This window comes from Psychrobacillus sp. NPDC096426 (genome assembly GCF_044762745.1).
Lineage (GTDB): Bacteria > Bacillota > Bacilli > Bacillales_A > Planococcaceae > Psychrobacillus.
Window position 1 is genome coordinate 288,358 of record NZ_JBIWEX010000001.1, and the last position, 108,271, is coordinate 396,628.

Genomic DNA, 108,271 nt, shown 5'->3' on the forward strand with positions numbered 1-108,271 from the left:
TGTCATCGCACGTGCAGTTGGTCCACCCCACGGGATAATGTTCATAACGCCTGCCCCGAGCGCAACAACCCCTGCCAAAATAAGACGATTCATCCCCAATTTTTCATATATAGGTAGCATGGCTGTAATGGTAATCATAAAAGTAGCAGATCCATTTCCATCCAAATGAACAATCATTGCTAAAAATACCGTACCCATTACTACTTTTAGCGGGTCACCTTTTACGATTTGAATAATTTTTTTAATCATTGGATCAAATAATCCAACATCCATCATTAAACCAAAATACATAATTGCAAAAACTAGCATAATTCCTGTTGGAGCTACTTGTATTAATCCATCAAGCATTAATCCTCCAATTTCCGAACCAAATCCGCCAATTATACCAAAAATGATTGGAATAGTTACCAATGAAACGATGACAGATAATTTTTTTGTGAAAATAGCTAATAAAAATACACCAATCGTTAAAAATCCTAATAAAGCTAACATCTAATTTCTCACTCCCTTTTTTAATACACCCCTTCGTGCAATTCAAGTAATATGCAAGTTCCATGCCAACTAAAAAGAACCTATCATCTACTTTATTTTTTACTTTTTCATTGTCACGATATTCTAGTTTTTTAGAATCAAAGAATCAATTTGTTTTCTTTTCATAATAAAAGCGCAATTTCACTAACGAAATTACGCTTTTAAAATCTTTTTCTAAAATTATAGAATAATTATTTATTATTCTATTATTTTAGATTGGAGTTTTATTCAAGTTCATACTTACTTATTTTATTATATAAACTGGCTAAGGAAATGCCTAAATTACTCGCTACTAATTTTCTACCTTCAATATTCTTTTCATATCGTTTAAGCATTTGCTTTATGTACCTAGCTTCCGCTGATGCTACTACTGATTTTAACGTCCCATCAGTTTGAATTGAAACATCTACATCCTGATTCTTCATAACTTCAGGCAAATGATCCATTTCAATTAATCCATTATCAGCTAAACAGGAAGCATAACTTATCATATTTTTTAATTCACGGACATTTCCCGGCCAATTATAGGATTGTAAAAACTGCATGACATCTTTACTTAATCGATAATTTGCCGGTAAAAAGCATTCTACTAGAAACGGGATATCCTCTCTTCGATTACGTAGTGGAGGTATCGTTAAATGGGCCACATTTAAACGAAAGTATAAATCTTGTCTAAATTTATTTTTTTGTGCCATTTGATTTAAGTCTTGATGTGTCGCTGCAATAATTCGTACATCCACATTTATCTCTGTCGAACCACCTATTCTCCGTATTGTGCCTTCCTGTAAAACACGAAGTAAATTTGCTTGCACATTATAGGATAAGTCACCAATCTCATCTAGAAATAACGTACCTTTATTTGCCATTTCAAATAATCCAACTTTCCCCCCCTTTTTTGCACTAGTAAAAGCGCCATCTACATATCCAAATAACTCACTTTCGATAAGGGTATCTGGAATTGTAGCACAGTTTACAGCAATAAAGGGATGATTTCTTCTATCACTGGCGTCATGAATGGATTGAGAAAATAGCTCTTTTCCTGTACCGCTTTCCCCTATTAATAGTACTGGCAAATTTGAATTTGCTATTTTTTTTGCAATATTTTTATTGTCGATCATCTCTTCATTTTGCGTAATAATTTGGTCGAACGTATATTTTACACTTGAAAGCTTCGAAATCTTTTCTTGTAATTCAATAACTTGCTTTACCTTCTTATTGAGTTCCTTCGATAAATCCTTTACTTCATTAATTCCTTTACAAACAGACACAGCACCAATAATTTTCCCATTATCTTCAATAGGCGCCATGTCTACTACGTATGCACACCCATTAATTTCACGATAAATACCGACCCTTGATTTCCCGTCTTTCAATGTTTCTGGCAATTGAGCACCCGGTCTGTATTCAGAAAGTAACTTCCCTATAATTTCTTTTCCCACCCCTGTGATTCTAGAATATTCTGGGTTAATAAATTGAACTTTTTCAAACTCGTCTATGACTAATATTCCATCATTTATTGATATAATCACTTGTTCCCACCATTTTGTTGAATAAATTCTCATGATTCCCCTCCGTACTGTCCCGGTGACAAATACCATTCCGGAAAATCCGGAATAGTACTTAAATTGTATTTTGTATATGAACTTGAAATCCAATTCTAACGTCATTAAACGGATTTCATTTCTAATGATTTTCAATATGCATTAAATAACATATTGTGAAGGAACTCGTTATTTCTTAAATTTGTATCACCCGCTATATCATGCCTTTGGTATATTAATTTTCATACCACATAACTTTTTAAATATCCTTATAACTAGCCATAAAAAAAATGTATAAAAAGCACTTTCAAAAAAACTAACAATCAGAGCAAATAACAGTGCGCCAAAATCTTCCCATTCGTCGAACCGATACAATTGAAATTGCCAATCGTAAAAAATAGTATGGATAGCTACTAAGATCAGAATGAATGGAAACACAGTCCAAAAATATTTAGTATATTCTTTTGGTAATATTAATCTCATTTTTTCACCTTCTATAGTTAGTTGGTTAATTGTTTGCTTTCTCTTTTCAATTTCGATAACAAATTAATCCTCCCTTATAACCATCGGCGGATTCCACTCGCCATTTAATACACTCATTTTCGGCCAATATACTCTAAGTAACAGGTTAAATGATCCAATAGGTGCTGGCAACCAGTTGGATTTCTTCTCCTTACCAGGATATTCATGTTGAATAAATATATCAAGTGAGCCGTCCGCATTATAAGTTAACTCTCCAAGATGTGAGCCAATCGCATACCGATGTAATTGATTTTCCACTAAGAAACCATCCGAATTATAAAGAGTTATAGACTAAAAAGCATTAGTTGGGGGAAATTGTTCAGGATTGAAATGAATTTTATAATTAAATTTCCCATCTAAAGGAATATTTTGTTGATCGACAAAATTATACGCATAAACACTATCTAGCGGAATGTTTGCTCCAAATAAATTCATTGCAACAATCGCTCTTTTTTTATAATCGGTGCCGTAAAATCCAATATTATTTAGCGGCATGCTCCATCCACCCACTTCATTGTTAGTTAGTATTTCCTGACTGGCAGTCTGGATATAGTTCGGACCATGACGGACTGCATGGAACAGAGCTCTTTGTATAGACGGATGAAGTGTATAGAAATTGAATCCATTACTTGGAATAAGACCTAATGTATGAAGCTTGAAAGTTATATCTGGGGATTGAATTGCAGCATAAGGTGGGCTTTTAAACATAAGCACCATCATTAATTGAAAAAATGTGGGTGCATCCATGGAAGTAAGTAGTTCTGTCGGTGATTGCTCGGTAATGATGATTTCATCGCTTGCATGTAGACTTTCACTCGGGTAAAGCCTTTCCAACATGTACTTATTTTGAATCGCATACACTGCCGGATAATCCTCTGGCCCATTTGTTTGTATTCTTCCCGTAATCCAAATGGTATCTGTTGGAGCAAAAATGACAGGAACTGCTGAAGGAAGAAACCCTTGCCAGCTTGGTCCTACGATAATGAATTGTTGTTCTTCTGTCCCAGTCGTACGTGCACCGACAGAAGCGAAGACATTTGAATACGCATCAAGCATCGGTAGCAAATAATATCTGTCATCTGTGTTCGGCACATGCAACAGCATCGGACCTTCATTCAACTCAAGCCATGCAGATGAATAAAGTGTATCCACATTTGGCCTTACCACTTGAGTAAACTGAGGCGTAGATAGTACCTTTTGATGATAAAATTGATTCTTCTGCTCTAAACTTAACAACCCTCTTCTTCTAGTTAAATCCATCAGCACCAGCGGAAAGCCATACATATATGCGTCTATAGCGAAATCATGTATGATTTGTTCCTTATTAAGAGCTTGGCTTTTCCAGTCTATTAAAGGATACATTCGATTCCTCCTAAAATAACAATACTTGATAGAAGCCTATGTAGTTTATGCAACGATCTATGACAGACTCCAAAAACGTTAAATATCTAAATATTCCAATAACCGTAATATGTGTTCTATAATGATGAAAAAGTTGAGGTGTCATATGAAGTTGAAAGTTCAAGAGCTTCAATGGTTATATGAAAGATCTACTTGATTTGAGAAACATGTACGTTTTTAAGAAACTATTTAGAAAAGAAGAAAACCATGATCTTTTGCTTGATTTCATAAACCATTTTTAGAACTTTGTATAGTTGAAGTTTCTTCAGGTAGTACTAAACCCTTTGACCGATGAACAAAGGCTTCCGTTTTTAGATATACTGGATACTCACAATGAAAAAACAGAAATAAGTTCTTTAAAAGAGTAAACTCTCTTCCTAATTCTAAGCTAGAAAACATATATTACTGGGTTGCATATATTTTAAGTGGTTATTAAGCTGCTAATGTGCATCCTTATTGTGAAATCACTGAATATACTAAATTACCACTCTAATTAGTGTATTCACGAAAATCTTACGCTATAATTCTTCATAGAGGGGGTAAGGAATATGATCAAACAATCAATCATTGAAAATGTGCTAGAAGCCGCGCTCTCCACTGGCGGTGATTTTTCGGAAGTATTCATTGAAGATAAATATGTGAACAGATTGGAATTGCAAAGCGGTAAGTTAGAGAAAAGTATATCTGGTCGTGATTTTGGAATTGGAATCCGTATTTTTTCTGGTCTTCAAAGCATCTATACGTATACAACTGATTTCTCAGAAGAAGGCTTGCTACTGGCAGCAAAACGTGCAGCACATGCTATTAAAGGTGGAGTAAATGGTACTATTCATCCACTCCGAAAAGAAACATTCTATCCAATTCACCAAATAGCTCAGATGCCAAGAACTGTAAAACATGCTAGGAAAGTAGAGTTTATGAGGAAAGCAAATGAGATTGCTAGAAATTACGATGAACGAATCCTACAAGTCGGACTACGTTATATAGACGAAGAACAGCATGTACTAATTGCTAATTCAGAAGGTAAATTCGTGGAAGATACTCGTGTCCATAGTCGGCTATCCATACAAGCGACCGCTTCTGACGGCGTTGAAATGCAGACGGGATTTTACGGACCAGGGGCTCATGCTGGATTTGAATTTATTGAAAACTTAAATCTGGACCATTATGCAGGTGAAGCAGCACGTACTGCCATAACTATGCTTGAAGCGGATGAATGTCCAAGTGGAAAGTTCCCTGTCATTATTGATAATGAATTTGGCGGCGTTATTTTTCATGAAGCGTGTGGACACGGACTGGAAGCTACTTCTGTTGCCAAAAATAATTCTGTTTTCGCAAATCGAATTGGTGAAAAAGTTGCCCCCGATATCGTGACATACATCGATGACGGTACCCTACCGAATGAATGGGGTTCCCTAAATATGGATGATGAAGGCGAAAAGACACGCAAAAATGTTTTAATCGAAAACGGGATATTAAAGGGTTATCTTATCGATAAATTTAATGCTCGACGTATGAATGCAGAAGCAACAGGTTCTTCCCGCCGGGAGTCGTATCGATTCAATCCAACTTCTCGTATGACAAATACGTATATCGCACCGGGTACATCGACACCAGAAGAAATTATTGCATCGACAGAAAATGGACTATATGCAAAATATATGGGTGGCGGCTCCGTTAATCCAGCTACAGGTGATTATAATTTCGCCGTTGCGGAGGCTTACCTTGTGAAAAATGGTAAGATTGATCGCCCAGTTCGAGGTGCAACACTTATTGGTAATGGAGCGAAAACATTGCAGCTTGTCGATAAAGTTGGCAATAATCTTGCCCATGATGCTGGAATGTGCGGATCTATTAGTGGAAGCCTTCCTGTCAATGTTGGTCAGCCGATGATTCGCATCAGTGAAATTACAGTCGGTGGGACAAAGGGGGAATAAATCATGCAAATCACTGAATTCCAAGAAGAACTACTAAAAAAGGCTATGGATGCTGGTTTCAAGGAAGCTGAAGTGTATTATGAACGTTCGGAAACATTCCAATGTATGATTTTTGAAGGAGAAATTGATAGCTACGAAACATCTGAAGATAGCGGTCTTGGATTGCGAGGTCTTTATAACGGAAAAATGGGCTACGCCTATACAGAAAAAATTGATGAAGATTCGATTCCATTTTTAATTGATAGTGCGAAAGCAAATGCAGAGGTGCTTGATGAGGACGATGGATCGAATATTTACGAGGGAAGTAAAGAATACGCTACTCATGCGTTTTACAGTGAAGAGCTTGCAAAGATTCAAATTCCAGAAAAGATTGAACTCATTAAGTCTATTGAAAAGAAAGTACTTGCATACGATCCACGGATTGTTACGCTCAACTACTGCGTTCTACAAGATTTTTCAGGAGACCGCATGTTGACGAACAATAAAGGTCTTTCATTGAAAGAGAAAAAGAATGGATTAGGTATTTTCATTTCAACAGTCGTCAAAAATGGTGAAGAAATGAAAACAGGTAGTTTCATTAAACTAACGCGTGATTTTGGTTCTCTCGATGCAGACAAAATTGCAAAAGAAGCGGCAGAAGAAGCATTGTCTAATCTCGGCGAGCAATCCATTCCAGCTGGAAAATACCCAATCATTATGCGACATGACGCAGCAGCATCGTTACTAGCAACGTTCACACCAATTTTCTCAGCTGAAAACACGCAAAAGGATCAGTCGCTTTTGAAAGGGAAAGTTGGGGAGAAAATTGCATCAGATGTCTTTAGCTTGCTTGATGATCCTTTCCATCCTGACGCCGTTGCGGGATCGAATTTCGATGGAGAAGGTGTTGCAACAAAAACACATGCGATCGTTTCAAGCGGGATTCTCGAAACACTACTGCATAACCGAAAAACAGCTAAATTAGATGGCGTAGAAACAACAGGTCATGCACATAAAGCGTCTTATAAAAGTACACTCACTATAGCACCGCTGAATATGTTCATTGCACCAGGTGAAAAAAGCAAAGCTGACCTAATTGCTTCTACAGCAGACGGAATCCTCATAACGGATTTGTCGGGACTTCATTCCGGTACAAATACGATTTCTGGAGATTTTTCAGTTGCGGCAGTCGGTTTCCATATTAAAGACGGCAAAATTTCGACACCTGTTAAACAGATGACAATCGCTGGTAACTTCTTCGACTTTATCAATGATATCGAAGAGATTGGATCCGATCTAAATTTCCTTCCAGGTGGCTACGGTTCCCCATCATTACGAGTAAAAGAACTTTCCGTTACGGTTGATTGAGTAGAAAACTAGACATTTTCTACCCAACAACTGTGTCAGACACAAATCTAAAACAATTATGAATAGTTCGGAAATCCCATGTATCACAGGGACCTAAAAAAGGAGCAGCACTATAAATAGTGCTGCTCCAATCCATCTTATCCTCTTAACTCCGCTCCTGCTTGTTCCGCAAGTGCTTTTAATACTTTGTTATGTGCATTTACAACTTCTTCATCCGTTAGTGTACGTTCTGGATCGAAATAAGTTAGAGAGAATGCAACCGATTTTTTGCCTGGCTCCATTTTTTCTCCTTCGTATAAATCGAATAGATGTACACCTTTTAACAATCTACCACCAGATAATTGGATAATTGCTTGTAGTTCCCCAGCAGCTTTTTCGCTATCTACTACTAACGCAATATCACGTGTAATCGACGGGAATTTAGAAACTGGTGCGTAGTATAAAGCTTCGACTACTTTATTTATAACTTTTGCTAAGTTCAATTCAACTACATACGTATCTTTCAAGTCTCGAGCTTTTTGTTCAGATGGGTGTAATTGACCGATTAGACCAATTTCTTCCCCAGCAAGTTTAATAGTAGCTGTTCGTCCCGGATGTAATCCGTCTACTACTGTACGTTCAAAAGTAAGTTCTTTCGAATGTCCAAGCAATTCCATTAATCCTTCGACAATTCCTTTTAATACGAAGAAATCAACTGCTTTTTTCTCACCTTGCCAGCTATGGTCTACCCATTTCCCAGCAATTACTACTGCTAAATGTTCTTGCTCATGAGGAAGACCTGATTCTGTTTCCCCTAAGAAGACAGATCCCACTTCATAAAGCGCAACTGTATCTGCTTGGCGAGCAGTGTTATACGTCACTGCATCTAGTAAATGAGGGATTAAGCTTTGGCGAAGTGTGCTACGCTCTTCACTCATTGGCATTAATAACTCTGTTACTGGAGCAGTTTCTAAAGCGAATTTTTGAGACATTTCTTTGGATGTTAATGAATACGTAATTGCTTGATAAAGGCCTGCGCCTTCCAAGTAAGCACGAACTTGACGACGTCTTGCTTGGTAAGATGTTAAGCCACCTGGTTTTGATTCCTCTACTGGTAATGTCATTGGAATTTCATCATACCCATACATACGAGCAATTTCTTCGACGATATCTTCTTCAATTTTAATATCTTGACGACGAGTCGGCGCATTAATGTATAAATAACCATTTGCCGCTTGGTGGTCAAATTTCAATCTTGTCAAAATAGAAGTCATATCTTCTAAAGAAATTTTCATTCCTAAACGATTGTTGATAAAGTCAGGAGATACAACTACTTCAACAGGTGTTTTATCTAATTCATCTACTACTACTGAACCTGCTAGCACTTCTCCACCTGCAAGTTCTGCAAGTAGACTAGCTGCACGTTCTGCTGCTAAAATAACACGATTTGGATCGACACCTTTTTCAAAACGAGCACTTGCATCACTGCGTAAGTTATGATCTTTTGACGTTTGACGAACAGATCCAGATGCAAAGTAAGCAGATTCAATTACTACAGTTGTCGTACCATCATGTACTTCCGAGTTTGCTCCACCCATTACACCAGCAATAGCAACCGGTTCTTTACCATTTGTAATAACTAAGTGGTTTGATTTAAGTGTACGTTCTTGATCATCCAGTGTAACAATTTTTTCTCCTTCATTTGCAAGACGAATGACAAGTTCTTTTGTTTCTAGACGGTCATAGTCGAATGCATGAAGTGGTTGACCGTATTCCATTAATACGTAGTTCGTAATATCAACTACGTTATTATGTGGACGAACTCCAGCTGCCATTAGGCGGTGCTGTAACCAAAGTGGTGATTCTTTAATTTGCACATTTTTTACTACTTTTGCTACGTACATTGGATTTTCTTCGATTGCATCTACACGCAAGTTTAAGTAATCAGAAGCCTTTTCGCTGCTTTCCGTGTAAGTTGCTTCAGGGTATTTCATATCCTCGGATAAGATGGCACCTACTTCATAGGCAACTCCTAGCATACTTAGGGCATCCGAGCGGTTTGGTGTTAAACCAAGTTCAAGGATAGTATCATCTAAACCAAGTAGTGGTAATGCACTTTCTCCAGGAGTTGCTGTTTCTGGAAGTACATAGATACCTTCTGCGTACGCTTTTGGTACTAGTCTTCCTTCAATACCCAACTCTTGAAGCGAGCAAATCATTCCGTTCGATTCTTCTCCACGAAGTTTTGCTTTTTTAATTTTTATACCGCCTGGAAGTACTGCTCCCGGACGTGCAACGATTACTTTTTGCCCTTCTGCTACGTTTGGAGCGCCACAAATAATTTGTGTTGTTTCTTCTCCTACGTCTACTTGGCAAATATTTAGTTTATCTGCTTCTGGATGTTTTACACATTCCTTCACATAACCGACTACTACATTTGTCATTCCTTGGGAACGATCAATTACTGCATCCACCTCGATACCTGAACGAGTAATCTTTTCCCCTAAATCTTTCGGATCAAGTCCGTGTGTATTTACATATTCTGCTAACCATTTCGTAGAAACTAACATGTCATTTCCTCCTTACACTTCTGTTCGGTGGAATTGCGATAAGAAACGCACATCATTCGTATAGAAATGACGAATATCTTCCACTCCATATTTCAACATTGCAATACGTTCTGGACCCATCCCAAAAGCAAAGCCAGAAAGTTTTTTCGAATCATATCCAGCCATTTCTAAAACGTTCGGATGTACCATACCAGCACCTAAAATTTCAATCCAACCAGTTTTCTTACAAACATTACAACCACTGCCTCCACATTTGAAACAAGAAATATCCATTTCAACAGATGGTTCTGTAAATGGGAAGAAGCTTGGACGTAGACGAATTTCACGATCTTCTCCGAACATTTTCTTCGCAAATACAGAAAGCGTTCCTTTAAGGTCACTCATGCGAATATTTTCGCCAATAACAAGTCCTTCGATTTGTGTAAATTGGTGAGAATGGGTCGCATCATCATTGTCACGGCGATATACTTTACCTGGACAAATAATTTTAATCGGCTTTCCTTCTTTTGTTTCCATCGTGCGAGCTTGAACAGGTGATGTATGTGTACGAAGCAAAATATCTTCCGAAATATAGAAAGAATCTTGCATATCACGAGCTGGGTGGCCTTTTGGTAAGTTCAGCGCTTCGAAATTGTAGTAATCTTTTTCTACTTCTGGACCTTCCGCAATTTCGTAACCCATGCTTATAAACAGGTCTTCGATTTCTTCTACTACACGAGTTAGTGGATGATGATTTCCTGTTTTCACCGGTCTACCTGGTAACGTAACGTCAATTGATTCTTTTTCTAATTGCGCTTGAATCGCTTGTTCTTGCAGTATTGTCATGCGAGCTTCTAACACTTCTGTTACTTCTTCACGAACTACGTTTACAAGAGCTCCCATTTTCGGACGTTCTTCTGCAGGAAGTTTTCCCATTCCTTTAAGTAGATCTGTAATCGGTCCTTTTTTTCCTAAATATGCAACACGCACATCATTTAATTCTTTGACATTCATTGAAGCTTCAATTTTTTGTAATGCTTCTTCTTTTAGCTGTTGAAGTTGTGCTTCCATGTTTTGTTGATCTCTCCTTTTTGACAAAATAAAAACCCCGCCCCTATAAAAGGGACGAGGACTAATTTCGCGGTACCACCCTGATTATTGCACGACGAATACGTGCAATCACTCAATTCGACTAACGGCTCTACACCGGCACACCTTTACAGTCAATGACTGGTCCCGGTGGCAGCTAGCGGGGTGAACTTCTATATGCATTCTCTATTTACACTTTCAGTCCAGGTGTAAAATTCCTTTTGTCGAATCGTCATATATACTTTTCCCGATGACAGCTTTTATATATCAAATTATATTCTATTATACGAAGTTTTAAACGTTTCATCAAGTGGGACTTATTTTATATTGTAAAATTAGACCATAATAGTGCGCATATTAGGGATACTGCGTCGTAAAAGTTTTATTTGGTGACCGCTATGATTTCCGCTAGGCCTGTTTGTCGTGTTCAGGGTCCTGTTTGTCGCTTTCGAGATGTGTTTTGTCGTATTCGAAAGGTAGTTTGTCGCGTTCACAGCATGTTACGTCTCGTTCAACCATTTATTGGATTTTATTTTCAAGAAACACTACATAAGATCGAATTTAACACAGTGCCTCTGATTAGCTAGCAACTTTTATAGATTGGAGCGGAAGGGCGGCGACCCCAGCGGGATGAAGTGAGACAGATGAAACTTCACAGCGCACGCGTAGCGTCGGTGAAGGTTCATCGCTCACCCCGCGGAAAGCGTCCGCCCTGTAGCGAAAATCATTGCGGACACTTTATTCAACTTGCTAAGAAGCAGTATCTCTAAACTGCGCTGACATCCCTTACTCACAATACTATAATGCTAAGCCGTATAACAAGATCCCTGTTGCTACTGCTACATTTAATGATTCAGCTTGTCCTAATAATGGAACGATAACATTTTGGTCTGTCTTTTCAAGTAACTCTTTGTTAATGCCACTTCCTTCGTTTCCAACGATTAATGCAAATTCTTCACTTTTTGTAACCTCGTTAAACGGAGTAGAATTTTCAAACGCAGTACCAAAAACGGTCACTTGTCTATTTTTCAATTCATTGACCCATTCATGCAAATCACCTTTTACAATAGGAATATGAAAATGGGAGCCTTGTGCAGAACGTAATGTTTTAGGGTTATAAGCATCTGCAGAACCTTTCCCTAAAACAACAGCATCAATTCCAGCAGCATCTGCTGTGCGAATCATCGTGCCAATGTTGCCTGGATCTTGGACAGCATCTATTAATAACAATCGTTTCCATTTCGATTGTACTTGCTCATCTACAGTTTGCTGTTTACAATGCGCAAATATTCCTTGCGTATGTTCTGTTTCAGCAAGTTCTTTTTTGATTACATCGTTGATTTCAACAATTTCTAAATTATCTACGTCCCAATTTACTGGAATCTCACTCGTATCACTAATCATAATCGTTAGCACATTTTCTTTTTGTTTTATCGCTTCTTCGACTAAATGATATCCCTCTATAATGAATTCACCTGTTTTATCTCTTTCTTTTCGTACACTTAATAGTTTTTTCCAATGCTTCACAAGTGAATTTTGGGGAGATTCAATTCGTTTCATTTATATGTAACCGCCTTTTTTATTTAATAGTACCAAATTCGTGTATAGCTTGCGAGAGTTTGGAGAAGATAATTACGAGGAGTGATGAAAAATGGATTTTCAAATTCGAGAAGCGATTTCAAACAATTTAAAAGGGAACTCAGCAACAGATATTCGTAATGTAGTGGAAGATGCTGTTCAAAGAGGCGAAGAACATCTACTACCTGGCTTAGGAGTCATCTTTGAAAAATGGTGGAAAATGGCGGATGATACAAAACGAAATACTGTGTTAAATGAAATCGCAACTGCATTTAAATAAAAACAATCCGTGAAGGAATATTTCTCTTCACGGATTTGTTTTATTTTACGTAAAATTCACAAAACTTCAATTGCAATTCATTAAATTATCTGTATAATTACTCTATTGGAATTAACAATAAAATTTCGATAAATTATATACTTATTTTTTTGTAAAGAGGCGAATTGAAATGACTGTATCAACAGAAAGTGTAGTAGAAGCTTTAAAAAATGTTTTAGAAGAAAACCAAGTATCTATCAATCAAACAGTACGAGAGCAACACAGTAAAGATGAATCTTATCATGAAGTCAGTCTTCCTGATATTGTAGTATTCCCTAAAACAGCTGAAGAAGTAAGCAGTATTATGAAAATAGCGAATAGACTACAAGTAGCTGTAGTGCCTTTTGGACGCGGCTCAAGCCTAGAAGGGCATGTTATCCCTTACGATAACGGGATTACAATCGACTTTTCATTGATGGACAAGATTTTAGAAGTTCGTGAAAATGATTTATTAGTAAGAGTTCAACCAGGTGTAACGAGAACGCAACTAAATAAAGAATTGAAAAAATATGGGCTTTTCTTTTCTGTCGACCCTGGAGCAGACGCAACTTTAGGTGGAATGGCGGCTACAAACGCTAGTGGAACAACCACTGTCAAATACGGCGTGATGCGGGATCAAGTTCGTGATTTAGAAGTAGTACTAGCAGACGGTACGATTATACATACAGGGAATTTAGCTGCCAAATCAGCATCAGGTTTTCATTTAAACGGGCTTTTTGTAGGTTCAGAAGGAACACTAGGATGTTTCACAGAATTGACATTGAAAGTATATGGAATACCTGAGTTTACGACAGCTGCAAGAGCTGTGTTCCCTACAGTAAAAAATGCAGTAGAGGCCGTTACATCTATTTTACAAGCCGGTATACCAATAGCTCGAGTGGAGTTAGTAGACGAAGAATCCATCCGACAAGTAAATCGTTTTAGTGAAACGGATTATGCGGAGAAACCAACCCTTTTCTTAGAATTTGACGGAAACGAAGCGGGCTTACAACAAGACGTGGAATTTACAAAAGAAATAATGGAAGATCACGGTTGTACCGAAATTCAATTTGAAACAGATAATACTGCACGTACAAAACTTTGGGATGCACGACATAATCTTGCTTATGCTTATATTCACGGTAATGTAGGTAAAAAAATGATGGTGACCGATGTTTGTGTTCCTATTTCAGAACTAGCTGATGCGGTCATTTATGCGAGAAGAGAACTGGATGCAATTGGTCTTATCGGAGGAGTTCTAGGTCATGTGGGCGATGGAAACTTCCATGCGTTATTAATGATTGATATGAATAATGCAGAAGAAGTAGCTAAAGCGGATGCGTTCAATGAAAGAATTGTTCGATATGCATTAGAGCGCGACGGTACTTGTACTGGTGAGCATGGTGTTGGAGTTGGTAAACAAAAATACCAAGCTGCTGAACATGGAGCAGCATTACATGTAATGGAAAAAATTAAAGTAGCACTTGATCCGAACAATATTTTAAATCCAAATAAAATCGTTAAAATAGAAAGTTTAGGTGAATAATTTGAAAGTATTAGAGTCTATTAGTAATTTCGCAGGAAAATATTTCGCGTTTTTAGTAATCGCAATAGCGGTCATTGCTTTTTTTATACCAGACACATTTCTACCGTTTGGTAAGTATATTACGATTTTATTAGGGATTGTTATGTTCGGAATGGGTCTTACTCTTAAAGCTGTAGACTTCAAACTCATTCTAACTCATCCTAAACCTGTTATTTTCGGGGTTTTAGCTCAGTTCATTATCATGCCTTTGACTGCATTTGCAATTGCATATTTATTACAATTGCCAAGTGAATTAGCCGCTGGACTTGTTCTATTAGGTTCTGTACCTGGAGGAACTGCGTCAAACGTTATGGTGTATTTAGCAAAAGGAAATGTTCCATTATCTATTACGATGACATCTTTTTCAACCATTTTGGCACCACTATTAACACCATTATTACTGCTTTTACTTGCAGGACAATGGATGCCGGTAAATGCTGTTGATATGTTTATGTCCATCGTTCAAGTAATCATTATCCCAATCATTCTTGGATTACTAGCGAAAAAGTTATTACCGAATATTGTAGAGAAAAGCTTAAATATTGTTCCACTTATTTCTGTTTTAGCCATTATTACGATCGTTTCAGCGGTTGTTGCGGGTAACGTAAATAATATTGCTTCTGCCGGTTTCTTAGTATTTGTAGGTGTATTCTTGCATAATGGTGCAGGGTTATTATTAGGTTACTTTGCAGCAAAACTAATGGGTCTTTCCGAATTAGACCAACGTGCAATATCCATTGAAGTAGGCATGCAAAACTCAGGGTTAGGTGTTGCACTAGCAACAGCTCACTTAGGTCCTTTAGCAGCACTACCAAGTGCATTAGGTGCTGTTTGGCATAATATTTCCGGACCAATTTTAGCTACTTATTGGTCAAAACGACCGGTAAAAGATATTCCCGAAACTACAACAACCAAAACACAAAGTAAAATTTCAGAAGCATAATCACTTTCTAAGGACCTATCTCAGGATAGGCCCTTTTCTTTTAATAAAAAATAATAAAGAGTGATTCAGCGTCTCCCGAATCACTCTTCCTATGTAGCGATGAAGCCATCCATCTTGACGATCGACATCGCATGTGTATAGTACAGACTGCTAGGCAAACCCTGCATTCACATTCTGTTGTTCATTAAGCCATTAGCGATGCAAGGACCGCTTTTTGTGCGTGCAAACGATTTTCTGCTTGTTGGAAAATGTATGAGTTCGGTCCATCAATGACAGAAGTAGCTACTTCTTCTTCACGATGAGCAGGTAGGCAATGTAAGAATATATAATCATTCTTCGCATTTGCCACAAGTGCATCATTGATTTGGAAGTCTTTGAAGTCTGCTAAACGTTTCTGCGTTTCCTCTTCTTGCCCCATAGATGTCCAAACATCTGTATAAATAACATCTGCATTCACAGCAGCTTCAACTGGATCATTCGATACGAATAACGAACCACCATTTTCTAAAGCAATTCCTTTTGCTTTTTCAATAATGTCTTCATTTGCTTCATATCCAACTGGAGTTGCAACTGCAATATGCATTCCCATATACGCAGAAGCTATAACTAAGGAGTGTGCCACATTATTCCCATCCCCGATATACGCAATTTTTAAACCTTCCGTATATCCCTTCACTTCATGAATCGTTAAAATGTCCGCAAGCGCTTGGCAAGGATGATATATATCTGTTAATCCATTAATGACAGGAATACTCGCATGCTCTGCCAATTCTTTCACCATTTCATGTGAATTCGCACGAATCATAATGCCATCTAAATAACCAGATAATACATGCCCCGTATCATAAACTGATTCCCCGCGACCGATTTGTAAATCACGCGAATGCATAAACATACCGTTTCCACCTAATTGTTTCATACCTACTTCAAACGATATTCTAGTTCGTGTAGAATGTTTTTCAAAAATCATTCCTAATGTTTTACCTTCTAAAAGTGGAGGGCACTTCCCCGCCTTTGTTAGCTTTTTCAAATCAACTGCAAGCTGAATTAAATCTACTATCTCCTCTTTTGAGTAATCAAAAAGCGTTAATAAGTCCTTTCCTTTTAAACTATCGACAACTTTTAAGTTCGCCCATTCTAAAAGCTTCATTTATAAAAACTCCTTTTTACGTATATTTATGTAATGCTAATTATAAATATGAATAAACATAAAGTCAACCGGGTATTTATGCAAAATTAAAAAAAGTGCAACAAGTTGTCCGCTGGTTGGTTTCCACTCCAAACAACACACAGTTCCTAGTTTGCTTTCTTGACCATACTATTAAAGGCTAGATTTAATGCTGTTCAAAGAGGCGTTCGATATATGGTTGGATGTGTATGAAAATGCAAATGAACTTACACAAGAAGCTTACACAATAAGAGCAACTAGAGAGATTTCAGACCAAAAAATAGCGGTTGTCGTTGCCAAGATCGCAACCATAATAAAATCGCTCTGAAGGTTGGAGTCGTGTTACAGTTAGAGGAAATAGATAGAACTATTGGGAAGTATATCAGCGAAAGACAGAAGCAACGTATAAAAAAAGGAATTTTTTAAGGTGTTTCAACCAAATATTTGGACACTATCTTTATTGGTTCCGATGGCTGGAATTAGATAAGCATTTGTCATTTGAAAAATAAGTTGAGCAAATGCTTATTTCTGTGTGCCAGAATCCAAATTACTAAACAGTTAACTTCTTAAAGTTTACTGTTTTAATTGATTGCCGTGAAAAACTTTGATAACAAAATCACGCTCTGGAACCTGCAATAATTCATATGACTCTAAGAACTTGGTGTTATCGTAAGAGACATCTTCTAAACTGACAATAATCTTGTCCTTTTCTATTTCTACTATCGAATATAGAGCAATTGGTATTGAATTGCATCCTAAAGAACCTGGATTTAAAAAGATGGTATTATCACTCTCGAAAAAATGAAGTGGATGATGATGCCCAAAACAACCTAAATATAAAATGAATCAATTGCAATAATGGAAAATTATATATAGAAATCCGAACAAGGTGGATTTCCGTTACAGGCGTACGCTTTCCGCTTTAACTAAAAAATGCCTAGAAAAGCATTCATTTTGCTCTTCTAGACATTTCGTATTAATCAAACGTAATTTTGTTAACTGCATCTCTATCTAATTTCTTGATTACTTCTACAACCAATTTAACTGTATTTTCATAATCATCACGGTGAAGAATTCCTGCATGCGAGTGAATATAACGAGTTGCGATTCCTATGGACAATGCAGGGACTCCGTTAAGTGAAATATGCATAGAACCTGCAGTGGATTACTGTGAGTAAAATTAATTTTGACCGTGCAAGTTAAGGGTTTAACTGTGTTTATTCGATTTCCAGTTATAAGACAAATTCCGAACTTAGATATTAACTACTTTCTACACCCAATTATAATGAAAGTTTTTCCATTGTCAACTAAATTAATAAGGTGAAGTCGAACCTGTTTTAATAAATAATATTCCTAGTATTCCTTCATTCGATTTTTCATGTAAAGTGACTTTTACATTTACCCCTTTAATATCGTAAATATTGTTGACTTTAAACTGCTCTCTGTTTTTCGCATTGTCCTGTACATCTATAAAAAATGCAACTTCCATCATATTAATTGAAAATGCTTGGTCTAATTTTCTATCCCATTCTTTCATTACTCCATGTAAATGGTATGGCTCTGAATAAACATCTTCGTAAATCGGTCTGCCATTGTTAGGATCATGTCCAATAAGCTCTTTACCGATTAAATCCCTCACAGTGAAATAATAATTGCAACTGGTCATAGTAGCACGATATTTATTATGCCGTTTCGTTTTGACCTCCTCAGTGACTAAATAAGTATGCCCTCTATGTTCCACAAGGTCACCACGATTAAAAGGTTGTAATGATGATATATGACGATTTTCCGCCATGCCTAAATATGCAGTTGTTATATATGCTAGTTGAGGATTTCCATTAATCAATACTGTTTCTGAAATATGACTTAAAGCATCATCAAGCAGTTTAGCGTTAGTTAAATAATTCATCTTCTCTCACCTCACAAATACAACATAAAAATATCAGAATTAGATGATTGATCCGTTTTCATCTGTCTAATTGTTTTATACATTTGGTCAATACGTGACTGCAAGTTTTCATGAAATTGAGAAACGCTCATATCGTCCATTTTAATGTTCTTCATTAGCTCAGGATTATTTGCCACTAATTCCAATACCGATAACGCAGTTTGATAAATTGCTTTCTTATTGTTTAATGAAGTTGCGTTGTATTCATCATGTGGCTTTAATCCATTCTCCTGTAGGTAAATGATTAGTTCCTGTTGGTCTAATTCAATCCCCTTAGTTTCCATCTGTAAGCGTTGAATATTATTCATTTTAAATACCTCCTAATTTTATAACTGCAATAATAGCAGCGATGACTATACCGATAATTACACTTGTAACAGTACGTCTTAACCACCTTGTATCATCTTTGATTGAGCTTATATCCTCTTTTACATCTTTGATATTTGATTCAGCAACTGCAAGGCGAGTTTTAACATCTACCATATCAGTTTCAAGTTTTACTACTCTGTGTTCCATGTAGACACCCCCTATGGTGTTAAATTTGGGCAACTAAAAAAGCCACATCTATTAGAATTAGATGTGGCTTACTAAATGAAGATTATTTATTTTCTTTCAAATATATTTGTACCGCAATTGCTCTAGTATTCTCTAAGAACATGAAAGTTTTTTCTGATACTTCACGCCAAGCACCATCGACTTCAACATGAACTTTATCTCCTACATTTGGAATAATAGCCGAAATAGTATCATTAATACTATAAGTCATTATTGCATCACCGTTAGGTTCAAGGAACGATATTGTAATATGCTCTAAAACTGCCATATTCATTCACCTCAGTTCTTTCATAATTTAAATTGACTTATATATAGAAAGAATGTTTTCAGCATATCTTTCACACCAATCGTCATTACTATCAGTTACACTATTAAAATTTAATGAATCTCCATTTTCCAAATCTATTCTCAATTCTACTGGTTCATAAGTACTTCTGTGTAAAGTAATGCTTTTCCTCTTAACTTTATTAGTGTATTGCGTAATATTAAATGGATAGACATAGTATACTTTATCCATTGTAAATTTAACCTGCACTATTTCTTCTTTGAAGAAGTAAAACAATTCCGTTTCATTTTTGTTAAGTAAATTTTTCACATAAAACTCGAATGGTTTATCTGCATATAGTTCCTTAATCTTCTCATGAGCAACAAGGAATAAAGGTTGTAAACTATTTTGCGATAATCTTTCTTCAAATGTTTCTAATTTCATTTAATCCACCTCCCTTTTATCTACTCAATTCGACAAACAGGAGGAATAATCCTTTTATGGAAAGTTAATTTGATTCATTAATAGAGACAACTTTTCCATCCTTAAAATGAATATAGTTATTTTCGGGATACACCCACATTTCTGTTGTGCCACTTGCGGTTGTAGATTTTGTTTGATCGTTAGGATAACCCCATGAGGAATCATATACTTGTTGAGCAGTCATTCCTATTTTGGGTTCATATGAAGTTAAGACAATTGGTTGCTTAGTTGATGTTGGTATTGAATTAGATTTCTCCACTTCTGCATTTTCGATAATAGTATTATATTCTTTTAATCTGTCCAAATCTTTTTCTACTTCTTCATCAAATGCTTTTTGTTCCTGTGAATATGAATAATATTCCACCCCAAAAACTACTAATAATACTACAACTGCCAAAATAGCAATTATCGTTGAAACATTAAATTTCATTTCTATCCCCACACCCCTGTGAATATATTTACGTCCATAGTACCATGAGGATATTATTAAATGATAGATGATAAAAGGTAATATATTTGATTATTCAAATTATTATTTCAACTAAAGAAAAACACCCTCAAATTTAATGAGAGTGTCACACATTTTTACTTTCCAGCTCTAATTATCTTTATAAAGATACTTCGTCATATGGTAAGTTAAGGTTTTTCCTCTTTTGATTGTATACTACCCTAACATGATTAAATAACTTTCTATCATCATCTGCAAATTTATCATAGTCATGAGGGTATGATTGGTTTCTACCTATATGAGCCAAATCCTCTAAATAACCATAAGTGATTCTATCTAATTCTGTATCTACTAATTGAGGATTATCATCGATTATCTTTCTAATCCTTTCTAATTGACCAACGTCTACTCCCTCATACCCGTCACCTGGAATAATATGCTCTGATAAAATTTTCAATATTGGTGTATATATATCTTGGAGGATTATTTTATCATTTTCTTTTATTTCTTGTAGTTTTCTATCCTTAACTCTTTTGTGCTCAAAGTATAATTGGATTATAAAATTCATAATTGCAGATACTATTGCTGCAATTACACTCGCAGTTAATATTGTTCCCCAATTCATTATCTTCACTTCTCCTTAAAATAAAATATATCTAAATTTTACCATGAGAAAAGAATTTTTAAATAGGATTAGACATAAATTAATTTTATGGGCGTGAAAAAATTGATATGGTAGGCGGTTGATTTCATGATTAGGGGTATCACATAAACTTTTATCCAATTAAATACAGGAAGGGATTAGAACCACGGTTCTACTCTCACCTAAACGTTGATTTAAAGCCATTGTTCTATAATGACTATTATAACACCGTACAGATTATCAATTAAAATCAAATTTTTATCAAATTATAGATAGATAATTGTTTATTAGTTGTTTCTGAATCCACTGTAATTATTCCCCATATCGTATTGTTAATTAAATGGTAAACCAAAAAAATCTCAGTTATAAACTGGATTCAATTTTTTAATAACATATACGAACATTCATTCTTATATAACAGTGAAAAATTTTTGATATATTCACTATCACCCTCTCCCCTTGATACGTCTACATTTTGACTAAATTATTTCATACTCAAACTATTTTATTATACTGAATACTTATACTATGTTATCAACAAGATATACACATTTATTTCATTATTCGTTATATTTATTCACTCAACTATTTACGTCAAGTTCACGTTGAACCTTACCTACTTCAATTTTATTTCCCTCACTACTCAATCTTTCCATTTCTTGTCCTACATCCGATACCATAGGAGACAACTCTAATAAGCTCTCCATACTCAATGCTCCCATCTCACGTAACACTTTAAGGTTGCTAATCACTTCTGCATTATTGCTAGGCATATCATACGTGAACATCACATCAAATGTCGCCCATGCTTTATCATTAATGTTTACACCTTTATAACTTAGCAATTCTCTAATTTTATCCCATCTCTCATAGAATCCTTTACGTAAACATTGCTCATTCATTCCTGCTTTTACACTAGCTAATGAGAATAATAACCTTACAGATTGCTCAGATACGTTACTAATTTCTGCCCTTCCCATTGAAACCGATGGTGTCATACTAACATCGAGTAATGACTGATATAATTGTGTATAGAGAATATCAAATGCTTTAGCGTCAATTGTTGCTGATTCAAAGCTAAATGCTCCACCATCATCAAGTTGTATCCCCGCCCCGACAATATTTTCAGGAATAGACCCTTTTAACTGTTGCCCAACTATTACTGGAACTGGATTAATCATTTTGTACAGCCCATCGACTGTTTTCGAAATTAAATCCTCCATATTATCCAGTATTACCATAAAATCATCCAGTTGAGATTTACCCTCCGTTTGACTGTGTTCATTTGTAGATACATACGCAACTGGCAATCCAGTCAAGTTAGCAAACTGTGAAGTCATTTGTAATGATCCACCTTCATTAGTCCACTCTTGAACCTTCTCATCGTCATATACAACATAGTAGCTAATGCCATCAAATACATAGCTCTCAATGAATCCAATCATCTCATTATGTTGATTGTATACTGGAAATCCTTCATCACTATTGATAACCTTTGATGTGATATACCCCTTCTTATCCATGTATACATATTCGTATACGTTCCCATATTTCAACAATCTATCAAGTATAGCTATATTCTTTTCATTAAATTTACCGAGCTTATTAACCACTTGGAATTCTTCTACCATCTTTTCTTTTCCAGTAATCTGTACAGGATTCTTTAATAAAAATTGCGTCTGAAATGCTAGTATCGTTTTTGCCATGTTTAATACAATCTTACGTGGTTCTACCAATTGACCGTTATATTGATAGTTTGGTCGATTTAAAATATTATGATGTCCTTCTAAATAATCCTTTTTATTCTGTACGTTTAGCACTCTTGATGTATTGTGATATGATGCTACCTCGTCCATGAACCATCCTGTTTTATTCTTATATTTAACCTTGATGTATTGTTGTAAATTCATTTAATCAATCCTTTCTGTTTATCAATCCACATACCATTTGCCTGCCTTCATGCCTTGTACACATAAAGCAGAAGCAATTACGCTATCATCGTGATGCAAATCTGAGTTACCTCTTTTATTTCCCATACGTCCATTTGTTTCTACAAACATCTGCATCTGTTGAAGTGTCGTCTTACATTCGATATTAATTAAATTCTTCTCAAACTGCTCTTTGAAGTCGCTTATCATGATTGCTTTTGTTTTTTCACTTGTTGTAAATCCAAGTTGAAGTTTCTTCTTACCTCGCTCATCAAATATTTTTTGCTTGAATAAATTTAGATACTCATATTCCTGTCTTAATCGCTCAATGACTGGCAATCCGTAACTATTGCGTTCAATTGCAAGGAAAGCGTAATTATAAAATCTGCCTAATTCATTCAAAATTTCTGCAAATAAATAGACGGCAACTTTGTTATGAAAAAAGCTCATAACCTGTTGTCCGTCTGAATCGTATATAGCTAATGTAGAATAGTCGTTTCCGCTGCCACTTGATGTATCTGCCCCACCATAGTATTTCATATTGCGTTTAGGAAGATGATATAAGTCAAGTCCCCGACCAACGTATTTTAAAACGCTCTGTGGGACAATCTCAGACACTTCATTTTTCGATAATGGCTCAATTGTGTTGCTCATTCGTTTTAAAACTTTAGTTTGGTCGAATACAGACCTTCCAGTTGAAATAAAGCTCTCTATTGGATTAGAAGGGAACTCTTGCATGAATTGAGTTTCATCTTCCATATCTTGAATCTTCCATCTTCTCCACATCAATTGCTTTAAATTTGCTCCTGCTTTGTGTAAAACTATTTCATCATCTTCTAAATCATCTAGTGAAAGACGTTTTCCCTTGTTGGTTGCTTTGTACCATATTTCTGCTTCTGCATAATCATATTTGAATTGTTTGGAATAAAGTTTGTGGAAGAAAGGAACAAAGTAATCAACATACTTTGAGTTACCTTTCATAGCTTGCGTGTAGAGTTTGTAGAAGTGGTTGCCTGTTCCGTTGGAGGTTGTTTCTATTGTAAGTTGCGATTGTTCCCCTTTTGCAAGTGATTGTTCAACTGATAATAATTGGGATTCTTGATTCTGATAAAAGGCATATTCAGATAAATGAATGTAAGTGTACGTACTTCCTCGTCCAATACTTTTTGATCCAGCTGTTACGCTTGAAATTCTTGAACCATTTGAGAAAAAAAGCTCTCCCCTGTTGTCACGTTTTACAATCGGAAATACATTAGGAAACTTTTCTCGTGGTATTCCATCATTCATCATTTTGAGCTTATCGAATAAAGCTTTTGCAGAATCACCTTTGTAACTCACTATTAGAATGTTTTCATTTGGTTTAGTCAACGCTCTCCATAATGCCTTACCTAGTACGAACGTACTTATTCCGCTTTGTCTGGCTTTTCCTACACAAATAAAACGATGCTTACTCATAAGGTCGTTGATTTCTTTTTGAGCATCATTGATTTCAAATCGAACTAACTGGTTCTCATTATCCGTAATAAAAATAAAATTCTTTGCAAATAACTCAAAATCATCAAATACCTTTTGAAGTTTATTCTCAGGTTTCTTTGCCGTCTTTGTCGTCATTCATCACAACTCCAAATCATCATATACGTTTTTGGAATACTCTTTAGTCGGTTTTTTACTCTTATACTCTTTATTCATAGCGACAATTTGCTTCTGTATTTCAAAAAGTAACTTGGTTGCCTTTTCGTCTCCGGCTTTTGCTTTCTCAGAAGTCGCTTCATATATGACTTGCATATCTTGTCCGATTTTTGATTGCAATAATAGATTCATTAGGAACTGATATTCCTCGCTCAATTCCCACTTTTCATATGTGAAGAAATCTTTTGCGTTTAATTCCTTTAAAATAGATTCTTCTGTACGTGGATTCCTCATGCCATAATCATTTTTCCACTTGAAGTATAGTTGTTTTTTATATGTTAATTCCTTTAGAGCTTCATTTAAATCCATGTTCATTCCTCCTATTGATTTTCATAATAAAAAGACGATAGCTCGTTATGAACCATCGTCTAGTGTTATTGGTGGTTGTCCACCTTTTACCTATCATGACATAATGTCATATTTAGAATAAATCCGCTACATTTTCCGCTTCTTGCTTTTTCGTCATGATTGTTTTTTCTGTAATCTGAAAAGGTGTAGTGCGATACGCATTTACATTTTGTCTCTTTTGTGGTCTACCATTTAATACTTCATCTTTATAATTACCAATATTTTTATAAACGATTTTTTTCTCTACTGCTTCATTAACTTTTGTTTTTGCAGTTTTATCAGTAACTTGTAGTATTCTCGCCCATCTTTCATAGGAACAATTAAAATTTCCATTACCGCTGCCAATCCATCTCAATGTTGCTACATAGATATAATAATCACTCATTGTCTCGAAAGAATCAAACTTGCTATAGTCAATCTCAGTATGACCCTTTATTGATGAATTACCAAATATTATAATGATTAAATCACTTGGCTTATATTCCTTTGTGATTTCTCCATCATCATTAATAAGTTTATAGTTATTTAGAATCTCTCTTTTACCGTTACAAATTCTAATTACTTTCTTTTCCATTAGGGACAATAATCCTGTTTTAATCAAATCTATGCTTCTTTGCTTGCTTGATCCAAATTCTATTGGTGAAGTTTCATGTAGAAATGTAATGCTCGTTTCTGTGACACCTTCATAATTTTTTTTTCTTAGTAATAGTGAATAAAGATATAATTCTATTTCTGTAAGATGTGTTTCTTCCCCTTCCGTAATCAAACGGTCTGGAATCATAAAAAATGGTTCTCTTGGTTGGCTTCTCATATTCATTTCTTAATTCTCCAATCTCATAGTTATAATAATTCAAACAAGAGGTGTTTTTCTTTATTTAGTGTTTATCTATGAACTGTGTAAAAAATGTATACTTTAAAATACACTAATTACACAACCTATAGAAAAAACTGTATACGATTTAATACACTTTTTACACATCTTTAAAACAAGAATAACACATCTCGGAATTTTTGTATAATATTCAATACACTTTTTACACACTTATTCTTGATTGAACTTGTCCAATGCTTTTTGTAGCTCATCTGTCTTTTTGTAAAGTGTGAATATCTGATTATTCTTGATGCTAATCGCTTTAAACAAATAGTTGATTCCATTCTCTTTCAGATATAAGCTCATTGACTTTGTATAGCAAAAGAAATATTCTTTCGTCATATCGTTCATGCTGATTCTCCTTTCATTGAAATCATGATGGTTCTCATATTGATAAATGCAAAACTGAAAGCACCCTCAATTTGGCTTTGTAACTCGTACGGTTCAATCTTTTTAGTTTTAAATCTAGTAATTGTTTCAAAACTTCCCTGTGGTAAAGCTACTGGAAATCCTAAATGTTCACTAATCCAATTAATATCGAGTTCACGAATTAAGCTATCCTCAGTAAAATATAGTTCACCCTTTTGTTGTCTTGTACCGTACATTTCAATTCCTGTATGCAATAAGTTTTTTCTATAGAAATCATACATTTCCTCTATAGTATGAGCTTCTAATAATTCGACTAGCTCCATCATTTCTAACTGCTCTAGGTAGTTCAAAAATGTAGTTTTAAATCTGTTATCATAGAAACCTTTAAATCCAACATCTGTACATAAAAGAATCATTTTACCTTCATATGATGATGGAAGTGGTAAACCATATAAGCTCCAAATTTGAATTAATGTACTCATCGCAAACTTATCTGTGTAACGTTCCCAGTTACCACCTGTAGCCACATTAATATTTGCTGACTGCTCATTGACATAGCTGTTAGATGTTAAACGTGTTAAATGATTGTCGAAACATAAGCCGTTTTTTAAAGCTATATCTACCCCTATAGAATTTCGAATATCTGTATGATCCAGCTGTGAAATGCTTCTGAAATCATAGAAATAATTTATTTTCAAGCCGAATAAATAATCTAGTAGGCAACAAGAAATTAAACTATCTAAGTCATTCGATAATGTTACGTTTCTATTAAGTGTTTTTATATCGTGAATCCAATTCGGATAAAGTTCTTTAATTTCTTTTTTCATATTGAATGAATATCAATACAGTTTCCTTTAATTTGTTGCTTCCTTTTTCTCAAAGGTTTCTATTAAACCAGTAAAAAAGCCGATTGTATCGACTGCGTACAATTAGAGAAAAAGGAAAGCTATGTTGAGTAATTCATTTGTTCAGCTCCTTCTTATTTGTGATTTTCATTGTGAACATTGCAAATTCGGACACCAGTGTCTGTTTTAATATTGCTCAATATAATCTCGATACTTGCGAACTTTTTCCTTATCCATAGCCACTTGTTGATTTTCAAATCGTGATAATAAGCTAATCGAACAATCCACAAATTCGGCTACCTGTGATAATTTCAGTCGCTTCCTTTTACGCATAATAAAATAATCTGTATCTGTCATAATGACTCCCTTCCTTCCTATGCAAATAGTTGAATTTCTTGTATTAAAAAAGCACCCTCAATTAAGAGAGTGCTTGGTGTTAAATCAAAATTATGGAGTTACAGTTACTACTACTACCGCTTTAGGAGTACCAACCTCTAATGAATATTCTCCAACAATCATACCTTTTTGATTGTCACCATTTTTCCCCAGGACTTCAAAGTGAGCTTCTCTAAGAGCAATTGCACTTAAATAAGAATCATTGAAGAACACTATTTGATTGTCTGGTACATCACGAGAAATAACAATTTGGACATCTGAAAAATTAGTACGAATTTGGTCTACAAGTAAACCGAACTTTGATTCTACGTGTTGATAAGAGTATTTATCTTTGTAAATTTCATCAATTTGATCTTTCAACTCGCTATTAACAAATGCGTAGTAAGTACCACCTTGTAATTTGTTATCCCATAATTTTTTCATAGCGTCTTTAATTAGTTTTTCAGTTACTGCACCAGTATGAGCAATAGCATTGTTAGAATCTGCTTGTGCAATTAAACCTGCCATCTTGCGAATACCTGTAACTGAACCATCATCTTTAATACCATTAATAAGTACAGATTCTAATTTTAATTTAAGTTCGTATAAGCGATCCGCTACCTCAGAACTAAATTTTGTTGATTGCATAGCATTTGCAGTTCCTGAAATTGAAACTGCACGTAAGAAAATTTGTAATGTATTATTTAGAACACGCTTTGTAGATTGTTGGAATGTAGTTACATCTGCACCTTCAACTGCATCTGTCTCACCATCTGTTGCAAATGATTTTTCTTGCCAAGAATGTACTGTATTTAATGCTTTTTTAACGCCCTTCGATAATAGTAAAGATGTAAATGGTGTATCAGAAATGCCCAATACCGCTAATTCTTGTGATAATGAAATGTTTTCTACTTTTGTAAATCCGTTGTTTGATGTAATCATAATTTATATTTCCCCTTTTATTGTTTTAGTTTTTGTGTTTGTATGGTCATAATGACCACACTTATTTCTTACCGAATAAATTTGAAAGTTTAAAGCTAATAGCGTTTTTAACGTCACCATTTTGAATAGCTTGTGAATAAGCATCTTGTGTGCCATTTGAATCTTTCGGCTGATATGAGTTAGCAACCTTAATGTCATTTACAATCTTAGTCAATTTAGCAACCACATTAGTTAAATCCTCTGAGTTATCGACATTAATAACTTCGGCAAATGCTTCAAGTCCATTTTCTTTTAGAACTAAATTTTTCTCTTTAGCGAATAAATCTTTTTCGAGTGATTTCAAAAATTCTTGACGTTCTTGTAAAATTTCTTCTGCAAGTTGTTTAGCTTTATCTAGTTGCTCACCGTTTTCTACTATTTGCTTTCCTACCTCTTCGAGTGTTGAAAGTACCTCTACTTTTTCCACTTCTGAAACTTCTACTTCTTGAATTTCTACTTGTTCTTTTTCCATGCTGATTCTCCTATTCTAGTTAAATTTTACTGTGCATAGCTCTCTTGCAAGAACTGGCAGCGAATTATAAAAACCACTAAATTCATATATGAATGAATCAGTGGCTACATAGTCATATTGATATTTACCTTCTGAAATATTGATAATTTCATCCGTAATTTCTTCTCTAATAGTTTCGTCTGTGTTATAGATTGTTAGTTTTACATTTGTAGGAGTAATGACCTTACCTTCAAAGTCCTTAAAAAATACTAGCAATCGTACTGTATCGTTTTTTAACATTTATATCACCGTCATTTCCGTTCGGTTTAATTTGATTGAAGCAACTGAATAATTATTTCTAGCTTGTGAGCTCGTCGGATTTTCCATTATATAAACACTCGCAAAAACAGGTTTTATTACATCAACTGGAATTTCAATATCCGTAATAATTTGGATAGGTTGAATGTCTGTATTTACTGTCCTTATTGTCCGTATTACTCGACTAGCATTTGATCCGATACCTTCTATATGAGATGTAACTTGATATTCCTTCACATTTGCATTTTGCAAAGTAGCTACATTTGAAACTATCTCATCAATATGTGAAGTGACGTTTTTCGTCAACTGTAGCGTTCGTGTGGCTTCACTATAGACGTTTCCAGTGTGAGATAAAGCAATACTTACCTTACGTTTAGAACGCTCCAAGACACTAGAAATGATGTTTAAATGGCTACTGAGATTGACTGTTACGTCTTGTGAAACTACTGGAACACCAAACACCTTTAATGTCGGATAGTCGTTATTTATATTCCATGTATCTGTAAAATCCCAACCGATAAAAGTTGACTGTGTTTTCATTTGGGAAGTTGACTTCCCATTTATACCTGTTTGCGGTGAAGTAGCTTGACCACTTGTATCTTTATCCCAGTAGCAATTATTAAATGTAACATCTGTATTGTTACGAATAAATCCCGCAAATCCACTTATACCGTTATAAGATGAACCCACCGAATAGGTAACTTTGCCTGTAGAATAGCAATTTGTAATAGTTGAATTACTATCCACCGAACCAACAAATCCACCTCCGTAATAGGAAGTATTAAGATTTACAGGAATGTTTGCATATGAATTTTCTATTAACGTACTATCTACTTTGCCTAATAGTCCTCCACTTTCATCTTGTGAAGTGATTAATCCACCGTTTACATAGCAATTTTTAATGGTAGCATCGTATGAATTACCTATTAAAGCACCCGAAAAACGACTATTTAAGGCGTTAATTGTGACGTTCTCTAACCCTACATTTTGTATAGTTCCGTAAAATACTTGTCCGAATAACCCTAGAAACATTCCTTTTGATTTTGTAATAGTTAAATTTTTTATTTTAAAACCTTTACCGTCAAAATTCCCTGTAAATCCACCTACCCAATTTACTTCATCATAGAAAGCGATAGGTGTAAAATTGAACCCAACCATATCAATATCATTTGCTAACTCATATGATTCTTCGAGGTTAGTACTTATTGCTTGAAGTTGGGAGGGAGTAGAAATTAATGTAACCATTTAATCACCTCAAACTATCTGCGGAACTTGTAGTTTATGGAGGATTGTGAGGGAATCTAGCTCGGAGGAAAATTCAAATGAAGTGAAGATTTCGGTTGCTATAGCAGTACCACCTGTAGCAACATCAAATAAAACCGACTTACCGACTGTTTGACCTTGAAATGTAGCGTCACCTGTAATAACTAGCTTGTATTCAATTTCCTGTGTGCTTCCGTTGCCTGTGATAGTAAGACCATCTGCTGTGCTGAATCGTTTTAGGACTGTCCCGTCTGGTTTTCTAACTTCGAGATACTTCCAGTTAGCGAGAACAAATTCTCTAATTTTTTGATAACCGTAAATATTGATATTAGCCATGCCGTTATGACCACCTTTATATTTAATTTAATTTTGTGCAATAAAAAAAGGACACCGAAAATATCGGCATCCTAAAATGGAGAAAACAAGAATGACAAAAAACTTGTTCTCAAGTAAAACAATATAATGAACGATAGGGGGTAACTACTCCCCTACACTAAAATAATTGAATGATTATTAAAAAATTATTGACTACTTTTTATCCCTACACTTAACCTAATATATACCCAAAAGTGTGACATTTTTATTTATCCTAGTTTAGCAAAGAAATCTTTATCCTTCTTCTCTTGTAATCTTATTAAACGGTGTTTAAACGCTGACTCATTCATTTCTAGCTTATCTGCAAAGTATCGTTTGTTAATATTTAAAATGTCTCCGTCTGCGTTAAATGTAAATGGTGAAGTATTTCGAACATCTATTTCAATCTGTATTAGCTTCTTCAACTTACGATAAAAATTCATTTGATTGTTGGTCAACTTGCCTTCATTTACTCCTAGCATTTTATCAATAATCGTTTGCTTCATTTTCATTCTATCCGTACGAACAATATATTTTTCACCTTTTATTAGATGTACTTTGGTTCCCAGTAACTTTGTTAGTTTTCGATATGTTCTATTTCTAACTGAGATTGAAATAAAACCAATTATCTGTTCAACTGTTTTAGATAGGTCTACTTTTGGAAGTACCTCATATAGTGAATCCAATATTAAAGGTGATATTTCGTCTTGCAGTTTCTTAATGGCACGATTGACAGAAGGAGAAATATTTACATGGTCGCCATAAATCTTTTTAAAATCATACCAACTATCATATGATAAATAAGATTCGACTTCCTTTAGTACACTTTTAGGAATCTTATAAAAATCATCCACATGATAATGATGTCCTAGCGAAGTTAAAACGCTATAAACAAAGTCCTCACCATCAAATTTTGCTTTTTCTAATTGTGATCCTGTATCTAATGCCCACTTCATATTCTTTGCTTTCTTACTGTGACGTGACAACATGACTTTTAAGTTAAATCCAATGCGATACTCAGGTGTATTATCTTTAGTTGTATACTTTGCTCTCCACCGTCTAAAGACCTCTGTACGTTCATCCTCGTACTCTACATCATAAAACTTTGCTTGATGTTCGGTACAAACCATTTGAACATCTACCATATCCGACTGAGCTAGTTTTAATAGCTCCGCTGCTAAATCATATTTCCCCTCTTTGTGTAGCTTTACTTTCTCTATAAATTCCATAATGTGATTCCCCTTTATAATTTTAATTGCCCATTATCAGCATTTCTAATATTTAACTTTATTGTAATTTTACCCCTCACTTCTACTATAGGAACGAAAAACACTTTTATCAACAAGATCAAAAAATAAATTTAATTTGTACTGAAATTGCATTTTATTCGATTCTCAAAATGCCTTGTTTTCCTACGTTTTCAGAGGTCAATAATCGAATAAAAAGTCAATTTTATTCAAATATTTGCATGAAAAAAGGAAGCCATATTAGCTTCCAGTTAGTTTATCTTAAATATTTGTCTATAGTATCGAGTACAGATTCAAAAATCATTCTTCTGCTATAATTCGCTTTGGTTTTGTTCTTTTTGTTAATGGTATACTGACAAACATCACCAGTGTGTAAGACCAAAGCAAATATGGTATACCTTGGGGCATCAATCTCTAATCTATTTTCCTGTATAGAGTAGTTAAGAATGTCACCTATTGATTTTTTAATTTCTAAATATTTTTTTAAAGTATACAATACTTGATCTACTCTAGTTGACTCTTCATCAAGCATTAAAACGAATTCAAGTTCACGCTCATCTTTAATAAACTCACTATAATTTTCTCTGTTAATATTCATTTTATTCCTCCTCATATTTGCGTTTCTTTGACCTTGACTATCTTTGACCTAAATCGAGCATACAACAGAATTTAAAATACACCAAATATTTGTTCACTTTTTCTAAAAAAACTTTTTCACCAATTATTTAGTTGTGAAGTTAGATAGAACCCAACTAGTTTCTCTATACTTGATTCTGTAAAACTTTCAATTATATATTCATTGTTGTGCTTTTCTGCTTTCTTAATCTCATTACCTCTAAACTCCTCTAGCTTTTCTAAATCATTCTCTGATAAGTAAATATTGATTTTCATGTGTGATTCCTCCCTGTTCTTGATTAAATATATTTTGATAAATTAGTAGATTAACGCTTGACGGACGCACCCTCATTTGGCAGATTAGGAAACGCTCTAGGAAATTGGGTGCAAAGGTGTTACCTTTTATCTCACAAACTATTAAAAGTAGGTAAGACAAAAAGTAACAACTGCAAATAGGCGTCATAGTCACGTCTGAGGTTTCTCGTTATGCCCTTGTTTAGTTGTGAAGTTTCCTTCTGCATAGCTCACAACATTATCGTCCGTTGTGTGTGGTAGTCGTTTAGCTTGTCCACTTGCAAATGCTTACCTGTACCGTAATACACCGATAAACCAGCCGTACCGTTTTGGGCGTACTCCCCGATTCATCACAACCGAAAACAAGGAATCGGCTTGACCTGTGATATATCCGTTTTCTGCGATAGACGGCTACTTGACGTTGAGATTATAGAGGTTTAACGGCTTCCCCTCTTGAATTACTCCGAAAAATAGGCGCACTTAAATAAGCATTGCTTTATCTCAATTTTTTTGATAAACTGAGTTTAATCATTTTAGAATCCTTTTCGGAGGTTTCGTATTAAGTTGTGAAGCCGTAGCGATTGCCGTCGCTGCGGTTTCTTTTTTTTGAGCTTATAAAAAACTTCTTAATGTATCCGATACCTCTTCAACATCCAAATCTAAATATTGTGTTGTTACGGCTAAATCAGAATGTCCAAGTGCCTTGCTAATAACGGCAACACTTGCCCCTTTATTCAAAAGTGATTTAGCATATGATCTTCTTATTGCGTGACTCGAAATATTCTTCAATTCGTATTTTTTCGCATATTTATATAGTTGTTTCGCAATAGAATTTGATGGTGACTTGCCGTTTATTGTCCTACCTGTACTTGTTATAAAAACGTAATTATTGTTTTGTTTATAATGTTTTTTAATTATTTCATTTTGTTTTAATAGTTGCTTTAATAGTTCAGATAATTGCTCATCAATAGGCAGTTTTAATGATTTATGACTTTTCATAATATCACCCGACAGAAAAAGCGTATTTGTTGTAAAATCCAAATGTTTTTCTTCGAGTAACCCCAATGTATTACTGCGAATTCCACACCGATATAAGACCAAGATAGCGACTGTATCCCTGAATCCTACAAAAGTTGAAGTGTCTAAAAGTGAAAGTAAAACACTTAAATCGTTCTCGTTAGCACCTTTTTTAATTTTCTTATCTACTTTGATCTGAATCGTTTTCCAAAAGTTAAAATGATACCACCCATTTTCAAAACATTTTCCTAGTATAGCTTTTATAGTTTTTAATCGATTTAATTTTGTTACTTGACTTACACTATTCATCATACTTAACCATTCGTAAATTTTTTCTTTTGTAATTTCATGGAGATACGTTATTTTTACATCTGTTACAAATTTATTAAATTGATAATTGTAATCTGTAATAGTACGTTCTCTCATACCATTTAAAAGCATTTGCTGAGTTATAACTTTTAAAGCCGATTTTACAGGTATGTTTTGTACATTCTGTTGAGGTTGAGAATAATGCGTAAATGGTCTCGGTTGTATTTCCGGTAATGGTTGATTATTCGTATTTGATAATTGAATAAGTGAATTGTTGACATTAACATCAAATATTCCTGTTCTTTTAGTCATGCAAAAAACCCCCTAACGTATTTGTTAGAAGGTAGTTATTATCTAAATTTTAATCGGAATTTTTATAGGAAAAAGAATAGATGGTTCTCCATCCGTTCTTTCCCCCTTTTCTTATTTACCCTTACTCTTTAATCAAACGTAATTTTGTTAACTGCATCTCTGTCTAATTTCTTGATTACTTCTACAACCAATTTAACTGTATTTTCATAATCATCACGGTGAAGAATTCCTGCATGCGAGTGAATATAACGAGTTGCGATTCCTATGGACAATGCAGGGACTCCGTTAAGTGAAATATGCATAGAACCTGCATCTGTACCTCCACCAGGAATCGTTTCAAATTGATATGGGATATTATTTTCTTCTGCTGTATCCACAACAAAATCACGTAATCCTTTATGGGATACCATCGATGCGTCGAATAACACAATTTGTGGACCTGCTCCCATTTTGCTTGTCGATTCTTTTGCTGTAATTCCAGGTGTGTCGCCTGCAATGCCAACGTCTACTGCAAAACCAATATCTGGTTTCACTTTTACAGTAGAGGTTTTAGCACCACGTAGGCCAACCTCTTCTTGAACATTTCCTACACCATAGACAATGTTTGGATGCTTTTCATCTTTTAAGCCTTTTAATACGTCAATTGCAATAGCACACCCAATACGGTTATCCCATGCTTTTGCAAGTAATAATTTTTCGTTGTTCATTACAGAGAATTCGAAATATGGTACGACCATATCTCCTGGTAGTACGCCCCACTCCATCGCTTCTTCTTTAGAAGATGCACCGATGTCGATGAACATGTCTTTTACATCTACAGCTTTGTTGCGAGCATCAGCTGTTAAAATATGAGGAGGTTTTGAACCGATGACACCGGTAATTGTCTCACCTTTACGAGTTACAATTGTCACTCGTTGTGCAAGCATTACTTGCGACCACCAACCACCAACTGTTTGGAAGCTTAAAAATCCTTTGTCATCAATTTTAGAAATCATAAAACCAACTTCATCTAAATGTCCTGCTACCATAATTTTTGGACCGTTTGCATCGCCCACTTTTTCTGCGATTAAGCTACCTAAATTATCGTATTCTATTTTATCTGCAAAGGGCTTTATGTATTTTTCCATTACTTGACGAGGCTCACGTTCATTCCCCGGAATCCCTTTTGCATCGGTTAACTCTTTGAGCATTGTTAACGTCTCATCTAACTTTGTCATTATTTCGCCCTCCTAAATATAACTGCCATATCTATTATATTCTAAATTCAGCCTGTTTTCAAAATTAAGCGAGATACTTTTTTAATCGGCTCCCGCTCCTCCGCCACCGCCATCACTGCCTCCCCCGTCACCACCATAATAACCGCCTGAATCAGATGTTCCACCACTAGAAGTAATGCCAGTAGTCCAATACCATGTTTTAGACACATAATCCATTGGATCCGTACCAGTTATTAATAATGCAGCTAATGGGATTGTTCCTTCTGCAACCGGAATATGCACATTTTTTTGGCTGAATAAGTATGCGCGTACAGTCCACTTTTCTTGTTCATCTGTGCTTAGTCCAGCAGGCATTCCTTCTCCTATGCTTTTTTGGAAATCACGAATATTATCTTTTACACGTACAGCATTCATCGATAGAATAATTTTTGGTACTGTGATATATAAAAGAACAGTCGCTAAAATAACACCAATGTTTTCACTCATCAATTCATCGTTTACTAAATTTCCTACCATTAAACTAATAATAATCATATAAACAGTAAAGTAACCATTAGCAGATTGTTTAATCCAATAAATAATAAGAAATAGAATCGTAATAATCGCAATAAATACGATACTCCCACTGCTTCTAAGATCTGCATAATAGCTAATAGTAACGAAAGTCGCTAACAAAAGAATTGTAAAACTAATGAGTAACTTCGGCAATTTTTGATGGAAGGTTCCTGCCTCTACAAGTTCGCCCTGTACTTTTTTAAACCAGATTTTTTGATTCTTTTTAAATTCTTTTGTTCTAGTATGATAGTAATTAGCCATTCCTTTGTCTCTTTCTTTTTTCGGGGCTCCGGCTACATCATGTAGATGAAATGCCCATTTACTTAAACCGCTTCTCGTATTAAATAGCCATTCTATCAAATAGTTTTCGGATAACCCTTTTGCATTTCCTCCATTTTTCAATCGGAAAAATAACGTTTCTTTTGGAGCTTTTGGGTCATTTTTAAAGCGTATTGCCGCTTTCGATGGCTTTACGACTGCTGCTTCTTTTTCCACAAGGGAAAATAAACCTGCTAAAAAAGCTCTCTTATTCGGTTTTCCTGTCTTATATATAGAAAACAAATATAAAATATCGATATCTAATATACTTTCACCATTTCCTTCTCTCCAAAAATGCCTTTGTGGTAAAGTGACAATGAAAAGGATTGCAATGATTACTAATACAAGCGTAATTTTAGGTAGAATTTTCATAAGACCAGCAATATTAGATAACCTCTTTTGCATCGCTTCTGCTTGTTTCTTTTCGCTTGCAAAGGCTTCATTCATGGAAACAGAACTTTTCGTTTTCTCCATATTTGTCATGACAGTAGAAGGAAAAAAGAAAGTTGTTTTCGTTACAGTAAAAGCTTCCGAAATCGGCGTTTTAAATCGAATTCCAAATTCAGACTCCCCATTTGGTTTCGCATTTCGATCAAACAGCACACCATCGAATTTCGACGGATCCATCGTCTGAGGAAGAATATAGTCTATTGACACCTGCTAATAATCTTGATCATGCGCATCCCCATCCACAAAATACGTAACATCTGCCACACTGTAAGTATCATATGCTTTCACTGCATTCGAAAGCGTATATACATACAAAAAGGAAGCTTGTTCATTTGTTTTGTTTATACTTGTTCGATATACGCCATTTTCTTTCGTGACTTTTAATGTGTTTAACGTATGATCTTCGATAAAACCCGGTTCGGGGCTTAACGTTGATAATTCATGGGCGTAAAAGTCCTTTACATTGGCATCATGCTCCTTTGGAAAAGAGCGCTTTAAACTTGTATAAGTGCCATCAAAGGTATACGTGAATACTTCATTCACTAAAAGGTCGCCATTTGGTTGTATCCAAGATTTAATATGTACTTTGTCTATAGAGTAGGATCTTGCTTCCGCAACTACAGTTGTTGAAAAAGTTAATAATAATAAAGTAATAAAAAAAAGAACTTTTTCATTGACTTCACCTCCACATCACTAAGTTAGTATGTTTACGGTTTACAGTTGAAAAAGTTCCAATTATTTGTGATTTTCATTTCTTTGTATAATCTTCTAATACTAAAGCGCCCTTCTCTAGAAAATAGTTATTTTGGATAATCTTCTTCTCTTTTGCTATAAATTTCATAAGCAAAATATCCAAATAGGAAACCTAACCCAGGTCCCCAAGCAATTGCAGATAGTAAGGAAATTGGGAAGAACATGCTTAAAAGTATAGCAATAGCCAATCCAATCATCATTCCAAATGGTATTAAAAGATCTAATAAGTTTTGAGCACTTTTTGATTTTTTCTTACCAAGGGTGCCTTTTTTATATTTATGTTTCATTCTTAGAATTACAAATACTGCAATTCCACCTACTATTACAAGGGGGAGTAAAGTACGTACAATTTCCAATGTTAAGCCCATTTTATTATCTCTCCTTTCTTTCAGTTTTGAATTGACTCAATTTTAACATAGTTTATTCCATTAAACGTTACTATGCTAAAGTCAAAAAGGAGGAGGAATGCGTCTTAGTCACATCCCTCCTCACAAAAAATTCCTGGTAATAGTATAGAACTCATTCAGCTCAGAACATTCCAAAAGCAAATATACATAGAGTGCCTAGCGTGCTATCACAGTATCAATACCCACTCTTTTGTCGTTCGTAGTTTGTTTCGTTTTTAGATATGTAAGCCTGTAATACATCCTCACTACTAAAACCTAGCTTTTCTGCAATTGCACCATATAAAACCCAAATTTTTTCATATGTACTTTTCGTTGATTCATGTAAAAACGCTATGATTGCCTCGTTTGTTTGAAGAAATAAAGTAGTTAAATCTTCTTCTTTCTTTTCTACTGGCCACTCTTTTAAATCATTCAAGCCTTTTGTAATACCTAATGACAATAGGAAGTGAATAGAGTCTACATATTCTTCTAAAATAACCGTTCTTTCAGACGGTCCCTTTTCACTCCAAAACTTGAAACAACGTGTTTCATTCGCTAGTTCCGCAAGCTCTACAATAAGAGCTAATCCTTTTTTCTCAAATACATCTTCATCTACTTGTTTATTTGTTTGAATATATTCATCCAATGCTTGTTGCATCGTAAAAAGTTTTGTTAAATTCATTATTTCCTCCAATTATTTTATATTATTTTGAAACCAAACTACCTCTTCTATCGTATAGCAATTACTATGTATTTTACAAGGAGGACATTTTAATGATTTTATTATTTCGGTTGCTAATAATTGTTATAATCATATATGCTTTTTATAAAATTCTTCGTTATTTGTTTGATCCAAAAAGAAAATTAGATGAATCCTATGAGAAAGAACAGTACTACTTTTATGATGATATAAAAAATGTCCGTAAGAACTTCTTTATTACATATAAAGGGGCATTATTTGAAGGTGAAAAGTATTTAGGTACTACGGAACAAGCATTTGAAGTTGTATCTATTTTCGTTTGGATAAAAGATCCTTCAAAACTACAAGGGTTTACAAAAGAAGATTTTCGCTTTTTACAAAATGAAATACGAATGAATTACCCTTCCGCCAAAATCAACTGGAAAAGCCCGATTGAACAATTAATGAAAGAGGAAGCATAAAAAACAGCGAACATCCCTTATATAATCATAGGGTTGTTCGCTTTTACTAACCAAAAAAGTAAAAAACCATACAAAATGAGCAACATTAAAAAACCGACACGAAAATTTGTATGCTTTGTTTTGTGTCGGAATAGTTGCATACCTAAATAAGCACCAATGCCTCCACCAAAGATCGCAAGTGTCCATAAAGTACGCTCTGAAACTCGTTGTTTATGTTTTTTTGCTTGAGACTTATCATAGCCCATAACTAGAAATGAGATAATCGACATTAATAAAATAAATATGAGAATAATTTCCGTCATTTCATACCCCTTGTACAAAAAAAGCTGATAGAATCTCTATCAGCTTTTTTATCGTTTATTATTTAGCGATTGCTTTTTTTGCTGCATCTGCAAGTTGTGTAAATGCTGCTGCATCAGTTACAGCTAAGTCAGCTAACATTTTACGGTTAACTTCGATTTCAGCTACTTTCAATCCGTGCATTAAACGGCTGTAAGAAAGACCGTTTAAACGTGCTGCCGCATTGATACGTGTGATCCATAATTTACGGAATTCACGTTTTTTGTTACGACGGTCACGGTATGCATACATTAGTGATTTCATAACCTGTTGGTTTGCAACTTTATATAATGTATGTTTTGAACCGTAATAACCTTTAGCTAATTTTAATACTTTTTTACGACGCTTTTTTGTTACTGGTGTGCTTTTTACGCGTGGCATGATTCATTACCTCCTGCTATTCTTTCGAGATTTAAATTTCTTATTACTTCATGTAAGTTAGTAAAGTTTTGATACGTTTGTAATCGCCTGAAGAAGCTACTTTAGTTTTACGTAGTTTACGTTTAGCTTTAGTAGATTTGTTAGCGAATAAGTGGCTTCCAAAAGCACGGTCATGTTTTAATTTTCCTGTACCCGTTTTTTTGAAACGCTTTGCAGCTCCACGGTGAGTTTTCATTTTCGGCATGTCGAATTCCTCCTAAACAATTGTACTCTATTACTGTTTTTCGTTCTTTGGTGCAAGCACTAAGAACATACTGCGGCCATCCATTTTCGGTTTTGATTCAACCGTAGATACTTCCGCACAAGCTTCGGCAAAACGATCTAAAACGCGTTGACCAATCTCTTTATGAGTAATGGCACGACCTTTAAAACGAATAGATGCTTTCACTTTGTCTCCTTTTTCAAGGAACTTGATCGCGTTTTTAAGTTTCGTTTGGAAATCATGTTCATCGATTGTTGGGCTCAAACGAACCTCTTTCATCACGATGATTTTTTGATTTTTACGGACTTCACGATCCTTTTTTTGCTGCTCAAATTTGAATTTACCATAGTCCATGATACGAGCGACTGGCGGCTTGGCTTGAGGAGCCACAAGGACAAGATCCAAATTTACACGACCTGCAATTTCAAGTGCTTCGTTACGTGTTTTCAATCCTAATTGATCACCATTTTGATCAATAACTCGTAGTTCGCGTGCTCGAATGCCATCGTTTACATACATGTCTTTGCTAATAACAATCCACCTCCAAATAGTGTCGCGAATACATGGTTTGGGCATAAATTCCGTAGAAACGAATTACTTACGCCGTTTTCGATCAAATAAAAAAACGAGCAGACATAAGATGTATGTCTGCCCGCCGATATAAGAACATGTAGATGCCTACATGTTACAGTCGATCGTGTGCTTACCAGTCAACAACTTAATGTGTCGAACAGGTGAGAAGCGGGCAGCCTCTTCTTATACCACAAACTAGTATTCAATAACCTTTATAACTATAGCATGACAAATTCATCATGTCAACACTATTTTATTAATGTTTCACTTCTTCTAAAACACGAGCTAAAAACGCATCGAACGGAATACTTTCTGACTGCTGTTCTCCGTATTTACGTACATTCACATTACCTGCTTCTAATTCCTTATCACCTAAAACGAGCATATATGGAATCTTTTGCATTTGTGCTTCTCGAATTTTATAACCAAGTTTCTCTTCACGGTCATCCATTTCTACGCGGAATCCTGCTGCTACTAATTGCTCTTCGATTTTTTTGGCATAATCGAAATGCACTTCATTGGAGACTGGTATAATTTCTACTTGAACTGGAGCTAACCAAGTTGGGAATGCACCTTTGTATTCTTCGATTAAGAATGCTACGAAACGTTCCATTGTAGAAACTACTCCGCGGTGAATAACGACTGGACGATGCGGCTTACCATCTTCTCCAACATATGTTAAGTCAAAACGCTCTGGTAATAAGAAGTCCAATTGAACTGTAGATAAAGTTTCTTCCTTACCAATTGCTGTTTTTACTTGAACGTCTAACTTCGGTCCGTAGAACGCTGCTTCGCCTTCTGCTTCGAAATAATCTAAACCTAGCTCGTCCATTGCTTCTTTTAACATTGCTTGTGCTTTTTCCCACATTGCATCGTCGTCGAAATATTTCTCTGTATCTTGTGGATCACGGTAAGATAGACGGAATGTGTAATCTTTTAAGTCAAAATCCTTATATACAGAAATAATTAGCTCTACTACTTTTTGGAACTCTTCTTTAATTTGGTCAGGACGTACGAAAAGATGCGCATCATTTAATGTCATGCCGCGAACGCGTTGTAAACCAGAAAGTGCCCCGGACATTTCATAACGGTGCATTGTACCAAGTTCCGCAATACGTAATGGGAGATTACGATAAGAATGCATACCGTTTTTGAAAACCATCATATGGTGTGGACAGTTCATTGGGCGCAGTACTAATGTCTCGTTATCCATTTCCATTGGTGGGAACATCGAATCTTGATAGTGATCCCAGTGACCGGAAGTTTCATAAAGGTCTTTAGAGCCAAGTACTGGAGTATAAACATGTTTATAACCAAGTTTAAGCTCTTTATCTACGATATAACGCTCAATTACACGACGAATAGTTGCACCGTTCGGTAACCAAAGCGGTAAACCTTGTCCTACTTTTTGGGAATTCGTAAATAGTGCTAACTCTTTTCCAATTTTACGATGATCGCGCTCTTTTGCTTCTTCTAGCATGTCTAAATGATGTTTAAGCTCTTCTTTTTTAAAGAATGCAGTACCATAAATACGTTGTAGCATTTTATTGTCGCTATTCCCGCGCCAATATGCTCCCGCAATGCTTAATAATTTGAACTCTTTTAGTTTACCAGTTGATGGTACATGTACTCCGCGACAAAGGTCGAAAAATTCTCCTTGCTCATAAATGGATACTTGTTCACCTTCTGGAATTGCTTCCAAAAGTTCTACTTTATACTCATCTTCTTTAAATTTTTCGAACGCTTCTTCGCGAGATACATCATGTCTTATGATTTCAATATTCTCATTAATAATTTTTTTCATTTCTTTTTCGATTAACGGGAAGTCGTCTGCAGTAATCGGTTCTGGAGAATCAATATCATAATAAAAGCCATTTTCGATCACAGGACCAATACCGAGTTTTACATCTTTAAACAAACGTTTAATCGCTTGTGCAAGTAAATGAGCTGAACTGTGACGAAGAATTTCTAATGCTTCTTCAGATTCTGGCGTAATAATGGCAATTTCTCCGTCTGTCGTAATTGGTGTTTTTAAGTCGATTAGTTGCCCGCTAAGTTTACCTGCTAACGCTTTTTTACGTAATCCAGGACTAATGGATTGCGCAATTTCTTCTGTAGTTGTCGAAATAGGAAATTCCTTTTCCGCTCCGTCTGGAAATTTTAACTTAATAACTTCTGTCATGTTGAACACTCCTTGTATAATAATCTTTGGAGAACGCAAAAAAACCTCATCCCTAAAAAGGGACGAGGTTCAAATCGTGGTTCCACCCTTCTTCTGTCTACTAAAACAAAAGTAGACGAAGCTCTGCATCGGCTAACGGGCCGGTGACCGGTAACTGCTACTTAAATTTCACAGTTGCTGCTCGGAGGTGGTAAATCGATTGCCGGTACTTAAGAAGCTTCCAGCCAAGGCTTCTCTCTCTAAAAAGTCGTACAAACTGATTGTTGTCCTCTTCAATGCATTTACTTATTCTTATGAAAATGATTATACGCTACTCAAAAATGATTTGCAAGTAGCTATAATGACTGACTTTAGCTTTCCCGCCAATTCTTTCCTTGAAGTGAAATTGGCTTCGTAAGTGCACGAATGCGCTCCATAATCCGACCAGCTTTCACTACTTCTTTTTCTCCGCGCTGCGTGACTGAGAGATGGTGCTCTAACTCAGAATAATTGAAGTTAGACGTAATAAAAGTAGGGAGCTGCTCCGACATTCGATAATGCAAAATCGTTCCTATTATCTCATCTCTTGTCCAGCTCGACATTACTTCAGCACCAAGATCATCTAGCATTAAAACGGGAGCTTTTTTGACAAACTCTATTTTTTCTGAGAGGGATTGATCTTGAATGGCTTGTTTCATCTCTCGCAAAAATTCAGGAACATAAACTACTACAGAATGAATATGTTTCGCAGCTAATTCATTCGCTAGTGCACCAAGCAAATAGGATTTCCCAACACCGAACTTCCCGTGAATATAAAGCCCTTTTGTCGGTAATGTATTAGTCCGTTTATATTCTTCCAGAAAGTCAACTGCAGCACGAACAGCAACTACTCGACTACCATCATTCACATCAACATCGCTAAGACGTGCCTCCATGACCTCTTTTGGCATATGTATGCTATCAATCATGGAAGTCACTTTTCTCCGTTCGTCCTCTATTATTCCTCGTTGACAACGAACATATTCTAAATCAATTAGACCACGCTCTAAAACTAATTTTGGCTCATAGCCTTTCATTACATTCATGCAAAGTTCTAAAGATTCGCAAGAACCACAATCATGGGACTGAGACTTATATTCGTATAATTTACTTAATCCACGATCTACTATTCGTTTTGATATATCCCCCGCGTTTTCCTCTAAAAACTTTTGCACACCTGGATCTTCTAATACTTCTTTCTTCATTTCATCTAGCCTTGTTGAGAATTCAGGCGTTTGAACCATTCTTTTTAATGTTTCATTAATACGCTCCATTTTTTCCACCTACCTCTTCAATGCATTCAAATCAGCTAATAGCTTTTGTCTTTCTTCATCTATATTTTGAATACCATTTGTTGTTTCTCCGGACTGTTTCGTTTCTCCATCTTTTTTATAAAACCAATCTGGTACTTTTTCTTCGCGAACTGGTTTTTTCGTATAGGATTTCTGCTTAGCGCCTTCGCTTTTCCATTTTACATATTGCTCGTGTTCACTTCTTGCTAGTTCCATGGCCTGTTTTGCTGTTTTCACATTTTTTCGCATCCAATGGGAAGCAATTTTTTCAGCATAATTTTTCGTCAGTTTCATATCCGTTCGAAGCAACACATATTGCAAAAGTACATTGACCACACCTATAGGCATTTTAAAATGAGTCACAAAATGAGTCGCTAATTGCACATCTGCTAAAATTGGTTCTTTGCCGTTTGCAATATCTTTTAATACTGTTACGGGAGCGGTCGTTTCTAAATAATGGATAAGTTCTTCTTCTTTCGATAAGGGCTGGCTCTTTTCAGGTACGGGTTTAGCCGATTGCTCGATTTTCTCCATAACGGGGGCAGTTCTAGAGACAGTTAGTTTATAGTAATCAGCGCATGCTTTTTTTAATCTTGCTTCGGAGAGATGTAGTTCATCATCTAATGCAAGAATAACCACTTTTTGCATCTCAACTGGATGTAGATTGTATAAAAAAGCTAGTTTTGCAATTACTTCTTTTGCTTCTATCGTCATCGCTGATTTTGGAACTAGTTGTTCCGACAGCCCTTCCTGTAATAAAGCAAAATCAAATTGCTCGAAGTAAAAAGGCAGACTAGCCATTCTTTTTTTGGATTGAAATTCGTCATCATAAGATATAGCATTCCCAGTTTTCGAAGATGGTTTAAACACATCCATAAATGTTCTGGAAACATCCGTAAATCCTTCATGCCAGTTCGCAGGTTGGATAAATCGACTGCGTAATTGTTTATATGCATTTTCCCCAATTTTGCCTAACAAAAACATCGACAATAATGGATCTTTTAAAAAGGACTCTGCATCGAGTGGAGCAGTTAATTCATAATAAAAGACACGACCATCATTCTCTGATTTTTGCCAAGTACGAAGTAGTCCTATTGCTTCTAATGCAATTCTTGCTTGAAAAATTTTACCGATGGAAACACCTAATACATTCATTAGTTGATAATGAGGTAACCCCTCGTTATTATTTGCTTCTCCATCTGCCCATAACGTTAAATATAGGCTTATGCTTTCTGCTCCCACTAATGGCTGATAAAATAATGTTAATAACTGGCGATCATAATCCGAAAAAGAATATGGCAAGCGAATCATATACATGTCTGCTGGCTGAAGCTCCTTATATAACATCGACAGTTGCACCTACTCTCTTGCTGCTTATAATGTTGGATTTTTTTTTATTATTTCTTTTAATTCTTCTATAAAGACGGTTATATCTTTAAATTGACGATAAACAGAAGCGAATCGAACGTAAGCAACTTCATCTACTTCCGCAAGCTTGTCCATTACTTTTTCGCCAACTTCTTCTGATTTTACTTCAGAATTTCCCGCTCTTCGCAATTCTTTTTCAATCGAAAATACGATATCTTCTAGTTGAGCTAGCGCAACTGGTCTTTTCTCACATGCACGTATGAGACCACGAAGCACTTTTTCACGACTAAACTCTTCTCTTGACCCATCTTTTTTAACTACGATTAAAGGGGTTTCTTCCACCTTTTCAAATGTTGTAAATCGAAATCCACAAGCTTCGCACTCTCTTCTTCTTCTAATTGCCTTGTTATCATCAACCGGCCTAGAATCAACAACTTTCGTGCCATTATATTGACAAGTTGGACATCTCATATTTTCTCACCTAAATCCTTACATCAATTTGTATATCTATTATAACAATATTCTCGGATAAAATCGAAAAAGCAGAGGAATCGCTTCCTCTGCTAAGTCATCTAGGCTAAGTTATTACGCTTGAACTGTCATGCGCGACTTAGGTACATTAACTGGACCCATTCCACGAGGCATTTCAATCGTTTCGCGTATTCCAGCATTAAGAGCATCTGCAATATAATTAGCTGCAATTGACGGGTCTAAATCACCACATGTATACACATCAATGCTAGCATAACCATGCTCTGGAAAGCTGTGAATCGTTAAATGTGATTCGGAAATTATAACGACTCCACTTACACCTTGTGGTGCAAATTTGTGAAATGCAACTTCTCTGACTTCTGCACCAGATTTCAGCGCAGCATCAACAAATGTTTGCTCGATAAATTGCATATCGTTAAGTTTGTCGAAATCGCATTCCCATAGTTCAGCAATAATGTGACGTCCCATTGTTTCCAATGTCCGTTTCCCCCTTTGATAAGTTTTAGTTTAAAAATTAACAATCAAAGTTGACTACCACGGGGGAAAGTTAGTCCAAAGAGGTCCTAACCCTTTAAGTAGTCCATGTACGTGAAGTACACGATTACCATTATATGATGTATTGATAAAATAAGCAACAAATAAAAAAAGATAGTTCAAAATATAGATTATAGTGCGCCGTAACAGTATCCGATGGGATTTTCGCTGTACAATAAATGGTTAAACGAGACAATAAACACTGTGAACGTGACAAACTACCACCTGAACACGACAAAAGCTATCTTGAACGTTACAAACCTCCTGCCCAACACTACAAAACTAATTTGACTGCAGATATATTGCACATTCAAGGAATTAAGACTCAATATTACTATATTCCGCTCCAATCAAGAAGTGGCATGCTATATACTTCATGAACGGTTATCCAAATTGCATAGAATTTAAATTCTTAAAGCATAAAAATCCTCATCCTAACGAATTAAGAATGAGGATCATCATTTTATAAACTGGAGACTACTTTTAGTCCGGTCGCTACTTTTTTCGTTAAATCAACTACTCTTGCAGAATAACCCCACTCGTTATCGTACCAAGCAAGTACCTTTACTTTACGATCACCGATGACCATTGTAGTTAATCCATCTATAGTAGAAGAAAGAGTAGACGTATTAAAATCAATGGAAACAAGTGGCTCGGTTGTATATCCTAAAATTCCTTTCATAGATCCTTCAGATGCTTGGAAAAAGGCTTCATTTACTTCTTCAACAGTTATATCTCTTTGTACATCTACTACTAAATCAACTAAAGATACATTTGGAGTTGGTACACGAAGTGCCATACCATGGATTTTCCCTTCTAGCTCTGGTAATACTAGTGTAAGCGCTTTTGCCGCACCTGTAGAAGTAGGAATAATGGATTGCCCACATGAACGCGCACGTCTCAAATCCTTATGTGGATTGTCTAGATTATTTTGATCATTTGTATATGCGTGAACCGTTGTCATTAACCCGTTTTCAATTCCAAATGTATCATTTAATACTTTTGCAACTGGTGCTAAACAATTTGTCGTACAACTCGCATTCGAAATAATATGATGATTGTTCAAATCTAGTTTGTCGTCATTTACACCCATCACAATAGTTGCATCTTCGTTTTTGGCAGGAGCAGTAATAATTACTTTTTTCGCTCCAGCTGTTAAGTGAGCACCTGCTTTTTCTCCATCATTAAACTTACCAGTTGACTCAATTACAATGTCGACATTCAACTCTTTCCAAGGTAAATTAGCTGGATCACGATCATTGACAATTTGAACTCGTTTGCCATTTACAACAAGTGCATTTTCTTCTATTGTTACTTCTCCGGAAAAAGTACCATGAGTAGAGTCATATTTGATTAAATGTGCTAAAGTTTCTAAAGGATACCTTGCATTAATTGCCACAACGTTTAACTCTTCCTGTACAATCGCTTGGCGAAATACCATTCGTCCAATACGTCCAAAACCATTAATTGCAATTGAAGCTGTCATGTGAAAATCCTCCTGTGACTGTGTGATACTTTATATTTTATAACTTGTAATTAGTATAACACATTATAACAATCATGTAGCCCCAATTTAACAGAAAGATATTTTTATTTAAAATCTAGTTGGTTGTCCTTGTTCATAAAGACACTAGCGCCTGTTCCAGCCCCTATTTTGCAAATGGGAAAGCTGAATGAAATGTCGCACATAATAGGGATAATGCATCGTAGGGGTTACCGCTGGGATTTCCGCTGCAGGGCGGACGCTTTCCGCGGGGTGAGCGATGAGCCTTCACCGCCGCTTGTACGTACGTTGTGAAGTCTCATTTGTCTCACTTGATCCCACCGGAGTCGCCGCCCTTCCGCTCCAATCCATAAAATTTGCTAGCTAGTCAGTTTAAATCTTACAAAATATGGTTGAACGAGATAAAATCCACTGCGAACGCGACAAACTGGCCTTCGGACACGACAAAGACTAACCCGAAAGCGACAAAAAGACCGCTCAACACGACAAGCCCGAGATCCTATAATTAAGACGCATTATATCTATACCGCATTCTATATAAAAAACGATATTCCTTATGTTATTTGAAAAAGTTATCACCATTTCTAAATTTTTATAAATACCTAAGCAATAATAAAAGACTGTAAACAACTTGTTTTTTCAAGTTTGTCTACAGTCTTATATGCTACGCGATCAAGACGTTCCAATCGCTTAAGATTTTTTTCAATTGTTGTTCCGTCGATTCCAACGTTCCATTATTATAAATAACTGCATCTGCTTCTTTTTCTTTAATCGATAATGGAAGTTGAGATTGGATTCTTGCCTTTGCTTCTTCTAGCGTATAATTATTTCGAGCCATTAATCGTTCCAGTTGCGTTTCTTCTGTAACCGTTACAACTAATATTTTCTCTACATACGATTGCAGTTTGCTTTCAAATAATAATGGGATATCCATAATAATGGTTGGATGACCATCTATTAACAGTTGCTCTTTTTGGCGAAGCATTTCTGCACGAATGGCTGGATGAATAATGTCATTTAATTGTTTCCGCTTAGAAGGACTAGAAAAAATAATTTCACCCAGTTTTCCGCGATTTAAGGTACCATCTTCTGCAATTACTTCTTGGCCAAATACTTCCTGTATAGTTTGCAGTGTTTCCGTTCCTCTTTCAACGACTACACGTGCTACAAGATCCGCATCTACAATTGGGTAACCTAATACCTTTAACATATTCGAAACGGTACTTTTCCCACTTGCAATACTTCCAGTTAAACCAATGATCATAACAATCCTCCGTTATTTCTGACATGTACCACAATAAGTGGAGGTTCTACCACCTATTGTTTTTTGCAATGTTTTTCGATTACAAATGGGGCAATTCTTTTTACCGTACATTTGTAGTCTATCTTGCATATTACCAGCTTCCCCGTTGATGGAGCGATAATCGGAGATCGTACTTCCTCCGTTTTCGATACTATCCAGTAGCACGATAACAATTTCGTTAAATAATTGAATTTTTCTTTCCTTACTAATTCGCTTAACTTTTCGAGCTGGATGCATTCTCAAACGGAATAATGCTTCCGTAGCATAAATGTTTCCACAACCCGATACGACGTGACCATCCATGATAAATTCCTTGATCGCTTTATTCTCATATTTGGGCAACACACTCATCGCCAAATAATGATCTAAAGCGTCTTGGTCAAAAGGCTCTGGAGCCATTAATAATAACGGTGGGTAGTCTGCTTCACTCTCGAGTAATCGGAGCTCTCCGAATCGTCTAATGTCCGCATATACGAGCATGCCACCTTCCTCCAAATGGAAAATGACATGTGAATGCCGCTTAAACTTTTCTTCTTCAATTTCATGCAAGTTGCGAACGTAAAACCATGCCCCAGACATTCCTAAATGTGAAACGAGTAAATGAGGTATCCCATCTTTCAACAAATGAAAATAAATATATTTGGATCGTCTATCGATTCTTTCAATCGTCATGTGAGGCAGTGCTTCTCGGAACGACTCAACATCTGCCCCTTTAATAATTGCTTCTTTGCCATTAGCTTTAGATGTCATAATCGTTTCTGAGACTTCTACAGATTTAATTGTTTTGCCCGTCGCAATTGGTCGCAAAGACCGAACGACCCCTTCCACTTCCGGTAATTCAGGCATATTAAAAACCCCTTATTTTGTTTCGTACCAAGAAGCACCAAATGCATAGTCCACTTTCAACGGAACTTGTAATTTAATCGCCGTATCCATTACTTCTGGTACAATTTTTTCAAGTAATGCAATTTCTTCTTTCGGTGCTTCGAAGATTAATTCATCATGTACTTGTAAGAGCATCTTCGTCTGCATTTTTTCATCTTTCAAACGTTGAGCCATATCTATCATCGCTTTTTTAATAATATCCGCTGCACTCCCTTGAATTGGTGTATTCATCGCGGTACGTTCGGCAAAGCTTCGTAGATTAAAATTGGAACTTGTAATTTCAGGTAAATATCTTCTTCGATTTAATATCGTCGTAACAAATCCTTTTTGTTTTGCTTCATGCACGATATCATCCATATATTCTTTTACACCCGGAAAACTATTTAAATATTGCTCGATAAAAGTCGCTGCTTCTTTTCTCGTAATGTCCAAGTTTTGCGATAAACCATAATCGCTAATCCCATACACAATACCAAAGTTAACTGCTTTTGCAGCACGGCGCATGTCCGATGTCACATTTTCTGCATCTACATGGAAAACATCCATTGCCGTTTTCGTATGGATATCTAGGTCATTAATAAACGCTTCTACTAAGTTTTTATCTTCCGACATATGCGCCAAGACACGAAGTTCGATTTGAGAATAATCGGCTGCAAACATAACCCAATCAGGACGCGTCGGTACAAATGCTTTTCGAATCTTTCTACCTTCTTCTAAGCGAACCGGTATATTTTGCAAGTTCGGATTAATCGAACTTAATCGCCCTGTAGAAGTTAATGCTTGTTGGTAGCGCGTATGGATTTTCCCATCTTCTTCATGGATTTCTTTCAACAGACCTTCAATATACGTTGAATTTAACTTTCCTAATTGACGATAATGAAGAATTTGTTCAATAATTTCATGCTCTCCAGCTAATTTCTCTAATACATCCGCTGCTGTGGAATAGCCAGTTTTCGTTTTCTTAATCGGAGTTAGTCCAATTTTTTCAAATAAAATGACGCCTAATTGTTTAGGGGAATTAATATTAAATTTCTCCCCTGCTAGCGCATATATATCTTGCTCAATGGATTGTAGCTTTATTTCTAAGTCATGACCCATTTCGACGAGAATTTGTTTGTCTACTTTCACTCCGTCCGATTCCATCGTACCAAGAATCGATGCGAGTGGTAATTCTAAATCTTTGTACAATGCGAATTGCTCGTTTTCTTTTAGCTTTTCTTCCAAAGTCGGCTTTAATTGCCAAACTGCAAGAGCTTTTCGTGCTGCATGTTCCGCAAGCTTTTCTTGCTCCGGCGTTGATTTTTTTGCACCTTTTCCATAAACACTTTCATCTGTCCATACATTATAATTTCCGAATTCTTTTGCGAGTGTGGAAACGTCGCCAGAAGAAATGGATTGATTGACTATATAAGCAGCTAATAGCAGATCAAACTCTGCTCCTTGAATACTTATTCCATGTTTTCTACTTACTGCCTGTGTCGCCTTCGAGTCTGATAAAAATTTCTGTTTCGAGTCATCCTCTAACCACGCACAAAAAGCATCGGATTGAAATGCTTTAGCCCCTTGGATAAAATACGAGCCTTCCCCGTCTGATAAAGCGATTCCTAGTAGTTCACTCGTATGATATTGTTCATCATACATTTCGAAATGAACTGCCATTTGGTCTTTTAAAAGGGAAGCATCTACTTCCTCCAACACTTGATAATCCATTTCGGCAGTTTCCTGTTCTTCCGCAACGAAATCAGATTTCTCTAATAGTGTTTTAAACGAAAGCTCTTTCCAAATCGCCACTACTTCTTCCATATTAGGTCCACTGTATGTCAGATCAGCGATGGCAACTTCAACTGGCGCATTTGTTTCGATTGTTGCAAGTGTTTTACTCATTTTTGCTTGGTCTTCGTTTGCCACTAATTTCTCTTTTAATTTCACTCCACTAACAGCATCTAATGCTTCATAAAGACTTTCTACGGAACCATGTTCTTTTAATAGTTTAATCGCCGTTTTTTCACCAACTCCAGGTACACCTGGGATATTATCAGACGTATCTCCCATGAGACCTTTCATATCAATAATTTGCAGTGGTGTAAGCCCGTACTTTTCTTCTATGTGAGCAGGTGTATATTTTTCAATATCTGTAATACCTTTTCGTGTAATATATACAGTTGTACGATCCGATGCTAACTGCGTCAAATCTTTGTCCCCTGATACAATGATAACTTGTTGACCTTTTGCATCGGCTTGTTTACTTAGTGTCCCGATAATATCGTCCGCTTCATACATTTCCAACTCGTATCGTTTAATCCCATATGCATCGATAAGTTTTCGAACGTAAGGGAATTGTTCAGAAAGCTCAGGTGGCGTTTTCTGTCTTCCACCTTTATATTCTCCAAAAGTAGAATGTCGGAATGTTGTTTTTCCCGCATCGAATGCTACGAGCATATGTGTTGGTTTTTCTTCTTCCATAATTTTTTGAAGCATAAGTGTAAAACCATATACAGCGTTTGTATGTACACCATGTTCGTTTGTTAATAATGGTAATGCAAAGAAAGCTCGATATGCGAGACTATTTCCATCCAATAAAAGGATTTTTTCGTTGGACATTCCACTCACTCCTTCTTAATCAAATTCGGCTTGGCGTATTTCCGCCATCCGCCGGAGGCTTAACTAATTCAGCGGCATTTGCTGAATTAAGTTAAATAAAATCGTCATTCCCTATATCTTACCATGATAGTAAGGGGAATGACGATTCATAAACTATTCTAAGTAACCTGAAAGAATTTTCGCATAAGGAGAGTCAGACGGAATAATAATCATTGTATCTTCCCCAATCGTTTTTTTGTACGACTCCAGTGTTCGATATAAAGAATAAAACTCTGGATCTTTTGAAAACGACTGATTATAAATTTTTGCAGCTTCCGCTTCACCTACCGCTTCGATAACAGCAGCATCTTTTTTTGCAGTTGCTAACATCTCGCGTACTTGACGATCGGTTTCTGCCTCTATGCGACGCTTATCTGCATCCCCAGTGGATAAGTATTTTTGTGCAATTTTTTGACGTTCAGAGATCATTTCATTATAAACAGATTGTTCGTTCTCTTCTGGTAAATCTATCCGTTTAATCCGAACATCGACTACCTCAATACCGTATTTATCTTTTTCCAAATGCGCATTTACTTCTGCTGTAATTTTATCATTTAAGCTACCTCTAGATGAATTTTCATCGTTAATAATATCATTATATTCAAGCTGACCAAGTTCCGAACGAACGACCGAGTAGATAAACTCCTCCATACGAGAACTTGCACCAACTAAACTTCCCGCACTTTTAATCATTTGTTTTGGATCTACAACATGCCAAACTGCATAATTATCAATAATGATTCGTCTTTTATCTTTCGTGTTAATCTCTTTTTCAGAAAGCTTATAGTTCATCTGATATTTTGGTATAGTCGTTACGCTTTGAACAAATGGCACTTTCATATAGACTCCTGGTTCATATTTAACGCCGACAACTTCCCCAAATTGACGAATTATTTTATAGTCGCCTTCTTTCACAACGTAAACGTTAGCAAATGCGACAACGATAATAACAAAAGCTAAAAAAATAGTAATAAATGACTTATAGTGCTTTTTAAAGTCCATTGGCGCTTTTTCTTTTTTCGGTTTCTTCTCAACTGTTTTAAATTTTGTCTCTAAGTTGGAAAACGGGTTATGATTATCTGCCATTATTGTCCGCTCCCTTCCTCTGTTTTTGTATCCGCTGGTGGAGTAGTTTGTTTATTAGAATCTAGTGATTGAAGCGGCAAGTATTTCATTGTTCCACCTTCATCATTCATAATGTAAATTTGTGCATTTGGTAACACAGCATCTAACGTTTCCATAATAAGTCGTTCTCTTGTAATCTCTTTATTATGTTGGTATTCTGCAAATAGTTTATCAAATAATGCGACATCCCCTTTTGCTTGTTCAATGCGGGCAGTTTTTAGCCCTTCTGCATTTGAAATTATCGCATCTTTTTCCCCTATTGCTTCACTCATTTTTTGGTTTTCATATTTTCCAGCTTGGTTTACTTTTGTATTTTTCGTTTCTTCCGCATCTGTTACAGCCATAAATGCGGAACGAACTTCATCATTTGGTAACTCTACATCTTGTAATTTAACGTTTAGTACTGTAATGCCAATATTATATTTTTCTATTAATGAAGCAAGTAACTCCGTTGTATCCGCTTCGATTTGTGCTTTTCCTGAAGTTAGCGCATCGTCTATTTTCGAATTACCAATTACCGAACGAATAGAAGCGGACGTTGCATCATGTAGTAATTCCTGAGGACTTTGGACGTTAAATAAGTATTCTTTAGGATTCGTAATTTTCCATTGTACAACTAAATCCGTTAGGACAATATTATCGTCTCCTGTAATCATTTTTGTATCTTTATCAAAAGATGCAGTAATTTCTCCATTTGGTGCTTGTTCATATCCAAACTGAAGACTGAATGTTTCCTTTGATAGTTTTTCCACTTTTTGTATTGGCCAAGGCATTTTAAACTTTAGACCCGACTCCGTTATCGGGTCACTTGCCTCCCCAAACGTAATAACAATTGCTTGTTCTGATTCGTCTACTGTGTACCAAGATGTAAATACAGCAGATAATAAAATAATTCCTAAGATTGAAGCAACAATGATGGATATTAATCTCTTTGTACTCATCGTATTTCCCCTTTCTATATGTATACTTCTTTTACGGAGTAACAGCCCATTTGGTTTCAAAAATAAAAAAACTAGCTTACAAAGGATAGTTTGCGTAGTCTAGAGATAATGCGTCTTATAAAGCTCTTTTAGGTGACCGCTATGATTTCCGCTTCAGGTGGACGCTTTCCGCCCTGCAGCGGAGATCCAAGCGGTAACTAACTACGACACATTATTCCTATTTTGCGCTTAATATGAACAGGAACATTCTTTCATTTTTTAGAGAAAGTTATCAAATAACATTAAATATTAATTTCCTGGAAAATAAAAAAGCTAGCTGAGCGCTAGCTTTTTTAGGTAAATCGTTTGGAAAAGGGGTCTATTTAAATGTAACAGACGATTGTAAATCTATTATGAATATATTGTAAATCTTTCCTTACCAATTATTATTTTTATATTTTCTATAATAATTAAACTGGCGAGCAATTAAATAGAATTTTCTTGTTAAACTCGTGTCTTTTTTATAAAATAGAGGATTTCCCCATTTTCCGGTTCTTAACAAATGTCTTATTTCTCTTTGAATTTCTTTATTATCCACAAACTTCTTTAGCACAATCTTCGGCACTACTGTAAACAAATAATGCTCATTTAATAAAGTTAACGGTTTTGCTTTGTTATAAATCACATCGTCCACGAAATATCTCGCCATATTATGTCCAAGAGCTGTCGTATAATAACTTGAACGTCCTTGACGAATGTTTACTTCGAACACTTTAAATTTACCATCGCGTTCATCAAACTTCAAATCGAAGTTAGCAAATCCAACATACCCGACTGCTTCTAAGAAGTGTTGAAGCTTTTTCATCAATTCCTCGTTATATCTCGTAATTAGCGCTGTATAGTTTCCGATTGCCGTAACCGTATGTTCTTGCAGAACAACTTGTGCAAGTGTACTTAACTGCGCTTTGCCCTTCGAATTCATATAAAATACAGAATCCCACATATACGTATCATCACCAGGAATATAATCTTGAATGATTAAATCCTCCATATATCCACTAGCATTCACTTTGTTGATGACATCATTTAGTTCTTCACGTGATTCTACACGATATACTTTTTGTTGCCCAGGAAATTTATTTTTATAATATTGAACCCCATTACTTGGTTTAATGATTAACGGAAACAATACTTCTTCCGTAAAAGGCTCCTTTTTGGCACAAGCATAATAGTATGTTTTTGGTGCATCAATACCATGCTCCTCGCAAAGCTTATAAAAATTCGATTTCACAAGAAGATTGTTCATTAACTCTTCTGACATGTAGTTAAATACATACATTTCTCGTAATGCTTTCGCATTTTCAATAATTAGTCGGACATAGAAATCATTTGTTCCAATTAACAACAATTGCTTTCCAGCCATTTTATATTTCTTCGCCACTTCCGTTAAAACAGTGACAAACGCAGCTTTATCCCATAAATTCGGATGAATTTCAATATGATCAATGACACTGCTCCATTTCGTAAAAGACATTTCTTCCTTTCCGACTAAAATTGGTTTTATATTATATTCCTCATGAAATGAAATAGCCATATTATAAGCATTCATATCTGTCCCCACAATAATTGGGATAAATGGTTCGTTATTCATATATACCTCCATTAACTTTTCACAAGTGGAATGTACACAGTAAAACATGTACCATTACCGACTTCACTATCTACTTCTATTAAACCGTGATGCGCTTCTACAAGATGCTTCACAATCGCAAGACCTAAGCCGGTACCACCTGAGTTTCGACTTCTTGCACGATCCACACGGTAAAAGCGTTCAAATATTCGACTAATCTCTTTTTTACTTATTCCAATGCCCTCATCTTGGATTCGGAATATACCATATTTTTCATTTTTGAAAATGGAAATATGCAAAGTTGTATGATCAGATGAATACGTAATTGCATTTGTTACTAAGTTCATCATAATTTGCATTAAGCGATTGGAATCTCCTAATACTTTCACGGAATCCTCAACCGTTAACGCTAATTCTATTTCTTTTTCTTCTAAAAGATGTGCAGACATATCAATACATCGATTTAATACGTCTTTCAATTTTACTTTATGCAAATTTACTTCGTACCCAACTTGTTCGACTTTGGAAAGGTCCAATAAATCGGTAATAAGCATCTGCAATCGATTACTTTCTTTATGGATAATCTCTAGAAAAGAAAGTAATGTTTCTTCATTTTTGTAAGCACCGTATAATAATGTCTCCGAAAATCCTTTAATAGAAGTTACGGGTGTTTTTAACTCATGGGAAACATTCGCTACAAAATCTTTTCGAACTTGCTCTAACTTAATAAGTTCCGTAATATCGTGCATCACTACAACAATCCCTAGCCATCTTCCATGTTCTCCAATTACAGGGGCCCCGTAAGCATCCTTATAATAAGTATGTAAATTGCGCTTAATTTGAATTTGTTCTCTGTATGAAGACTCCGTTAAAAATAGTTTATCAATAAAAGCTTCTATTTTATCCGGAAGCCCAATTTTACGAAATAATTTTCCATCAACATTTTCAAAAGAAATTTGCAATTGCTCCAAAAAAGATCTATTCACAATCGTAACAAGTCCATTTCGATCAATCATAATTAAGGCACTACCCATGTTCTCAATTAATGTTTTTAATCGTTCCTTTTCCGTTTCACGCATAACCGAAATATCATGTAGATTACGTGCTAGAATATTGATGGAATTACTTAATGTAGCCATACCAGAAAAATCATCTTCAAACGCTCGAATACGATAATTTCCTCTTGCAAGCTCCATTGCAGTTTCAGTTAAATGCTCGATTGGTTGTGCATATTTTTTAAATATATTTGCTCCTAAAAACAAAGCAACAAGAAAAGTGATTAATAATACGAAAAATAAAAATAACCAAAGTGAATGTTGATCATTCGCTATTTCTTGGTGTTGAAGTGTAGAACTTAATAGTTGCTTTATATTTGCTTGCTCTTTTTTTGAAAGTTCTGTTGCAGCTAAATCTGTGGATATTTGTTCCATTTTAGAGTCGATTACAATACCAGTAGAGTGATTAACAAAAATAGGATATATTTGTCCGAGAACGAGACCCAGACTAGCTAATATTAATCCAATTACAATAGAATACGTTCGTAATATTTTGGATTGAAATCTCTTCATTACGATTTTGGTTCCTCAAATTTATATCCTAGACCACGTATTGTTTTGATGAAAACCGGTTTTCTACTATTTTCTTCAATTTTATCTCGTAAATGACTAACATGCACATCCACAATCCGAGTATCTCCTGCAAAATCGTAGTTCCATACAGCACTTAATAATTGGTCACGTGTAAGTACTCTATTTTTGTTTTCAATTAAGTAAACAAGTAATTCAAATTCCTTCGGTGTAAACTCAATTGGCTCTTCATTTAAAAGTACCTCAAATCGCTCTGGATAAATTTGCAATGGTCCAAACGAATACATTTCTTCTTTTGGCTTTATTTCATTCATCTGATGCTCGGAAGAAATACTAGAACGTCGTATCATCGCTTTTACACGAGCAGTAACTTCTCGTGGACTAAAAGGTTTGGTCATATAATCATCAGCACCTAATTCAAGACCTAACACTTTATCAAACTCTTCATCTTTTGCGGTAAGCATAATGATCGGTGTTTGAATTTTCTTTAATCGAAGCTCCTTACATACTTCCATCCCGTCCATACCTGGCAACATCCAATCTAACAGGATAACATCTGGATGTTCCTCCATTGCACGATTCAAGCCTTCTAGTCCATCATTTGCAGTAATGACCTCAAAACCTGCATCTTCTAAATTATATTTTAATAATGTCACAATTGAGCTTTCATCATCCACAACTAGTACTTTTTTCATTTTTACTCCTCCAAAGTTGATTTGAAACCCCTATTCCAAATCATTTGACTTCAATTGTCGATCTACTGCTCGATTGCTGGCGGGTTCACGTAAAATGTTCCAGACAACACTGCATTATTTTGTTCATCTTTGGCAGTAACGGAAATCACTACTCCATTTTCATCTACATCAATCTCTATTACTTCAAATATAAACTTTAAAGTTGAATAGTGGTAAGCAGGCGCTAGAAAGCTGATGTTTTGTTTGGTTATGTACGCCCCAGGACCAGGTAAGTATTTTGAGATAGCAGCTGTAATAATGCCCATTAACATAATTGGTGGGACAATCGGTTTTGCATAAATTGTTTTGGAAGCAAAATCGTGCTGAATATATAGTGGGTTATTATCATTTGTTAACCCTAAGTATAGAAGTAAATCTTTATCTTCTATTTTTTCAGTAATTGTTAATTTTTCACCAACAATTAAATCGTTTATATTCCTACCCTTTTTCTGTGTTTTTCCCAATAACAAGATTTCATCCTCCCATCAATTAGCTATATCTATCTTAACAATAAGTACAAAAAAAATCGAGCGGGTTTCCCACACTCGATTAATAATATCACTAATTATCCTAAAACATTCATAACCGCTTTGACGGAATCAGCAGATTTACTTAGCAATCCTTTTTCTTCCTCTGTTAACTCAAGCTCAATAATTTTCTCGATACCACCTGCACCAAGCACAGTTGGAACACCAAGATAAATTCCGTCCATTCCATATTCACCTTCTAAATAAGCGATAGATGGTAACACACGTTTTTGGTCTTTCAGAATTGCTTCAGCCATTTCAACAAGTGATGCTGCTGGAGCATAGTAAGCAGAGCCGTTCCCTAGAAGGTTTACAATTTCAGCACCGCCTTTACGGGTACGGTCAACGATTTCTTCTAATCGAGCAGCATCTATTAGCTTCTCTAATGGAATACCACCAGCATAAGAATATCTTACTAATGGAACCATATCGTCTCCGTGTCCTCCAAGAACAAAACCTGTTATATCTTTAACAGATAAGTTTAGCTCCTGTGCCACAAATGTACGGAAACGAGCTGTATCAAGTACACCAGATTGACCGATTACACGTTCTTTTGGCAATCCAGATTCTTTATATACCGTATATGTCATGGCATCTACTGGATTGGTTAAAACGATGATTGTTGTATTTGGTGAATATTTTATGACTTCGTTTGTTACTGCTTTCATTACTTTTTGGTTTGTTTGAACTAAATCGTCACGGCTCATACCTGGTTTACGTGCGATACCAGCTGTAATAATGACAACATCCGAATCTTTTGTATCTTCATAATTCGAAGTACCAATAATGCTTGCATCAAAGCCTTGTACTGGACCTGCTTCTGCCATATCTAAAGCTTTTCCTTTTGTTGGGTTCTCCGCTTGAGGAATGTCTACAAGTACAATATCACCAAGTTCCTTTTGTGCAAGTAAGAATGCTGTTGTAGCACCAGTGAATCCGCCGCCGATAACTGAGATTTTATTTCTTTTCAATGTCATTAGAAAACTCTCCTTTTGTTCTTAAATAAAAGGAAGGGAAAATTCCCTTCCTTAAAAACCAAAATTCATTTTCAGATTACATGTTTTTGATTAATTCATCAGCGAACTCAGAGCATTTCACTTCTGTTGCTCCGTCCATTAGACGAGCAAAGTCATAAGTTACAACTTTAGAAGCAATAGATTTTTCCATGGAATCCATGATTAGTTTTGCAGCTTCATTCCAACCAAGATGTTCAAGCATTAATACACCTGAAAGGATTACAGAAGATGGGTTAACTTTATCAAGACCAGCATATTTTGGAGCTGTTCCGTGAGTTGCTTCGAAAATAGCATGTCCAGTTACGTAGTTAATGTTAGCTCCTGGAGCGATACCAATACCACCAACTTGAGCAGCTAAAGCATCAGAAATATAGTCTCCGTTTAAGTTCATCGTAGCAACTACATCGAACTCTTTTGGACGAGTTAAGATTTGTTGTAAGAAGATATCAGCGATTGAATCTTTTACTAAGATTTTTCCAGCTGCAAGTGCATCTGCTTGTGCTTTATCAGCAGCTTCTGTACCTTGTTCTTCTTTAATTTGATCGTATTGATTCCAAGTGAAAACTTTATCACCGAATTCTTGCTCCGCAACTTCATAACCCCAAGTTTTGAAAGCTCCTTCAGTGAACTTCATGATATTCCCTTTGTGAACAAGTGTTAAAGATTCGCGACCTTCTTTAATAATGTAGTTAAGTGCAGCGCGAACTAGACGTTTTGTACCTTCTTCAGAAACCGGTTTAATACCAATACCTGAAGTTTCAGGGAAACGGATTTTGTTAACACCCATTTCGTTTTGAAGGAAACTGATTAGTTTTTTCACTTCATCTGAACCTTTTGCATATTCAATACCTGCATAAATATCTTCTGTGTTTTCACGGAAAATAACCATGTCTGTATCTTCAGGACGTTTTACTGGTGAAGGAACTCCATTGAAATAACGAACTGGACGTAAGCATGTATATAGGTCAAGCTCTTGACGTAATGCTACGTTTAATGAGCGAATACCACCACCGATTGGTGTAGTTAGTGGCCCCTTAATAGCGATTAAATATTCTTTAATAACGTCTAAAGTTTCTTGTGGTAACCATTCGCCAGTTTTATCAAATGCTTTTTGACCAGCAAGAACTTCTTTCCATTCAATTTTCTTTTCACCGTTATATGCTTTTTCAACTGCTGCTTCTAAAACACGTGAAGCTGCTGCCCAAATGTCAGGACCAGTCCCGTCTCCTTCGATGAAAGGAATAATTGCTGTGTTTGGTACGTTTAGAACTCCGTTTTCTACAGTGATTTTACCAGTTGTCATTTTATCATTTCCTCCTACTATATCTATAATGCTATCAACTAAAAAGTTGTTAAAGCGTAAATTTTGGGAACAATAAGATTATCTTTCTTCGATAGGAATATATTTTTGCATACCGGGTCCTACATAATCTGCACGAGGACGGATTAAGCGGTTGTTAGCGTATTGTTCTAGAATATGTGCACTCCAACCAGACACACGTGAAACAGCAAAAATAGGTGTGAATAGATCATGGTCAATATTTAATGAATGATATACAGATGCAGAATAGAAATCTACGTTAGGTGGTAAATTCTTTTGTCCAGTAACGATTTCTTCAATACGAACCGACATATCATATAATTTTGACTCACCGCGAAGCGTAGTAAGTTTTTTAGACATTTCACGTAAATGTTTCGCTCGTGGATCCCCTTTACGATAAACACGGTGACCGAAGCCCATAATTTTCACTTTGTTCTCTAATTTTTCGTTTATATACTCGTCCACATTATCTAGTGAACCAATTTCTGTTAACATTTTCATTACTTGCTCATTTGCACCACCGTGAAGTGGACCTTTTAATGCACCAATAGCTGCTACAACACCTGAATACATATCGGATAGCGTAGCTACGCAAACACGTGCAGTAAATGTAGAAGCATTTAATTCATGATCTGCATGTAATACAAGCGCTTTGTCAAATGCTTCTATTTCGATTTCTTCTGGAAGTTTACCAGAAAGCATGTACAAGAAGTTTGCAGCATACCCTAAATCTGTTTTAGGTGCAATTGGTTCCAAGCCCTTACGAACACGAGAAAAGGCAGTTACCAATGTCGGAAGTTTTGCTTGTAATTGAATGGCTTTTAAGTAATTAGCCTCATCGGACATATCTTCTGCAGCGTCGTCATATAATGCTAGCATAGATACAGCTGTTCTTAGTGCGGACATTGGGTGAACTTTATCAATTGGATACGTTTTGAAATGATTTAAAACTTCTTGAGGAACTGCCATATTGTCAGCTAATTGTTGTTTTAGTTCTGCTAGCTCATCTGCTTTTGGAAGGCGTTTTTGCCATAGTAAATACACTACTTCTTCAAAACTTGCATTTGTTGCTAAATCGTCAATGTCATAGCCAACGTATGTAAGTGTGTCATCAATGATAGAACTGATGGCAGTCTCTGCAGCTACAACACCTTCTAAACCACGAGTTGTTGTCATTTCGAAATCTCCCCTTCTACAGTATAATAATTCGCCCCGCTTACCTTTTGAACGAAGAATCACCTGTATGTATTATGTACCTTTTAAGCCTTACAATCCTAGTATAATCATATTTGGCGATTTTGTGAATGAAAACGCTTAAAATTATTAAAAAATAATATTGGTTTTTCCTAATTTTTTGAAAAGATTGGATGAAAATGATTACTCTACAAATAAATAAGAAAGAAATTATGTCTCTTTGGTTGCCATTTGGAATAATTATACTAATTTCACTCGTTGCTTATCCTCTTTCTTTAGCTATTATATGTGGTTATTTTTTATATCCTATTACTAATTTCTTTTATAGAAATGTTAAACTTCCTGTTACTTTAAGTGTGCTGTTAACGGAAGCATGTATATTGTCTAGTTTTATATTATTTCTATTTGTTATAGTCCAAGCGCTCCTAGATCTTCTTCCACTAATGCACGAACATATTATGTTATTACCATTTGTTGAGTTGAAGCAACATCCCATTTTCATATTTTTTGAAGGAGAATTTCAACATTTATTAAACAAACTACTGAATGATCTGTTATTAAGCCTCACAAATTTACCTTCTTACTTTTTTGAAGTATTTTTATTTAGTATTGGTTTATTTTTTTCTTTACACGAATCGACGAAAGATCGACATTGGTTTCTCGTTTACTTTCCTAAAAAAGCAAGAGGTTTCTCTCAAAGAGCATTAAAAAAATCATCCGGTGTTATGAACAAATTTATATCTGTAGAGTTAAAACTATTTTTATTAACATTTGTGCTTTTATCGATAGGTTTCCAATTATTAGGCTTACATAACCCTGTAAAATATGCTTTTCTCGTATCGTTAGTAGATAGTATTCCTTTTTTAGGAACAGGTATTCTGTTAATGCCACTCAGTGTTTATTTTTTCTTAATGGATCAACGAATGGCCGGGATAATTGTTTTACTTCTATATATATTTGTTCAATTGACGAGACATATCGTAGAAAATGTACTTTGGTCCTCCTCTATGCAAATAAAGGCTGTCCACGTATTCTTTCTAAGCGCGGCAGCCATTTTAATCTTTGGGTTTATAGGGATATTGTTTAGCCCTTTTATTTATTTGATAGCAAATAAATGGGAGAGCCTTACGAAGACTTCATCACAATAACTTGACCTTTTTTCATTTTTTTACGAATCCAACGATATAGTAGAGGTTTAAATAAGTTCCGTGTAGGGGCGAATAAAAGCATAAAGCCGAGGATATCTGAAATAAAACCAGGTAAAATGACTAATATGGAACCAATAAAGAGTAAGATTCCATTGATCGCTGCTTCTCCTGGTGCTTGCGCGTTTTTAATATTATCCGAAACTTCCCGGAAAGCTCTTATTCCTTGTCTTTTTGCAAAATAAGCACCGATAATTCCGCTTGCAAATATTAAGAGAATCGTATTTCCAACTCCAATTGTTTTACCAGATAAAAGCAGGATATATAATTCTATTGCTGGAATCACAATGATCAAGCCAATAATCCATTTCATCTATTCACCTTCCTAGAATTAAGGGTTGTCCAAATATTAAGTAGATACTAAAAAAGTAGGGCGGAAATCATAAATTTCCCTCTACTTTTTTAGCTTTTCGATAATCCCTTATTTATATAATACTTGCGTGACCGTGATAAATAGCGCCACTATTTGCATCTATTGTTATTTCTTGTCCGTCTTTTATTAATTTGGTTGCATTTTCTACACCAACGATGACTGGAATTCCTAAACTTAGTCCTACAACTGCTGCATGACTAGTTAATCCGCCTTCTTCTGTAATAAGGCCTTTGCATTTTTCAATACTTGGAACCATCTCACGATCAGAACCAATTGTAACAATGATACTATTTGTTGTATCTTGTCCCGCTAGTTCTCTAGCATTATTCACAACAATTGCCTTACCAAATGCAGAAGTTTTTCCAATTCCTTGCCCTTTTGCAACTTTGTCCCCGATTACATGTACTTTCATTAAGTTTGTTGTGCCAGCTTCACCTACTGGAACTCCTGCGGTAATTACTACTAAATCCCCATGTGTTACATACTGATGAACGATACTTTCCTCAATTGCTGTTTCTAACACTTCATCCGTTGAAAAAGCTTTTTTCCCAACTATTGGGTACACGCCCCATACTAGTGTTAGCTTTCTAGACGGTAAATTTGACGAAGTTACTGCAATAATTGGCACTCCAGGTCTGAATTTAGCTATCATTTTAGCAGTATGACCGCTCTCTGTAGGGGCAATTACAGCTTTTACTTTTAAGTTAATCGCAGTATGTGCAACAGCTTGTCCAATTGCATCTGTCAAATTTACTTCACGTGCCTTACTTAACTTGGATACATGGGCACGATAATCTATTGCATTTTCCGTTCTTTTTGCAATTTTATCCATCGTTTGAACAGCTTCTACTGGATATGAACCTGCTGCCGTTTCACCCGAAAGCATAATAGCATCTGTTCCGTCTAAAATTGCATTGGCAACATCGCTAGCTTCTGCACGAGTTGGTCTTGGATTACGTTGCATGGAATCCAACATTTGCGTTGCTGTAATAACCGGTTTCCCTGCTTCATTACATTTTTTAATAAGACTTTTTTGCACTAAAGGAACTTCTTCTGCTGGAATTTCTACACCAAGATCTCCCCTTGCAACCATTAAACCGTCTGAAACTTGGATAATCTCATCAATGTTGTCTACGCCTTCTTGGTTTTCAATTTTCGGGATAATTTGAATATGAGAGCCATTATTATTTTCGAGTAGCTCTCTAATTTCTAGTACATCTTTCGCTCGGCGAACAAAAGAAGCTGCGATGAAATCTACGTCTTGTTCAATTCCAAAAAGAATATCTTTCGCATCTTTCTCTGTAATCCCTGGCAATTGTACAGAAACTCCTGGCACATTTACGCCTTTATTATTTTTTAACGTCCCAGCATTTTGGACAAACGTGGAAATAATGCCATCTGTCATATTAATATTCGTGACGATTAGCTCGATTAATCCATCGTCCAGTAAAATAATAGAACCTTTTTGTACATCTTCTATTAGTTTTTCATATGTAATAGAAAAACGTTTAGTATTGCCTAAAACTTCTGTCATGGAAATTTCAATTGTTTGACCAGACGCAAGTTCGATTGCGTCATTTTCCATTTTGTGTGTACGAATTTCAGGTCCTTTTGTATCTAATAAAACACCTACAATTTTCCCGACTTTTTTAGACACTTCTCTTATTGTTTTAATCCTTGCAGCATGTTCTTCATGGCTTCCGTGTGAAAAATTTAATCTAGCTACATTCATCCCAGCCTCGATTAACTTTTCTAACATTTCTTCTGATTCACTTGCAGGTCCAATTGTACAAACAATTTTTGTTTTTCTCATCGTCCAATTCCTTTCTATGTAAAAGAATTATTTTTTCATCTTAGATAGATAGTTCTTTCGATAATTGATACATATTCTTATCGAATATTTCGTTTTTCTCAAATGCTTCATTCATATCATAGTCTACCACTTGATGATTCTGTATGCCAACAGCTCGTCCTCCGGAACCAGCTATTAATACCTCAACCGCTCTTGCACCGAACATACTTGCAAGTACTCGGTCACGACCTGTCGGAGAACCACCACGCTGAATATGACCTAAAACGGAAACACGCGTTTCAATATTTGCCTGCTCCATTAGTTTAGCGGCAAATTCTGATCCACTCATGACTCCTTCCGCAACGATAATAATACTATGTTTTTTGCCGCGAGAAGTACCACTTTTTAAACGTTCCACTACTTCTTCCATATTCATATTCACTTCTGGAATAATAATTGTCTCTGCTCCACCTGCTAAACCAGCCCACAAAGCCAAATCTCCGGCATCTCTCCCCATTACTTCTACAATAAATGTTCGGTCATGAGAAGTGGCAGTATCGCGAATTTTATCGATACAATCGATTATCGTGTTAAGTGCTGTATCGAAACCGAGCGTATAATCTGTTCCAGGAATATCATTATCAATTGTTCCAGGTATTCCAACACAAGGAAAACCGTTTTTCGTTAACGTCATAGAACCACGATAAGAACCATCACCACCGATAATAACAAGACCTTCAATACCGTTTTCTTTTAATTGCTCTATCGCTTTTTGTTGCCCTTCTTCTGTTCGAAATTCTGGACATCTCGCAGAGAAAAGCTTCGTTCCACCTCTTTGAATAATATCTCCAACAGAACCTAAATTTAGTAATTCCATATTTCCATCGATTAAGCCTTGATACCCGTGAAAGATTCCCACTACTTCGAGTCCCTCGTAAATTGCTTTTCTTACTACAGCACGTATTGCAGCATTCATCCCCGGTGCGTCCCCACCACTCGTTAATACACCTATACGCTTCACAATGGTTCCTCCAAACTTTAATATTTGATCACAGCTGTTGATTATCATCCATTTCCCGTTTTCTAGTAGTTTTCGCCTACCCTAAGGATAATGCGTCTTAAAAGCTTTATCAAGTGACCGCTGCGATTTCCGCTGCAGGCGGACGGCTTCCTCCGGGTGAGCAATTAGCGCCATCAGCGCACGTGTAGCGTCGGTGAAGATTCATCGCTCACCCCGCGGAAAGCGTCCGCCCTGCGCGGAAATCTTAGCGGTAAATTCTTTCAGACACATAATCTCTACATATCGAACAACAACCTAAAACTGCAAACCATAACCTTGTTATGCAATAGAATAAGATAGATAATCAACAGACGTGATATTTAATAAGTTCATCTTAACATGAATGAGCTCAAAAAAAATGCGTCAATATAGACGCATTTTTTACTCGGTGAATTCTCCAATATTTTTAAACTTATTATAACGATTATCTATTAATTCTTCTGCAGAAAGCTTGGAAAGCTCACGTAAAGAGTTTATAAGAACATCTTTCATATACGTTGCTTGTGCTTTTGAATCTCTATGGGCACCGCCGTATACTTCGCGAATAACTCCATCAATAATATTCATTTTTTTCAAATCGGGTGCAGTAATTTTCATCGCTTCCGCTGCTTGCTTTGCGAGTGATGCATCTTTCCATAAAATTGATGCTGCTCCTTCTGGTGAAATAACCGAATAAGTGGAATTCTCCAACATATGAATGTGATTGGCAACTCCAAGTGCAAGCGCACCACCACTTCCACCTTCTCCAATGACAACACTAATAACCGGTACTTTTAAACCAGCCATTTCTACTAGATTTCTAGCAATCGCTTCACTTTGACCGCGTTCTTCCGCAGCTTTACCTGGATAAGCCCCTTTTGTATCGATAAAACAAATAACCGGACGATTAAATTTTTCCGCTTGCTTCATTAAACGTAATGCTTTTCGATATCCTTCCGGATGTGGCATTCCGAAATTACGCTTAATATTTTCTTTCGTGTCAACCCCACGCTGATGACCAATAATCGTAATTGGTTTACCATCAAATAATGCAATTCCACCTATAATGGCTGCATCGTCCCCGTATAGACGATCTCCGTGTAGCTCGATGAAATCTGTAAATAGTAGTTGAATATAATCTCTTGTCGTCGGACGACTTGGATGACGAGCTACTTGCACACGATCCCAAGGTTCCATATTTTCATAAATTTCTTGTTCTAATTTGTGTAATCTTTTTTCGAGATTTTCTATTTCTGCAGTCATATCGACTTCAGCATTTACTGTATACTCTTTTAACTCTTCTATTTTAGCTTGTAACTGAACAACTGGTTCTTCAAACGGCAATGTTTTTACCATGTAGAAACCTCCTTACTCATATGCATTTGGACAAGTGTTGCTACTTTTTCACGCATATCTTTTCGATGAATTACTGCATCTAACTGACCATGTTCCATTAAAAACTCCGCTGTTTGAAAATCTTCCGGAAGTTTTTCCCGTACTGTTTGTTCAATTACTCGTCGACCTGCAAATCCGATCAATGCTTTTGGTTCTGCAATATTAATATCACCAACCGACGCAAAACTAGCCGATACACCGCCTGTCGTTGGATGCGTTAAAATGGATATATATAAAAGACCATGATCACTATGTCTTCTTAAAGCTACTGAAGTTTTAGCCATTTGCATTAAAGATAATACGCCCTCTTGCATTCTAGCTCCACCACTAGCGGTGTAAATAATAAATGGAACTCGAAGCTCTGTTGCTTTTTCAATAGCTCTCGTAATTTTCTCTCCTACTACGGAGCCCATAGAGCCCATTCTAAAATGTGAATCCATAATCGCTACAACTATCTTTTGACCTTCTAATTGGCCCATACCAGTAAGTACCGCTTCGTTTAAACCAGTTTTCTTTGCATCTGATTTAATTTTTTCTGTATAGCTAGGGAAATTTAATGGATTTACTGTTTCTAAATGGTCATCCATTGGTTCGAATGTATTTTCGTCTAAAAAGATTTCCACCCGTTCATACGCTGTCATTTTCATATGATGGTCACAAGTAGGACAGACTTTTAAATTTTTCATCAAGTCCTTTGTGAAGACGTTTTTTCTACATTCCGGACATTTCATCATAATTCCTTCTGGTACATCGTTTTTAGCTTTTTCAGTTGGTATTGTTGCATATTTCTTTTTTTGATTTTTTCTAAATATATCTCGAATCATTTAATTTTCTCCCCTATTCATTAACCATTTCCACTCATTGTAATAGGATATTGCTTGTTGCTCATTCCCGACTTTTAAATTGTCCAAAAGCAGTTTCCAAGCTGTTTTCTCTTCAACCTCCATAAAACTACTATATGGTTCTCCTGCAAACTGTTTTAATAGAAACCATATTTTCAAGGCTAATCTATTATTAGATATAATAATAATTTCTCGGATAATGTCTTCTTGAAGCATTTCTTCTTGCAATTTATCTAAAAAAGCGTCCCAAATCGATTGTTTTTGAAGTTGTTCGGTCTGGCATATTGTCCGAATTGCCTCTTTTTCTAATGCATGCATCGTTGTATGCACATCTTTTTTGGATGTAGCATCCTGTAATATAAAAGTAGATAATAATTCCACTAACTGATGTTTACGAAAATCAGAAAGAAAAGTTCCTTCTCCTCGTCGTGTTTCTATTATTCCAAGTAATTCTAAACTTCTAAGTGCCTCCCTTACCGTTGAGCGTCCTACTTGTAAACGTTCAGCAAGTTCTCTTTCGGATGGTAGTTTGCCACCTACTGGAATGTTTTCATCATGAATGAGTTGTCTTAGTTGTTTCACTATTTCTAAAAACATTTTTCTCGAGTTATTATTTGGATTCATCCAATCCTCACTCTTCCATTAATTACAAAGTGGTCTGACCACTCATAGTTATTAGCATACAAAAAAATGAAGAAAACGTAAAGAAAAAACTGTACTAGATGCGTACAGTTTTATTGCGAAACTAGTTTTCCTATTATTTGAGTTCTACCATTGCGATGCTCTGATTTACCTTCCACTACAATGATAGCATGTTCTTCTAATAAGAAATTGTACTTTGCATAATCCTCTGGAAATAAGGTGATAGATATACTTCCCGTTTCATCTTGTATCGTGACAAATGCCATCGATTCTCCTTTTTTCGTTCGAATTTTTTTTATGTCCTGTATTAATCCGACTACAGTTACTTTCCAATCTTTCGAAGATTGTACGACATCCCAAATATTCGCTACTTTCTGAGGCATATTCTTTTTCTTTAATACCGTCGGATGTTCTGAAAAGTATTGACCTAGTACCTCTCTTTCAAACTGAAGTTTTACCATTAATGGCAATTCGTCCGTTCGAATATATTTTGACTTTCCAAAATGGGTGACATTTCCTTCAAATAAGTCGGTATCTTCTGTTGGACTAACAAGCTCCGCATATTTCACAGCAGCATCAAGCGTTGCAAGTAAAGTGGACCGCGCTTCCCCGAATTGATCGAGTGCTCCTGCTTTTATAAGTGGTTCGATATTTTTCCTAGTAAAATGGATTGCTGATAAATCAGCAGCTAGATCAAAAAGGTCCTCCCACTTCCTTGCTTCATTTCTTCGTTGGTGCAATAATTTTTGGATAAATGCATGCGAAACACCTTTAATAGCTTGCAAACCAAATCTCACCCCACCATCTTCTGCTGTAAAAAAAGCTTGGCTATTAAAAATGGAAGGCGGAAGTATTGGAATTCCTTTTTGTTTCATTTCCATTACTAGTTGATTAATCTTTTCTTGGTTACCAGTTGCTGTGCTAAGTAACGCACAATAAAAAGGTACAGGAAAATGTGCTTTTAAAAAGGCCATCTGATACGAGATGACACTGTATGCTACAGCATGGCTTTTTGGAAAACCATAGTCGGCAAAGCGAACGATTAAATCATAAACAGCAGAAGCTACCTGTTCGGAATGACCCAGTTGTAGTGCTTTTTGTACAAAATGCGTTCTTTCTTTTTGCAATATATCTCGATTTTTTTTACTCACAGCCCGCCTTAGTAAATCCGCTTCTCCAAAAGTAAAGCCTGCCATTTGGGAGGCGATTTGCATAATTTGTTCTTGATAGACGATTATGCCATACGTTTCTTGTAGGATTGGCTGTAAAACAGGATGTTCGTATGTCACTTGCAGTTGTCCTAATTTTCGCTTTGCATAGAGTGGGATACTCTCCATCGGACCTGGTCTATAAAGGGCATTTACGGCTACAATATCTTCGAACTTTGTCGGGTGTATTTGTTTTAATGCTTGCCGCATTCCTGCTGATTCCAGTTGGAAGACACCTGTTGTATCTCCGTTTTGTAATAGCTGAAAAGTATGCGTATCATCCATAGGAATCGTAGATAGTGTGAATGAGTGGCCCTGATTTTTATGGATAATCTTTAAAATTCGTTCAATAATTGTTAAGTTTCTTAATCCAAGAAAATCCATTTTTAATAGACCGACCTGCTCTACCTCTTTCATCGGCCATTGCGTTAAAAATAGACCATCGTGACCCATTTGGATTGGGACAACGTCTACTAAGGGGATCGGTGATAACACAACTCCAGCAGCATGCGTAGATGCATTTCGAGGTAATCCTTCTAGAGCAAGCGCAACTTGAAACCATTTTTTTCGTATTTCTTCTGTTTGTATAAACTCGCGTAGCTTTTGTGATTGTGCATACGCTTCTTTCAATGTGATACCGTTTTTGTTTGGGATAAAGGAAGAAATAGCTTCTAATGTAGAAGATTCAAAACCAAAAATTCTAGCAACTTCCCTCGCTACTGCCTTTGCGGATAATGTACCAAACGTAATAATTTGTGAAACATAGTTTTTCCCGTATTTTTCAGCAACATATCGAATAACTTCCATTCTTCTCGAATCTGCAAAGTCAATATCAATATCAGGCATTGTTATTCGTTCCGGATTTAAAAATCGTTCGAACAAAAGCCCATATCGGAGCGGGTCCACATCCGTTATAAAAAGAGAATAGGCGACAAGTGAACTTGCGGATGAACCTCGACCTGGACCAGTTAAAATACCTGCTCTTTTAGCAAATTTCATAAAATCTTGCACGATTAGAAAATAGTCTTCGTAATTCATTTCACTAATAATTTGAAGTTCATAATGAAGCCGTTCTTTATATTTCTGCGTCACTTCATCTAAACGAATGTTTAATCCTTCTTCACAAAGTGCTCGTAAATAATCTTTTGGGCTTCCCTGATCAGGCAAAGGAAATTTCGGCATAATATGCGCCTGTCTATCGAAATCAATATGGCATCTATCTAACATTGTCTTCGTATTTTCTAACCATTCTGGAACGTCCGAATACCATTCTGTCCACTCTTTCGTTGTCAACACATGATACGAATCCTCCGTAGGTTTTAACCGATTACGATCGGCCATTTTTAATGATTGATCCATAGCGTTTAATACTTCAAATGCAAATGCATCTTCTTTTTGTACATAGCGACTCATATGAAAGATAGTCATTTTAATGGTGGATTGCTTCGATGCTTCTATTATTTCGTCTTCGAAATCTTGCTTTGCTCCGTTTGTTCGCACTACCCCAATATACAAATTTGTATTTCCAAATAAGTCATTTAGCTCCATTAATGCTTCTTGAGAATACTTCTTATCTCCTTTATAAACTGCAATAATGCCATCTTTATAAGCTGAGAGCCATTTCTTTGGAAGTTCTGCTAATTCTCTCGTTTCTAAGCCACTTGAAATTTTCAATAGATTTTCATAACCTTTATTATTTTCCGCGTAAATCACGATTGGCACACACTTTTCGTCTAATTGGACATTGATCGATAGTCCGATAACCGGATGAATATGATGTTTTTTCATTTCATGCCAAAAAGGCATTATGCCATACAAAGTACTGTTTGTAATGGCGACTGCCTTTGCATGATTGCTTTTTAGCTTTTCAATAAGTGGCTCCAATTGAATTGTACTTTTCAGCATATCCGCTGATGTCACAATTTGTGGATATACTGTTTCCATATAACACACCTCAATTTACAGCTTTTTTAGATCTTCAATTACTAAGTCAGCTTCTTCCCAAGTTTGTACGGAAGCACCGGAAGCAAGAGGATGACCTCCACCACCATATTTCTTCGCAATTGTATTAATAACAGGACCTTTTGATCGCAAGCGAACTCGAATGGTATCTGTGTCTTCTATGAAAAATACCCAACACTTCATCCCTTTCACATCTGCTAACACACTCACTAATAAGGAAGCTTCTGAATCGGATACATTGTATTCTTTTAACAATTCTTGCGTTAGTTTCACATACCCAACGCCATTGTCATCCATTTCAAAGTTTGCATAAATATATCCTTTTAACTGTAATAAGTTTCTTTCTACTTCATACATTCCATTAAATAGTTCTGTACGATCAAACCCGTATGATAATAAATGACCCGCAAATTTCATCGTTTGCTCTGTCGTACTTTGGAACATGAATCGACCAGTATCTCCAACAATTCCGGCATAAAGAAGTCTTGCAACTGTTGCGTCCATTTTCCAGTTTTTATAGTCTTTAGCTTCTACAAATAGCTCACAGATTAATTCGCTTACAGAGCTTGCATTTGTATCAACCCAAAGTAAGTCACCGTATGCATCATCATTCGGATGATGATCGATTTTTATAAGAAAACTTCCTAGTTTATAGCGTTCGTCATCGATTCTTTCTGTATTTGCTGTATCCGTAACAATGATTAATGCATCTGTAAAATCTTCATCCATCACTGTGTTAGGACGAGCAAGAAAGTCTAACGTGTGTTCATGTTTTCCTGTTGCTAATACTTTTTTGTCCGGATAGTTTAAAGAGATTAACTCTTTCAGTCCAATTTGGGATCCATAAGCATCTGGATCTGGTCTCACATGTCTGTGAATAATAATTTTGTCGAAGCGTTCGATTATGTCGATGATTTGTCTTTTCATTTTATTTCTCCTCAGTTAGTCAAGTTTACCATTCGCATTTTTTGAAATTTACTATTACAATGATAGAAGGATATGATGGAAGTTTCAATTTTATGGAGGTTCATAATGATTCTTAATGGAATATTAATATGTGCAATAGTTATCTCATTTGTTTGGTATTTCTATTTTAAAACGAAGCAGTTGCGGACGAATTTGCCGATTCGAAAAAAATGGTTTGCCGCAAAAGCGTCTGTATGCCTTGGTGCATTTGTATTTTTCTTTGGTATTAACTTTCTATTTCTTTACCAATCCTCTGTTACATATGCTGTTACTGGATTGTTTGTATTACTTGGTGGTTATTTTATGTATCACAATTATAAAGCGAGCAAACATTACGGACAGTTTGTTCAAGAGGAACTGACGTTAAATCAATAAGTACTAGAATGATGCAGCCTTAGCAGCTGCATCATTTTTTATCTCTCCAATAGTTGATAGGTGAGCATTGCTTTTCCTACTAATTGTTTTTCGTTGAATACTTCAATGTCTATTTTTGCCACTTTTCTACTCATTTCTAAAACGCGAGCATGTACACGGAGAACACTTTCCAACTGGATTGGTTTTGTATAATAGATCGTCATGTTCTCCACGACACTTTCTCCCCTTTTTCGAATCTTTAACGTTTGGGATCCAGTCTCCGTTACTAATATTGTAAATGCACCATAAGACATTGCGCCAAAATGATCGGTCATTTGAGGGGTTACTTCGAATTCAAAGATAAATTCCTCAGAAGAAATTGCTTTTATTTGTTGTTTCACAATATCATCAATTGTTTCTCCATTTTGTGGCTGTCTAGACGCAGCTTGCAAAGCTTTTAACACGTCTTGTCTACTAATAACCCCTTCCAGATTATTATTATCACCTACAACTGGCAACAAATCGATTCCTTCCCAAATCATCCGGTGACTTGCCGATGCAACACTCGTCTTCATCGTAATCGATATAGGTGTTTTCGTCATCACTTTTTCAATCAGATCATGATTCGTTTTCCCAATCACATCTCTAGCTGTAACGATTCCAACTAATTTATTGGATTTATCCACCACAGGGAATCCACCATGTGTTGTTACAACATTCAATTCTCGGTATTGTTTCACATGATCGGTAGTACGAAGAAACGCTGTTTTCTCTATAGGAATATAAATATCTTCAATAAGAAGCACATCTTTTTTGATCAATTGATCATCTATCGCTCGGTTAATCATCGTTGCTACGGTAAATGAATCATAGCTCGTTGAGATGACTGGTAATTCCAGTTCATCCGCTAGTTTTTTGATAGGTTCTGGAACATCAAAGCCACCTGTCACAAGTATTGCCGCTCCCGCTTGCAGTGCGGTCTCATGAACTTTTAAGCGGTTTCCAACGATTAGTAAATTACCAGGCTCTACATAACGCATCATGTCTTCTAATTGCATGGCACCTATCACAAATTTATTCAATGTTTTATAAAGACCCGATTTCCCACCTAAAACTTGTCCATCTACAATATTTACAACTTCTGCGAATGTTAGCCGTTCAAAATGTTCTTTTTTCTTTAGTTCTATTCTTATCGTCCCTACTCGTTCAATCGTACTAACTAGCCTTCTAGTTTCCGCTTCTTTTATAGCACGGTATGCAGTTCCTTCACTTACTGTTAAGTCTTTTGCAATTTGTCTAACCGATATTTTATCTCCAACAGGAAGTTTTTCGATATATGCTAAAATCTGTTCGTGTTTTGTTGTCATGTAGTCACATCCAAACGATTGTTATACGTTTATTGTACCACATTTCCCTGTTTTTCTATTCTCACGAAAGTTGAACACTGCCCCCTGCTTGTAACACTTGAACTTCCGCAGCTGTTACAAGTTCTTTAAAGTTATTTGGATTTTGCTTAATAGGCGGGAATGTATCATAGTGAATTGGTACTACAATTTTCGGTTTTATTAACTCCGTAGCATAGGCAGCGTCTTCTGGCCCCATCGTAAAATTATCTCCGATAGGTAAAAATGCAACATCGATATTATTTCTTTCTCCGATTAGCTTCATATCTCCGAATAACGCAGTATCGCCAGCATGATATATCGTTTTACCTTCTGCCGTAAATAGTATTCCAGCAGGCATCCCTGTATATACCCATTGACCAGCTTCGGTTGTATACGAAGAACTGTGGAAGGCTTGCGTAAATTTCACTGTTCCAAATTCAAATTCTCTTGCTCCACCTAACCCCATTGCATGCACCTTCACGCCTTGGTTTTCTATATATTCGGCAAGTTCAAATGGTGCAATCACTATGGCATCATTTCTCTTTGCGATCTCCACTGTGTCCCCTACATGATCGTTATGTCCGTGTGTCAATAAAATGGCATCAGCGGTTACTTCCGAAGCCACTAAGTCTGTTTGCCCATTTCCATTTATAAAAGGATCGATCAATATTGTATGAGAAGTTGTTTTAATCTTTACTACAGAATGTCCATGATAACTAATTTGCATTTCGTCATCTCTCCTTAAATTTTTTTATACTCCTTATATATTCATTCTACGAAAGATGCGATAATTCCTTTAATCTGCTATTCTTAATTTATAAATTTAAGAAGAGGTGTCAGTATGAATCAAGTAGAGAAAATTCAAAACTTTTTACAAAAGAACAAGATAGAAGCAGCTTTCATCACCACTCCAGATAATGTATTTTACTTCACTGGTTTCCGAAGTAATCCCCATGAACGCTTACTTGGTGTCGTTATTTTTAAAGAAGCGGAGCCTTTTATCATATGTCCGCAAATGGAAATCCCCGATGCGAAAGCTTCCGGATGGAAAGGCGAAATTATTGGACATCAAGATACAGAAAACGCATGGGATATTGTCGTTCAAACGATTAAAGAAAAAGTTGGCGATATTACGACGTTAGCAGTGGAAAAGGCCCATTTAACAGTAGAAAGACTTGAGGCTTTAGTGGAAAGAATTCCTACCTTACAAGTTTCAAGAATTGATGAAAAAATAAACGAACTTCGCGTGATAAAATCCGAAGAAGAATTAAAAAATATGCGAAAAGCGGCTGAGCTTGCAGATTATGCAATTGAAGTTGGATGTAAAGAAATTGCAGAAGGAAAAACGGAACTAGAAATACTAAACGCAATAGAATTGGCAGTAAAAGAAAAAGGTGCTGCCCAGATGTCTTTCGATACAATGGTTCTAAGTGGACCAAAAACTGCTTCTCCACATGGAACACCTGGGGAGCGTAAAATCCAAAAAGGCGACTTTATCTTATTCGATCTTGGCGTAGTTTATAATGGCTATTGTTCTGACATCACACGCACGGTAGCATTTGGGGAACCAACAACTGACAAACGAGAAATTTATGAAACAGTTCGACGTGCAGAAGAAGCTGCTGTACAAGCTGTAAAACCAGGAATTACTGCAATGGAACTAGATAAAATTGCTCGTGACGTCATTTCGGACGCAGGATATGGGGAATACTTTACTCATCGTTTAGGTCATGGACTTGGAATTTCTGTACATGAGTTTCCATCGATTACAGGTGTGAATGAGATGAAGTTGGAAACTGGGATGGTATTCACCATTGAACCTGGTATTTATCATCCTGAAATAACGGGCGTTCGCATTGAAGATGACGTCGTTGTAACAGAAGACGGTGTCGAAGTTTTAACGAAGTTTCCAAAGGAATTACAAATACTTTAATACATATGAAGCACTCTGCGCAGAGTGCTTTTTATCTACCTAAAAAATAGCCAAGAAATGCAAGCGCCAATCCTCCTACGTAAGTAATGACAAAGTATATCAACCATTTTCGCGGATATTTTTGAAGGATGAACAGTTCTTTATGGAGAGTAGAAAAAGTGGTAAAAGCACCTAGAAAACCAGTCCCAATAAGTAAAGTATAAATATCCTTTAAGCCAATACTCATGATAAATCCGAGGAGGAATGAACCGAGGAGATTAACAGTAAGTGTTCCTAAAGGCAAACGATGCTCAAGTGTTTTGTTCAACTTTTGGGACATATAGTATCTAGCTACTGTCCCTAAAAATCCACCAGCTCCTACGGCAATCATGTAGTAAAAATTCATTCTTCCACCTCTTTTTTCCAACCTAAATTGCTCATGACTGTTCCCCCAACTATGCTTAAAACGATATAAACGAAAGCAAATAACACTTTTTCTTGTTCAAATAACTTCACGGTCTCCACACTAAATGCAGAAAAAGTCGTAAACGCTCCTATAAATCCGTTCCCAATCACGGTCTTTAACTGACTAGAAATTCGAAATACTCTAGAAGTTAAATATGCTAGAGTATAGCAACCAACTAAATTTATGACTAATGTAGCAAAAGGAAAATGAGTATCTGGAAAAAGGATGAGCCCCACTAAATATCGTGAAATTGCACCTAATGCACCTGCTAAACCTACGTAAATATAAATCATTTATCCAACTCCATTATTGTGCAAAATTAGAAATCACCCAAATCCTTTTAAAGACTTGGGCGATAATTTATACTACTATTAGTTCAAAAGAGTTGCAACATCTACATAAGGTAACCCCTGTGCTTCTGCTACTGCTTTGAACGTGACATGTCCTGCTAATGTATTAATACCTTTTTGTAAAGCTAGATTATCTAAACAAGCTTGTTTATACCCTTTATTTGCAATTTGAAGTGCATAAGGAACAGTGGCATTAATTAGTGCCATTGTAGACGTTCTAGGAACTGCTCCTGGCATATTTGCTACAGCGTAATGCACAACACCATGCTTTTCATATGTTGGATTATCATGTGTTGTAATTCGGTCAGAGGTTTCGAAAATTCCACCTTGATCAATGGCAATATCAATAACAACAGACCCTGGAGTCATCGATTTAATCATTTCTTCTGAAACAAGCTTCGGTGCTTTTGCCCCCGGAATAAGAACTGCTCCGATAACTAAATCCGCTTCTTTTACTGCTTCTCCAATATTATATGGGTTAGAAATTAATGTTTGTACATTACTTCCAAATAAATCTTCCAACTGACGAAGGCGATCTGGATTTAAGTCAATAATCGTTACTTGTGCGCCCATACCTAAAGCCACTCTAGCGGCATTTGTTCCAGCAATACCACCACCTACTATAGCTACCTTCGCCCTTGGAACTCCTGGCACCCCACCAAGCAGTATCCCTTTCCCACCGTTAATCTGTTCTAAATATTGGGCACCAATTTGAGTTGCCATACGCCCAGCTACTTCACTCATCGGTGATAATAATGGGAGTGTATTGTTAGAAAGCTGAACCGTTTCGTACGCTATAGCTGTTACTTTCTTTTCTAGAAGTACTCTTGTCAAATCTTCTTCTGGTGCTAAATGTAAATATGTGAAAAGAATAGATTCTTCTCGAATAAGATCAAATTCTTCGTGTGTTGGTTCTTTTACTTTCATCACCATTTCTTGGTCCCATGCTTCTTGTGCCGTTTGAACAATAGTTGCCCCGGCATCCGTATAATCTTGATCTGTAAAGCTTGAACCTAATCCAGCACCTGTTTCAATATATACTTCATGATTAAAATGCGTTAAACTTACTACCCCTGCCGGTGTCATTGCAACACGATTTTCATTGTTTTTCGTTTCTTTTGGAATTCCAATACGCATTTCTATATCCCCCTATGTAATACGATATTGTTGGATGAATGATTCGTCTAGCAACGTAAATCATTTTCGAACAATTCCATTTTATCACTTCTATATTCATAATGCTTCAATAATTTAAATAATAAAATCTCATATACCTATTTCTATAAAAATAAATAATGAAAAAAGCAGGAATATGCTAATTAATATCGAAATATAAATATATAAAGAACAAGGAGGTTTTAATCATGACATTGAAATATAAACAAATTCTAGTTGCTGTCGATGGTTCAAAAGAGGCGGAATATGCATTTAAAAAATCAGCTTCTATTGCTGCACGAAACAATGCAACATTAAATCTAGTAAATATCATCGATACAAGATCATTTGCTGCCATAGAAGCATATGATCGCTCTATTGCAGAAAGAGCGCAAGCGTTTGCAGAGGATTTGCTTGATAAGTATAAAACAGAGGCAAATGCTGTCGGAGTGCAAAATGTAAATATTATTGTGGACTATGGTTCACCTAAAACAATGATTTCGAAAGACCTTGCGAAAAAAGTGGAAGCAGATTTAATTATCTGTGGTGCTACTGGTCTTAATGCAATGGAAAGATTTCTAATCGGTAGTGTATCTGAGTATATCGTACGCTCAGCAACATGCGACGTATTAGTAGTTCGCACAGAAGAAATACCGGATTAATTGAAAACGCATTGGTTGTTATAAATGAAAAGTGTGTAGGGGTGCGTCTTTAACACATCTCTACACACTTTTTTCGAGTAATGCTATACTTTCTTATTTTGCGTTTTCTTCTTGCCATATGTCTATTTTTTGGAAGAACAATTCCATCGCTTCTTTATTCGTCATATTCGGAACTTTTGCAAGCAACACTTCCCGTGGAGCTTTTAATTCTTCGCTTTTCTTTTGCAAAATCAACAAGCTTTTCTCTTGTCCTTTTGTTTTAAAAATAGAAGCTGGGAATTGAATGACCGCTTGAATCCATCCATTTTCTTTAATAAATTTATGAAGTTGTGGCGCTTGTTTAGATTCAAAAATAGTGTTCGGCACTAAAAAGTATAAATATCCACCTGGCTTTACATGCTTCATCGATTGTTCGATGAACAAATGATGTGCATAAGACATTTCCTCTTCACTATGCAAAAAATAGTCCTGGGCTGTTTCATTATCTGGATAATATCCAACTGGTAAATCACTTACTACTATATCTACAGGATCTATCAATAATGGTTTTAAAGCATCTTGTCGGAAGAGTTGAATATCATGTGCAAGCAATTCACCAGTTTGGGCAGCTAATTGAATTAATAACTCATCAATCTCTACACCGTATGCTTCATTTTCAGTAGACAGTGCATTCATCACTGTATAAAGCAAATTTCCTGTTCCAAATGCTGGATCCAAAATGGATAAGTCTTTTTTACTTTTGGTCATTTCTTTTACGAAATAACTTACTAGAAGTCCAATTGCATCTGGTGTCATTTGGTGATTCACTTGAGCAGTTGTCTTCATACCTTTTAAAATTGCCAGTTGAATTGCTTTTCGAATTTGTTCTTTCGTCGGATTCGCGACTACTGGTACTTTTTTCTCTTCTAGCCATAATTCTAGTGCATATACTATCCCTTCTAAATAGGTAGCAGATTGTTGTTCTTCTATAAACGTGCTTTCTTGATCAATAAACGTAAAAATTTGTTCTACATTTGTGTGCATATATACATCCCTCAAATAAAACCCACTTAACTAGAATTAGCAGGGAGCTTAAGCTCCCTGCTAATTCTAGTCTAAGCCTCAAACTGCCAATACAAAATTGAATAAGTGGGTTTGTTTTTTATTTATTTGTTTGTTGCTTCTTTTACAGCTTCTAACGCCTTATCATAATCTGGATGTTCTGTTCCTTCGCTAACATATTCTGCATAAGTAACAACATCATTTTTGTCCACTACGAATACAGAACGTGCTAGTAAACGTAATTCTTTCATACCAACACCGAATGCCTCTGCGAATGAAAAGTCACGGTGATCAGAAAGCGTTTGAATAGCATCTGCAGCATTTGCACCACACCAACGTTTTTGAGCAAACGGCAAGTCAACAGAGATTGTTAAAATCACCACATCATCACCTAAACTAGCAGCAGCTTCATTGAATTTGTTTGTTTGTATTGAACAAACACCTGTATCTAAAGATGGGACTACACTGATCAAACGTACTTTACCTGCAGAATCTTGTAGCGTTACAGGTGATAAATCATTTGCTAACACCGTAAAGTTAGGTGCTTTTTCTCCTACTACTACTTCTTGACCAACTAAAGTTACAGGATTGTTTTTAAATGTTACTTGTGCCATAAATATGTAGCCTCCTTTTTCATTACCTTCATCTTACTAGAATACGTTCTGTTCTTGCAACTCTTTTGCAACCGCAGGATGTTCATATACATGTTTTTCAGTTTTATCATAGACTGATTCGTGAACAACTAACGTATCTGCGATAAAATCATGAATTGCTTGTTTTTTCGGTGTAAACGCGACTGCTAGATAGGGAAGATTTAAAGGAATAATAGAGATAAGTCTCCCGATCCATTCTCTAAAAAGAACTGTCCCCCATGTTAGTTTAGCTCCATTTTTTGAAACAACACGAATACCGAATATCATTTTCCCAACTGTTTGACTACAAAATTTAGTCATTAAAACAAAATAGGCATAGAAAAGAAGCGCAGTAATAAGGCTAAATGGCGCATACCAAACTGGATTATTTAGCTCTAATGAGAAAAGTCGAAATACAGGTTTGATGATCAACATACCGATGGAAGCTAATATGAGGATATCCGCCGTGTAAGCCCAAAATCGAATCCAAAAACCAGCAGCTTTATGCTCATATTCCACCGTACGATGAACAACTACTTGCTCAGTTTGCAGTGCTTTTTCTTGCACGTTTTGTTCATCTGGCTGTATAATCTCACTCATTTAAATCCCTCCTTAATTATTTCCATATAGGTACATCATTTTAGGTGCATTATTATCAGCGATTAACTTTCCGATCAGTTTTGTTTCCATATCAACACCTAATAATGATTGTGCTTTCATCTTAAATAATGAACCAAAACTTTGGGAATGACTATATTCAAACACTTCCGCATTTTCTAGGTCATAATCTGTTTTAATCGCCGCAATTACGTCTTCTAAAAATCCAAAATCGTCAGCAAGTCCTGCTTCGATGGCTTGTCGACCATTGACGATTCGACCATCTGCTATTTTTTTCACTTCTGCTTCCGTCATATTTCGACCTTGTTCAATAATATCGACAAATTCTTCATAAGAATCATTTAGCATTTCCTGCATCATATTTCTTTCTACTTCTGTCATTTCTCTCGTTGGACTCATAATGTCTTTATAAGGACCTGATTTAATCGTTACAAATTCGACGCCGTATTTTTCAGCTAATTTTCCATAGTTAATACTTTGCATAATAACACCAATGGATCCTGTCATCGTTTCTTTATTGACAAAGATTTTATCAGCTGATGCTGAAATATAATATCCTCCTGATGCTGCCATACTGCCCATCGATACATAAATTGGTTTTTCTGTTTCTTCTTGTATTTCTCTAATTTCGCGGTAAATTTCTGCAGATTCTACAACACCACCACCAGGAGAATTAACTTGGAGGACAATTGCTTTTACTGAGTCGTCCGCTTTTACTTGTTCTAATTGTTGTAAAAAGAATTGGTGATTGTATCCTTCTGCAGCAAAAAGAGAAGTAGTACTCCCAGTATCTTGTATTACTCCATCGACTTTTAATAATGCGATACGCTCATTCATACTGCCATCTTCTAATACCGTTTCGAAAAAATCGGCACTAGAAACAGCCGCAAACTCATCTAACATAGTACTCCAGTCCTTTGAAAATATACTAGACATCGTATTGACGCCTAAAGAAATAACTAATAATACAGATGCTCCTAAAATAGCAAACCATCGTTTTGTATTCATATACTATTTTCCTCCTTTTGGTATTCTCTTTACTTACGTAAATAATAGCTAAATGTTTCACAAATCGTTAAAATAAATTCTATTTACGTTTCCGCACTTCCATAATTTTCGAGGCAGTAAACAATATAAGTGCACACCAAATAAATGAAAAAGACAAAAACTCGATTTTACTAAACTGTTCTTTATAGATGATGACACCGATTAAAAGCATTAGCGTTGGTGCTATGTATTGTATAAATCCAGACATGTACAATGGAATTTTTTTTGTTCCTTTAGCAAATAAGATAAGTGGAACAGCAGTTGCAACACCTGTTAACAAAAGCAATATCACTGTCAGCATATCCGTTGAAAAAAATACAGCTTTCCCGGTCGCAACTAAGTATGCAAAATATATTAGTGCTACTGGTAGGACGAAGAAAGTTTCAATCGTTAACCCTCTAAGCGCATCCACTTTTAACGTCTTTTTAATCAATCCATAAAAAGCGAATGTAATCGCTAATGAAAAAGAAATCCATGGTACTTGACCATAGGAAATAGATAAAATGAGTACGCCGATAGCTGCAATTATTACGGCTAATACTTGTGCTCTTGATAATTTTTCTTTTAAAAAGATAATTCCGAGTAAGACGGAAAGCAATGGATTAATGTAATAACCTAGACTCGTTTGAACTATGTATCCTGCATTCACAGCGTAGATGAATATAAACCAATTTCCAGTTACTAAATAGGAAGCAAGCACTAAACTCCAAAAAGCTTTTCGGTCCTTCCATAATTCCTGTATATCCATTACGAGCTGCTTATAATTCCGACCAATGACAACAAGTAACAAAGTAAATACGAAGGACCAAATAACACGACCTGCTAAGATTTCATCACTCGACACATGATTGAGTAACTTCCAAAAGATTGGCATGAATCCCCATAAAACATATGCAACTGCAACTATAATAATTCCTTGTTTTTCTTCTTTTTGCACTTCCCCATCTCCTTATTTTTTCCACGCGAAAATAATAGATTCATTATATTGCTTTAACGAATTAAAGTAAACAGGAAAAACACGGAGAACATTAGTCCTCCGCGTTTTCTTATTTTTATAATAGGTGCTTTTATTGTTTTCTTTGTCTTAACTCGACTCTTCTAATTTTTCCGGAAGTTGTTTTCGGTAATTCTTTTACGAACTCTATTTCTCTAGGATACTTATATGGAGCAGTGATAGTTTTCACATGATCTTGGAGTTCTTTCACTAATTCAGGTGAACCTTCATTAGCCGGGTCAAGTAGGACAACAAAAGCTTTTACAATTGTTCCTCGGATTTCATTTGGACTACCAATTACAGCGCATTCCTGCACTGCTGGATGTTTTGTTAAAGCGTCTTCTACTTCAAAAGGTCCAATGGTGTAGCCTGAACTAATAATGATATCGTCACTTCTACCTTCAAACCAAAAATAGCCATCCTCATCTTTTTTTGCTTGGTCACCTGTTACATAATAGTCGCCCCTAAATTGCATCGCAGTACGTTCAGGATCTTTTAAATATTCCTTAAAGAGTGCTGGTGTTTCTATATGCACTGCAATATCTCCTACTTCACCTGGGGCACAAATTTCTCCATGTTCATTAATAATTTCTACTGTATTCCCTGGAGTCGGTTTCCCCATAGAACCCGGTTTAGCTTCCATTCCTTTCATCGTTCCAACGAGCAATGTATTTTCTGTTTGACCATATCCATCGCGGACCTCAAGATTGAAATTTTTTGCGAAAATATCAATTACTTCTCTATTTAGTGGTTCCCCAGCAGAAACTGCGCTATGAAGGGAAGAAAGATCATAATTCGTTAAGCCTTCTACTTTTGCCATAATTCTATATTCGGTTGGGGTGCAACAAAGCACATTTACTTTTTTCTTTTGAATATTATTTAAATACGTATTTGGTTCAAATTTCCCGTTGTATACATATCCAGTTGCACCACTTCCAAGAACCGCGAGAAACGGGCTCCAAATCCATTTTTGCCACCCTGGACTTGCAGTTGCCCAAACGACATCTCCTTCTTGTATACTTAGCCAATTTGGTCCAGATGTACGTAAATGTGCATATGCCCAAGCATGCGTATGTACCACACCTTTTGGATTTCCAGTTGTCCCACTTGTATATGAAATGAATGCCATATCGTCTTTTAGTGTATCTACTAATTGAAAAATATCATCTTCACTAGACATTTCATCTGTTAAGGACTTCCAACAATCTTGACTATTTCCAATTACAAATAATAGTTTATCGTCTAAGTTTGATACTTCGTTAAATTGGTCCAAAAATGGTTCATATGCAATAATCGCTTTTGCTCCACTATGAACAAGTCGATATTCAATATCTTTTGCTCTTAGCATTTCTGAACTCGGTATAACAACTAATCCGGCTTTTAAAGCTGCTACGTATACTTCGTATGCTTCTATTAATCGAGGTACCATCACTAGTACGATATCCCCTTTTTTAAGGCCATTTCGAGTAAATACATTTGCAATTTTGTTCGCTCGTTGGATTAACTGTTTATAAGTGCTCTTTTTTGTTTCTCCTTTTTCGGACTCCCAAATAAGCGCTAATTTTTCTTCGTTTATACTATATTTTTCAAACTCAGTTACTAAGTTATAATGCGCTGGTGCGATCAAATCTTGTTTGTTCAAAATTATTCCTCCTCTACATATTATACTAATTATAAAGGATGTTATTAGATTGTTAAATATAAAAATAACTTTCTGAATATATAGCGGTTACCATTTTCAGGAATAGTGTGTCATAGTTAGTTACCGCTTGGATCTCCGCTGCAACGCGGACGCATTATCTCTATACTGTTCATTTCACACACAATAAACCGGTAGCCTAAGCTACCGGTTTACCTGCTTTCTTATTTACTATAACCGTCCATTTGTGATTGGGCTTGTCGCACTAATCGCTTTGTAATTTCTCCGCCTACGGATCCGTTGGCACGCGATGATGCGTCAGCTCCTAATTGTACTCCAAACTCTTGAGCAATTTCATATTTCATTTGATCAATCGCTTGTCTTACTCCTGGAACTAAAAGTTGATTTGAGTTATTATTGTTGTTTGACATGTCTCTCACCTCCTTGTGAATTTAGAATGGTCGTTTTCTCTAAATTCATACATGAGGTGAAAAGGTATATTTTTCTACTTTTTAAAGAAGATTTTCAAATTCATTTTTCTTTTTATTAGGGAATGAATAAACTTCTCTATTTTCTACTGCCTCTTTTATTAAGTCATCGTAATCCTTAAAGCTCTCGTAGTATTCCACTTTCTCAAGCTTAGGTTTTGTTTTAGGACAAGAAGGAGTGAATATTGTACAGCAGTCTTCATATGGTAATATAGACGTCTCATAAGTTCCTATTTCCCGGGCAATATCTATAATATCTAATTTGTCCATTGAAATGAGTGGTCTAAATACTGGAGTGGATGTCACTGCATTAATGGCAGTCAAGCTTTCGAGTGTTTGGCTTGCTACTTGACCTAAACTTTCTCCAGTTACAATTCCTAACGCGCCAATTTCTTCTCGTACCAAATCAGCAATTTTCAACATCATTCTTCTTGTCGTAGTCATAGATACATTTTCTGGAATTTGAGCCGCTATACTTTGTTGGATTTCTGTAAATGGAATAACATGAAGCCTTACAGTTGCTCCAAAATGGCTTAATTGGTTTGCAAGATCCATCACTTTTTCTTTGGAACGCTCACTTGTAAACGGTGGACTATGAAAATGGATTGCATCTAATCTTACTCCACGCTTTAAAAGCATATATCCTGCTACTGGACTGTCAATTCCACCCGAAAGCATCAAAAGCGAACGACCATTTGAGCCAAGTGGCATCCCGCCTGCTCCAGGGATTACTTGTGCCATCATATACACAGCATCTACTAGCACTTCAATACGTAAATCTATTTCCGGTTTTTTTAATTGTACTTTTAAAGATGGAAATTGTCTTAATACGTGACTTGCTATTGTCGTTTGCAATTCATATGTATCCAGTGGAAACTTTTTATCGGAACGCTTCACGGTTACACGAAATGTTTTGTTTTCACTATCTAAGCTTTCCATTATTTGAAGTGCAGTTGCTTGGATATCTTCTAGTTCCTTTGAACATGAAGCAACTGGGCTAAATGATTGAATCCCAAATATTTTGGGTAATCGCCCTATTAATGCTTCTATTTCTGCGTCATCTGATGATGTTAAAAACATTCGATCTCTTTCTGCATGTACTTTAATATTTGGTAAATCTACAAAAGAAAATTTTATGTTGTTTCGAAGATGTGATATAAACTGTTTTCTGTTTTTTCCTTTTGTTGACAATTCACCGTATCTTACTAATATTTTTTCCCATTTCATAAAAACTAATCTCCTTTAATGACATTCATTACATTTGTAAATATTTTTTTGAACTGATTTATTTCTTCTTGTGTATTGAGTGAGCTAAAGCTTAGGCGAATAACTCCTTTTATATATTCATCCTGTAAATGCATTGCTTTTAAAACATGACTTGTTTTTGTCTGTCTAGATGAGCAAGCACTACTTGTAGAAACTATAACATTTTTTTGCTGTAAAGCATTAATAAGAACTTCTCCTTTTATTTTTCGCACAGAAAAGGAAACAATATGTGGTGCTCTATTCGAAGATGAAATTATATTAATCGAAGGAAAAGATTTTAAAAAAGGAATAAGATCTTCTGTCAGCTGTTTCATCTTCTCGGCGTTTGCTTCCAAGTTATCATTGGCAAGTCTCACAGCTTTTGCGGTGCAAACTGCTAAAGGTACTGGTGTTGTTCCGCTACGAATACCAAATTCTTGTCCACCTCCAAAAAGGATAGGTTCCACTTCGATAAATTTTTTTAATGCAAGTAAACCTGAACCTTTTAAACCGTGAATTTTATGAGAAGAAATCGTTATAGCATCCACATCTAAGATTTGAAAATGTACCGGTAGTTTTCCAAAGCTCTGCACCGCATCCACATGGATTAACGCTCGGCTATTCTTTCTTATATACGCGGCAAGCTCTTGAATTGGTTGAATCGCTCCTGTTTCATTGTTAACATGCATAACACTTACCAAAATTGTATCGGCACGTAGAAGACTTTTTACAGCATCCACCGCAATTACACCATCCGAATCTACTGGAATCCATTGTACCTCAAATCCAGATTTCATTAGTTGTTTTGCAGCTTCCAGTATGGAAGGATGTTCAACTTCCGATACCAGTACATGTCTTCCACGGTTTTTATATTTATTCGCTAAGCCAAAAATGGCTAAATTATTAGATTCGGTTCCTCCGGATGTAAAATAAATTTTGTCATTCGAAGTATGTAAAATTTCCGCTACTTGTTTTCTAGCTGATTGCAATAATTCGTTCGTTTGATGACCGAATTCATGTATGGAAGCTGGATTTGCCCAAAACTTTTCGTTTACTGCTACAAAGGTTTTCATCACTTCGGGATGCACTTTCGTTGTGGCACTATTATCAAAATAAATCACTGTATTTCCCTCTCCTTTTCGGAAAAAAACCACCTTCACTTTTATAGTGAGGTGGTTCACGTTTGTATACAAAACCATTTGTCGTTTCTAGGGTTGAATGCACTAGATTTTCTAGTTATGTACGCCATGCCTCTTCCTTAACTAATACTTCGATTTTCTTTAATGCGCCTGGTTCTACTTCCTCAACAGCGGTAGCTGCATCTTCTAGCGCTTTTGCATATCTAAGTTGTCTAAAGGCTTCTTCTGCTTCTAACAAGCGCGCATGTATAGTAGGGTGGCTTTTACGATAACGATTACCGTATTGAATAATCTTTTCCGTTAGCAATACATTTTCTAACATTTCTTTTGCCCGTCTATGCACTTCCTCCATGCAAGCCTCTGCTTTTTCTAAATAATTATCTACTAACGTCATATTTAGAGGCACTTCTTGAAGGCTTTGCATAGCAATATAAATATGTTCCTCAGCTTCTTCTAATCGAACATCCATATCTTCGGGTATTCCCGGTATGTTCGCTTTTTGTAACATACGATCTGTGTCGTGTAAAATATGTTTTAATTCATCGAGCTTTTCACGAGCTTTATTTTCATCGATTCGTAGATTTTTTAATCGATTGGCAAAAAGATCTTGTTCCTCATATAATCGATCTAGCTCTTCTGCAATTTCGTTTAGTTCTTCCTGTAAGCTAGAGTATGCAGATTGTTCTTCTTCTACACGTGCTGAGAGAAGGTCAAACTTTTTCTCCAACACTTCTAATTCCTTTAAACAGCTTTGTGGAATTTCAGCCTCTTTCTCTGGTAAACGGTAGCTTTGTTGGACATAAGCGGCTTCTTCACTCACTGCACGAGTAACCGTTGTTACTTCTTTAAGACGACTTGCTGTATGTTCTTTATGCTGATCAACGTATTTTTTAGCAAGCACTTCTTTTTCTAATAAATCATAGAAAGTTTCCATTTCATCTTTTATTTCTTCCACTCTTACGATTGTTTTTTCCACTTGAAGGTTTACAATTGCAGCCTTCAATTCGATTAACTCTGCTTCAATTTCTTCTAATTTATTTGTCATTTCAAGATGTTGCAAGTAATAAGAACTTTCTTCCATTTCTTTCTGACCATTTCGTAATTCATGGATAGTAGCGGGTATTTTATTTTGTATTTCTGTAAGTATGGTAGGTATATCATGCAATTTAGGGAAGAACTTTTTCCCCTTGTCTTGCAGAGTGATCACAATTTCCCGTGCACTTAAATAATTTCCTGTCTCGGTCAATTTATCAAATTCCTCAAAATCTGGTATAAATGATTCTAATCCTGCTTCTAATGCCGGAACTGTTTCTCCAAAAGAATATTGATGGGCTAACAATGTCTTCCTAGCAGCTCGATGTTGCTCTTTTAACTGCTCCATCTCAATCCTATTTTTCTCTTCACTCCCTATTAATTCTTCCAGTTCTTTTAATATCTCTGACATTTTTTCGTCACAAGAAGAGATTAATGTTTGAATTTCTTTTTCAATTTTAGTAGCTTTAGGAAAAATAAATTTGTCTATACTTTCTTCTGCATCAAATAAAAGAACATCGATTTTTGGCATATGGACATCCATTATTTCTGTCCATGTATTTCTCCATCTTTCAAACATTTCTTCCGTTTGACCGTTCATATTCAATTGTTTTACTTTGGTCATTTCCTCTAAAATTGGTTTGTTTTGAATTTGCTGTTTTTCGTGCTCTAAACGTTCAATCTCTGAATTATGTTTTCTTCTTATTATAAACGCAAAAACTGCAATTACTAAAAGTATAATGACTGCTGGGATGATATACTTCATCGTAAGCCCCCTGTTCCAAAATCAAAAAATTCTAATTCAAATGTTACTCTATATATTACCATGCTTTTTATGTTATTGTTTCATAAAACAAGAGAAAAGCAATGAATTATTTGAAATAATGCTATTTCAACATCAAAAGGAGGCAGATTTGATTGAAAAAGGATGGTCATATTCATACGCCCTATTGCCCACATGGAACGCTTGACCCATTCCATTTATATATTGAAAAAGCAATTCAAAATGGTTTTCATGAAATTACATTTACCGAGCATGCTCCATTACCGGTCAATTTTGTTGACCCAACACCCGATAAGGACAGCTGTATGGATTTGAAGCAACTCGATTCGTACTTTGCTGATTTAGATCGTTTGAAAAAACATTATGAAAAGGATATTGTTATATCAACGGGATTGGAAATAGATTTTATCTCTGGTTTTGAACAAGACACTATTTCTTTCTTAAATACATATGGCATGTATTTGGATGATTCGATTTTATCAGTACATTTTTTAGCCTTTCGAAACACCTACACATGTATTGATTTTTCTAAATCCACTTTTTTAATGTTTATGAAACATGTCGGAAATCCGATGGCTGTGTATAAATTGTATTATAAAACATTGATGGATTCAATAACGAGTGATTTAGGAATTTATAAACCTAAACGAATAGGTCATATTACGCTCGTTCATAAATTTCAACATACATTGCCAGAAACAGTCGATGACCATGAAGAAATAGTATCGATTTTAATGGAGATAAAAAATCAACAGCTTCAATTAGATGTAAATAGTGCTGGTCTTGCAAAACCGTATTGTTTAGAAAGCTATCCAGCACCAGCTTATATTCAAATAGCAAAGCAATTAGAAATCCCGTTAGTTTTTGGATCTGATGCTCACCAAGCAAAAGACTTACACCAGTATTATCATGACTTACACATTTATTTGTAGAATGGAGACGAAATTATGTTTACAAAAACGACTTATTCAGAAGATTTAACTGCAAACTATACGATGTTGTCGAAGCAGTTAGATGCACTTTTAACAGGTGAAACTAATGCGATTGCAAATTTTAGTAATGCTTCTGCGTTATTAAATCAGTTTTTTGATCAAATTAACTGGGTTGGATTTTATTTGATGGAAGATGGCGAATTGGTGTTAGGACCGTTTCAAGGTTTGCCTGCCTGTGTAAGAATTCCCGTTGGTAGAGGGGTATGTGGAACTGCCGCTGAAACATTAGAAACGATTATCGTTCCTGATGTACATGCTTTTCCAGGTCATATAGCTTGCGATGCAGCTTCCCAATCGGAAATTGTAGTACCACTTGTAAAAGACGGAGTATTGGTTGGTGTTCTCGATATTGATAGCCCGATTAAAGAACGTTTTTCGGAACAAGATGCAAAAGGCTTAGAACAATTTGTTCAAGTACTAGTTAAACATATTTAAGAAAAGCAGAGGGAGTTGATCCCCTCTGCTTTTATAGTTTAGCGAATGCTTGTTTTAAATCTTCTACTAGGTCCATAGAGTTCTCGAGACCAACAGATAGTCGGAGTAATCCGTCCGTGATGCCCATTTCCTGCCTCTCTTTTTCAGGTACGACCGAGTGAGTCATCGTTGCTGGATGTTGGATTAATGTTTCGGCATCCCCTAGACTAACCGCGATTTTGATAAGCTTCAATTCATTCATGAGCTTTTGCGCATGTTTCAATCCACCGGTAACTGTGAATGATATTAGCCCACCTCCACCTTTCATTTGCTTTTGGGCAATTTCATATTGTGGATTGCTTGCATCAAACGGATAGTAAATATTTTCCACAAAAGCAGCTGTTTTTAAATACGCCACAACTTCTTCTGCATTTTTTGTATGCCGATCCATCCTTACATGCATCGTTTTGATTCCCCTAATTAGTAACCAAGCATCAAACGGTGAAATAATACCGCCAAAATCTTTTTGAACGGACAACCGAATAGCTTCTATTTCTTCTTTTTTACTCCCAACAATGATTCCTGCAATAACATCTCCATGTCCATTAATATATTTGGTCGCACTATGCAAAACAAAATCTACTCCAAGTTTTAATGGGTTTTGTAAATAAGGAGATGAAAATGTATTATCAACTACTACACGAATGCGATGTTTTTTTGCTATTCTCGTTATTAATTCGATATCTACCATTTCCATTGTTGGATTAATAGGTGTTTCTATATAAATACAAACAGTATTTGGTTTTATAGCTGCCTCAATAGCTTCTTCTGAATTTAATAATGCTAAATCATGTGAAACATTATATTTTTCCTTCAATAAATTAAGGAGACCAAATGTACAACCATAGATCCCTCGTGTACAAAGAATATGATCACCCGACTTTGTTAAGTGAACTAAAATCGCACTAACTGCAGCCATTCCAGACCCGAATGCTAATGCACCTTCCCCATATTCTATTGCAGCCATTCGTTCTTCTAATACCCGAACAGTCGGATTTCCTAAACGAGAGTAAACGCCGCCACTCTCTTCTCCAGCGAATCTTCTTGCCCCCTGCTCAGCCGTATCAAATGCAAATGTAGAGGTTTGATATAAAGGCACTGCTAGGCTATCCTGATGATCGGCCGATTGATAGCCCTTATGAATGTATGCCGTCTCCTTTTGTACTTTTTCATCATTCATGTACTAACACTCCTCATTGTAAACGCTTACATTTATTTTACACTGAATAAACAAAAAAGAAAAGGCATCTCTTTTACAAATGATGAGATACCTCCATAATACTTAGTTGATTTTTCCCTTTATTTTTTGCTTCATATAAAGCGATATCTGTCTGTTGAAAAAGATGGTGAAAATTTATATTATCTTGTTGTTGCCAACTAGAAACACCAATTGAAACTGTCACGCTCGGATTAGTTTCGGATGAAATTGATCCCAATAATTGCTTGCACATCTCTATTCCTTCTTCGAGTGTCATTTGAGCATAATATAATGCTAGCTCTTCTCCACCCCATCTTACACCGATTCCTTTTTCTCCAACTTTTTTCTGTATAATGGAAGCAATTTGCTTTAATATTTCATCTCCAACCTGATGACCAAACGTATCATTTACTTGTTTAAAATCATCAATATCAATTAATACAAATACGCCACGGTCATCTATTTTCATGGAATTTTCCACATATTTATCCAAATACTTTCGTGCAAAAAGATTTGTTAAATGATCGCGATTCACCATCTCCTGCAATTTATTACGTAGCGCAGAGTTACTTATTGCAAGTGATGAATGTTGAATGAGAGATTGCATTAATTTAAAGGCATCAAACGAAAAGAAATAAGGTTCTTTATGGAGCACTATACTAAAACCTGTAATCGTATTTTGCTCTTTTAATGGCACAGCAATTAGAGAGCGATAACCACTTTTTAACTTTGTTATTCTGTTAAAGTCAGCTATAAACAAGGAGTCCTTCACTTTGTTAAAATGATTAGCAACATGTTGAATGTAAAATTGACCTTCATTCGTATGGAAGTAATCATTACTCGACGTGGAAATTTTGTATTCTTCTTCTTCGATAAAAACAAAGCAGATTTGCTCTGGGTGGAAAGATTTTATTAATTGATTTCTTAAGAAGACTAACATTTCCTCTAAAGAAATATTCGTATTTAATTTATGTGAAGTTTCATTTATTAATTGCAGATCTGAAACTAACCTATGAGACTGGATATACAATTTTGCATTTTCAAGTGCATTTCCCGTCGTTTCCGATAGCGATGTAGCAAATTCTTTTTGTCGAGTAGAGAAAATATAATCCTCAGTGGTGGTAAGCTGTAATATACCATAAATTCCTTGTTTCCCTTTTATCGGTACATTTATTAATCGTACACCTAACTCTTGTACAAGTTCTGTAGTAATTTCGCCTGAAACATATGCATCTACTGTGGCTGGTCGTTCAGAAGTATAATCAAACAACTTATAAGGAACAGAAGTTTTTCTATCTTGGTCATTCGATAATATTAATGTAGGCTCTAATTGTGGAAACGCATTAGTTATAGCATATAAAGTTCCATTTAATATTTCCCCCGAATCGAGTGTGGAGTTAAACGCTTTTGTTACACTAAATAAATTTCGATATTGATTTTCTTGCTGTATTAAAACAATCGATTGTCTAATTGTTTTCACAAGCTTCGTAATGGTGGAAACAAATTCCTTTATATTTTCCGTCTCGGCGAATTCTTTCCATCTCACCGTTGAATCCATGACAAGCAGTCCTATTGGTTGATTGTCATAATCCCTAAGTAAAATTTTAACTACTTTGTTCAGGTCATTTTCCATATCCCAAAAAGGAGTTTCGGTAAAATCTTTTTCATAAAAAAATGCCTCTACCTCAAGCCATTTAATCAAATGCATTTTTTTCGAGTAACTATGATTTTTTCTCAATGGTTTAAATGTATCTATGTCAAAAATAAAATAATGAACCTTTTCAACATCAAAAAATTCTGACAGTATATTTTTTAAGTCATTAAACCATTTTATTGTAGTTCCAGTGGTAAGTAAATTTTCACTATACACATCTAAAATACGACTTTTTATAAGCGTCATTATTCCATCATTTTTCATCGTTACACCTCTCAGTTTTCTAAGAGCAAATTGATACTTTTATCACACTTTGATTATAATTCAATTTGACTATATTACTTTAGATTTGTCAATTGTTTCTCACAATTTATAACTGTCCCTTTCTCTAAGAAACGAATTTGATTGACTTTCTCAACATAAAACGATACAATCGATTTTGTGTAAAATAAATGCAGCAGTTGTATGGCCTAGATTGCTCATTTTGTTCCTCTTATTTTTTAAATAGATGGTGTATCCCGTAACCCTCGGCTGCTAGGGCGATGATACATGAAAACAAAATGTCTGCTAGTTTGAATACATCTGGTCTTATTTTACAACAAAATAAAACCAATATAAAGGAGGAGACATACATGTCTCGTTATACAGGTCCATCATGGAAATTATCACGTCGTCTTGGTATCTCACTAAGCGGTACTGGTAAAGAATTAGAAAAACGCCCTTACGCACCAGGACAACACGGTCCAAACCAACGTAAAAAATTAACAGAATACGGTATGCAATTACAAGAAAAACAAAAACTTCGTCACACTTATGGTGTTAACGAACGTCAATTCCGTACTCTTTTTGACAAAGCTGGTAAAATGCAAGGTAAACATGGTGAAAACTTCATGATCCTTCTTGAAACTCGCCTTGATAACGTTGTTTATCGTTTAGGTCTTGCTCGTACTCGTCGTGGAGCTCGTCAATTAGTTAACCACGGTCACGTTATGGTTGATGGTAAACGTGTTGATATTCCTTCATTCAGCGTAAAACCAGGTCAAGAAATTTCTCTTCGTGAAAAATCTCAAAACCTAGACGTTGTAAATGAATCAATCGAAGTAAACAACTTCGTTCCAGAATACTTAACTTTTGACGCAGACAACAAAGTTGGTACTTTCGTTCGCCTTCCAGAGCGTAGCGAATTATCAGCTGAAATTAACGAAGCTCTAATCGTTGAGTTCTACTCTCGTTAATTTTATTGCTCTTCAAAGAGTGATATTAAAAGCCTTCAAAACCCTTATAATTCAGGGTTTTGGAGGCTTTTTCTATTCTATTGATTACTCGCATGAAAGTCTAAGCATGAATCGTATTTTAAAGATAAAGCGTCCGCCTGCAGCGAAAATCATTGCGATCTCTTAACAGAACTTTTCTAAGACACATATCCCTAAAATATAAAATCTGTATTTCTGCAAACAAAAAAGCGCCAGTCTAATTGAATAGAAAAACGCTTTCTTTAGAAGACAATAATGCCTATTCTTTTTTCATTCCTTCGATTAAATCTAGTAACCGTTGTTTAGTCTGATTGGTCTCTTCTTTTAGTATTGTGAAATCATATCCTGATTTATCCTCTTTCATATGAACTTCTATTAAATCTCCTATTTTTGCATCTATCGTAAACTTATCTTTTAGAATAACGAGCTTGTTTACTTTGTTATTTTTCTCAAATAGAACGACAAAAAAGTCGTCGAAACGATCTAATATGTATTTTTTTGTAGCCATTGCGCCAGCCCCTCGATCCAAATAATTAACCTATAAAGTAAAAATATTAATATTGTTGAAAATTCTATTCCAATTATTATTCTATACTATTTAACGCTTATTTTTCATCCCATTTCACATTTAATTTTATATTTCTTAGTAAATTCATGATTATTTTACTAATCGACGTAAATACTAAGAACTGAAATGATCAAAAATTGGAGGGTATGTACATGAAAAATAATAAAACCCATACATCGACAAATAAAAAAATGAATAATAAACATGTTAGTACAAATTTTAATGAACCTGAAAAATTAACGGACCATGAAAAGAAAAAACTACAAGTAAAAGATGGACAAAACAATCATCATGTGGATGAACGTGGTGGATTTTAACGATTGCTCATACTTTTTAAAAAGCTACTCCCCTATGTATTGGGAAGTAGCTTTCATTTTATACAAATTTAATCATTTTGTAGTTTTTCTTACCTCTACGAACGATCATAAACTCATCTTCTAAACGATCACTATCTCCTACCTCATATGCTAAATCCGTTACTTTTTCTCCATTCACTGAGATAGCACCATTTGTTACATCTTCACGCGCTTGTCTTTTAGAAGGAGATACAGTAGCTTCCACGATGAAATCAACGATATTCTTCGCCTCTTTAGACATTTCTACAGACGGTACATCCTTAAATGCATCTTTCATTTCAGTAGCTGTTAATTCTTTTAAGTTGCCACTAAATAATGCTTGAGAAATTCGAATTGCTTGATCTAGCGCTTCTTGACCATGTATTAGTCGAGTCATTTCTTCAGCAAGCGCAATTTGACCTTTTCGTAAATGCGGTTCATTTTCCACTGTTTCTTGGAATGCTTCAATTTCGCTACGCTCTAAGAAAGTGAAAATTTTCATGTATTTAATAACATCTGCATCTGCAGTATTAATCCAAAACTGATAAAACTCATATGGGGATGTCTTTTTCGCATCCAACCATACAGAACCCGAAGCAGATTTTCCAAATTTTGTCCCATCCGCTTTCGTCACTAATGGGATTGTAATACCAAATGCTTTAGTTTCTTCCTCATGCGTTTTACGAATCACTTCAAGACCCGTTGTAATATTCCCCCACTGGTCGGATCCTCCAACCTGTACTTTACAATTGTAAGTATTGAATAAATGATTGAAATCAATACCTTGGATTAATGTATAGGCGAATTCTGTAAAAGAAAGGCCAGAATCTAAGCGAGAAGCAATGGAATCTTTCCCTAGCATGTAGTTAATATTGATAAGCTTCCCATAATCACGTAAAAACTCAATGACAGACATCGGTCCAATCCAATCATGGTTATTTACCATTTTGGCACCATTCTCTGTTTTAAAGTCAAATATACGTTCCATTTGCGTTTTAATCCCACTTACATTTTTATCAATTTGCTCGGTTGTTTGTAATATTCGCTCTTCCGAACGCCCAGAAGGATCTCCAACCATACCCGTTGCTCCACCAACTAACAAAATAGGACGGTGCCCGTGAAGCTGAAAACGACGAAGCGTTAATAATGGCACAATATGCCCAATATGCATACTATCTGCAGTTGGATCTACTCCACAATATAAAGAAATCTTTTCGTTATTTAGCAAGCTCTTTAATCCATCTGCATCTGTCTGTTGATAAATTAACCCTCTCCAAGTTAAATCTTCAAGTAGTTCGTTTGTCATAATGAATCCTCCTTTAGAATAAAAAAATCCCTGCACGAAATAAATCATGCAGGGACGCTTAAGTTTAATTAGCGCGGTACCACCCAGCTTGAAGGAATTCACCTTCCGCTTCAATCACGATATCGTTGTGAAGACGTCTAACTCCAAGCCTGTAATTCATCCTTGTACACTGACTAGCTTTCACCAAGCGCTAGCTCTCTAAACAGTAGATACAACAACTACTTCGGACTTTTCCTCGTTAAATTATATACCTATTTTACCTAATTTAAACCGGATGTCAATATCTATCGTATACTGATATGCGATTATGGTATAATAATTCTTGATTTGGGGGTCGAATAATCAATGAAAAAACGGATGGAGAAATTCCAATTTTATACAGATAAAATGAATAAGTGGCAATCTACTAAATGGGCCAAAGGTTTGCGCGTTTCTTCTAGTGTTTTATGGAACTTGTGCTTACTATTCCTCGTAATATTCGTTGCTCTCGGAGTATTTGCCGCTTCTGTTGGTGCTGGTTATTTTGCATCACTAGTAAAAGAAGAACCACTTCGCGATAAAGAAAATATGAGAGCGGATGTGTTTAATTATGAAGAAACGTCTGAAATCTATTTTGCAGAGAATGTGTATTTAGGAAAACTAAGAACTGATCTTGAACGTACGGAAACAAAGCTTTCTTCAGTTTCCCCATATGTCATTGACGCGGTACTTGCAACAGAAGATGAGTATTTTGAAGTACATAATGGAATTGTACCGAAAGCTATTTTCCGTGGTTTACTCCAAGACTTTTCAAATTCAGATACACAAACTGGTGGATCCACTTTGACGCAACAATTAATAAAAAATCAAATTTTAACAAATGAAGTATCGTACGAACGAAAAGCAAAAGAAATTCTCTTGGCGATGCGCTTAGAACATTTCATGACAAAAGAGGAAGTATTAGAAGCCTATTTAAATATCATCCCATATGGACGAAATGCAAACGGGAGAAATATTGCAGGAATCGAGACAGCTGCAAACGGCATCTTTAATGTAAAAGCAAAGGATCTTACATTACCGCAAGCCGCATATATTGCAGGGATTCCACAAGCCCCATTTACTTATACCCCTTTTAGACAAGGTGGGGAGAAAAAAGAGGGTGAAGCATTACAACCCGGTATTGAGCGAATGAAAAAGGTATTATACCGAATGAAAGAAACAGGTTATATTTCACAAAAAGAATATGATTCTTCGGTAAATTATGATATTACACAGGATTTTAGAGAGCCAGAAATAGTGGCTGAGGAGAAATATCCATGGTTAACATCCGAAGTGGAAAACCGTGTAAAAGAAATTTTAAGAAAGCAATTAGCTAGTGCAGATGGAATTGACCCTGAAAGACTAGCAAAAGAACCTAAATTATTAGAGAAATATAATATTATGGCCGAACGTTCTATTCGAACAGATGGCTATCGAATTCATACAACGATTAATAGAGAAATGTTTGAAGCAATGTTAAAAGTAAAAGATGAATTTGAATATTATGGACATACGTACACGAAAGAAGTAGAAGATCCAAATACCGGCGAGATCATTACAGAAGATTTTCCTGTTCAAGTTGGAAGTATGTTAATCGAGAATAGTACCGGAAAAATTTTATCATTCCTTGGTGGACGCGATTATAATTTAGTACAATTCAATCATGCAACACAAGCTGTTCGACCAATTGGTTCAACGATGAAGCCTTTACTTGTGTATGCTCCAGCAATCGAATATGGAGTCATTGGTGCTGGAAGTCCAGTGGTTGATGTTAAACTGGACAATTTGAAAGGAACGACTTGGGCTAAATCACCAGCCAACTATACAATTGCGCAAGAAAAAGGGATTATTTCAGCACGTGATTCGCTTATGACTTCTCAAAACTTATCCACCATTCGGTTATATGATTTAATCATGGATCGAAAACCTACTGATTTCTTAATGAAAATGGGATTTGAACATATTGAAGACAACGAATATGCAAACCATGCGCTTTCTATCGGTGGGATGACAAATGGTGCTACAGTGGAAGAAAATACAAATGCATTTAGCACCTTTGCAAATAACGGTCAATTTATCGATGCCTATATGATTGAAAAAATTGAAGATGTGGAAGGTAATATTATTTACGAACACGAAACCGTACCGGTACAAGTTTTCAGTCCTGCAACTGCTTATATCATAACAGATATGATGCGTGACGTATTATCTGGCGGTACTGCAAAGCTAGCGAACTCACGACTTAAATTCCAGTCCGATTTCGCTGCTAAAACTGGAACAACCCAAAATCATAATGACTCATGGCTCGTTGGATACAATCCTAATGTCTCTTTAGGTGTATGGCTTGGCTACGATGATAATACAAAATCTTTATTTTATATGAATAATCGTTATAACCATCCGAGTGTGCGCGTAAATATGTTATGGTCTAATATGATGAATGCTATGTATGATGTATCACCAGAACTAGTCGATGCACCGAACGCTTTCCAAGTTCCCGAAGGTGTCGTAACGAGATCTTTCTGCGGAATTTCAGGACTAGCTCCTTCCGATGCATGTGCAAAAGCTGGATTAGTTAAATCCGATTTATTTAACGCTGCTGCTATGTTACCAACCGCTGCAGATGATAGTTTAATCTCCTCATCTTACGTGGTGATAAACAGCAATAGATATCGCGCCTTAGATGCTACTCCTAGTGAATTTGTTGTTCAAGGGGGCTATGGGGTGAATGAAGACTTTATTACACGAATGCTTGGAAGATTTGGAGGAAATGCGAGTAAGCTTTTCCCAGAGGATTCTAGTTTCGGTGGCAATGTTGTGTCAGAAGAAGTATTTAAAGCGGATGGTAGTCCACCCGCTGCAGTCAATGCCACATTATCTGGAAAGTCTATAACATGGTCAAAATCAACTTCATCTGATGTCGTTGGTTATCGTGTGTTTCAAGTTGTTGATGGCCAACGAGTACTTGTCGCAACGAAAAGAGAAGCTGAGTCACCTAGCTTTACAGTTAGCGGTCCTGGTCAATACATTATAGTATCTGTTGACATCACTGGTTTACAATCAGGCGCTTCCAATATTGTGTCGCTAGAAGTTCAACAACCAGAAACACCAGTTGAACCTGTAACACCTCCAACTGCTCCAGAAAACGGAGATGACACGACAGAAGACGAAATAACAACTCCCCCTTCGGATGGAGAAGATTCCCCCGGAGATGGAGAAACAACAACTTCAAAAAGATAATTAGAAAAGCCACAGCACCTTTAAATTAGGTCGCTGTGGCTTTTCATTAGTCTTCCATTGTAGATAAATCACCCGTTGGTAATTTTAACTCCCAAGCTTTTAAAACTCGGCGCATGATTTTACCGCTTCTCGTTTTTGGTAGCTTGTCTTTGAATTCAATTTCTCTAGGCGCTGCATGCGCAGCAAGTCCTTTTTTCACAAATTGCTGGATATCCGCAATCAGTTCTTCCGAAGGTTCGTACCCTTCATTTAATGCAACAAATGCTTTAATAATTTCCCCGCGCACAGGGTCAGGTTTACCAATCACTCCAGCTTCTAAAATAGCAGGGTGCTCAAGTAATTTACTCTCCACTTCAAATGGTCCAACTCGTTCACCGGATGTCATAATGACATCATCTACACGTCCTTGAAACCAGAAGTAGCCCTCGTCATCCATATAAGCAGAATCCCCTGAAAAATACCATTCATCATTCATAAAACTAGATTCATATTTTTCTTTATTATTCCAAATTTGACGCATCATCGATGGCCAACCTTTTTTAATCGCTAAATTCCCCATTGTAAATGGTGGAACAACATTACCTTGGTTGTCAATAATCGCTGCTTCTATTCCAGGTAGTGGTTTCCCCATAGAGCCTGGCTTAATCGGTAGACAACCAAAATTACAAATCATTTGCGCTCCAGTCTCTGTCATCCACCAAGTGTCATGAATGCGTAAATGGAACACTTGCATCCCCCATTTTACTACTTCTGGGTTTAAAGGCTCCCCTACAGATAAAATATGACGAAGGGATGATAAATCATGTTTCTCGACGATTGCATCCCCTGCTCCCATTAGCATACGGAATGCAGTTGGCGCACTATACCATACTGTTATTTTGTAGTCTTCAATCGCATTATACCAAGCATCTGGTGAAAAACGCCCACCAAGAACAAGTGACGTAGCACCAGTTAACCAAGGTCCGAATATCCCGTAAGAAGTACCAGTTACCCATCCCGGATCAGCTGTACACCAATATACATCTTCATCACGAATATCCATAACCCATTTCATCGATTGATATTGTTGAACCATTGCATAATGTACATGCAAAATTCCTTTCGGTTTACCTGTAGAACCTGATGTATAATGTAAAATTAACCCATCTTCTTTATCTACCCACTCAATATCAAAAGCTTCCGAAGCATTATGTAATGCTTTTTTGAAGTCGATAAACTTTTCTGTTTCCTCTATGTTATCCCCAACTAAAAATACCGTCTCTAAATGTGGTAATTTATCTAAAGGAATTCTTCCCAATAAATCTGGAGTTGTCACAATTGCCTTTGCTTCACTATCTAATAAACGATCATATACTGCCCCTTCCATGAATGCTTCAAAAAGAGGCCCTACAATAACACCCATTTTCACAGCACCTAAAAGAGAAAAATATAATTCCGGAGATCTGGGCATAAAAATGAATAGTCGATCCCCTTTTGTTAAGTCAGAATGCTCTTTGTATATGTTGGCAGCTTTGTTTGTCCACTTTTTCATATCCGAAAACGTATACGATTCTTTTCTGTCTGCATCTTGATAATAAAGTGCGATTTTGTCTTTCTTCTCTGACTCTGCATGTCTATCAATTGCTTCATATGCCATATTTAATTTTCCAGTTTCATACCATGAAAAATTTTTCTCCGCGTCTTCCCACTTAAATGTTCTTGCTGTTTCTTCATAATCCTTTAACTGATAATCCCCTTGTTCTACCGGTAACAATTCTACTACTTTCATCCTAATCACCCTTTCTATAACTATACACTTCTATTCTACAATATCTGTTCACAGTTTTGTCAATCTTTTTACTTTTAAGAATATTTCGCTATGTTCTTTATACATGCATCTTCTTTTCGTGGAAATCATGTATAATGGTTACAAATGCGTTTATTTTTATAGGTGGTGAACTCGTGATACACAAAAAAACGTATAATGCGTTGGAAATAGAAACAAAACATGGCACCGTCATTATAGAAGGTCCAGTTCCTTCGGATCAAATAGCAAATTTCACGTTTCATGAAGACTTAGTAGCTTTCCGTGCACCTGCACAGCAGCATAATGCAATTATTGAAATTGCCAAATTGCCAGAAGGAAGAATTATTATTGTACGAGATCAACAAACCATCGTAGGCTACTGTACATTTCTCTATCCAGACCCTTTGGAAAGATGGTCAAAAGGGAAGATGGAAAATTTAATAGAGTTAGGAGCTATTGAAGTAATTCCGAAATTCCGCGGAACTGGCGTTGGTAAGACACTTTTACGCGTTTCGATGATGGATGATGCAATGGAAGATTATATAACGATTACCACAGAATATTATTGGCATTGGGATTTAAAAGGGACTGGTTTAAATGTCTGGGAGTATCGCAAAGTGATGGAGAAAATGATGCAAGCTGGTGGACTTGAATATTTTGCAACGGATGATCCCGAGATTAGTTCGCATCCTGCTAATTGTTTAATGGCCAAAATAGGAAGTCGAGTGAACAGTGAGTCAGTACAACAGTTCGATCAGTTGCGCTTTATGAACCGGTTTATGTATTAAATAGAAAATCAATATATTTTCTAAAGGGGTGTATGCAAATGCTTGTAGAGGAAATTATGAATACCTCAGTACCAACTTTAACACCTACGCATACGATTAATGATGCGTTACTGCTTTTAAAGGCAAAACGAATTCGCCACATTCCAATTATTAACACCGCGCATGAAGTCCTTGGTGTCGTGACCGATCGCGATTTAAAAGAAGCAACTCCGTCTACTCTATTGAACAGTAACAATCCCGAAGTTTATGAGTTACCGTTAGAAAAAATAATGACCCAAAATCCAATTGTCGGCCATCCATTAGATTTCATAGAAGAAACCGCTACTATTTTTTATGATAATCGGATAGGCTGTTTACCTATTGTGTCACAAGGAAAACTAGTCGGGATGATTACGGAATCCGATTTATTGTATAAGTTTATTGAACTTACTGGCTCACATCAACCGGGTTCCCAAATTGAAGTTCGTGTCCCAAACAAAACAGGTATATTATTTGAAGTTTCAAAAGTTTTTTATGAGCAAAAAGTGAATGTATTAAGTGTACTTGTATATCCCGATAAAGCGAATGATGATTATAAAATTTTAGTGCTTCGCGTAAAAACGATGAATCCACTCAAATTAATCGAAGCTATACGAGCTGAAGGGTTCGAAGTATTATGGCCAAATCATCCAGGAACGATGATATGAAAAAAAATGCCGTGTTTGTCTTTTCAGAAGATCAGTTAGACTATAAATTTTCGGATACCCATCCATTCAATCAAAAACGTCTAACCCTAACGGTCGACCTATTGAAAGAAATGAACGCTTTATTACCATCGGATATCGTAGTACCTCGTATTGCAACAGATGAAGAGTTAAGTTTAGTACATGATCCCCATTATATTGAAATCGTTAAAAAAGCGGGCTTGGAAACAAGTGATACTACTATCTATGAAAGCTATGGTATCGGGACGGAAGATACCCCTATTTTTCCTCATATGCACGAAGCAAGCGCAAGTCTTGTCGGTGGTACGCTAACTGCAGTGGATTACGTGATGGAAGGAAAATCTGTCCATGCACTTAACTTAGGTGGAGGTCTCCACCACGGATTTAAAGGACGAGCCTCAGGATTTTGTATTTATAATGATAGTTCCGTAGCTATTAAATATATGCAGCAAAAATACAATGCACGCGTTCTCTATATCGATACAGATGCACATCATGGGGACGGCGTACAGTGGAGCTTTTATGATGATCCAAATGTTTGTACTATCTCGATACATGAAACCGGCAGATACTTATTCCCTGGTACTGGTAATATTACAGAAAGAGGAACTGGAAAAGGGTATGGTACCTCTTTTAACTTCCCAATTGATGCGTTTACCGAGGACGAATCTTTTTTGGAAATTTATCGAACAGCACTTAGAGAGATAGTAGAATCCTTCAAACCGGATGTTATTTTAAGCCAAAATGGTGTTGATGCACATTATTTTGATCCGTTAACCCATTTATATGGAACGATGAATATTTACCGAGAGATTCCAAAACTTGCTCATGAGCTTGCGCATCAGTATTGCGATGGAAAATGGATAGCTGTTGGTGGAGGCGGTTATGATATTTGGCGTGTTGTTCCTCGTGCTTGGTCGCTTCTTTGGATGGAAATGAATGATGTAAAAACACCACAAGGTAACTTACCAAAAGCTTGGCTTGATCGCTGGTCAAAAGAGTCGCCAGTCCCATTTATCCCAACTTGGATGGATCCAAATCCATTATACGAACCAATTCCACGTAAAGCGGAAATAACGGAAAAAAATAAACAAATGCTCGAAAAATCACTATACGCGCTTCGCAATCAGCGATTATACAAAAATCACCAGTAGCCATTGGCTACTGGTGATTTATTATTAATTAGGAAATAATAAAATATATGACTTGTATGTACCTTTCTACGAGCGATTCTACTTCCAGACTCCAGCGGCCTTGCTCCTGCGCACATCTCGTCGCAGAAGAACGTTGCTCCTAGGGGTCAAATGGGAAAAAGCTGTGGTGGCTAGAGAGCTGCCTCCTCGCTTTTTCCCATTTGCCTGTCGGAGCAGAGACAGGCGATTGCGCTTTTGTTATTTGACGGAGTCCCTTTCCTCAATTCGATAAGGGAGAACAACAATTTGTTCGTCAATTTTTTCTTTGTTCATGAATTTCGTTAATAATCGCATGGAAACTGCACCGATATCGTATAAAGGTAATACGACACTTGTTAGCTGTGGTCGTACCATTCTTGCCAGTTTAGAGTTTTCAAAACTGATGACTTCGATGTCATTAGGTACATTAAGTCCACTATCCTGAGAGCCATGAATCAATCCAATTGCGATCTCGTCATTACCAGCAAAAAATGCAGTAGGTGGATTGGTAAGCTGGCATAATTCTTCCCATGCAGCAAGACCGTCATCGTATGTATTATCCACACCAACGATCAAGTCATTATCAATTTCAATGTTTGCCTCTTTTAATGCTTTTTCATAACCAGAACGTTTATATACACGATCAATTGTCGACTCCATATTTCCAGAGACAAACGCAATCCTCGTATGACCATTCTGGATTAAGCGATTTACAGCATCTACTGCTGCATCGTGATATTCGATATTAACTGAAGGAAAAGACTCCGATGTTTCGACTGTACCTGCTAAAACAATCGGAACGTCTGATCTTTCCATTTCACTTAGCATCTCCTTTGTCACTTCATCACTCATCATCACAATACCATCCACTTGTTTACTAAATAATGTAGATAGTAGCTGCACTTCTTTATCAGCCTGTTGGTCAGAATTCGTTAAAATTATATTATAACGATACATCGTTGCAATATCTTCTATACCACGCACTAGTTCTGCATAAAATACGTTGGATATATCCGGTATAATGACCCCCACAGTTTTTGTTTTCTTACTAGCCAATCCTCTAGCTACTGCGTTTGGTCGATAGTCCAATCTCTCGATGACAGCCAACACTTTTTGGCGAGTTGCTGGCTTTACGTTTTGGTTTCCATTAACTACACGTGAAACAGTTGCCATCGACACATTTGCTTCTCTTGCTACATCATAAATGGTAATAGTCAACGCATATCCCTCCTTCACATTTTGTACTATTTATATTATATGACCGTTTGTCAAATTAAGTGCAACAGTTCTTCCTGAAACGCCTCGTATGCAGTTGTCCAGCCAAGGCATTTCCTTGGTCGATTGTTAATGAGAT

105 protein-coding genes, 2 pseudogenes and 4 other annotated features (1 of these 111 cut by a window edge) are annotated in these 108,271 nt (G+C 36.0%); of the genes and pseudogenes, 19 read left to right on the forward strand and 88 right to left on the reverse strand.

The window, feature by feature from the left end; all coding sequences use genetic code 11:
- The 4 genes from ACIQYS_RS01420 to ACIQYS_RS01435 all read right to left on the reverse strand — a co-directional run.
- Positions 1-492 carry the beginning of a CitMHS family transporter gene (locus ACIQYS_RS01420; protein WP_402973753.1) on the reverse strand. Its footprint begins 804 nt before the window's first position, so the window shows 492 of its 1,296 coding nt (coding positions 1-492); the start codon lies at positions 490-492; its stop codon lies beyond the left edge, outside the window.
- 263 nt (positions 493-755) lie between these two features.
- Entirely contained in the window at positions 756-2,093 is a 1,338-nt protein-coding gene (locus ACIQYS_RS01425) for a sigma-54 interaction domain-containing protein (protein ID WP_402973755.1), read from the reverse strand.
- A gap of 525 nt (positions 2,094-2,618) precedes the next feature.
- Positions 2,619-2,882 (reverse strand): DUF1214 domain-containing protein, encoded by a 264-nt coding sequence (locus ACIQYS_RS01430; protein ID WP_402974075.1) that lies wholly within the window; start codon positions 2,880-2,882, stop codon positions 2,619-2,621.
- A 3-nt stretch (positions 2,883-2,885) separates the two neighbouring features.
- Positions 2,886-3,956 carry a DUF1254 domain-containing protein gene (locus ACIQYS_RS01435; RefSeq protein ID WP_402973758.1) on the reverse strand — a complete coding sequence of 357 codons (1,071 nt, stop codon included), beginning with the start codon at positions 3,954-3,956 and terminating at the stop codon, positions 2,886-2,888.
- 587 nt (positions 3,957-4,543) lie between these two features.
- Between ACIQYS_RS01435 and ACIQYS_RS01440 the strand changes: the two genes are divergently transcribed.
- A complete protein-coding gene (locus tag ACIQYS_RS01440; RefSeq protein WP_402973761.1) occupies positions 4,544-5,932 on the forward strand; it encodes a TldD/PmbA family protein in 1,389 nt (462 codons plus the stop codon).
- Between the two features lie 3 nt (positions 5,933-5,935).
- Positions 5,936-7,279 (forward strand): TldD/PmbA family protein, encoded by a 1,344-nt coding sequence (locus ACIQYS_RS01445; protein ID WP_402973764.1) that lies wholly within the window; start codon positions 5,936-5,938, stop codon positions 7,277-7,279.
- 137 nt (positions 7,280-7,416) lie between these two features.
- Here the strand turns inward: ACIQYS_RS01445 and pheT are convergent, their stop codons facing one another.
- The 3 genes from pheT to ACIQYS_RS01460 all read right to left on the reverse strand — a co-directional run bounded on the left by pheT (position 7,417) and on the right by ACIQYS_RS01460 (position 12,456).
- Complete coding sequence (gene pheT / locus ACIQYS_RS01450) at positions 7,417-9,828, reverse strand: phenylalanine--tRNA ligase subunit beta (protein ID WP_402973767.1); 2,412 nt, start codon at positions 9,826-9,828, stop codon at positions 7,417-7,419.
- 12 nt (positions 9,829-9,840) lie between these two features.
- Positions 9,841-10,878 (reverse strand): phenylalanine--tRNA ligase subunit alpha, encoded by a 1,038-nt coding sequence (gene pheS, locus ACIQYS_RS01455; protein ID WP_402973770.1) that lies wholly within the window; start codon positions 10,876-10,878, stop codon positions 9,841-9,843.
- A gap of 47 nt (positions 10,879-10,925) precedes the next feature.
- Positions 10,926-11,160: a binding site (T-box leader), on the reverse strand.
- A 534-nt stretch (positions 11,161-11,694) separates the two neighbouring features.
- Positions 11,695-12,456, reverse strand: a complete 762-nt coding sequence (locus tag ACIQYS_RS01460) for a TrmH family RNA methyltransferase (RefSeq protein WP_402973773.1) — start codon at positions 12,454-12,456, stop codon at positions 11,695-11,697.
- Between the two features lie 91 nt (positions 12,457-12,547).
- On the opposite strand from ACIQYS_RS01460, the gene sspI reads away from it, so the two are divergent.
- The 3 genes from sspI (at position 12,548) to ACIQYS_RS01475 (ending at position 15,300) form a co-directional block, all read left to right on the forward strand.
- Positions 12,548-12,754, forward strand: a complete 207-nt coding sequence (gene sspI / locus ACIQYS_RS01465; RefSeq protein WP_402973776.1) for a small acid-soluble spore protein SspI — start codon at positions 12,548-12,550, stop codon at positions 12,752-12,754.
- A gap of 169 nt (positions 12,755-12,923) precedes the next feature.
- A complete protein-coding gene (locus ACIQYS_RS01470; RefSeq protein WP_402973779.1) occupies positions 12,924-14,318 on the forward strand; it encodes an FAD-binding oxidoreductase in 1,395 nt (464 codons plus the stop codon).
- Between the two features lies 1 nt (position 14,319).
- Complete coding sequence (locus ACIQYS_RS01475) at positions 14,320-15,300, forward strand: bile acid:sodium symporter family protein (RefSeq protein ID WP_402973782.1); 981 nt, start codon at positions 14,320-14,322, stop codon at positions 15,298-15,300.
- Positions 15,301-15,484: 184 nt separating this feature from the next.
- Here the strand turns inward: ACIQYS_RS01475 and argF are convergent, their stop codons facing one another.
- Entirely contained in the window at positions 15,485-16,450 is a 966-nt protein-coding gene (gene argF, locus ACIQYS_RS01480; protein ID WP_402973785.1) for an ornithine carbamoyltransferase, read from the reverse strand.
- A 277-nt stretch (positions 16,451-16,727) separates the two neighbouring features.
- Between argF and ACIQYS_RS01485 the strand changes: the two are divergent.
- A pseudogene (locus tag ACIQYS_RS01485) lies at positions 16,728-16,974 on the forward strand (IS1595 family transposase); the annotation flags it as partial.
- A gap of 470 nt (positions 16,975-17,444) precedes the next feature.
- Here the strand turns inward: ACIQYS_RS01485 and ACIQYS_RS01490 are convergent.
- From ACIQYS_RS01490 to ACIQYS_RS01630, 29 genes and pseudogenes are all read right to left on the reverse strand, one after another.
- Positions 17,445-17,627, reverse strand: a pseudogene (locus tag ACIQYS_RS01490) (peptidase M28); the annotation flags it as partial.
- Between the two features lie 153 nt (positions 17,628-17,780).
- The gene (locus ACIQYS_RS01495; protein ID WP_402973788.1) at positions 17,781-18,377 is read right to left on the reverse strand and encodes a hypothetical protein; all 597 of its coding nucleotides are present in this window, start codon (positions 18,375-18,377) and stop codon (positions 17,781-17,783) included.
- 11 nt (positions 18,378-18,388) lie between these two features.
- Positions 18,389-18,724, reverse strand: a complete 336-nt coding sequence (locus ACIQYS_RS01500; RefSeq protein WP_402973791.1) for a hypothetical protein — start codon at positions 18,722-18,724, stop codon at positions 18,389-18,391.
- A gap of 1 nt (position 18,725) precedes the next feature.
- Positions 18,726-18,932: a hemolysin XhlA family protein gene (locus tag ACIQYS_RS01505; protein WP_402973794.1), complete on the reverse strand. Its 207-nt coding sequence runs from the start codon at positions 18,930-18,932 to the stop codon at positions 18,726-18,728.
- Between the two features lie 82 nt (positions 18,933-19,014).
- The gene (locus ACIQYS_RS01510; RefSeq protein ID WP_402973797.1) at positions 19,015-19,239 is read right to left on the reverse strand and encodes a hypothetical protein; all 225 of its coding nucleotides are present in this window, start codon (positions 19,237-19,239) and stop codon (positions 19,015-19,017) included.
- Between the two features lie 27 nt (positions 19,240-19,266).
- Positions 19,267-19,680, reverse strand: a complete 414-nt coding sequence (locus ACIQYS_RS01515; RefSeq protein WP_402973800.1) for a hypothetical protein — start codon at positions 19,678-19,680, stop codon at positions 19,267-19,269.
- 64 nt (positions 19,681-19,744) lie between these two features.
- A complete protein-coding gene (locus tag ACIQYS_RS01520; protein WP_402973803.1) occupies positions 19,745-20,149 on the reverse strand; it encodes a hypothetical protein in 405 nt (134 codons plus the stop codon).
- A gap of 178 nt (positions 20,150-20,327) precedes the next feature.
- Entirely contained in the window at positions 20,328-20,792 is a 465-nt protein-coding gene (locus ACIQYS_RS01525) for a hypothetical protein (protein WP_402973806.1), read from the reverse strand.
- Between the two features lie 599 nt (positions 20,793-21,391).
- Positions 21,392-22,720: a phage portal protein gene (locus tag ACIQYS_RS01530; RefSeq protein WP_402973809.1), complete on the reverse strand. Its 1,329-nt coding sequence runs from the start codon at positions 22,718-22,720 to the stop codon at positions 21,392-21,394.
- Between the two features lie 21 nt (positions 22,721-22,741).
- Positions 22,742-24,349 carry a terminase large subunit domain-containing protein gene (locus tag ACIQYS_RS01535; RefSeq protein ID WP_402973812.1) on the reverse strand — a complete coding sequence of 536 codons (1,608 nt, stop codon included), beginning with the start codon at positions 24,347-24,349 and terminating at the stop codon, positions 22,742-22,744.
- A 3-nt stretch (positions 24,350-24,352) separates the two neighbouring features.
- Entirely contained in the window at positions 24,353-24,736 is a 384-nt protein-coding gene (locus ACIQYS_RS01540) for a hypothetical protein (protein ID WP_402973815.1), read from the reverse strand.
- 112 nt (positions 24,737-24,848) lie between these two features.
- Positions 24,849-25,592 (reverse strand): hypothetical protein, encoded by a 744-nt coding sequence (locus tag ACIQYS_RS01545; RefSeq protein ID WP_402973818.1) that lies wholly within the window; start codon positions 25,590-25,592, stop codon positions 24,849-24,851.
- Between the two features lie 225 nt (positions 25,593-25,817).
- Positions 25,818-25,997: a hypothetical protein gene (locus ACIQYS_RS01550; RefSeq protein ID WP_402973820.1), complete on the reverse strand. Its 180-nt coding sequence runs from the start codon at positions 25,995-25,997 to the stop codon at positions 25,818-25,820.
- A complete protein-coding gene (locus ACIQYS_RS01555) occupies positions 25,994-26,842 on the reverse strand; it encodes a hypothetical protein (protein WP_402973823.1) in 849 nt (282 codons plus the stop codon). The genes ACIQYS_RS01550 and ACIQYS_RS01555 overlap by 4 nt, the downstream gene beginning before the upstream one ends.
- Before the next feature lie 204 nt (positions 26,843-27,046).
- Positions 27,047-27,217: a helix-turn-helix domain-containing protein gene (locus tag ACIQYS_RS01560; RefSeq protein ID WP_402973826.1), complete on the reverse strand. Its 171-nt coding sequence runs from the start codon at positions 27,215-27,217 to the stop codon at positions 27,047-27,049.
- Positions 27,218-27,307: 90 nt separating this feature from the next.
- The gene (locus tag ACIQYS_RS01565) at positions 27,308-28,177 is read right to left on the reverse strand and encodes an SU10 major capsid protein (protein ID WP_402973829.1); all 870 of its coding nucleotides are present in this window, start codon (positions 28,175-28,177) and stop codon (positions 27,308-27,310) included.
- Between the two features lie 61 nt (positions 28,178-28,238).
- Positions 28,239-28,688 carry a hypothetical protein gene (locus ACIQYS_RS01570; protein WP_402973832.1) on the reverse strand — a complete coding sequence of 150 codons (450 nt, stop codon included), beginning with the start codon at positions 28,686-28,688 and terminating at the stop codon, positions 28,239-28,241.
- A gap of 15 nt (positions 28,689-28,703) precedes the next feature.
- Positions 28,704-28,967, reverse strand: coding sequence for a hypothetical protein (locus ACIQYS_RS01575; RefSeq protein WP_402973835.1), 264 nt, complete (start codon positions 28,965-28,967; stop codon positions 28,704-28,706).
- Positions 28,968-30,230: a GLUG motif-containing protein gene (locus ACIQYS_RS01580; protein WP_402973837.1), complete on the reverse strand. Its 1,263-nt coding sequence runs from the start codon at positions 30,228-30,230 to the stop codon at positions 28,968-28,970.
- Between the two features lie 9 nt (positions 30,231-30,239).
- Positions 30,240-30,584, reverse strand: a complete 345-nt coding sequence (locus ACIQYS_RS01585; protein ID WP_402973840.1) for a hypothetical protein — start codon at positions 30,582-30,584, stop codon at positions 30,240-30,242.
- A gap of 248 nt (positions 30,585-30,832) precedes the next feature.
- Positions 30,833-31,831 carry a hypothetical protein gene (locus ACIQYS_RS01590; RefSeq protein ID WP_402973842.1) on the reverse strand — a complete coding sequence of 333 codons (999 nt, stop codon included), beginning with the start codon at positions 31,829-31,831 and terminating at the stop codon, positions 30,833-30,835.
- A 274-nt stretch (positions 31,832-32,105) separates the two neighbouring features.
- On the reverse strand, positions 32,106-32,447 hold the full coding sequence (locus ACIQYS_RS01595) for a hypothetical protein (protein ID WP_402973845.1): 342 nt from the start codon (positions 32,445-32,447) through the stop codon (positions 32,106-32,108).
- 116 nt (positions 32,448-32,563) lie between these two features.
- The gene (locus tag ACIQYS_RS01600) at positions 32,564-32,740 is read right to left on the reverse strand and encodes a hypothetical protein (protein ID WP_402973848.1); all 177 of its coding nucleotides are present in this window, start codon (positions 32,738-32,740) and stop codon (positions 32,564-32,566) included.
- 630 nt (positions 32,741-33,370) lie between these two features.
- On the reverse strand, positions 33,371-34,396 hold the full coding sequence (locus tag ACIQYS_RS01605; RefSeq protein ID WP_402973850.1) for a tyrosine-type recombinase/integrase: 1,026 nt from the start codon (positions 34,394-34,396) through the stop codon (positions 33,371-33,373).
- Positions 34,397-34,524: 128 nt separating this feature from the next.
- Positions 34,525-35,613 (reverse strand): M42 family metallopeptidase, encoded by a 1,089-nt coding sequence (locus ACIQYS_RS01610; protein WP_402973854.1) that lies wholly within the window; start codon positions 35,611-35,613, stop codon positions 34,525-34,527.
- Between the two features lie 81 nt (positions 35,614-35,694).
- On the reverse strand, positions 35,695-37,143 hold the full coding sequence (locus ACIQYS_RS01615; protein WP_402973859.1) for a DUF2207 domain-containing protein: 1,449 nt from the start codon (positions 37,141-37,143) through the stop codon (positions 35,695-35,697).
- A 3-nt stretch (positions 37,144-37,146) separates the two neighbouring features.
- Positions 37,147-37,590 carry a DUF2207 domain-containing protein gene (locus ACIQYS_RS01620; protein ID WP_402974078.1) on the reverse strand — a complete coding sequence of 148 codons (444 nt, stop codon included), beginning with the start codon at positions 37,588-37,590 and terminating at the stop codon, positions 37,147-37,149.
- Between the two features lie 146 nt (positions 37,591-37,736).
- Positions 37,737-38,045, reverse strand: coding sequence for a hypothetical protein (locus ACIQYS_RS01625; protein ID WP_402974081.1), 309 nt, complete (start codon positions 38,043-38,045; stop codon positions 37,737-37,739).
- Between the two features lie 226 nt (positions 38,046-38,271).
- The gene (locus ACIQYS_RS01630; RefSeq protein ID WP_402973862.1) at positions 38,272-38,757 is read right to left on the reverse strand and encodes a dUTP diphosphatase; all 486 of its coding nucleotides are present in this window, start codon (positions 38,755-38,757) and stop codon (positions 38,272-38,274) included.
- A gap of 92 nt (positions 38,758-38,849) precedes the next feature.
- Between ACIQYS_RS01630 and ACIQYS_RS01635 the strand changes: the two genes are divergently transcribed.
- The gene (locus ACIQYS_RS01635; protein ID WP_402973865.1) at positions 38,850-39,236 is read left to right on the forward strand and encodes a sigma-w pathway protein ysdB; all 387 of its coding nucleotides are present in this window, start codon (positions 38,850-38,852) and stop codon (positions 39,234-39,236) included.
- Between the two features lie 17 nt (positions 39,237-39,253).
- Here ACIQYS_RS01635 and ACIQYS_RS01640 read toward each other — a convergent pair whose 3' ends face one another.
- The 22 genes from ACIQYS_RS01640 to citZ form a co-directional block, all read right to left on the reverse strand.
- Positions 39,254-39,538, reverse strand: coding sequence for a DUF1294 domain-containing protein (locus tag ACIQYS_RS01640; protein ID WP_402973868.1), 285 nt, complete (start codon positions 39,536-39,538; stop codon positions 39,254-39,256).
- Between the two features lie 58 nt (positions 39,539-39,596).
- The gene (gene rplT, locus ACIQYS_RS01645) at positions 39,597-39,956 is read right to left on the reverse strand and encodes a 50S ribosomal protein L20 (RefSeq protein WP_402973871.1); all 360 of its coding nucleotides are present in this window, start codon (positions 39,954-39,956) and stop codon (positions 39,597-39,599) included.
- Positions 39,957-39,999: 43 nt separating this feature from the next.
- Entirely contained in the window at positions 40,000-40,200 is a 201-nt protein-coding gene (rpmI, locus tag ACIQYS_RS01650) for a 50S ribosomal protein L35 (protein WP_053588661.1), read from the reverse strand.
- 30 nt (positions 40,201-40,230) lie between these two features.
- Complete coding sequence (infC, locus tag ACIQYS_RS01655) at positions 40,231-40,794, reverse strand: translation initiation factor IF-3 (protein ID WP_186321401.1); 564 nt, start codon at positions 40,792-40,794, stop codon at positions 40,231-40,233.
- 39 nt (positions 40,795-40,833) lie between these two features.
- Positions 40,834-40,982 (reverse strand) — a sequence feature (ribosomal protein L20 leader region).
- A gap of 65 nt (positions 40,983-41,047) precedes the next feature.
- Positions 41,048-42,973 carry a threonine--tRNA ligase gene (gene thrS, locus ACIQYS_RS01660; protein ID WP_402973875.1) on the reverse strand — a complete coding sequence of 642 codons (1,926 nt, stop codon included), beginning with the start codon at positions 42,971-42,973 and terminating at the stop codon, positions 41,048-41,050.
- Between the two features lie 55 nt (positions 42,974-43,028).
- Positions 43,029-43,258, reverse strand: a binding site (T-box leader).
- A gap of 65 nt (positions 43,259-43,323) precedes the next feature.
- Positions 43,324-44,265, reverse strand: a complete 942-nt coding sequence (gene dnaI / locus ACIQYS_RS01665; RefSeq protein ID WP_402973880.1) for a primosomal protein DnaI — start codon at positions 44,263-44,265, stop codon at positions 43,324-43,326.
- Positions 44,266-44,274: 9 nt separating this feature from the next.
- A complete protein-coding gene (locus ACIQYS_RS01670) occupies positions 44,275-45,630 on the reverse strand; it encodes a replication initiation and membrane attachment family protein (RefSeq protein ID WP_402973886.1) in 1,356 nt (451 codons plus the stop codon).
- A gap of 27 nt (positions 45,631-45,657) precedes the next feature.
- Entirely contained in the window at positions 45,658-46,122 is a 465-nt protein-coding gene (gene nrdR, locus ACIQYS_RS01675; protein ID WP_402973889.1) for a transcriptional regulator NrdR, read from the reverse strand.
- 114 nt (positions 46,123-46,236) lie between these two features.
- Positions 46,237-46,620, reverse strand: coding sequence for an adenosylmethionine decarboxylase (gene speD, locus ACIQYS_RS01680; RefSeq protein WP_282241411.1), 384 nt, complete (start codon positions 46,618-46,620; stop codon positions 46,237-46,239).
- A 520-nt stretch (positions 46,621-47,140) separates the two neighbouring features.
- The gene (locus ACIQYS_RS01685; RefSeq protein ID WP_402973893.1) at positions 47,141-48,163 is read right to left on the reverse strand and encodes a glyceraldehyde-3-phosphate dehydrogenase; all 1,023 of its coding nucleotides are present in this window, start codon (positions 48,161-48,163) and stop codon (positions 47,141-47,143) included.
- A gap of 682 nt (positions 48,164-48,845) precedes the next feature.
- The gene (gene coaE, locus ACIQYS_RS01690; RefSeq protein ID WP_402973896.1) at positions 48,846-49,445 is read right to left on the reverse strand and encodes a dephospho-CoA kinase; all 600 of its coding nucleotides are present in this window, start codon (positions 49,443-49,445) and stop codon (positions 48,846-48,848) included.
- Between the two features lie 12 nt (positions 49,446-49,457).
- Entirely contained in the window at positions 49,458-50,330 is an 873-nt protein-coding gene (gene mutM / locus ACIQYS_RS01695; protein WP_402973899.1) for a bifunctional DNA-formamidopyrimidine glycosylase/DNA-(apurinic or apyrimidinic site) lyase, read from the reverse strand.
- Positions 50,331-50,342: 12 nt separating this feature from the next.
- Positions 50,343-52,970: a DNA polymerase I gene (polA, locus tag ACIQYS_RS01700; protein WP_402973902.1), complete on the reverse strand. Its 2,628-nt coding sequence runs from the start codon at positions 52,968-52,970 to the stop codon at positions 50,343-50,345.
- A gap of 153 nt (positions 52,971-53,123) precedes the next feature.
- On the reverse strand, positions 53,124-54,095 hold the full coding sequence (hflC, locus tag ACIQYS_RS01705) for a protease modulator HflC (protein ID WP_402973904.1): 972 nt from the start codon (positions 54,093-54,095) through the stop codon (positions 53,124-53,126).
- A complete protein-coding gene (gene hflK, locus ACIQYS_RS01710) occupies positions 54,095-55,075 on the reverse strand; it encodes an FtsH protease activity modulator HflK (protein ID WP_402973907.1) in 981 nt (326 codons plus the stop codon). The genes hflC and hflK overlap by 1 nt, the downstream gene beginning before the upstream one ends.
- 415 nt (positions 55,076-55,490) lie before the next feature.
- Positions 55,491-56,705, reverse strand: a complete 1,215-nt coding sequence (locus ACIQYS_RS01715; RefSeq protein ID WP_402973910.1) for a carboxylate--amine ligase — start codon at positions 56,703-56,705, stop codon at positions 55,491-55,493.
- 11 nt (positions 56,706-56,716) lie between these two features.
- Entirely contained in the window at positions 56,717-58,252 is a 1,536-nt protein-coding gene (pnpS, locus tag ACIQYS_RS01720) for a two-component system histidine kinase PnpS (RefSeq protein ID WP_402973913.1), read from the reverse strand.
- Positions 58,252-58,965: a response regulator transcription factor gene (locus ACIQYS_RS01725; protein ID WP_402973915.1), complete on the reverse strand. Its 714-nt coding sequence runs from the start codon at positions 58,963-58,965 to the stop codon at positions 58,252-58,254. Before ACIQYS_RS01725 ends, pnpS begins: the two co-directional genes overlap by 1 nt.
- A gap of 62 nt (positions 58,966-59,027) precedes the next feature.
- The gene (locus ACIQYS_RS01730) at positions 59,028-59,474 is read right to left on the reverse strand and encodes a MaoC/PaaZ C-terminal domain-containing protein (protein WP_402973918.1); all 447 of its coding nucleotides are present in this window, start codon (positions 59,472-59,474) and stop codon (positions 59,028-59,030) included.
- 95 nt (positions 59,475-59,569) lie between these two features.
- Entirely contained in the window at positions 59,570-60,508 is a 939-nt protein-coding gene (gene mdh, locus ACIQYS_RS01735) for a malate dehydrogenase (protein ID WP_402973921.1), read from the reverse strand.
- Between the two features lie 76 nt (positions 60,509-60,584).
- Positions 60,585-61,850, reverse strand: a complete 1,266-nt coding sequence (gene icd, locus ACIQYS_RS01740; RefSeq protein ID WP_402973924.1) for an NADP-dependent isocitrate dehydrogenase — start codon at positions 61,848-61,850, stop codon at positions 60,585-60,587.
- 78 nt (positions 61,851-61,928) lie between these two features.
- Positions 61,929-63,044 (reverse strand): citrate synthase, encoded by a 1,116-nt coding sequence (citZ, locus tag ACIQYS_RS01745; protein WP_402973927.1) that lies wholly within the window; start codon positions 63,042-63,044, stop codon positions 61,929-61,931.
- Between the two features lie 197 nt (positions 63,045-63,241).
- On the opposite strand from citZ, the gene ACIQYS_RS01750 reads away from it, so the two are divergent.
- Positions 63,242-64,210, forward strand: a complete 969-nt coding sequence (locus ACIQYS_RS01750) for an AI-2E family transporter (RefSeq protein WP_402973930.1) — start codon at positions 63,242-63,244, stop codon at positions 64,208-64,210.
- On the opposite strand, the gene ACIQYS_RS01755 is transcribed toward ACIQYS_RS01750, so the two are convergent.
- The 8 genes from ACIQYS_RS01755 to ACIQYS_RS01790 form a co-directional block, all read right to left on the reverse strand.
- The gene (locus ACIQYS_RS01755; RefSeq protein ID WP_402973933.1) at positions 64,188-64,580 is read right to left on the reverse strand and encodes an FxsA family protein; all 393 of its coding nucleotides are present in this window, start codon (positions 64,578-64,580) and stop codon (positions 64,188-64,190) included. The genes ACIQYS_RS01750 and ACIQYS_RS01755 overlap by 23 nt on opposite strands.
- A 112-nt stretch (positions 64,581-64,692) precedes the next feature.
- Positions 64,693-66,453 carry a pyruvate kinase gene (gene pyk, locus ACIQYS_RS01760; RefSeq protein WP_402973936.1) on the reverse strand — a complete coding sequence of 587 codons (1,761 nt, stop codon included), beginning with the start codon at positions 66,451-66,453 and terminating at the stop codon, positions 64,693-64,695.
- 40 nt (positions 66,454-66,493) lie between these two features.
- Positions 66,494-67,453: a 6-phosphofructokinase gene (gene pfkA, locus ACIQYS_RS01765; RefSeq protein ID WP_402973939.1), complete on the reverse strand. Its 960-nt coding sequence runs from the start codon at positions 67,451-67,453 to the stop codon at positions 66,494-66,496.
- Positions 67,454-67,873: 420 nt separating this feature from the next.
- Positions 67,874-68,827 (reverse strand): acetyl-CoA carboxylase carboxyl transferase subunit alpha, encoded by a 954-nt coding sequence (accA, locus tag ACIQYS_RS01770; protein WP_402973941.1) that lies wholly within the window; start codon positions 68,825-68,827, stop codon positions 67,874-67,876.
- On the reverse strand, positions 68,821-69,690 hold the full coding sequence (gene accD / locus ACIQYS_RS01775; protein WP_402973944.1) for an acetyl-CoA carboxylase, carboxyltransferase subunit beta: 870 nt from the start codon (positions 69,688-69,690) through the stop codon (positions 68,821-68,823). The genes accA and accD overlap by 7 nt, the downstream gene beginning before the upstream one ends.
- Positions 69,691-70,332 (reverse strand): FadR/GntR family transcriptional regulator, encoded by a 642-nt coding sequence (locus ACIQYS_RS01780; protein WP_402973947.1) that lies wholly within the window; start codon positions 70,330-70,332, stop codon positions 69,691-69,693.
- Between the two features lie 110 nt (positions 70,333-70,442).
- The gene (dnaE, locus tag ACIQYS_RS01785) at positions 70,443-73,502 is read right to left on the reverse strand and encodes a DNA polymerase III subunit alpha (RefSeq protein ID WP_402973950.1); all 3,060 of its coding nucleotides are present in this window, start codon (positions 73,500-73,502) and stop codon (positions 70,443-70,445) included.
- Positions 73,503-73,517: 15 nt separating this feature from the next.
- On the reverse strand, positions 73,518-74,447 hold the full coding sequence (locus ACIQYS_RS01790; RefSeq protein WP_402973953.1) for a DHH family phosphoesterase: 930 nt from the start codon (positions 74,445-74,447) through the stop codon (positions 73,518-73,520).
- A 105-nt stretch (positions 74,448-74,552) separates the two neighbouring features.
- On the opposite strand from ACIQYS_RS01790, the gene ACIQYS_RS01795 reads away from it, so the two are divergent.
- Positions 74,553-74,861, forward strand: a complete 309-nt coding sequence (locus ACIQYS_RS01795) for a YtpI family protein (protein ID WP_402973957.1) — start codon at positions 74,553-74,555, stop codon at positions 74,859-74,861.
- 38 nt (positions 74,862-74,899) lie between these two features.
- Here the strand turns inward: ACIQYS_RS01795 and ACIQYS_RS01800 are convergent, their stop codons facing one another.
- Positions 74,900-76,207, reverse strand: a complete 1,308-nt coding sequence (locus ACIQYS_RS01800) for a DRTGG domain-containing protein (RefSeq protein WP_402973960.1) — start codon at positions 76,205-76,207, stop codon at positions 74,900-74,902.
- Between the two features lie 61 nt (positions 76,208-76,268).
- Positions 76,269-76,952, reverse strand: coding sequence for a metal-dependent hydrolase (locus tag ACIQYS_RS01805; protein WP_402973963.1), 684 nt, complete (start codon positions 76,950-76,952; stop codon positions 76,269-76,271).
- A gap of 114 nt (positions 76,953-77,066) precedes the next feature.
- On the opposite strand from ACIQYS_RS01805, the gene ACIQYS_RS01810 reads away from it, so the two are divergent.
- Positions 77,067-78,158, forward strand: coding sequence for a M24 family metallopeptidase (locus ACIQYS_RS01810; protein ID WP_402973965.1), 1,092 nt, complete (start codon positions 77,067-77,069; stop codon positions 78,156-78,158).
- Between the two features lie 31 nt (positions 78,159-78,189).
- Here the strand turns inward: ACIQYS_RS01810 and crcB (ACIQYS_RS01815) are convergent, their stop codons facing one another.
- From crcB (ACIQYS_RS01815) to ald, 3 genes are all read right to left on the reverse strand, one after another.
- Positions 78,190-78,543, reverse strand: coding sequence for a fluoride efflux transporter CrcB (gene crcB / locus ACIQYS_RS01815; RefSeq protein WP_402973968.1), 354 nt, complete (start codon positions 78,541-78,543; stop codon positions 78,190-78,192).
- A complete protein-coding gene (gene crcB, locus ACIQYS_RS01820) occupies positions 78,540-78,896 on the reverse strand; it encodes a fluoride efflux transporter CrcB (protein WP_402973971.1) in 357 nt (118 codons plus the stop codon). Before crcB (ACIQYS_RS01820) ends, crcB (ACIQYS_RS01815) begins: the two co-directional genes overlap by 4 nt.
- A 78-nt stretch (positions 78,897-78,974) precedes the next feature.
- On the reverse strand, positions 78,975-80,090 hold the full coding sequence (gene ald, locus ACIQYS_RS01825; protein ID WP_402973974.1) for an alanine dehydrogenase: 1,116 nt from the start codon (positions 80,088-80,090) through the stop codon (positions 78,975-78,977).
- A gap of 227 nt (positions 80,091-80,317) precedes the next feature.
- Here ald and ACIQYS_RS01830 point away from each other — a divergent pair, with 227 nt between their 5' ends.
- Positions 80,318-80,770, forward strand: a complete 453-nt coding sequence (locus tag ACIQYS_RS01830; protein ID WP_402973977.1) for a universal stress protein — start codon at positions 80,318-80,320, stop codon at positions 80,768-80,770.
- A gap of 93 nt (positions 80,771-80,863) precedes the next feature.
- Here the strand turns inward: ACIQYS_RS01830 and ACIQYS_RS01835 are convergent, their stop codons facing one another.
- The 10 genes from ACIQYS_RS01835 to ezrA all read right to left on the reverse strand — a co-directional run bounded on the left by ACIQYS_RS01835 (position 80,864) and on the right by ezrA (position 91,411).
- Positions 80,864-81,793 (reverse strand): class I SAM-dependent methyltransferase, encoded by a 930-nt coding sequence (locus ACIQYS_RS01835; protein ID WP_402973980.1) that lies wholly within the window; start codon positions 81,791-81,793, stop codon positions 80,864-80,866.
- Positions 81,794-81,915: 122 nt separating this feature from the next.
- Positions 81,916-82,425, reverse strand: coding sequence for a thiol peroxidase (gene tpx / locus ACIQYS_RS01840; protein WP_402973983.1), 510 nt, complete (start codon positions 82,423-82,425; stop codon positions 81,916-81,918).
- 36 nt (positions 82,426-82,461) lie between these two features.
- Positions 82,462-83,043, reverse strand: a complete 582-nt coding sequence (locus ACIQYS_RS01845; RefSeq protein ID WP_402973986.1) for an RDD family protein — start codon at positions 83,041-83,043, stop codon at positions 82,462-82,464.
- A gap of 12 nt (positions 83,044-83,055) precedes the next feature.
- Positions 83,056-84,069 (reverse strand): signal peptide peptidase SppA, encoded by a 1,014-nt coding sequence (gene sppA, locus ACIQYS_RS01850; protein WP_402973989.1) that lies wholly within the window; start codon positions 84,067-84,069, stop codon positions 83,056-83,058.
- A 79-nt stretch (positions 84,070-84,148) separates the two neighbouring features.
- Positions 84,149-85,045 (reverse strand): EamA family transporter RarD, encoded by an 897-nt coding sequence (gene rarD, locus ACIQYS_RS01855; protein ID WP_402973992.1) that lies wholly within the window; start codon positions 85,043-85,045, stop codon positions 84,149-84,151.
- A 130-nt stretch (positions 85,046-85,175) separates the two neighbouring features.
- The gene (gene mbcS, locus ACIQYS_RS01860) at positions 85,176-86,744 is read right to left on the reverse strand and encodes an acyl-CoA synthetase MbcS (protein ID WP_402973995.1); all 1,569 of its coding nucleotides are present in this window, start codon (positions 86,742-86,744) and stop codon (positions 85,176-85,178) included.
- Between the two features lie 221 nt (positions 86,745-86,965).
- On the reverse strand, positions 86,966-87,172 hold the full coding sequence (locus ACIQYS_RS01865; RefSeq protein ID WP_402973998.1) for an alpha/beta-type small acid-soluble spore protein: 207 nt from the start codon (positions 87,170-87,172) through the stop codon (positions 86,966-86,968).
- A gap of 81 nt (positions 87,173-87,253) precedes the next feature.
- Positions 87,254-88,456, reverse strand: a complete 1,203-nt coding sequence (gene thiI / locus ACIQYS_RS01870; RefSeq protein ID WP_402974001.1) for a tRNA uracil 4-sulfurtransferase ThiI — start codon at positions 88,454-88,456, stop codon at positions 87,254-87,256.
- A 5-nt stretch (positions 88,457-88,461) separates the two neighbouring features.
- Positions 88,462-89,595, reverse strand: coding sequence for a cysteine desulfurase family protein (locus tag ACIQYS_RS01875; protein ID WP_402974004.1), 1,134 nt, complete (start codon positions 89,593-89,595; stop codon positions 88,462-88,464).
- A 115-nt stretch (positions 89,596-89,710) separates the two neighbouring features.
- Positions 89,711-91,411, reverse strand: a complete 1,701-nt coding sequence (gene ezrA / locus ACIQYS_RS01880) for a septation ring formation regulator EzrA (protein WP_402974007.1) — start codon at positions 91,409-91,411, stop codon at positions 89,711-89,713.
- A gap of 152 nt (positions 91,412-91,563) precedes the next feature.
- Here ezrA and hisJ point away from each other — a divergent pair, with 152 nt between their 5' ends.
- Positions 91,564-92,361, forward strand: a complete 798-nt coding sequence (hisJ, locus tag ACIQYS_RS01885) for a histidinol-phosphatase HisJ (RefSeq protein ID WP_402974010.1) — start codon at positions 91,564-91,566, stop codon at positions 92,359-92,361.
- A gap of 15 nt (positions 92,362-92,376) precedes the next feature.
- On the forward strand, positions 92,377-92,856 hold the full coding sequence (locus ACIQYS_RS01890; protein WP_402974013.1) for a GAF domain-containing protein: 480 nt from the start codon (positions 92,377-92,379) through the stop codon (positions 92,854-92,856).
- 31 nt (positions 92,857-92,887) lie between these two features.
- Here the strand turns inward: ACIQYS_RS01890 and megL are convergent, their stop codons facing one another.
- Positions 92,888-94,075: a methionine gamma-lyase gene (gene megL, locus ACIQYS_RS01895; protein ID WP_402974016.1), complete on the reverse strand. Its 1,188-nt coding sequence runs from the start codon at positions 94,073-94,075 to the stop codon at positions 92,888-92,890.
- Positions 94,076-94,148: 73 nt separating this feature from the next.
- Positions 94,149-96,011, reverse strand: a complete 1,863-nt coding sequence (locus ACIQYS_RS01900; RefSeq protein WP_402974019.1) for a sensor domain-containing diguanylate cyclase — start codon at positions 96,009-96,011, stop codon at positions 94,149-94,151.
- A gap of 368 nt (positions 96,012-96,379) precedes the next feature.
- Here ACIQYS_RS01900 and rpsD point away from each other — a divergent pair, with 368 nt between their 5' ends.
- The gene (rpsD, locus tag ACIQYS_RS01905; RefSeq protein ID WP_402974084.1) at positions 96,380-96,982 is read left to right on the forward strand and encodes a 30S ribosomal protein S4; all 603 of its coding nucleotides are present in this window, start codon (positions 96,380-96,382) and stop codon (positions 96,980-96,982) included.
- A 277-nt stretch (positions 96,983-97,259) separates the two neighbouring features.
- Here rpsD and ACIQYS_RS01910 read toward each other — a convergent pair whose 3' ends face one another.
- A complete protein-coding gene (locus ACIQYS_RS01910; protein WP_402974022.1) occupies positions 97,260-97,508 on the reverse strand; it encodes a DUF3006 family protein in 249 nt (82 codons plus the stop codon).
- Between the two features lie 212 nt (positions 97,509-97,720).
- Between ACIQYS_RS01910 and ACIQYS_RS01915 the strand changes: the two genes are divergently transcribed.
- Positions 97,721-97,885 carry a hypothetical protein gene (locus ACIQYS_RS01915; RefSeq protein WP_402974025.1) on the forward strand — a complete coding sequence of 55 codons (165 nt, stop codon included), beginning with the start codon at positions 97,721-97,723 and terminating at the stop codon, positions 97,883-97,885.
- A 58-nt stretch (positions 97,886-97,943) separates the two neighbouring features.
- Here ACIQYS_RS01915 and tyrS read toward each other — a convergent pair whose 3' ends face one another.
- Positions 97,944-99,209, reverse strand: a complete 1,266-nt coding sequence (tyrS, locus tag ACIQYS_RS01920; protein WP_402974028.1) for a tyrosine--tRNA ligase — start codon at positions 99,207-99,209, stop codon at positions 97,944-97,946.
- A 47-nt stretch (positions 99,210-99,256) separates the two neighbouring features.
- Positions 99,257-99,454: a binding site (T-box leader), on the reverse strand.
- Positions 99,455-99,554: 100 nt separating this feature from the next.
- Here tyrS and ACIQYS_RS01925 point away from each other — a divergent pair.
- Entirely contained in the window at positions 99,555-102,467 is a 2,913-nt protein-coding gene (locus tag ACIQYS_RS01925) for a transglycosylase domain-containing protein (protein ID WP_402974031.1), read from the forward strand.
- A gap of 46 nt (positions 102,468-102,513) precedes the next feature.
- On the opposite strand, the gene acsA is transcribed toward ACIQYS_RS01925, so the two are convergent.
- Positions 102,514-104,235: an acetate--CoA ligase gene (gene acsA / locus ACIQYS_RS01930; protein ID WP_402974034.1), complete on the reverse strand. Its 1,722-nt coding sequence runs from the start codon at positions 104,233-104,235 to the stop codon at positions 102,514-102,516.
- A 173-nt stretch (positions 104,236-104,408) separates the two neighbouring features.
- Here acsA and ACIQYS_RS01935 point away from each other — a divergent pair, with 173 nt between their 5' ends.
- Genes ACIQYS_RS01935 through ACIQYS_RS01945 form a run of 3 tightly spaced genes read left to right on the forward strand, consistent with a single transcriptional unit; the run spans position 104,409 to position 106,899 of the window.
- The gene (locus ACIQYS_RS01935) at positions 104,409-105,041 is read left to right on the forward strand and encodes a GNAT family N-acetyltransferase (RefSeq protein WP_402974037.1); all 633 of its coding nucleotides are present in this window, start codon (positions 104,409-104,411) and stop codon (positions 105,039-105,041) included.
- Positions 105,042-105,079: 38 nt separating this feature from the next.
- Entirely contained in the window at positions 105,080-105,727 is a 648-nt protein-coding gene (locus ACIQYS_RS01940) for an acetoin utilization AcuB family protein (RefSeq protein WP_402974040.1), read from the forward strand.
- Positions 105,697-106,899, forward strand: a complete 1,203-nt coding sequence (locus tag ACIQYS_RS01945; RefSeq protein ID WP_402974043.1) for an acetoin utilization protein AcuC — start codon at positions 105,697-105,699, stop codon at positions 106,897-106,899. Before ACIQYS_RS01940 ends, ACIQYS_RS01945 begins: the two co-directional genes overlap by 31 nt.
- 237 nt (positions 106,900-107,136) lie before the next feature.
- Here the strand turns inward: ACIQYS_RS01945 and ccpA are convergent, their stop codons facing one another.
- Entirely contained in the window at positions 107,137-108,135 is a 999-nt protein-coding gene (ccpA, locus tag ACIQYS_RS01950) for a catabolite control protein A (protein WP_402974046.1), read from the reverse strand.
- Positions 108,136-108,271: the final 136 nt, after the last annotated feature.

What these genes read in the sequence shown, in the direction of transcription:
- citZ (WP_402973927.1), bottom strand. Translation starts at nt 63,044, where the DNA reads ATGACAACAACTCGTGGTTTAGAAGGTGTTGTAGCTGCAGAGACTGCC.
- ACIQYS_RS01830 (WP_402973977.1), top strand. Translation starts at nt 80,318, where the DNA reads ATGACATTGAAATATAAACAAATTCTAGTTGCTGTCGATGGTTCAAAA.
- hflC (WP_402973904.1), bottom strand. Translation starts at nt 54,095, where the DNA reads ATGGCAGATAATCATAACCCGTTTTCCAACTTAGAGACAAAATTTAAA.
- pheS (WP_402973770.1), bottom strand. Translation starts at nt 10,878, where the DNA reads ATGGAAGCACAACTTCAACAGCTAAAAGAAGAAGCATTACAAAAAATT.
- ACIQYS_RS01600 (WP_402973848.1), bottom strand. Translation starts at nt 32,740, where the DNA reads ATGAAAATCAATATTTACTTATCAGAGAATGATTTAGAAAAGCTAGAG.
- pnpS (WP_402973913.1), bottom strand. Translation starts at nt 58,252, where the DNA reads ATGAAGAGATTTCAATCCAAAATATTACGAACGTATTCTATTGTAATT.
- ACIQYS_RS01900 (WP_402974019.1), bottom strand. Translation starts at nt 96,011, where the DNA reads ATGAAAAATGATGGAATAATGACGCTTATAAAAAGTCGTATTTTAGAT.
- ACIQYS_RS01835 (WP_402973980.1), bottom strand. Translation starts at nt 81,793, where the DNA reads ATGCACACAAATGTAGAACAAATTTTTACGTTTATTGATCAAGAAAGC.
- ACIQYS_RS01470 (WP_402973779.1), top strand. Translation starts at nt 12,924, where the DNA reads ATGACTGTATCAACAGAAAGTGTAGTAGAAGCTTTAAAAAATGTTTTA.
- ACIQYS_RS01515 (WP_402973800.1), bottom strand. Translation starts at nt 19,680, where the DNA reads ATGAAATTAGAAACATTTGAAGAAAGATTATCGCAAAATAGTTTACAA.
- ald (WP_402973974.1), bottom strand. Translation starts at nt 80,090, where the DNA reads ATGCGTATTGGAATTCCAAAAGAAACGAAAAACAATGAAAATCGTGTT.
- ACIQYS_RS01550 (WP_402973820.1), bottom strand. Translation starts at nt 25,997, where the DNA reads ATGAACGATATGACGAAAGAATATTTCTTTTGCTATACAAAGTCAATG.
- ACIQYS_RS01500 (WP_402973791.1), bottom strand. Translation starts at nt 18,724, where the DNA reads ATGAATAATATTCAACGCTTACAGATGGAAACTAAGGGGATTGAATTA.
- argF (WP_402973785.1), bottom strand. Translation starts at nt 16,450, where the DNA reads ATGAAGCTTTTAGAATGGGCGAACTTAAAAGTTGTCGATAGTTTAAAA.
- ACIQYS_RS01925 (WP_402974031.1), top strand. Translation starts at nt 99,555, where the DNA reads ATGAAAAAACGGATGGAGAAATTCCAATTTTATACAGATAAAATGAAT.
- ACIQYS_RS01520 (WP_402973803.1), bottom strand. Translation starts at nt 20,149, where the DNA reads ATGAAATTTAATGTTTCAACGATAATTGCTATTTTGGCAGTTGTAGTA.
- pheT (WP_402973767.1), bottom strand. Translation starts at nt 9,828, where the DNA reads ATGTTAGTTTCTACGAAATGGTTAGCAGAATATGTAAATACACACGGA.
- acsA (WP_402974034.1), bottom strand. Translation starts at nt 104,235, where the DNA reads ATGAAAGTAGTAGAATTGTTACCGGTAGAACAAGGGGATTATCAGTTA.
- ACIQYS_RS01590 (WP_402973842.1), bottom strand. Translation starts at nt 31,831, where the DNA reads ATGGAATTTATAGAGAAAGTAAAGCTACACAAAGAGGGGAAATATGAT.
- coaE (WP_402973896.1), bottom strand. Translation starts at nt 49,445, where the DNA reads ATGATCATTGGTTTAACTGGAAGTATTGCAAGTGGGAAAAGTACCGTT.
- ACIQYS_RS01585 (WP_402973840.1), bottom strand. Translation starts at nt 30,584, where the DNA reads ATGGCTAATATCAATATTTACGGTTATCAAAAAATTAGAGAATTTGTT.
- sppA (WP_402973989.1), bottom strand. Translation starts at nt 84,069, where the DNA reads ATGAATACAAAACGATGGTTTGCTATTTTAGGAGCATCTGTATTATTA.
- sspI (WP_402973776.1), top strand. Translation starts at nt 12,548, where the DNA reads ATGGATTTTCAAATTCGAGAAGCGATTTCAAACAATTTAAAAGGGAAC.
- ACIQYS_RS01780 (WP_402973947.1), bottom strand. Translation starts at nt 70,332, where the DNA reads ATGAATCCAAATAATAACTCGAGAAAAATGTTTTTAGAAATAGTGAAA.
- pyk (WP_402973936.1), bottom strand. Translation starts at nt 66,453, where the DNA reads ATGAGAAAAACAAAAATTGTTTGTACAATTGGACCTGCAAGTGAATCA.
- ACIQYS_RS01795 (WP_402973957.1), top strand. Translation starts at nt 74,553, where the DNA reads ATGATTCTTAATGGAATATTAATATGTGCAATAGTTATCTCATTTGTT.
- ACIQYS_RS01685 (WP_402973893.1), bottom strand. Translation starts at nt 48,163, where the DNA reads ATGACAGCTTCAATTGCAATTAATGGTTTTGGACGTATTGGACGAATG.
- dnaE (WP_402973950.1), bottom strand. Translation starts at nt 73,502, where the DNA reads ATGGAAACAGTATATCCACAAATTGTGACATCAGCGGATATGCTGAAA.
- rpsD (WP_402974084.1), top strand. Translation starts at nt 96,380, where the DNA reads ATGTCTCGTTATACAGGTCCATCATGGAAATTATCACGTCGTCTTGGT.
- ACIQYS_RS01565 (WP_402973829.1), bottom strand. Translation starts at nt 28,177, where the DNA reads ATGATTACATCAAACAACGGATTTACAAAAGTAGAAAACATTTCATTA.
- ACIQYS_RS01525 (WP_402973806.1), bottom strand. Translation starts at nt 20,792, where the DNA reads ATGAATTGGGGAACAATATTAACTGCGAGTGTAATTGCAGCAATAGTA.
- ACIQYS_RS01440 (WP_402973761.1), top strand. Translation starts at nt 4,544, where the DNA reads ATGATCAAACAATCAATCATTGAAAATGTGCTAGAAGCCGCGCTCTCC.
- icd (WP_402973924.1), bottom strand. Translation starts at nt 61,850, where the DNA reads ATGACAACTGGTAAAATCACTGTAGAAAACGGAGTTCTAAACGTACCA.
- ACIQYS_RS01670 (WP_402973886.1), bottom strand. Translation starts at nt 45,630, where the DNA reads ATGTTATATAAGGAGCTTCAGCCAGCAGACATGTATATGATTCGCTTG.
- ACIQYS_RS01570 (WP_402973832.1), bottom strand. Translation starts at nt 28,688, where the DNA reads ATGGAAAAAGAACAAGTAGAAATTCAAGAAGTAGAAGTTTCAGAAGTG.
- ACIQYS_RS01910 (WP_402974022.1), bottom strand. Translation starts at nt 97,508, where the DNA reads ATGGCTACAAAAAAATACATATTAGATCGTTTCGACGACTTTTTTGTC.
- tyrS (WP_402974028.1), bottom strand. Translation starts at nt 99,209, where the DNA reads ATGACAAACGAACTACTTGAAGATTTAACTTGGAGAGGGTTAATTTAT.
- ACIQYS_RS01535 (WP_402973812.1), bottom strand. Translation starts at nt 24,349, where the DNA reads ATGACGACAAAGACGGCAAAGAAACCTGAGAATAAACTTCAAAAGGTA.
- ACIQYS_RS01725 (WP_402973915.1), bottom strand. Translation starts at nt 58,965, where the DNA reads ATGAAAAAAGTACTAGTTGTGGATGATGAAAGCTCAATTGTGACATTA.
- ACIQYS_RS01845 (WP_402973986.1), bottom strand. Translation starts at nt 83,043, where the DNA reads ATGAGTGAGATTATACAGCCAGATGAACAAAACGTGCAAGAAAAAGCA.
- ACIQYS_RS01460 (WP_402973773.1), bottom strand. Translation starts at nt 12,456, where the DNA reads ATGAAACGAATTGAATCTCCCCAAAATTCACTTGTGAAGCATTGGAAA.
- ACIQYS_RS01545 (WP_402973818.1), bottom strand. Translation starts at nt 25,592, where the DNA reads ATGAATATGAGAAGCCAACCAAGAGAACCATTTTTTATGATTCCAGAC.
- dnaI (WP_402973880.1), bottom strand. Translation starts at nt 44,265, where the DNA reads ATGGAGCGTATTAATGAAACATTAAAAAGAATGGTTCAAACGCCTGAA.
- mutM (WP_402973899.1), bottom strand. Translation starts at nt 50,330, where the DNA reads ATGCCTGAATTACCGGAAGTGGAAGGGGTCGTTCGGTCTTTGCGACCA.
- ACIQYS_RS01595 (WP_402973845.1), bottom strand. Translation starts at nt 32,447, where the DNA reads ATGAATATTAACAGAGAAAATTATAGTGAGTTTATTAAAGATGAGCGT.
- polA (WP_402973902.1), bottom strand. Translation starts at nt 52,970, where the DNA reads ATGTCCAACGAAAAAATCCTTTTATTGGATGGAAATAGTCTCGCATAT.
- ACIQYS_RS01810 (WP_402973965.1), top strand. Translation starts at nt 77,067, where the DNA reads ATGAATCAAGTAGAGAAAATTCAAAACTTTTTACAAAAGAACAAGATA.
- crcB (WP_402973971.1), bottom strand. Translation starts at nt 78,896, where the DNA reads ATGATTTATATTTACGTAGGTTTAGCAGGTGCATTAGGTGCAATTTCA.
- ACIQYS_RS01445 (WP_402973764.1), top strand. Translation starts at nt 5,936, where the DNA reads ATGCAAATCACTGAATTCCAAGAAGAACTACTAAAAAAGGCTATGGAT.
- ACIQYS_RS01940 (WP_402974040.1), top strand. Translation starts at nt 105,080, where the DNA reads ATGCTTGTAGAGGAAATTATGAATACCTCAGTACCAACTTTAACACCT.
- thiI (WP_402974001.1), bottom strand. Translation starts at nt 88,456, where the DNA reads ATGAAATGGGAAAAAATATTAGTAAGATACGGTGAATTGTCAACAAAA.
- ACIQYS_RS01630 (WP_402973862.1), bottom strand. Translation starts at nt 38,757, where the DNA reads ATGAATTTAACAAAACTTTTTACGATGCAACAAGCATTGGATGAATAT.
- mdh (WP_402973921.1), bottom strand. Translation starts at nt 60,508, where the DNA reads ATGACATTGAAAAGAAATAAAATCTCAGTTATCGGCGGCGGATTCACT.
- megL (WP_402974016.1), bottom strand. Translation starts at nt 94,075, where the DNA reads ATGAATGATGAAAAAGTACAAAAGGAGACGGCATACATTCATAAGGGC.
- crcB (WP_402973968.1), bottom strand. Translation starts at nt 78,543, where the DNA reads ATGAATTTTTACTACATGATTGCCGTAGGAGCTGGTGGATTTTTAGGG.
- ACIQYS_RS01755 (WP_402973933.1), bottom strand. Translation starts at nt 64,580, where the DNA reads ATGAAATGGATTATTGGCTTGATCATTGTGATTCCAGCAATAGAATTA.
- ACIQYS_RS01715 (WP_402973910.1), bottom strand. Translation starts at nt 56,705, where the DNA reads ATGAATAACGAACCATTTATCCCAATTATTGTGGGGACAGATATGAAT.
- ACIQYS_RS01555 (WP_402973823.1), bottom strand. Translation starts at nt 26,842, where the DNA reads ATGAAAAAAGAAATTAAAGAACTTTATCCGAATTGGATTCACGATATA.
- ACIQYS_RS01915 (WP_402974025.1), top strand. Translation starts at nt 97,721, where the DNA reads ATGAAAAATAATAAAACCCATACATCGACAAATAAAAAAATGAATAAT.
- thrS (WP_402973875.1), bottom strand. Translation starts at nt 42,973, where the DNA reads ATGACAGAAGTTATTAAGTTAAAATTTCCAGACGGAGCGGAAAAGGAA.
- ACIQYS_RS01610 (WP_402973854.1), bottom strand. Translation starts at nt 35,613, where the DNA reads ATGACAAAGTTAGATGAGACGTTAACAATGCTCAAAGAGTTAACCGAT.
- infC (WP_186321401.1), bottom strand. Translation starts at nt 40,794, where the DNA reads ATGCCCAAACCATGTATTCGCGACACTATTTGGAGGTGGATTGTTATT.
- ACIQYS_RS01495 (WP_402973788.1), bottom strand. Translation starts at nt 18,377, where the DNA reads ATGAATTATTTAACTAACGCTAAACTGCTTGATGATGCTTTAAGTCAT.
- ACIQYS_RS01605 (WP_402973850.1), bottom strand. Translation starts at nt 34,396, where the DNA reads ATGACTAAAAGAACAGGAATATTTGATGTTAATGTCAACAATTCACTT.
- ACIQYS_RS01530 (WP_402973809.1), bottom strand. Translation starts at nt 22,720, where the DNA reads ATGAATTTACAACAATACATCAAGGTTAAATATAAGAATAAAACAGGA.
- ACIQYS_RS01435 (WP_402973758.1), bottom strand. Translation starts at nt 3,956, where the DNA reads ATGTATCCTTTAATAGACTGGAAAAGCCAAGCTCTTAATAAGGAACAA.
- ACIQYS_RS01510 (WP_402973797.1), bottom strand. Translation starts at nt 19,239, where the DNA reads ATGGCAGTTTTAGAGCATATTACAATATCGTTCCTTGAACCTAACGGT.
- rplT (WP_402973871.1), bottom strand. Translation starts at nt 39,956, where the DNA reads ATGCCACGCGTAAAAAGCACACCAGTAACAAAAAAGCGTCGTAAAAAA.
- ACIQYS_RS01750 (WP_402973930.1), top strand. Translation starts at nt 63,242, where the DNA reads ATGATTACTCTACAAATAAATAAGAAAGAAATTATGTCTCTTTGGTTG.
- ACIQYS_RS01505 (WP_402973794.1), bottom strand. Translation starts at nt 18,932, where the DNA reads ATGGAACACAGAGTAGTAAAACTTGAAACTGATATGGTAGATGTTAAA.
- ACIQYS_RS01865 (WP_402973998.1), bottom strand. Translation starts at nt 87,172, where the DNA reads ATGTCAAACAACAATAATAACTCAAATCAACTTTTAGTTCCAGGAGTA.
- ACIQYS_RS01805 (WP_402973963.1), bottom strand. Translation starts at nt 76,952, where the DNA reads ATGCAAATTAGTTATCATGGACATTCTGTAGTAAAGATTAAAACAACT.
- rpmI (WP_053588661.1), bottom strand. Translation starts at nt 40,200, where the DNA reads ATGCCGAAAATGAAAACTCACCGTGGAGCTGCAAAGCGTTTCAAAAAA.
- ACIQYS_RS01945 (WP_402974043.1), top strand. Translation starts at nt 105,697, where the DNA reads ATGGCCAAATCATCCAGGAACGATGATATGAAAAAAAATGCCGTGTTT.
- ACIQYS_RS01580 (WP_402973837.1), bottom strand. Translation starts at nt 30,230, where the DNA reads ATGGTTACATTAATTTCTACTCCCTCCCAACTTCAAGCAATAAGTACT.
- ACIQYS_RS01635 (WP_402973865.1), top strand. Translation starts at nt 38,850, where the DNA reads ATGATTTTATTATTTCGGTTGCTAATAATTGTTATAATCATATATGCT.
- ACIQYS_RS01640 (WP_402973868.1), bottom strand. Translation starts at nt 39,538, where the DNA reads ATGACGGAAATTATTCTCATATTTATTTTATTAATGTCGATTATCTCA.
- ACIQYS_RS01575 (WP_402973835.1), bottom strand. Translation starts at nt 28,967, where the DNA reads ATGTTAAAAAACGATACAGTACGATTGCTAGTATTTTTTAAGGACTTT.
- ACIQYS_RS01890 (WP_402974013.1), top strand. Translation starts at nt 92,377, where the DNA reads ATGTTTACAAAAACGACTTATTCAGAAGATTTAACTGCAAACTATACG.
- ACIQYS_RS01790 (WP_402973953.1), bottom strand. Translation starts at nt 74,447, where the DNA reads ATGAAAAGACAAATCATCGACATAATCGAACGCTTCGACAAAATTATT.
- ezrA (WP_402974007.1), bottom strand. Translation starts at nt 91,411, where the DNA reads ATGAAGTATATCATCCCAGCAGTCATTATACTTTTAGTAATTGCAGTT.
- nrdR (WP_402973889.1), bottom strand. Translation starts at nt 46,122, where the DNA reads ATGAGATGTCCAACTTGTCAATATAATGGCACGAAAGTTGTTGATTCT.
- tpx (WP_402973983.1), bottom strand. Translation starts at nt 82,425, where the DNA reads ATGGCACAAGTAACATTTAAAAACAATCCTGTAACTTTAGTTGGTCAA.
- accA (WP_402973941.1), bottom strand. Translation starts at nt 68,827, where the DNA reads ATGGTAAAAACATTGCCGTTTGAAGAACCAGTTGTTCAGTTACAAGCT.
- ACIQYS_RS01425 (WP_402973755.1), bottom strand. Translation starts at nt 2,093, where the DNA reads ATGAGAATTTATTCAACAAAATGGTGGGAACAAGTGATTATATCAATA.
- ACIQYS_RS01540 (WP_402973815.1), bottom strand. Translation starts at nt 24,736, where the DNA reads ATGGATTTAAATGAAGCTCTAAAGGAATTAACATATAAAAAACAACTA.
- ACIQYS_RS01560 (WP_402973826.1), bottom strand. Translation starts at nt 27,217, where the DNA reads ATGACAGATACAGATTATTTTATTATGCGTAAAAGGAAGCGACTGAAA.
- accD (WP_402973944.1), bottom strand. Translation starts at nt 69,690, where the DNA reads ATGATTCGAGATATATTTAGAAAAAATCAAAAAAAGAAATATGCAACA.
- ACIQYS_RS01800 (WP_402973960.1), bottom strand. Translation starts at nt 76,207, where the DNA reads ATGACAACAAAACACGAACAGATTTTAGCATATATCGAAAAACTTCCT.
- hflK (WP_402973907.1), bottom strand. Translation starts at nt 55,075, where the DNA reads ATGAGTACAAAGAGATTAATATCCATCATTGTTGCTTCAATCTTAGGA.